Here is a 108797-nt window from a genome sequence, read left to right on the forward strand (position 1 = left end):
CATCCCCGCCGATGCGCGGTTTTCCGGTGTCATGGACAGCCGCGATCCGATCACCGTCGCCGGGCTGCCGGTGGCCGAAGCATTCTTCCGCGCGCTCGATCCCGACATGCAGATCGAGGTGCTGGTAGACGAGGGCGCGCGCATCGAACCGGGCACCGATCTCATGCGCCTTACCGGCAATGCTCGCGCCATGCTGACGGCCGAGCGGAGCGCCCTCAACACGGTGCAGCACCTTTCCGGCATCGCGTCGATGGTCGCCGAATATGTCGCCGCGATGGACAATCCCGATTGCACACTGCTTGATACGCGCAAGACGATACCGGGCCTGCGTCACCTCGAAAAATACGCGGTGCGCATGGGCGGCGGCAGCAACCATCGGATGGGGCTGTGGGACGCGGCGATGATCAAGGACAACCACATCCTCGTCGCCGGCAATGTCGGTGAAGCGGTGCGCCGCGCGCGCGATGCGGGGGTCGAGCAGATCATCTGCGAAGTCGACCGTATCGATCAGATCGAACCGGCCTTGGCTGCGGGCGCCACACGACTCCTGCTCGACAATATGGAACCACCCACCCTGCGCGAAGCGGTGGCAGTGGTGAACGGCCGTGTGCCGACCGAAGCATCGGGCGGCATCAATCTCGACACCATCCACGCCAAGGCTGCGACCGGGGTCGATTACGTTTCGGTCGGCCGCCTCACGCAAAGCGCACCCGCCGCCGATATCGGTCTCGACTTTACGCCCTTGTAGGCATTTGGCATCTTTGCATGATCAGACCGGGAGGGGCGCACCATGAGACCGGGATCGATCCGGAAATTCGACATATTCTACCTCACCGCGATTGTCGTGACCGTCATCAGCATGCTGATGAACTGGGACAGCCAGTTGCGCGCCGCCGCGGCGCAATTGGCGCAGGACGGCTTGCAGGATTATGCGAGCGTATCGCTGGCCGTGGGCTATGCGATCACGCTTGGCGTCAGCCTCCTGCTCTGGGCCCTCGTTTCGCGGGCACGGATGGGTTGGGCACGCTGGGCCATCCTTCTACTGCTGCTCTACCAAGGCCTGGCCATTCCCTATTTGGTGGCGACTGGCATGGGGACGATCAGCTTCACCCAGCTCATCAGTGTGCTTCTGAAAGCCGTCGCGCTGTTCTTCGCCTTTCGCGCCGATGCGCGCGCATGGTTTGCCGAAAAGCCGCGATGAGGCCTTCGTTGGCAAGATGCGCCGTATGAAACTGGCTGGTCTCGCCACAGGGCTGGCTCTTCTCGCCATGCCCGTGCAATCGATGGCACAAGCCTATCAATGCCGTGTGCCGCAGGGCGGAATAAGCATTCCCGATATCCAGCGCGACGGACCGGTGCGGCAGACGCGCGTGACCGGCTACACGCTCGCGCTCAGCTGGAGCCCGGAATTCTGCCGTTTCCGCGAGGATAGCGCACGCCATGCGAGGCAATGCTCGGGCCGCGCAGGACGTTTCGCTTTCGTCGTGCACGGGTTGTGGCCGGACGGGCCCGGCGGACGCTGGCCGCAATGGTGCCCCACACGCGAACGGGTCGAGCCTGCCGAAGCGCGCGGCGCGCTCTGCATGCAGCCGGACACCGCCCTCATCGCGCGGCAATGGGCAAAGCATGGCAGCTGCATGACACGTCAGCCTGGCACTTATCTGCGCGTGACGCAGATTCTTTGGGAGAGCCTGCGCTGGCCCGATTTCGACCGCCTCTCCCGCCGCGACGGCCTGACCGCGGGCGACATCCGCACAACTTTCGCCGAAGCCAATCCCTACTGGGACGCGGAGGATGTCGGCCTCGTCGTCAACGAACGCGGCTGGCTGCGCGAAATGCGCCTATGCTACGGTGCAGACTTCATGCCGAGAGCCTGCGACGCCCGGCGCTATGGGCCGGATGACGATGCGGAAGTGCGGATCTGGCGAGGAATGTGAGTTGCAGCTCGACCGCACCCGCGCACCTTCCGAATAGGCATCTTAGCGACGCTCTTTAAAGAATCCGCGCAACAATTCCGCCGCCTCACCCTCGCCGACACCGGAATACACCTCCGGCACATACAGGCATTGGTCGTGCGAAAAAACGCGCGCGCCGTGCTCCACGCCACCGCCCTTAAGATCACTTGCGCCGTAATACAGGCGCGCGATACGAGCATGGCTGATCGCCCCGGCGCACATCGCGCAAGGCTCCAGCGTTACATAGAGATCGCACCAGGTTAGCCGCTCGCTGCCCAGCGCCTGTCCGGCCGCGCGCATGGCGACGATCTCGGCATGGGCGCTCGGATCGCAATCGCGCCGCGTCAGATTATGCCCTTCGCCCACCACGCGCCCGTCCTTGACGACCACCGCGCCCACAGGCACTTCGCCAGCTTCGGCAGCCTGCCGCGCAAGCTCCAGCGCGCGCTTCATCGGTTCGGGGAGAGGCCATTTCGCCATGCTTTCGCGCTAGCTGTTCGCTTGACGAATCTCCACCCCCCCTGTATGCGCGCGCCTTTCCCAGCTACAAGCTGATCCACGAACCCGTTTCGAACGAGAGAATTCGCCATGTCGCGCATCTGCGAACTTACCGGCAAAGGCCGCCAGGTCGGCCACAATGTCAGCCACGCCAACAACAAGACCAAGCGAGTCTTCCTGCCAAACCTGCAGAACGTCACTTTGCTGAGCGAAAAGCTGGACCGCGCGTTCAAGTTCCGCGTCAGCACGAACGGACTGCGCAGCGTCGAGCACAATGGCGGCCTCGACAACTGGCTGATGAAGACGAGCGACGAAAAGCTTTCGACCCGCGCCCTGAAGGTGAAGCGCGAGCTGAAGAAGGCGATGGCGGACGCCGCTTAAACGTCGCGACAAACTAATCACCAAGGAGCGCGCGGTGGCTTAGTCCCCGCGCGCTTTTTCGTGCGTGGGATCGTAGACCAGTCTCGCCAGCAGCGTTCGCTGAAAGGACGCCAGATTGTCGTCCGAAATGATCCAGATCTCGACCTGTCCATTTTCTGTTTGGCGCAGAGACAGCCCTTCGTAATTCTCCCGCGGAAGCAATCGATCGAGATCGACGAGCAATTGCACCTCCATCGACCCGGTCTGCGCATCCGCAGGATCGGCAATGCCGAGCGCGGCGGTGAAGGGTGGCACGCCTAGCACGGCTTCGCGCATCAGCACGAGAAGACCGCCATCGGGCAACACGGCCAAATCGGTCGGCGCGTAGTCGCCGGGCAGCGAAAAAGCGAATGTCCCCGCTGGCCTCCTGAACAGCGGATCGCTTGGGTGCAGGAGGCCTGTACGACTGCCTTCGGGCAAGACGATGAACCGGCCGTCCGCCAATCGTGCCATCGCTTCGGCGCCGGCATTGGCCGGCCATCGCATCCATTGCCGAGGTCGCAGCGCGCCGTCGTGCTCGCCACCGGACGTGTATCGCAGCAGCGTGTTCCCGTTCTCAAAACCGAGCCAGTACCGGCCCGTCGCCGGATCGCGCGTCGCCGATTCGATATCCGGCGGGAAGTGTTCGAACCTGCACCGGTCACCGAGCAGATCAAGCCGGTCTGGATCCGGCGTATTGCCGGACAGGTTCACCGTGAGGATTGCGCCACGGTCGGAAAAAGCGCGCAGACTGTCCCCCTCCAGCAGCAGTGCCGAGAAACCACCGAAGAGGTCGTGTTCGCTTCGAAGCTGCCACAGGCCTTCACGGGTGAAGGCGCCCACGCTTCGCGACAGGTCGCCCGGTTTCAGTCGCCCGATGTCGATCGCCTCGGTCGGTTCGGTCGGCAGGGGTGTGCGCCAGAACAGCCCCGGCGAGAGCGCGAGCGCGACCAGTGCGATTGCAAAGAGCCGTTTGCGGCGAGTTCGCGGCGCAGTCATGCGCGCGCCATCACTCCGGCATCGGCCCGACGAAGAGGAGCGGATCGAGTCGTGTCAGATGCCATTTAAGGCTCCAGTGCAGATGCGGCCCCGTTGCCCGTCCCGACGATCCGATCGTGCCGAGCTGCTGGCCCTGTTCGACCCGCTCGCCCTCGCGCACATCGATCCGGTCCATGTGCAGGAAAGCGCTGTTGAGGCCCTGCCCGTGGTCGATGATGAGAAGATAGCCTTCAAGGCTGAAAGGTGTGTCCGTTGCCAATGTCACCACACCCGATGCTGGCGCGACGAAGGGCGTGCCGGTGGGCCGCGCGATGTCGAGACCGGAGTGATAGCTCCCCGGCTCCCCGCGATAGATGCGTTGCGATCCGAAGCGGCCGGAAATGCGCCCCGTGACCGGCCAGATGAAATCCTCGCGCCAGCCATCGCTATCCGCCTCTGCCGTGCGCGCGTCCCAGATCGCATCGAGTTCCGGCTGGCGGCGGCGCATGAAGGCCGCGCTGGCACCACCAGGACGACGCGCGACATTCACTCGCTCGATGTCCCACTCGCGCGGCGACACCGCGACAGGACTGCGTATGCTGCGGCCATCGGCAAGCGTGGCGACCAGTTCGGTCTCCCGTCCCGAATCCCGGTCGAAAGCTGCGAAGAAACGGTTGTCCGCTCCCAGATCCAGCTCCTGCTCCCCCAACCGGGCGGAGACCGTTCCGGCGGGCGCAGTCCCGCGCATCCAGCCGCCCTGCGTCAGTTCGCCATCATAGAGGAATGTGGTCGGCCCTGCGGGTGTCGGCGCCGGCGTGGGTGTCGGTAGGGGTGCGGGCATCGGGACCGGCTGCACGATCTCGACGGTCGGCGCCGGAGAAGCGCTTTCATTTGCCGGCGGGACAACCGTGCAGGCGGCCAGAAGCAAACCGGCGGATGCAATCGCGAAACGCGCTATCACAGCTCTTCGAGCGCCCTACGCGTGGCCAGTTCGCAGCTCGCGTAAGCCTCCTGCCGGTCCACGCTCCAATAGCGCAATTCTTCCAGCGGCACGGGCACCCCGCTCATCGCGCAGGTGACGAAATGGCCCGGGCGAATGACACGAAAGCCATTTGGGCCGTAGACAAGCGTTGCGGGCTGGTCGGAGGAATTCATCAGCATGGCGCCTAGTTAGGCGCTGGCGGACGCTAAAGCAATTTCGGCTAGAGAAGTTTCGGCTGCCCGCTTTCGGGCGGCTTCGCCTTGCGCTTCACCGTCTTGCGGGGCGCGTCGCCCGGTACGGCCTGCAATGTCCCATCGGCGAATTCGAGGGTGAGGATCGGCTGCTCGCTCGCGGTCTTGCGCGAGGTGATGACAGGGTGCCCCGGAGCGCAGACAAGCGCGTAGCCGCGCTGAAGGGGCGCTTTCGGGTCGAGCTGCAGACGCAGCCGCTCCAGCGATCCGAGTCGCTCGCGCCGCTCGGCAATGGGCCGCTCGATCAATTGCGGCGTCAGGCGCGCCGCGCCCAGCCGCTGGCGCGCGTCGCGCAGATTTCCGCGCAGGATCGCGGGCGAGAGGCGCAGATCGGCAAGCCGCTCACGCCCCTTCGCCGCCCGGTCCACCAGCCCGCGTCGCAATCTTTCGCCGAGTTCATCGAGCCGCTGGGCATGAGGCTGAAGCAGCTGAGCCGGCTGCGGCATCCGCTCTGCCCGCGCCGCAAGCCGCTCGCGGCCAAGTTCTACAGGACGGATCGCGCATTTGCGCTGACGCAGGGCGAGATCGTCCAGCGTGTTGGCAAGGTCGCGCTTCACCGGCACCGCCAGCTCGGCCGCCGCGGTGGGCGTGGGCGCGCGCATGTCGGCGGCGTAATCGCACAGCGTGGTGTCGGTCTCATGTCCCACTGCGCTGATGACCGGGATGGGCGATTCGGCGACGGCGCGCACAACCGCTTCCTCGTTGAAGGCCCACAGATCTTCGATGGAGCCGCCGCCGCGCGCGACGATCAGCAGGTCCGGGCGCGGCACCGCGCCGCCCGGCTCGAGCGCGCCGAAGCCGCGAACGGCCTTCGCCACCTGCTCCGCCGCGCCCTGCCCCTGCACGATCACCGGCCACACGATGACATGCGACGGAAAGCGGTCTTCCAAGCGGTGGAGAATATCGCGGATCACAGCGCCTGTCGGCGAAGTTACAACGCCGATCGTGCGCGGTGCGAAGGGCAGGCGGCGGACATTGCCGAACAGACCCTCGGCCTCGAAACGCTTGCGGTTCTTCTCCAGCAGGGCGAGCAGCGCGCCCTCGCCAGCGATCTCCATCCGCTCGACCACGATCTGATACTTGCTGCGGCCGGGATAGGTCGTGAGCTTGCCGCTCGCGACAACCTCGATCCCGTCCTCCGGCACGAAGGCGAGGCGCGGCGCGGCGGACTTCCACATCACCGCGTCGAGGACGGATTTCTCGTCCTTTAGGCTCATATAGAGATGGCCCGACGCCGCCCGCTTGACGCCCGAAAGCTCCCCGCGCAGCCGCACGAAGCCGAAGCGATCTTCCACCGTGCGTTTCAGCGCGTGCGAGAGTTCGGTGATCGAGAGCGGCGCGGCATTGTCCCCGTCGCGGCCCTTGGCTACCAGCCCGTCATCTGCCGTGTCGTCGTCGTAGGGAGTTTGGCCTGCCATGAATATCCTGGTCCTGGGTTCGGGCGGGCGCGAACATGCCCTGTGCTGGAAGCTGGCGCAATCGCGCGTGATCTCCGAAGAGGGCGGAACGCTCTACGTATCCCCCGGCAATCCCGGCATGGCGGAATGCGCCACATTGGTCGAGCTGGATGCGAAGAATCATGGCGTTGTGATCGGCTTCTGCGCCGAGCGGAATATCGGCCTCGTCGTCATCGGCCCCGAAGCGCCGCTGGTGGATGGCCTCGCCGACAGTCTGCGCGCCGCCGACGTGGCGGTGTTTGGCCCCTCGAAGGCTGCCGCCCAGCTCGAGGGCAGCAAGGCTTTCACCAAAGCAATGTGCGAGCGCGCGGGCATCCCCACCGCCGCCTATGTGCGCTGCACCTCGCTGGACGAAGCGAAGTCCGCCCTCGCGACCTTTGCTCCGCCCTTCGTGCTCAAGGCCGATGGCCTCGCCTCGGGCAAGGGCGTCGTCATCGTCGAAAGTGAAGCGGAAGCGCATGAGGCGCTGGCCGACATGTTCGGCGGCGCGTTCGGAGAGGCCGGGGCCGAAGTGGTGATCGAGGAATTCATGGCGGGCGAGGAAGCCAGCTTTTTCGCGCTTACCGATGGCGAGGCGATCGTCCCCTTCGGCACAGCGCAGGATCACAAGCGCGTGGGCGAAGGCGACACCGGCCCGAACACCGGCGGCATGGGCGCGTATTCACCCGCCCTTGTGCTGACGGATGCTCTCCAGCGCGAGGCGATGGAGCGCATCGTCGCGCCCACGGTGCGGCAGATGGCGGCGGACGGCATGCCCTATTCGGGCGTGCTCTACGCGGGGCTGATGCTGACCGACGAGGGGCCGAAGCTGGTCGAATACAATGCCCGCTTCGGCGATCCCGAATGCCAGGTGCTGATGATGCGGTTGGAAAGCGACCTCGCCGATTACATGCTCGCCTGCGCGAACGGCACGCTAGGCGACATGCCGGAGCCGGAATTCGCGAGTGACACCGCGATGACGGTGGTAATGGCCGCGAAGGGCTATCCCGGCACACCCGAAAAAGGCGGCGCGATCGATCTCGCCGATGCGGAAGCCGATGGCACAAAGGTCTTCCACGCCGGGACAATGCGAGAGGGCGACCGGCTGGTCTCCAATGGCGGCCGCGTGCTCAATGTCACCGCGCTGGGAAGCGACACGAAGGCGGCGCGCGACACGGCCTATGCGTCAGTTCAGACAGTGGACTTCCCCACCGGCTTCTACCGCAGCGATATCGGCTGGCGCGAGCTGGAGCGGGGTTGAGGAGGAGCGCTGCCTCGAGCTCGCTTTCGCTTACCCCAGCTTCTCACCCATCAGCGCTTTCAGATCGACCTCCGGCCGCGGGCCGTAATGGGAGATCACTTCCGCCGCCGCGACGGCGCCGCGTTTCAGGCACTTTTCGAGCGGCTCGCCCTTCGCATGGCCCGACAGGAAACCGGCAGCGAACTGGTCGCCTGCGCCGGTGGTGTCGACGACCTTGTCGATCGGTTCGGCGGCGACTTCGGCGCGCTGGCCGTCAGCGATGGCGACCGCGCCCTTGGCGCTGCGCGTGGCGACCAGCACCGGCACCTTGCCCTCCAGCGCGGCGAGGCCTGCATCGAAATCGTCCTCTCCCGTAAGCGTTGCCAGCTCATGTTCGTTGACGAACAGGATGTCGATCACGCCATCTTCGATCATGGCGCGGAAATCGTCGCCATGGCGGTCGATCACAAAGCTTTCGCTGGCGGTAAACGCCACCTTGCGGCCCGCCTCCCGCGCGACTTCGATGGCGCGGCGCATGGCTTTGCGCGGCTCTTCCGGATCCCAGAGATAGCCTTCGAGATAAAGGATCGCGCCGCTCGCGATGAGTTCCTCGTCCAAGGCCTCGCGCGGCAGCGACTGTCCTGCGCCGAGAAAGGTGTTCATCGTCCGCTCCCCATCAGGAGTAACGAAGATCAGGCAGCGGCCTGTCGGCGCGGAGCCTTCCGGCAGCGGAGGCGTGTCGAAATCGATGCCGGTGGCGCGCATGTCGTGCGTAAACACCTCGCCCAGCTGGTCGTCGCACACCTGCCCGACGAAAGCGCATTGCAGGCCCAGCATGCTCGCGCCCGCCAGCGTGTTCGCCGCCGAACCGCCGGAAACCTCGCGCGCCTGCCCCATCGCGGCATAAAGCGACTTCGCGCCATCCGCGTCGACCAGCGTCATGCCGCCGCGATTGAGGCCGAGTTCGTCGATCAGCTCGTCCTCGCAGGAAGCGATCACGTCGACCACGGCATTGCCGATGGCGATTACGTCGTAACGGGGGGCGGTCATGCAGTCTCCTTGAACGGTTCGGCGTTGACTTGGCGCAAGGCCCGCGCAATCGCAAGCGGCGATGGCATCGCTTCCGACATCGCTGGCGCTGGGCTTCGGGCAGCTGTTCGACGGCGCCGTTCTGCGGGTGCTTCTGAAGAGCATCGGCGTGACGCTGATCGCCTTCGTGCTGGTGACGATTGCAGGCTGGTACGCGCTCGACTGGGCGCTGGCGCGCTATGCCATCGGCGATGGCCTTTTCGCCGGCGCGGGCGCGGTACGCGAAGCGCTCGCCCTGGTGCTGGCGCTGCTCGGCCTGTGGATCGTCTGGCGTGTGGTAGCGATGGCGGTGGTGCAGTTCTTTGCCGAGGACGTGGTGCTGGCGGTGGAGCGACGCCATTATCCTGACGAGGCAAGCGCCGCGCGTCACCTGCCCTTCGGCGAGCAGATGGCCAATGCGATGCGCTCCGCCGGGCGAGCGCTTGTCGCTAATATCATCGCCGCGCCGATCGCGCTGGTCCTGCTGTTCACCGGCGTTGGGACATTCGCCGTGTTCTGGCTGGTCAATGCTGTGCTGTTGGGGCGTGAGCTGCAGGACATGGTCTGGCTGCGCTATCGGCAGGAGTGCTCACAAGCAGCACCGCTGGCGCGCGGGCAACGCTTCCTGCTCGGCGGCGTGATCGCGGCCATGCTCGCCGTGCCCTTCGTCAATTTTCTCGCTCCCGTGCTCGGCGCGGCGAGCGCGACACATCTCGTTCATCGTAGCAACCGAAAAGGTAGAGCTTCCTGATATGCGTCTGGCCTTAACCATCCTTTCCGCCGCACTGCTTTCCGCCTGCGCCACCGTGGTTCCGCAGACGCAGGTGCCGCCCGCGCCGCCGCGCGACCCGGTGCAAACGCAGGTGCCGCCGACGCGGCCGGTCGTGGCCCAGCCCGGCGCGGGTTTCCGCCAGCCGCAGATCCTCGAAGCGCCGGGGCTGAGCGGGATCGTCCGCGAACCGGCAACAAGCCTTGTGCGCCGCTTCGGCCAGCCGCGCCTCAACGTGACGGAGGGCGACATGCGCAAACTGCAATTCACAGGTACGGCATGCGTGCTCGATGTGTTTCTGTACCCACTCGCCCCCGGCGCGGAGCCGGTGGCCACATGGATCGAGACAAGGCGCGCATCTGACGGCGCACCGGTCGATCGCCTCGCCTGTATTGAGGCGTTGTCTCAGCCGGGCTGATCGTCAGTCGAATTCGAGCGGCGCTTCGGCGCCTCCCGATAAGGGGAGGGGGCCGCGAGGCGGCTCGACGAGAGCCGGAGCCATCCCCGGCGGACGCTTGCGGCTGTCGCGCCGGATCTGCAGCTCGATATCTTCGCCGCGATAGCGCGCCATCACTCTCTCGATAAAACCGTTTCTACGGTGAAAGCGCGTGCGGCGCGGTGAAGGATCCGGCGATGCCATGCCGGTGTCATATCACAGCAACACAGTCGAATCCATAGCGGAAAAGGCGCGAAGCGAGATTGCTCTCAGACCATGAAGCTTTCGCCGCAACCGCACGCGCCCTTGGCGTTCGGATTTGCAAAGACGAAGCCGGCCGTGAAATCGTCTTCCACCCAGTCCATAGTGCTGCCGATCAGGTACAGCACGCTGGCCGCGTCGATGTAGAATGTGCCACCCGGCGTCTCGATCTTCTCGTCGAAAGCGACTTCCTCGGTGATGTAATCGACCGAGTAGGCAAGGCCGGAGCAGCCGCGGCGCGGTGTCGACAGCTTCACGCCGATCGCATCATCCGGCGCTTTCGCCATCAGGTCCGCCACGCGCTGCTCGGCAGCGGGCGTCAGCTCGACGGCGGCAGGGATTTCGCGAGTCTTAACATCGGCCATCACAGCATCCCCAATTCGAGGCGGGCCTCATCGCTCATCTTGGACGGGTCCCATGGCGGATCCCAAGTTACCACGACCTCGGCATCGCGCACGCCGGGCAGGTTCATCACCCGCATTTCGATCTCGTTCGGCATCGTCTCGGCGACGGGACAGTGCGGCGTGGTGAGCGTCATCGTCACCTTCACATCCGCGTCCTCTGCAACCTCAACATTGTAGATCAGGCCGAGGTCGTAGATGTTTACCGGGATTTCCGGATCGAAAATGTCCTTCAGCGCGTCGATAACCGACTGATGCAGCTCGCCGCCCGGCTCTCCGGGAGCGACGCCTTCAGGCTTCTTGGCAAGGAAACCGTCGAGATAATCGCGCTTGCGCTCCAGCTTCTCCCCCGCCGTCTCTTCCGGCAGCGCGGCATCGGACACGCGCGCGCGGGGGGGCTTTTCAGCCACGACCTGCTCGTTCGGCGCGGGCGCCGCGACATAGTCCTTTTCATCCTTGTGCTGTTCCATCAGCCGAAAATCCTCTTGGTGCGTTCGATGCCGCGGATGAGCGCGGCGACATCGTCCTCGTCCGAGTAAATACCGAAGCTGGCGCGCGCCGTTGCGGGTATGCCGAGCTTTTCCATCAGCGGCTGCGCGCAGTGGTGACCGGCGCGAATGGCGACGTTCTCTTCATCCAATATGGTGCCGAGATCGTGTGGGTGAATACCGTCGATCAGAAAACTGACGATCCCGGCGCTGTCTTCCGGCCCGTAAAGCGTTACGTCGTTCATCGCGCCAAGCGCCTCGCGCGTCTGCTTCACCAGCCGCGCCTCATGCGCGTGGATGCTTTCGATGCCGGCATTGGCGACGTAATCGCAAGCCGCGCCGAAGGCGATCGCCTCGGTGATGGCGGGCGTTCCGGCTTCGAAACGCTGCGGAGCGGGCGCATAGGTCGTGCGCTGGAAGCCGACCTGGTCGATCATCGCCCCGCCGCCCTGCCACGGGGGCATGGCATCGAGCAGATCGGCTCGGCCCCATAGCGCGCCGATTCCGGTCGGGCCGTAGAGTTTGTGCGCGCTGAACGCATAAAAATCGCAGTCGAGCGCCGCGACATCGACGGGCAGGCGCGGCACGGCCTGACATCCGTCGAGCAGCAGCTTCGCGCCGACTGCATGGGCAAGCTCGGCAGCACGCCTTGCGTCGAGGACCGAGCCGAGCACGTTCGAGACATGCGCGAAGCTGACCATCGTGTGCTCGCGGGTCAGCATGCGCTCCGCCGCGTCGAGATCGATCCGGCCGTCGTCTGTCAGCGGACAGACATCGACCTGCCAGCCCGCCAGCTGCCACGGCACGATATTGGAATGGTGCTCCAGCTCGGAGAGCAGCACGCGGCCCTTTTCGGGATAGCTGTAGGCGACGAGATTGATCGCCTCGGTGGCTCCGCGCGTGAACACGACTTCGTCTTCCGCCCCGCCGATGAGCGCCGCGACCTTGCGCCGCGCCGCTTCGTAGCCGAGCGTCATGTTCGCCGAACGTCCGTAGACGCCCCGATGCACGGTCGCGTAATCCTCGCCCAGCGCACTGGTCATCGCGTCGATCACCGCCTGCGGTTTCTGCGCGGTGGCGGCACTGTCGAGATAGTGCCACGGCGCGCCATCCCTGGTGACGAGGCCCGGGAAGTCCGCCTTGCGGGACAGTGTGGCCACGCCGCTCACAGTTCGGCCTCGCCCAGCTTCTCCAGCGCCTTTTTCATCATCCGATCGCGGACATCGGGATCGCTGCATTCGACGAAGGCATCGCCGATGAATGCCTGGACCAGAAGCTTGCGCGCGAGGGCCGGTTCGATCCCGCGGCTCGCCATGTAATAGGCGGCCATCTCGTCCAGCTGGCCGATCGCCGCGCCGTGAGCGCAGAGCACATCGTCGGCAAAAATCTCGAGCTCGGGCTTGGTGTTTGCCGTTGCTCCCTTTTCCAGCAGGATGGCGCGGAAATTCTGGGCGGCATCCGTTTTCTGGGCATCGCGCGCGACCTCGATGCGACCGAGGAAATTGCCGGTCGACTTGCCCCATTGCACCGCGCGCACCGTCTGGTTCGACGTTGCATTGGGCTCTGTATGAATTACCCGCGTGACGAATTCCTGCGTTGCGTCGCCACCGCCGATCGTCACGCCGCCGAACTCGAAATGCGCGCCTTCTTCCAGCGTGACTTCGATCTCGATGCGATCATAGCCATGCCCCGCCAGGATCTGGAAGCTTTCGAAGCGCGCGCCCTTGCCAAGATGCACGCGCAGCCGGTCGATCGAACCCTTCGCTTCGGGTCCGGACGTGTGGGCGGCATATTCGAAACGCGTCTCGCCCGCGGGCACTTCCAGCGTGCGCCAATGATTGATGGCGCGCGGATCGGCCTCGGCCAGGAATGCGCCATTTGAATAGCGCCAGTCCTCGTCGCGATTGGTCGGGCGGGGAAGGGTCGCAGCGTCGGTCATGCCGGCTCCATCACCGCATCGTAGCCCTCGGCTTCGAGCTGCCGGGCGAGATCGGCATCGCCGGTCTTCACGATCCTGCCATTGGCGAGGATGTGCACGAAATCGGGCTGCACATAGTCGAGCAGGCGCTGGTAATGCGTGATCAGCAGCACGCCCTTTTCAGGCTGGCGCATGATCGCGTTGATACCTTCGCCCACGACTTTCAGCGCATCGATGTCGAGGCCGCTATCGGTCTCGTCCAGCACGGCGAAGGCGGGATCGAGAATGCCCATCTGGACCATCTCGTTGCGCTTTTTCTCGCCGCCCGAAAAGCCGACATTCACGTTGCGCTTGAGCATTTCCATGTCGAGCTTGAGCAGCGCGGCCTTCTCCTTGGCGAGCTTCAGGAATTCGCCTCCAGACAGCGGCTCTTCCTCGCGCGCCTTGCGCTGCGAATTGAGCGCTTCGCGCAGGAACTGCACATTGGATACGCCGGGAATCTCGACCGGATACTGGAACCCGAGGAACATGCCCGCGGCGGCGCGCTCGTGCGGGTCCATGTCGAGCAGGTCCTTGCCGTCGAACTGCACGGAGCCGCCGGTCACCTCGTAGCCGGGCCTGCCGCCCAGCACATAGGCCAGCGTCGACTTGCCCGCGCCGTTGGGGCCCATGATCGCGTGGATTTCGCCCGCATTCACTTCGAGGCTCAGCCCGTTGAGTATCTGCTTGCCGTCGATTTCGGCGGAGAGGTTTTCAATTTTCAGCATCAGTCTTTCCGGTAAGTCTTGCGTGGGCCGTCGCGCGGCGGGCCGTTGCCGTCGCGGTCGTAGCGGGGCTTGGTCTGGCGTGGGTGTTCGGCAAAGTGCTGGCGGCGCGCTTCGGCCTTGTCGGCAATGCGCTGGCGCATGCCGAGCGTGATCCGCTGCAGCACCTCGTCGATATTCTCGAGGATGTCGGCGGCCTTGATATGCATCACGCGCACTCCGACGGCCTCGAGCGACTTGTCGCGGCGGCGGTTGAGGGCTTCATTGTCGCCCTCCTCATCAATCACGATGGCCATGCCGAGATTGTGGCAATTGAAATCGACAATCGCGCTGCCGACCACGGCGAAGCGCTTGAAGGTGTATTTGCCCAGATCGGCCTTGGCGAACCGCTCGGCCAGCGCCTTGTGCGCCTCGGACGCATGCCGCTTCATGTCGCGCGCCTGATCGTGCAGCACGTCGAGCCGCTTGTCCGAAATCTCCCACCCGCGGCCCTTCTTCTTGAGCGCGGGCGGTTCGGCATCGACGGTGTCGCGGAGGTTGAGGGTCTTGCGATCAGTCATCGTTCGGTTCAAGCTTTGCCGGCTTTCTCAGCACCGCCCACATTGCAAGGCCTATGGGCAATCCGATTGCCACCGCGACGGGAGACAAAAGTCCTGCCCCGGCGAGGCCGCCGCAGATCGCTATCGCACCGAAGATGATCATCCAGTCCCGCATCACCCCACACTCCCCTCGAGCGAAATCGCCAGCAACTTCTGTGCCTCGACCGCAAACTCCATCGGCAGCTCTTTCAGCACTTCCTTCGCGAAGCCGTTGACGATCAGCGCCACGGCCTCTTCCTCGTCCAGTCCGCGCTGCATGGCGTAGAACAGCTGGTCGTCGCTGATCTTGGACGTGGTCGCCTCGTGCTCGATCTGCGCGGTGGGGTTCTTCACCTCGATATAGGGCACGGTGTGCGCGCCGCATTCGCTGCCGAGCAGCAGCGAATCGCATTCGGTGCGGTTGCGGCAATTGTCGGCATTGGCGGCGATGGCCACCTTGCCGCGATAGGTGTTGTTCGACTTGCCCGCGCTGATGCCCTTGGAAATGATCGTGGAGCGGGTGCCGCTTGCATTGTGGATCATCTTCGTGCCGGTATCGGCCTGCTGGTGATTGTTGGTGACGGCGACCGAGTAGAACTCGCCCACGCTGTCCTTCCCATTGAGAACGCAGGACGGATATTTCCACGTCACCGCGCTGCCGGTCTCGACCTGCGTCCAGCTCACCTTCGAGCGATCGCCCTGGCATAGCGCGCGCTTGGTGACGAAATTGTAGATCCCGCCCACGCCTTCGGAATTGCCCGGGTACCAGTTCTGCACGGTGGAATATTTGATCTCGGCATCTTCCATCGCGACCAGCTCGACCACGGCGGCGTGCAGCTGGTTCTCGTCGCGCATCGGTGCGGTGCAGCCTTCGAGATAGGAGACGTAAGACCCCTTCTCAGCCACGATCAGCGTGCGTTCGAACTGGCCGGTATTCTCGGCATTGATGCGGAAATAGGTGGAAAGTTCCATCGGGCAGCGCACACCCTCGGGAATGTAGACGAAGGTGCCGTCCGAAAAGACCGCGCAATTGAGCGTGGCGAAATAATTGTCGCGCTGCGGCACGACCTTGCCGAGCCACTTCTTCACGAGGTCTGGATATTCGCGGATCGCCTCGCTGATGGAGAGGAAAATGACGCCCGCCTTCTTCAGCTCCTCGCGGAACGTGGTGGCGACCGAAACGCTGTCGAACACCGCATCCACCGCGACCTTGCGCGCGCCCTTCACCCCGGCGAGCACTTCCTGCTCCGCCACGGGAATGCCGAGCTTGTCGTAGACCGACTTGATTTCCGGATCGAGCTCGTCGAGCGATTCGAGCTCCACCTTCTTCTTCGGCGCCGCGTAATAATAGGCGTCCTGGTAGTCGATCTCGGGATAGCCGAGCTTCGCCCAGTTCGGCTCTTCCATATCCTGCCACAGGCGGAAAGCCTTGAGCCGCCAGTCGAGCATCCATTGCGGCTCGTTCTTCTTCGCCGAAATGAAACGCACCGTGTCTTCGGTCAGGCCCTTCTCGGCGTATTCGGTTTCGATATCGGAGGACCAGCCATGCTCGTACTCGGCAGCCTTGTCGGCGGCCTCGCGGGCTTCTCTGTCCTGAATGTCGACGGTGTCGGTCATGCCATTTCTTTCGAGCGAGTGAGCTGGGTGAGCGGAATGTCCGCAAGTGCGCCGCGAAGCGCGGAATTGATGATCGGCCAATGCGGCTTCACGCTGCAATCGTGGTCCACCGCGCAGTTTGTGCCATCAACGCAAGCAGTGAGTGCGATCGGACCTTCGATCGCCTCGACGATATCGGCCACGCTGATCGCCGCCGCCGGGCGCGCAAGTTGCAATCCGCCGCCCGCGCCGCGCGTGGAGCGCAGAAGTCCGGCTGCGGTCAGCTTGCTGACGACCTTCTGCACGGTCGGCACCGGCAGGCCGGTTTCGCCCGCCAGTTCGGACGCGGATGTGCGACCCCCGCCGCAATGGCGGGCCGCGGCGCTCATCGTGACGACGGCGTAATCTGCAAGGTTGCTGAGGCGCATGCGGCCCAAATCGGAGCAAATCGGTCCGATTTCAAGCGAAACCCGCCTGTTGCGAGTCGTTAGCATTACTTGTCTTGCGAAGCCGCCTCCGCGGCTTCGTCCTCGGTGCTATTCGCTCCGCTTCGCTACGCGGCACCTGCGGTCGCGCATTCGCGCTCTGTCGGCCGCTGGTCGCGCCCGATCCTAGCGCAAGATCGAAAAGGCTTCGCGGAGCTCCGAGCGAAGCGAGGCAAGGGCGAACGCCCGTCCGTAGCGGGCGCAGCGCTGCTGCGCGTCTAACGAGGATGTCCGCGCGGATGCGCGGACCTAAAGCAAACAGATGCGGAGGCGTGAGCGAAAAGCAAACAAATCAAACCTCACCGCTCGCGATATATTCCTCGACCTGCTCCTCTAGGATATCCAGCGGTACCGGGCCGTTCACCAGCACCACTTCATGAAATTCGCGGATGTCGAAATCTTCGCCCATCTCCTCGCGCGCGCGTTCGCGCAGTTCCATGATCTTCAGCTTGCCGATCATGTAGGCGGTCGCCTGCCCGGGATAGACGATGTAGCGCTCGATTGCCTTGCGAATGTCGCCATCGGGATTGGGCGTGTTCTCGGTGAGATAGGCGATGGCTTCGGCGCGGGTCCAGCGCTTGGAGTGGATGCCGGTATCGACCACCAGCCGCGCCGCGCGCCACAATTCCATGCCCAGCCGTCCGAAATCGGAATAGGGATCTGTGTAGAAGCCCATCTCCTTGGGCAGTTCTTCCGAATAGAGCCCCCAGCCTTCGGTGTAGGCAGTGAAGCCCCCGAAGCGGCGGAAGGCGGGCAGGCCGTCGAGCCCGGTCTGGATCGCGCGCTGCATGTGGTGGCCGGGATTGGCCTCGTGATAGGCGAGCGCTTCAAGCTCGTTCCGGCTCATGTCCTTGAGATTGTAGAGATTGACGTAATAGGTGCCGGGCCGCGAACCGTCGGGCGCGGGGCTCTGGTAGAACGCCTTGCCCGCGCTCTGCTCGCGGAACGCCTCGACCGGCTTCACCACTAGCTCGTATTCCGGCAGCGTGATAAAGTAGTCGGGCAGCCGCTCGTTCATCGCCGCGACCACGCGGTCCACCTCGGCGAGATATTCCTCGCGGGTGTCGAAATAGAAGCGATCGTCCGTGCGGGTATACTGGAAGAAGTCCTGCAGGCTCCCCTCGAAGCCGACCTGCTCCATGATCTCGCGCATCTCGCCGTGGATCCGGTCCACTTCGCGAAGGCCGATATCGTGGATCTCGTCCGCCGAAAGATCGGTGGTGGTGTAATAGCTCAACAGCGCGTCGTAATACTCGCCGCCATTTGGCAGCCGCCACACGCCATCGTCGCTCGGCGCGATGGCCTGCTGGCGCAGCATTTCGGAACGAAGCCGCCCATAGGCGGGTGCGGCGTGGGACTGCCATGCCTGCGCCGCGCGCTGCTTCAGCGCTTCCTTTTCCGGCACGGGGATATCCAGCGCATCGACCTCTCCGCCGAAATCCTCGAGCACGGCATTGTCGAGCCCCGCTTCGAGGATGTTGTCGATATCCGACAGCACGTAGGGATAGACCCAGTCGGTTGGCATGATGCCATTGGCGGCCCGCTGCGCCGCACGGGCGATCAGCGTGTCCATCAGGGGCCCGATGCCGCGAATCCGCTCGATATAGGCCTCGGCATCCGAGATGTTCGTCACGGTGTGGGTATTGATGAGAAAGGCCGGAATGCCGCTCTGCCGCCCGGTCATCTGGTTGAAGATGTAGCCGTATTCCTCGTAGGGATCGAGCAGCCCGTCACGCGCGGCGACGGCTTCGAACAGGCGGTAGGACAGCGCCCCCTGCGCGCCCAGCGCATCCAGATCGTATCCGGTGCGCATGCGGGCGAGATAGTCCTGCCGCAACTGACGCTGGCGCGCATCGGCGGCGGCGGACGCGTCGTTCCATTCGCCGTAATCCTCGTCGCGAATGCCGCGATACGCCTTGCTTTCCGGCGAAAGCTCGAGGCTGGCCTCGTCATACCGCTCGAAAAACGTATCGATGTCGGCAGCTTCTACGCTGCCTACAGCTCCCATACTGGCGGGAGGCTGCTGCGTGGCGGTGCATCCAGCGAGCGCAAGCACTGCGACAGCGGCGGCGGTGTAAGCGAGTTTCATTTGCGGACCCTTCGTCAAATCTCGCGGGAGCGGTAGGCCAAACCGCCAGGCGATAAAAGACCGTAAAAAAGGGGCGGTCCTTCGCAAGAAGAACCGCCCTCTATAGGTGAGAACTCAATACGCTGCTGCGCACCAAGCCCTTCGGGTCGCAGGTGTGTATTAGCCGATTCGCATGACAGTTTCTTGTAAGAAGGCGACATGCGGGCCGCGGCGTGGGTTGCGAATGCGATCGCCATTGCGCTGCGCTTCGGAGGGCGGCAGACGGCGCGCATGATCTATTCGCTCCTTCGCCCCGCGATCTTCGCGCTGGATCCCGAACGTGCCCACCGGCTTGCCATTGCGGCGCTGAAGGCGAAGCCGACCGGCAAGCCGCCCGAGCCAAGCGGGCCGCTCGCGGTGCGTGTGGCGGGGATCGACTTTCCCAATCCGCTCGGCATGGCGGCGGGGTTCGACAAGGATGCCGAAGTGCCCGATGCTCTGCTCGGCATGGGGTTCGGCCATGTCGAAGTCGGTTCGATCACCCCGCTGCCGCAACCCGGCAACCCGAAGCCGCGCCTTTTCCGACTGGTCGAGGATGCCGCGGTTATCAACCGGATGGGCTTCAACAATGGCGGGCTCGAAGCGGCGAATGCGCGGCTCATGCGGCGCAGACGGCGAGGGATCGTCGGCGTGAATGTCGGTGCGAACAAGGAGACCACCGACCGCGTTGCGGACTATCTGACCGGGATCGCGTGCATGGCGCCTGTCGCCGATTATCTCACCGTCAATATCAGCTCGCCCAACACGCCCGGCCTGCGCGGCTTGCAGGCCGAGGGTGAGCTGGAAGCGCTGCTCGAAGCGATCGCGGCGGACCGGCGGGCAAGCGATCCGCCAGTGTTTCTCAAGGTCGCGCCCGACCTCGAGAACGGCGATCACGAGCGGATCGTACGCACCGCGATCGACAATGGCATCGCCGCACTCATCGTTTCCAACACAAGCATCTCGCGCCCGCCGCTCGGTTCGCAGCATGCGGAGGAGATGGGCGGCCTTTCCGGCGCGCCGCTGCGATTGCTGGCCCTGAAACAGCTGCGCCGCTTTTACGCGGTGGCGGGTGACGAATTGCCGCTGATCGGCGTGGGCGGGATCGCCACGGCAGAACAGGCGTGGGAGCGCATCCGCGCAGGCGCGAGCCTCGTCCAACTCTACAGCGCGGCGGTCTATCGCGGGCCGGGCGTCGCAAGGGATATCACAGCCGGTCTTGAAAAGTTGATGCGGCGGGACGGCTTCGCGTCCATTGCCGAGGCGGTCGGAAGCGAATAGCACCGCACGTATGACATTTCGCATCGCGCTTGCCTGCACCGCCCTGGCCCTCACCGGCTGCCAGACGACCCTCACCGCCCCCGAAGCGCCTCTTGTAGCCCCTGAACGATCCTTCACCGGAGTCGTCAGCGCCGCCGATCCACGTGCGGCGCAGGCGGGTGCGCAGATCCTTCGGCAGGGCGGTAGCGCGACCGATGTCGCCATCGCCGTGATGCTGGCGTTGACCGTTGTCGAGCCGCAGAGTTCGGGCATTGGTGGCGGCGGGTTTTTTGTGCGCGCGGGAGCCGATGGCGCGCTCGAGACGATCGACGGGCGCGAAACCGCGCCATCCGCGGCGACACCAGCGTGGTTTCTCGCAGAGGGCGGCGAACCCCTCGGCTATCGCGATGCTGTGCTGACCGGCCTCAGCGTCGGCGTGCCGGGCAATCTGGCGCTTGCGGCGGAAGCCCACCAGCGGCATGGCAAACTGCCCTGGGCGGATCTCTTCCAGCCCGCCATTCGCCTGGCCGAAGACGGCTGGCTGCTCACCGAGCGCGGCGCTGAATTCGCCGAACGGAGCAAAGAGCGCGCCACGCACGATGTCGAACTGCCGTTCCTCTTCTGGGACGCCGAGGGCAATGTCGCGCCAGTCGGCACGCGGATCACCAATGGCGATCTTGCATTTGCCCTGGGCCGCCTGGCCGAAGAAGGTCCGGACTGGTTGTATGAGGGCAGCGTTGCAGCCGACCTCGCGAATTACGTCGCCGAGCGCACGCCGCGCGACGAATACATGCAATTCGGCGACGTCACCAGCTACGAAGCGATCCCGCGCGATGCCGTTTGCGGCCCCTATCGCGAATACCGGATCTGCAGCATGGGGCCGCCTTCCTCGGGCGCGACAACGGTGCTGGCGATGCTCGGGCATCTTGAGCGTTTCGATATCGGCGCATTGGGTGCGTCATCGCCCATGGCCTGGCACCTCTTCGCCGAAAGCCAGCGCCTCGCCTATGCGGACCGCGAGCTATATCTTGCTGACAGCGACTATGTGCCGGTCCCGGTCGCCGGACTGACCGACCCAGCATACCTTGCCGCACGCAGCATGCTGATCGACCCCGCATCGCGCAGGGCAAGCGTGGAGGCCGGCGCGCCTGCCGGAGCCACACAGGCGCTAGCCGATGGCGATGAGCCGACCGAAAATGGAACCAGCCATTTCTCCGTCGTGGACAGCAACGGCAATGTCGTGTCCTGGACATCGACGATCGAGGGTGCGTTCGGCTCGGGCCTCGTGTTCAGCGGTTTCTATCTCAACAACGAGCTCACCGATTTCAGCTTCCGGCCGGAGCGTGACGGCGTGCCTGTCGCGAACCGGGTGGAAGGCGGCAAGCGGCCGCGCAGCTCCATGTCGCCCACCATCGTGTTCGATGCCGACGGACGATCGGTGCTGGCTCTCGGCGCGGCTGGCGGATCGACCATTCCGGTGCAGGTCGCCAAGGCGCTGATCGGCTATATCGACTGGGATCTTACCGCGCAGGAAGCCATCGCGCTGCCGACACTCTATTCGCCGGGCGATACGGTGACGCTGGAGGAAGGCCTGTTCGATCCCGCCATCGTGGCTGCGCTCGAGACGCTCGGCCATACCGTCCAGATGCGCGGTCTGCCGCTGAAGGCCAATGCCGTCGAGTATCGCGACGGCCGCTGGATTGGGGCTGCCGATCCGCGCAGCGAGGGTGCCGCAGTCTCGGAATAACGTCCGCTCGCCACGGCTTGCCCCGGAACAAGCGGCGGCGTAACCCGGTTTCACAAGACACGACCGGAAAACCGGCAACAGGAGAGAACGCCCGGTGCTCAGCGATATCGACAATGCGCAGAACCTCGTCGCGCTGTTTCTGCAGCGCGCGGACGAAAGGGGCGATGCGCCCTTCCTCGGCTTCAAGGCGGATGGCGAATGGCAGACGATCAGCTGGGCGGACACGGCCCGCCGCGTCTGCCTGATGGCGGAAAACATCCGCAAGATCGGTCTGCGCGAAGGCGATCGGGTCGTGATAGTTTCGGAAAATCGGCCCGAATGGTGCATCGCCGATCTCGCCATCATGGCCGCAGGGTGCATCACCACGCCAGCCTACACCACCAATACCGAGGCGGATCATGCGCATATTCTCGATGATTCGGGCGCCAGCGCGATCGTCGTATCCAACGCAAGGCTTGCCAAGCCGCTCGTCCCCGCGATCATGAAAACGGGCCGCGCGGACCACATGATCGCTATCGAGCCTATCGCATCGTCGCAGAGCGGCGCGATCACACCGCATAGCTGGGACGAAATGATGGAAGGCGATGCCGATGCCGCGCGCAAGGCCGTCGATGCGCGCATCGCCGATATCCAGCGCAGCGACACGGCCTGCATCATCTACACCAGCGGGACGAGCGGTGCACCGCGCGGCGTGATGCAGCCCCATGGCGCGGTGCTGTGCAACGTCGCGGGCGCGGCTGAAGTGCTGATCGAGGACTTCGGCATTCGCGACGAACGCTTCCTGTCCTTCCTGCCTCTCAGCCACGCCTATGAGCATACCGGCGGCCAGTTCCTGCCCATCGGGGCGGGTGCGGAAATCTACTATTCGGAAGGGCTGGAGAAGCTCGCCAGCAATATCGAGGAAGTGCGCCCGACCATCATGGTCGTCGTGCCGCGCCTCTTCGAAGTGCTGCGCACGCGAATCATGAAACAGGTGGAAAAGCAGGGCAAGTTCGCCAGCTATCTGATGGAGCAGGCGCTCATCATCAGCCAGCACGAGATCCGCTCGGGCCGCAAGCGCCTGCGTGACCGGCCGATGGACCTGCTGCTGGAACGCACGCTGCGCCCCAAGATCCGGCAGAAATTCGGCGGCCGCATGAAAGCGATGGTATCTGGCGGGGCGCCGCTCAATCCCGAAGTCGGCAATTTCTTCGAGGCGATGGGCCTCACCATGCTGCAAGGCTACGGCCAGACAGAGAGTGGCCCGGTCGTCAGCTGCAACCGGCCCAAGGCAGGGCTGAAGATGGACACGGTCGGCCCGCCGCTGCGCGATGTCGAGGTGAAGATCGCCGAAGATGGCGAAATTCTCGTGCGCGGCGAGCTGGTGATGAAGGGATACTGGCAGCGGCCCGAGGATACCGAACGCACGCTCGAAGGCGGCTGGCTGCACACCGGCGATGTGGGGCATGTCGACGAGAAGGGCCGGATCAAGATCACCGATCGCAAGAAGGACATCATCGTCAACGACAAGGGCGACAATGTCGCGCCGCAAAAGCTGGAAGGCATGCTGACATTGCAGCCGGAAATCAGCCAGGCGATGATCGTCGGCGACCAGCGCCCCTACATGGTGGCGCTGATTGTGCCAGATCCCGAATGGTCGCAGCAATGGGCGAAGGACCATGGCGTCGAGCACGACATGCCGACGCTGACCGCCGATCCCGGCTTCCGCAGCGCGATCAAGGCCGCGGTCGATCGCACCAATCAGGACCTGTCGGTCATCGAGAAGGTGCGCAAATTCGCTTTTGCGGACGAACCCTTCACGGTCGACAACAACATGATGACGCCGACCATGAAAATACGCCGCCACCAGATCCGCGAAACATACGGAGAGCGGCTGGACGGGCTTTACTGAGTCTCTGTGGTTGATCTGAGCCCGTTCTGCATAGCCTCACGGACCTGACCGAGCTGAGTGCCGAGATTATGGGATGCTCTCATGATCTCGTCCAAGAACTGTGTCGCCTCGCTTTCGGTTACTGCCCATCGGTCATCAGTGCGCAAATTGGCATGAAAAACCGTAAGGTCGAGGAGAGCCACCCATTCGCCTGACTGCTGCAAGCTCACAGTCATTCGGCCATGCGCGATGAACGAGCGGCGCTCTCTCACTGCCTTCCACTGCGCTAACGCGTTTTTTATCGCCTCGCCCTGCTTGGTCGGCCAAGAATGGTTGCCGATCACCCCGTGCAGACTATCGAGCCTCTGGCCCGCCAAATGTTCGACCTTCCGAACTAGACCGCGATCACGTGCAACTTCGCACGCCCTGAACACAGGCTGTTCTGCACGAGAAAAAATGTCCAGACACCGCCCGCGCCATTCGTGCGGTCCGCACGCGCGGTCGGGAAGCGCCGAGACGAGAGCGCCGGCGGGAGCGTTCATGCCGCCTCGCTGCTTACCTTTTCAGGATAGAAGCCAGGCGCACGGGGGGACCAGGCAGGTGCCGTCGCCGCCGCTTCGGACAGGCTCTGCAGCAGCAGCTTGCGCCGCTCCGGGGCGATCTGCGGCAAGGCGGCCGCACCGCAGAACGCGGCGGGCAGAAAAGGTCTCGCATCGGGCCCCAACAGGCGCTCGTAGAGGAAGCGGAAGGCCGAAAAGCCGTCCAGCTGCTCCTGCGCCAGATCCTGCGCGGCGATGCGGATCAGCGAGCCCATGAAGCCGCCGATACCATCGAAGCCGCTTTCGTCCGGTACCATTGCGCGCAGCTGGCGAAGCTCGCGATAGGCCAGATATTGTCCGCGAATGGCCCGCTGATCGGCCTCAGCGCGGCTCCAGACCTTGAAAGCGTCACCCCTGCCCATACCGATATCGAGCGCACGTTCGATGAAAGCGCGTTCATGGTTCGCGAAACTCGCGAACTCACGCATTTCGGCAATGGTCATCGATGCGGTTTTCGCAGCGGTCATGGGCGGCCCCTCGTTTCCATGGGCCGACCATCGCGCAGGATGGTTAAGATTGGGTTTGTCTAAATCAACCCAGCCAGCGGCGAGCTGGGATCGGCATATTTGCGGCGTCCCATGCGCCCGGACAGATAGGCTTCGCGCCCGGCCTGAACGGCCAGCTTCATCGCGCGCGCCATGCGGATCGGATCTTTCGCCTCGGCGATGGCGGTGTTCATCAGCACGCCATCGCAGCCGAGCTCCATCGCCACGGCCGCGTCGGACGCGGTGCCGACGCCCGCATCCACCAGCACCGGCACATTCGCGCCCTCGACGATCAGCCGGATGGTCACCTGGTTCTGGATGCCGAGGCCGGAGCCGATGGGAGCGCCCAGCGGCATGATCGCCACCGCGCCCGCTTCTTCCAGCTGCTTCGCGGCGATGGGATCATCCACGCAATAGACCATCGGCTTGAACCCTTCACCGGCCAGCGTTTCGCAGGCGGTCAGGGTTTCGCGCATGTCGGGATAGAGCGTCTTCGCTTCGCCCAGCACTTCCAGCTTCACGAGATCCCAGCCGCCCGCCTCGCGCGCCAGGCGCAGCGTACGGATCGCTTCGTCGGCGGTGAAGCACCCGGCGGTATTGGGTAGATATGTGACCTTTTTCGGGTCGATGTGATCCATCAGCACCGGCTGATTGGGATCGGAGATATTCACACGGCGCACGGCCACCGTGACGATTTCGGCCCCGGCAGCCTCGACCGCGGCGGCGTTCTGGGCGAAGTCCTTGTACTTGCCGGTGCCCACGATCAGGCGGCTGGTAAAACGGTGGCCCGCGACTTCCCAGCCATCGTTGCTGGCGGCGGATTCGGTGGACATATCGGTCATGGGACGCGCGCTATCGGGCGCGCGGCAGCGGTGCAAGGGGGCTCACCCGCCACCCACGAAATGCACGATCTCGAGCGCGTCACCTTCGCCAAGCGCAACCTCGTCCAGCCGGGAGCGCGGCGCGATCGTGCCATTGTGCTCGACCGCGACCTTTTCCGGCTTCAGGCCGAGCTCCCGCACGAGCGCGGCGATACTGGCAGCGGCGGTGCGGCGGCTTTCGCCATTGACGGTGAGTGAGATCGTATCGGACATCGCTCTGCCCGAAATAGTGGCGATTACACGCGGCGCAAGTTGAGGACGTGGCCGAGTGCCACCAGGCTGACGCCGATTACGGTCATCACCGCTTCCTCGTAACCATGGCCGACCGCGAGCGCGCCGCCCATGAAGCTGAGCCCCGTCATCGCGACGACGAAGGGCTTGGCCCGGCGGTGCTTCACCGCTCCAACGCCGATGGCGACACCCGCGACAATGGTCGCCAGAAGCAGGCCGATCTTGTGAATCACGGGATCGAGCAGCAGGCTTGCGCCGAGACCCAGCCCGGCCACCAGCACGATGCCCAAAACGCAGTGCAAAAGGCACAGCGCCGACAGGAAAATGCCGACGCGGTCCATCCGGCCGCGAATCCATGGGGCGAGCTGTGCCATGAACGCTATGTATGTGACGCTATATCATTGCGCAAGTGCCACGCGCACGGCCCGTCGCATACGGACATCGGGCTCGCTTGCGAATCACCGTGGGAATGCGCACATCCGCGCCCATGGCAGCCAGTATCGCATCGTCGTCTCCCGCTCGAATGAATGGCTCGGCTTCGCGCCCGGTCGCGTTGGCGCGGTGGCTGTTCGCCGTCGCCGGGCTGGTGCTGGTGATGATCGTTGTCGGCGGGATCACCCGCCTGACCGAAAGCGGCCTGTCGATCACGCAGTGGGATCCGGTCACCGGCACGCTGCCGCCGCTAAGCGAGACGCAATGGGCGGCGGAATTCGAGCTCTACAAGGAGACCGGCGAATACCAGCTGGTGAACGGTCCGGCGGGCATGGATCTTGCCGAGTTCAAGTTCATCTATTTCTGGGAATGGTTTCACCGATTGCTAGGCCGGGTGATCGGACTGGCATTCGCCGTCCCGCTTGCATGGTTCTGGCTGAAGAATGCGATCCCCACAGGCTACAAGCACCGACTTCTTGCGTTATTGGCGCTTGGCGGTTTGCAGGGTGCCTTCGGGTGGTTCATGGTCCGCTCCGGCCTTTCCAGCGAAATGACCGATGTCTCGCATTTCTGGCTATCCATCCATCTGATGACCGCGCTTGTCACTCTCTCGGGCCTGGCCTGGACGGCGATGGACCTGCTCGGCCTCGCCAGTGGTCGCAGTGCGCCCGCGCGGTTTACCGGCGTTGCGGCGGCGGCGGGCGCGGTGCTGTTTATCCAGCTTCTTCTCGGCGCCTGGGTCGCGGGACTGAATGCCGGTCACGCGAGTTACGACTGGCCGCTGATGAACGGCTCGCTCGTGCCGGAGATCGATTGGTCGGGCGGCTTCGTCTACACTTCCACGCATGATCCCTTCTGGTTGCACTTCCTTCACCGCTGGTGGGCGTTCGTAGCCGTCGCGGCGCTCGTGCTGCTCGCAATCAGAGTGAAGCCTTTCGACCGGCGCGCATCGATTGCGATACACGCCGCCTATGGCACACAGATATTGCTTGGCATCGCAACGGTGACGAGCAGCATCGCGATCTGGCTGGCCGTCGCGCATCAGTTCGTCGGCGCACTTCTGGTTCTCGCCTTCATCTGGGGCGCGCATGTGCTCGGGCGGCGTGTATGAGCGCGCAGGCGGCGCTGATCTGGTCTCCCTTCGGTGACGAGGCGAGCGCGCGCGAGGTGGCGGGAACGCTGCTCGCCGAAGGTCTGGTGGCCTGCGCAAATATCCTGCCCGGGATGATCTCGGTCTATCGCTGGCGCGGCGAGACGGCATCCGACAGTGAAGTGGGCGTTCTGTTGAAGACCACGTCAGACCGGTTGGAAGCGGCGATGTCCCGCCTCGACGGACTGCATCCGTATGATACGCCCACAATCACCGCATGGCGATGCGATGCGACAACACCGGCCACTCTGGATTGGCTCGCGCAGCAGACGGCGCTAAAGACCGAGGAATGAAGGGTCGGGACACTGTGTGCATTCATCGCCGGGCGGCGCTCAAATTCGCGCTTGCAGGCGCGCTTACACCGGTGCTCGCTTCACGTCCGATCGCCGCGCAGGACGCCATCCCGCCACTCATCGCTCCTCCCGATGGCACTATGGCCTATCGCCGCGCCGTAACGCGCGAGCTGGTCGATGGGCAGACCTTTGCCGTCGCCCGCGCCTTCGACGTACGCTTCGCACCCACGAGCGGCGGCTTCATTCTTCGCGGTGCGCAGAGCGAAGTCCAGGTGGACGCGCCCTCCGCGCTGTCGGAATTCGCCGCACTCGAGCGTGGCCGGGATGAGAGCGCGCTGTTTCCCATCGCGCTCGATGCCTTCGGCCGAATCCGCGATCAGGATGGCCATTATGGATCGGACGCCGCGCTCGGCGATGCCGTGAGCGAAACCATCGCGCGCCTGCAGGAGCAGCGGCTGGCCGAAAACGAGCAGGACGCGCTGGCGCAGTTCGTGGCGGCGTTTCACTCAGCCGGGCAGCGTGTGGCTGCAGTATTGCCGGTCGATCTGTTCGCGCCATCGGAAGAGATGCGGACCCAAACTCGCGCATTGCCCTTGCCGTTTGGAGCCGAGGGCCAGATCGAGACCACCTTTACGGCAAATGCTGACGGCGCGACCGGACTGATGCGAAGCGCAACGCGACAGATCGTCACACGTGCGGAGGGCACATCCAGGCGAACTGTCGAAAGCTGGACGCTGTCGCCGAAGTAGCGCGCAAAACCGACGAGGTATTATTTTACCTCCGCGCAATCGCCCGCATTTGCTTGACTTGCGCGCCGCCAATCGACAAATGCGCGCCTTCGCTGCAGTGCCGCAACCGAATCGGTAAGGCGCTGCCCGCATGTATTTCGTCAAGGAACAAAGCCATGAAGGCTCTGAGCAAGGTCACCCGGTCGATCAAGCCGGCCGAGGTCGAAAAGAAGTGGCATCTCGTCGATGCCGAAGGACTGGTCGTCGGCCGTCTCGCTTCGATCATCGCCAACATTCTGCGCGGCAAGCACAAGCCGACTTACACCCCGCATGTCGATTGCGGCGATCACGTCGTCGTCATCAATGCCGACAAGGTGCGTTTCACCGGCAACAAGACGCAGCAGAAGCGTTATTACAAGCACACCGGCTATCCCGGTGGCCTGAAGGAAACGTCGCCTGCAAAGATTTTCGAAGGCCGCTTCCCGGAGCGCGTCCTGGAAAAGGCTGTCGAGCGGATGATCCCGACCGGCCCGCTCGGCCGCGCGCAGATGAAGGCGCTGCACCTCTACAATGGCACGGAGCACCCGCATGACGGCCAGAAGCCCGAAGCGCTCGACGTCGCCTCGATGAACCGCAAGAACAAGGTGTCCGCATAATGGCTACCGAAGACAACAAGACCGCATCCGACCTGTCCGACCTGAAAGACGTCGTCGGCGATGCACCCGCTGCCGATGCGGCTCCAGGCGAAAGCGAAACCGCTGCCCCGACGATGCCGCTGCGCGAGCAGGAAATCGACAAGCAGGGCCGCGCCTACGCCACGGGTCGCCGCAAGGATGCGACCGCTCGCGTCTGGCTGAAGCCGGGCAAGGGCAAGATCACGGTCAACGGCAAGGATCAGGAGACCTATTTCGCGCGCCCGACGCTGCGCCTGGTCATCAACCAGCCTTTCGCCATCTCCGATCGCGAAGGTCAGTATGACATAGTCTGCACCGTCACCGGCGGTGGGCTTTCGGGCCAGGCCGGTGCGGTCAAGCACGGCATCAGCCAGGCACTGACTCGCTACGAGCCGGAACTCCGCTCGACGATCAAGGCCGCCGGCTTCCTCACCCGCGATAGCCGCGTGGTGGAGCGCAAGAAGTACGGCCGCGCCAAGGCACGTCGCAGCTTCCAGTTCTCGAAGCGTTAATTCAGGCGTTCAAAGTTTCCTCGACGGAGGAAAATGCGAAGGGCGGCCCCCACGAAGGGTCGCCCTTTTTGCATTGAAGCCCAATCCTCTGGCCTAGTGCTGCGTTTCGGGTTCCGGCGCGCGCTCCAGCAGCGCATCGACCTCGCCCAGCAGCGTATCGATGCTGAGCGGCTTCGCCAGATAGCCACCCGCCCCGGCTCGGCGGATGTCGGCCTCGTCCTGCTTACCGGCATAGGCGGTGATGGCGAGGATGGGGATATGCCGTGTCTCATCCTTTCGCTTGATCATGCGGATCAGCTTGCGACCGGAAATATGCGGGAGGTGGATGTCCATGGTGATAAGGTCGGGCTGGAAGCTGTCGACCGCATCCATCACGTCCGCACCGTCGTCCACGACCATCAGCTGATAGTCGCGCTGTTTGAAGACCGCCTCATAGAACATACGGTTCAGGAGGTCGTCCTCGACGATCAGCACCTTAGTGGTCATGCTATGCGCAATACCGTAGCGTTCGGTTAAGTTCCCGTTTTCTGCGACGGAATGGCTTTTCGGACCGACCAATCACTGTGAATCGATGTTGACGGCGCATCGCGCCTCATTCGCAATCGGGTCAATAGACGGGTGGATCGGTTCGCGGCACCTTGCCGATCGGGGCAACCGGCTCTCCGGGCTCGCGCGGCGGCATGGCATCCTCGGGGACATCGTCGATCATCATGTCGGCGCTTTCGACGCCTTCAAGATTTCGCACGCGCACGTCGAGCGTCTCTCCGTTCCAACGCAATTCGTTGAAGCTGGGCGGGGTCGAGCGGATACGCTGCGACAGCGTACCTGCGCCGATCATGCGCACAGGGCCAGAGGGTGTCTGCTCGACGATATCGAAGGCGTCATGGACATGGCCGGAGAGAACGCCGAGCACCTTTCGCCGCGCCAGTCGGTCCAGCGCCTGATCTCCACCCCGCGTAAGCGCCGTGCCGCTCGTGCCCGTCTCTCGCAGAGGGTGGTGCACGGTGACGAGCGCGCGCGTACCCGGCGGCAAGGCATCGATCTGCCGAAGACAATCGGCCAGCGCACGGCTGGAGATCCAGCCCTTTGACCAGTTGAGCCGCGGCTGCGCCGGCACATTGCTGTTGAGCGGAACGAGAGCGAGACCGGGCCACTCCAGCCTTTGCTCGACCAGCTCGCGAAACGCCTCGAACCGGCCGAGCGGGTTCAGATAGCGCGAAGGGAGATGGTAGCCGGGCAAGTCGTGATTCCCCGGCTCTATCGTTACGGGAACGTCCAGCCTGCGTATCCAGCGCTCCGCAGCGACGAATTCGTGGCGACGGGCGCGCATGGTCAGGTCACCGGTGATCGCGACGGCATCGGGTCGCCGCTCGGCGATCTCGCGCTCCACCCAATCGAGCGCGCTATTGTCCTCCAGCCCGAAATGAATGTCGGATAGGTGGAAAAGGAGCTTGTCGCTGGCCATCGCCACCAGGCGCTAGCAGACCGCGCGCAGAAGGCTAGAGCCGCCCGCTGACCATGGCCCAGGCGGCGCTGCCATTGAGGATCGAATATCCCAGATAGGCCAATAGCCATACGATTGCGCCGTTCGCCGCCGCATACATCGCTCCGCACAGCAGCACGAATTCCAGCACCATGCTGAACATCGAGACGGTTTTCCGTGCCTCGTAAGGCATGTCGCTGACCATGCGATGGCCGCTATTCATCACCGCGCGATGCCATGCGAAATTGCCGATACCGAGAAGGAAAGCGATCGCCAGGGCCATCCTGCAATCCTGCCAAATCGGCCTGGCCAGCGCAATCCACGCGCTGGTGGAGCGGTGTTCGCGGTTCGTCGGGCGCGCGCATCGTTGGTCGGGCATTGGCGGCGACAGGTCGAGCCGTGGCTGCATTCACGAAGAGGCACGCGTAGTTCGGTATTCGCACCGCAGCCGTTCCAGTCCCACCGGCTGCGGTGCGACCCTCCCACGGGACAGGGAGGCAAGCTGAAAGGCCCCTCTCATGAACAAAGCCATCGCTCTCGCTCTGGCACTCGCTGCAAGCGGGATGGCCCTTTCTCCCGCCCTCGCTTCCGCGCAGGATCAGGCTTCCGTTGCGGTTGCCTATGACGACCTCGACCTCTCCACGCTAGAAGGCGTCGCCGAACTGGATCGCCGGGTGGATCGCGCAGCGCGCCGTGTATGCGGCGTCAACGAAACCACGCTCGGCACGCGCCTGCGCAGCCGTGAGGCCCGGACGTGCTATGTGCAGGCGAAGCGCGACTTCGAGCGTCGGCTCGCCAGTATCATGCACGACGCGCAGCGCGGCGGCTGATACCGCCGCCAAGTCGGAAAAATGAAAAGGGCGCCGCACTGGCGCCCTTTCTCGCTTTACCGACCGGCCATCGCCTTGACCTTTTTCAGATAGGTCCGCCCGATCCGCAGCTCTTCGTCATCCTCGAGCTCCGCGCACCAGACACCCAGTCCTTCGTGTTTTAGGCCGCGAATGAAATCGCGGCGCAATATGGTGGAGCGGTGAATGCGGATAAACTTCTCCGGATCGAGCTTCGCTTCGAGGCCGGCGATCGTTTGCAACAGCAGGTAGCTGGTCTCTCCGACATGGAGCCGCACATAATCGCGTTCGGCATCGATGCGGAACACTTCGTTCGCTTCGATACGCAGCAATTCGGAACGATGCGGAACCCAGAATTCGCGCAGCCAGGGATCCTCGGCATCGCTGCCGAAGGCGTCCCTTCGGCGCGCAAGGGCGCGCTCGATGGCGCGCTCCAGCCTGTCCGACGCAACCGGTTTCAACACATAGTCGATGGCTTCGAGGTCGAATGCCTCCACAGCGAAGTTTTCATGCGCGGTGACGAAGATGACCGCCGGGCCGCTATCGCTCCTTCGCGCGGCCCGTGCGACATCAAGACCGTCCATCCCGGGCATGGTCATGTCGAGCAGCAGCAGATCGGGCGTCAGCTTCTCTGCCAAGCGCAGCGCCGCTTCTCCATCGCTGGCCGTCCCGACGACGCTGAGCTGGGGGATTTCGGCGCACAGCACCTGCATCCGCTCGATCGCAAGCGGTTCGTCGTCGACGATCAGAGTGCGCAAGGGTTCGTCGGTGGTTCGATGGCTCGGACCGTTTCCCGCTGTCATGCTGCCGCCCTTTCCTTCATGCGCCGGAGTGGCAAGCGCAGATGCGTGGCGAAGCCGCGCTCTGCATGGCCGGAAACGACGGTCGCTTCATTGCCGAAGCGCGCCTGCAGCCGCTGGCGCACATTGCCAAGGCCGATACCGAATCCCGGCCGCGTATCATCCCGGTCCGCTGCTGACGCGCCATCGTCCGATACGGTGATCACAAGCCGGCCGTATTCCTCTCGCGCGGACAGGCTGATCGTCACGCGCCCGCTCGACGGTGCCACCGCATGCTTGACCGAATTTTCGATCAGGGGCTGCAGGACCATGCCGGGGACCAGCGCGTTCTCGAGCTCTGCCGGAATGTCGTATTGCGCCACCAGCCGCATCGGGAAGCGCACCGCTTCGATATCGAGATAGAGTTTCTGCAACGCGATTTCCTCGCGCAGCGGCACGTCGGCCGTCGTGTCCTCGGCAAGGCTGCGGCGATAGAACGTGCTCAGCATCTGGATCATCCGCTCCGCCGCCTGGGTCTTGCCCGTCAGGACCAGCGCGGACAGCGAATTGAGCGTGTTGAACAGGAAGTGCGGATTGACCTGGTAACGCAGGCTCTTCAGCTCCGCCGCCTTTGCCGCGCTGCGAAATTCCTGTTCGCGCCGCTCTGCCACACGCGCCTTCTCGCCGACGAGAAGCGCAAGGTAGAATGCGCACCAGGCAAGCAGCACGAAATAGCGGCTGAAGCCGATCTCGATGATCTGCGCCTGTGCACTCGGCGTCAAAAATTCGGACATACTGGCGAGTATTTCGTTTTCGCCGTCGTTCGGGTCGATTCCGCGCCGTTCCGCAAATTCGACCAGCATCTTGTCGCTGACGGCCGCCTGCGTATCGGCGAAGATCACACGATTGGCCTGTGCGCTCAGCAACGCGGCAGGCAGAGCGAAGAGCAATGCGGCAGTGATCTTGGCCCAGAGCGGTTTGGCATCGAACGGCCGAAGCACGACCCACAGCCCGATCGTGATGAGGATGGAGACGAGGATCGAGAGAATCCGCGGCCGGCTCATATCCACCAGCTGCTCCATCCCCAGCAGTTCGGCGCGCAGCGAGACGATCACCCAATAGGTCGCCCACAGGCCGATGATGGAGATCATCACCAATTTGAACGGCACGCGGGTCACGGCCTTTTCGGAAGAAGCCTGGTCCATCGCCCCGGTCTAGCCTTATCGTCGGCGTGCAGCCAGCAGCGTCGGCGGTTTCCATCGAAACCGGTATGACGCCTGTCGAAGAGCGGCTTGCGCGCAAGCGTCGCCCTAGTCGGCGAGCAGTCCTTCTTCACGTATTTTCTCGCGCCAGTGCAGCGGGGCAAGCGTGTGGACATTGTTGCCCTGCGAATCGACCGCGACGGTGACGGGCATATCCTTCACCGTGAATTCGTAGATCGCTTCCATGCCCAGATCCTCGAAAGCGACGACCTTCGCTTCCTTGATCGCGCGGGCGACCAGATAGGCCGCGCCGCCGGTCGCCATCAGATACGCAACCTTGAAGCGGCTGATCACGTCCACCGCATCGGCGCCGCGTTCCGCCTTGCCGATCATCGCCAGCAGACCGAGATCGAGCATCATTTCCGTGAATCTGTCCATCCGCGTGGCCGTGGTGGGGCCCGCGGGCCCGACGACTTCGCCCATCACCGGATCGACCGGCCCGACATAATAGATCGCGCGCCCTGCGAATTTGACCGGAAGCTCTTCGCCCCGCTCCAGCATGTCGTGGATCCGCTTATGCGCCGCATCGCGCCCCGTGAGCATAGCCCCGTTGAGCAGAAGGCGGTCGCCGTGCTTCCAGCTGGCCACCTCTTCGGGCGAGAGGTTGTCGAGATCGACGCGTTTCGCTTCTGCGTCCGGTTCCCAGTGCACGTCCGGCCATTTGTCGAGATCGGGCTGCGGAAGATAGGCCGGGCCGCTTCCGTCCAGGGTCACATGCGCATGCCGGGTGGCAGCGCAGTTCGGAATCATCGCCACCGGCTTTCCGGCCGCATGGCAGGGCCAGTCGAGGATCTTCACGTCGAGCACGGTGGACAGGCCGCCAAGTCCCTGCGCGCCGACACCTTGCGCGTTTACCGCGTCGAAAATGTCGATCCGCAGCTGCTCGATATCGCTTTGCGCCCCTCGTGCCTTCAGCTGGGCCATGTCGATCGGGTCCATCAGCGATTGCTTGGCAAGCTTCATGCAATGCTCCGCCGTGCCGCCGATGCCGATGCCGAGCATGCCCGGTGGACACCAGCCCGCGCCCATGCTCGGGATCTGCTCGACCACCCAGTCGACGATATTGTCGCTGGGATTCATCATCTTGAACTTGCTCTTATTTTCGCTGCCGCCGCCCTTGGCCGCGACATCCACTTCAACCGTGTTGCCCGGCACCATTTCAACGCTCAGCACACAGGGCGTATTGTCACGCGTGTTGCGGCGGGTGAAGGCGGGATCGGCAAGGATGGATGCGCGCAGCTTGTTTTCGGCGTGGTTGTAAGCGCGGCGCACACCTTCGTCGACGACGTCCTGCAGCGACTTTTCCGATCCGAGCCGACAATCCTGCCCCCACTTGACGAACACGTTGACGATGCCAGTGTCCTGGCAGATCGGCCGATGGCCTTCGGCGCACATGCGGCTGTTTGTCAGGATCTGCGCGATCGCATCCTTCGCCGCCGGGCCCTGCTCGACCTTGTAGGCCTCGCCTAGCGCGGTGATGTAATCCATAGGATGGTAATAGGAGATATATTGCAGCGCGTCGGCGACCGTTTCGATCAGGTCTTCCTCGCGTATCGTCGTCATACCCGCGTCGCTCATCGTGACAGGACTCCTCTTTGTCGAGAGCGCCATAGGCTTTGCCGCCGCGCCCGGTCAAAGCTATTGGCCAAGCGGCGCGGCTTGCGTAAGGACAAGGCCGCCGATTGGGCCGCCCCAGCAGGACGAAAGAATGACCGATTTGACCACCGCCGATCCGCTCGACGCCGCAGAGGCCGCCAATCGCGGGCCCGATACGCCCAGCGGCCGTGCCCGGCGCGCGATGATCGACAGCCAGTTGCGCACCAGCGGCGTAAACGAACCCTTCGTTCTTCGCCGGATGGCGCAGGTTCCGCGCGAGAATTTCGTACCCGCGGCGGGTGTCGGCACCGCCTACATGGATCGTGCAATCCGGCTGGAAGGCGGAGGCTGGCTTCCCGCGCCGGTGGTGCAGGGCAGGATGCTGGAAGAGGCCAATCCGCGCGGTGACGAGCATGCGCTCGTGGTCGATGGCGGCTCCGGTTATCTCGCCGAATTGCTGCGCCCGCTGGTGAAGGAAATGACCGTCATTTCGCCCGAGGATGCCGTCGGTTCGGGCCGCAAGGGTAAGGGCGCCGACCTGCTGGTGATAGACGGCGCGGTCGAACATGTTCCCACCGCGCTTGCCAAGCGGCTGGCGGACAACGCTCTGATCGTGACCGGAATCGTCACCGATGGCGTCACCCGCGTGGCGCGCGGTCGCAAGACGGCAGCGGGCGTTTCTCTCATTCCCGTCTTCGATACCGGCATTCCGCAGCTCCGCGCTTTCGACAAGCCGAAGGGCTGGAGCTTCTGATCATGCGCACGCGGCGGATCACGGCGGTGCTGATGGCGGGTGCATGCCTGTTCGCCGCGCCGGCATCGGCCGATACGCTGAAGGAGGCGCTGACCCGCGCCTATAACGACAATCCAACGCTGGAGGCCGCTCGGGCGCAACTTCGGGCGACCGACGAGAATGTGCCGATCCAGCGTTCGCAAGGCCTCCCTTCAGTCAATGCCAGCGGCCGGTACTCCGAATTCCTCGTTCAGAATTCCACAAGCTTCATCGCGCCGGAACGCGCGCTAAGCGCGGATATCGATCTTGGTGTCCCGATCTATCAGGGCGGCGCGGTGCGTAACGGCATCCTTGCCGCAGAAAACCGGGTCGAGGCGGGTCGCGCCGATCTTCGCGGGACGGAAAGCGCGATCTTCACCCAGGTTGTCGCCGCCTATATGGATGTCATCCTGAATGAGGCGCTCGTTTCGCTTTCGACTAACAATGTCGATGTCCTCGCCATCAATCTCGAAGCGACTAGCGACCGCTTCCAGATTGGCGATCTCACCCGTACCGATGTTGCGCAGTCCGAAAGCCGGCTCGCCATCGCGCGCGGCGATCTTCGAAGCTCTCAAGCCAATCTCGTGGCCGCGCGGGAAGAGTATATCGCCCTTGTCGGCACCCCGCCGACCGATCTCGAACCTCCGCCGCCCCTTCCCGGCCTGCCAGCGAGCCCGGATGAGGCGGTCGACGTCGCGCTTGCCAACAATCCAGACCTCATCGCCGCGAAAGAGCGGGCCGAGGCTGCGGGGTTCGACATCGAGGTTGCCGGTTCGGGCCGCTTGCCGCGAGTCAGCCTGTTCACCAATGGCGGGTATCAGAATTTCCTCGGTACGCTTGGTGCCATTCCTGGTGAAGATGCCGACCAGACTGCGACGAGCGCAACGGCCGGCGTCCAGCTCTCCGTGCCGATCTTCCAGGGTGGGCGAGTGGCCGCACAGCAACGGCAGGCGACCGCTCAGGCGCAGGCCGCATATGAACAGGTCATCGCCGTCGAGCGAAGCATCATCGCACAGGTCCGCGCCGCCTATTCCAGCTGGCGCGCAGCTAACGCCATCATCGCGTCCAGCCAGGCCGCCGTCGATGCGGCGGCGCTCAGCCTCGAAGGCGTGCGCGCGGAAAACACGGTTGGCAATCGCACAGTGCTCGACATTCTCGATGCGCAGCAGGAATTGCTCCGCGCGCAGGTCCAGCTCGTGACGGCGCGGCGCAACGCCTATGTCGCCGGTTTCAGCCTTCTCGCCTCCATGGGCCGCGCCGAAGCGCGCGATCTCGGTCTGGGGGAGGAGGGCGTGCTCTACGATCCAATCGACAATTACGAGCGTGTTCGCGGCATCATCTGGGATTGGCAGCGCGATCCCGCACCGGTGGCCACCAGCAGCCGGACCGTTGACATCCCGGCGGCTGATGGAGACATTCCAGACTCCACGACGCCAATCGAACCGATAGGGAACTGAATGCGGCAGGAAGGTGAATCCTCGGTCGAGGAAATCCTTGAATCGATCAAGCGCGTGATTGAGCGCGACAATCGCGCTGCCGCGCCATCGGCGCCTGCGATCAAGGCCGATCCGCAGGATAATTCCGAGGCCCGCGCTTTTGCGATGGATCCGGCCAGCGATGACGAAGCCGACGAAATCCTCGATCTCGGCGAAGCGGGCGCGGCGTTTGGCGAAGACGAGAGCACCGATGAAGAGACAGCCGAATCGCTGACGAATGCAGGCTCGGCCGAGGCAATGCGCCAATCGCTCGCCGCCCTTGCCATGCTTTCCGACCCCCCCGCCAAGCCGCAGATCGTACGCTCAGGCGAGACATCGCTGGAAGGCATGGTTCGGGACATGCTACGACCGATGCTTGCGCAATGGCTTGACGATCACCTGCCGGAGATGGTCGAACGGCTGGTCAAGGCCGAGATTGCCCGCATCGCCGGCAAAAAGCGCTGACGCTGACAAACTCGATTAAGGATATTGCGAAGGCCGAACGCGCGCTGGCCAAGATCGGCGGCGACGCGGTCGAGCGGCATGTGTTTATCTGTGCGGTGTCCGACAAGCAGAAGTGCTGCAAGCGCGACGTCGGCGAGAAGGCGTGGAAATATCTCAAGCGGCGGCTGAAGGAGCTCGGCCTGGTGGGGCGCGGCGGCATCCAGCGCACGAAGGCCGATTGCCTGCAGCTTTGCGAAGCGGGACCCATCGTCGTCGTCTGGCCGGACCGGGTCTGGTATCACTCCTGTACGGAGGTCGTGCTCGAGAGGATCATTCAGGAACACTTGATCGGCGGGATGCCGGTAGCGAACTACCAGCTGCATCCGCCCGCCTAATCCCGCTTGTCCTCGTCCAGACTGTCGAGCGAATTGTCGACTGCCTCGTCATGTCCCGTCCCGCTCGACAGGAATACCAGTCCCATGAGCGCGCTCATCAGCAGCATCGAGAACCCGATCCCCAGGGCCGTCGCAATGAAGAAGTGCGGCGACACTTCATCGGCCCCATTATAGATGATCGTCATCGCGATGATCACCACACCGAGCGTAATCGCGAACATGAAGCGCATGATGCGCCGATAGCGCGCCCAGGCGAAAGCGGCATTTTCAGGATCTTCGAGGGGTGAGCGACCGGGCATTCCCCCGCTCATGGACCTGTGCGGCTGGTCTGGCAATGTTATGGGTTTGCCGGACCGGGTCTTTTAGTGGCACACTCGCGCAAAGAGGAGTTAGATCACCATGTCCGTCGCCCAGATCATTCAGGATCGCGATCCCACGATCGTGTCATGCACGCCCGAACAAAGCGTGGAGATTGCGGCCAAGCTGCTCGCCGAAAAACGCATCGGCGCCCTGCCCGTTCTCGATGGTGACAAAGTTGCCGGAATATTTTCCGAGCGGGATCTGCTGTATTGCATCGCGCAGGAAGGCGAGGCGGTTCTGCACCGGGCCATCGGCGAAGTGATGACCTCGCCCGCGATTACGATCACCGCGGATGTCGATGTGCTGGCGGCGCTGTCCATGATGACGAAACGCCGGATCCGGCATCTGCCGGTGGTGGATGGCGATCGCATGATCGGCTTCGTTTCCATCGGCGATCTTGTGAAATACCGCATGGATCGCATCGAATCCGAAGCGCAGCAAATGCGCGATTATATCACCACGGCTTGAGCGCGGGCCGCGCGCGCCTACATTCAGAAGATGGACAGCACGATGCAACTCAGTCCCGCTGCGGCAAAGCGCGTGGCGATGATCGCCCGGAAGCAGGGCAAGCCGGCCGTCCTTCGGCTTTCGGTTGAGGGCGGCGGCTGCTCGGGCTTCCAGTACAAATTCGATCTCGATGAACCCGATGGCGAGGACAGCGTCAGCGAGACCGATGGGGTGAGGCTCGTTGTCGATCCGGTAAGCCTCGATCTGGTCGCTGGCAGCGTGGTCGATTTCGTCGAATCGCTCGGCGGCGCGGCGTTCCGCGTGGAAAATCCGAATGCCGCGGCAGGCTGCGGTTGCGGTTCCAGCTTCGGCATCTAATGCTGCGGCGATGAAAATCGCCAGCTTCAACATTAACGGCATCAAGGCGCGCCTGCCGCGCCTCAAGGAATGGCTCTCGGAAACGCGGCCGTCCGTCGCCTGCCTGCAGGAAATCAAAACGCAGGACGAAGGCTTTCCGGCAAGCGAATTCGAAGAGATCGGCTATCATGCCGCGTGGCACGGACAGAAAAGCTTCAACGGCGTCGCGATCCTCACCGATGGCGAGGCGCCCCAAGACGTGTCGAAGGGCCTGCCGGGCGATCAGGAGGATGAGCAGGCACGCTTCATCGAATGCACATATCGCGGCGTACGGGTGGTGAACCTCTATTTGCCCAACGGCAATCCGCACCCCGGGCCCAAATTCGACTACAAACTTGCCTGGATGGAACGGCTGCGGGCGCGCATGCAGGAATTGCTGGCAAGCGAGCAACCCGCTGTCGTGGTCGGTGACTTCAATGTCATCCCCCACGATCGCGATGTCTGGTCCGTCTGCGCAATGGCAAATGATGCGCTCATGCAGCCGGAATCGCGCGATGCCTATTTCCGCTTGCTCGGCGATGGCTGGACCGACGCGATCGATACGCTCAATCCGCGGGGCGGTGTTTGGACCTTCTGGGATTACCAGGCGGGCGCCTGGCAACGCGATCACGGATTCCGCATCGACCACTTGCTGCTGTCGCCGGAAACCGCCGACCGGCTCGCCGCCGCCGGTGTCGACAAGGAATATCGCGGGCGCGAAAAGGCGAGCGATCACGCGCCTGTCTGGGTGGAATTGCGATCCTGATGCAAAAAGGGCTCCGGCGCTGCGCCGAAGCCCTCTTGGATCGTATCTCGACCACCGAACTTACCGATAGAATATATGATTTCGAATCGTCGCGCGAGCGATCATGCGGCGCGCCCAGCGTGGGCGGACATAGGTCGCATGGAAGTACAGCGCGTCGTCCACAGGGCTCTCCCACAGGTCGCGATGAGCAATGCGTGCAATCGCCTTTGCGCGCTGCCAGGCGGCGGACCCGCGATTGGGTTGCGGAATGCGGCCACCGCGAACGAAGGAGAATTGCGAGCGCTGGGTGACCACCGAGCAGTAATCGTCCGGGAAGGTGTTGCTCTCCGCACGATTCACCACGACGGTCGCGACGGCGAGCTGACCATCAAGCGGCTCGCCGCGTGCCTCGAAATAGACGGCCTGCGCCAGACACATCACTTCGCGCGAGAGCTCGCCACTCGTATCGATTTCGCCAACGAGTTCGCGCAGTGTCGACGCATCTGCCGCATCGACCGTTTCGGCTTCGGGCTCGATTTTTTCGGGAATGTCCTGCACCACTTCGCTGGCAACGAACCGAACTTGCGGATCGGCGGCGTTCTGAGGTGCTTCACTTTCACTCTGCGCCATTTCGGACGAATAGAGGGATTCCGCCCTATCCTGGGCGATGGCTCCGCTGCTGGCCGCGGAGAAAGAGCCTGCGATAAGTATCGAGCCGCAGGCGAACGCCCCGACCCGCGTTTTCGTAATCTTCATCGATCCCGTTACTCACGGCGGTGAGCGATCGTGCAGGTCTGCGGTCGCGGCTCAATCGTGTCCGTCTGTTTACCGCTGTCCGTCCCAATGGACCTGGCGATCGGCCCCCCGACTGCGCGCCATCCTGCGCCGCCGCATTGCGGCGCGGAACAACATACGCTGATTTCGGAAAGTCGCTGGCCAGATAGTCGCAGGTGAAACTTTGTCAATCCGTGGGTGGCGTCAGGCCGATGAACCGTTCGGCATTCGCGATATCGAGCTCGACGATCCAGAGGTCGGCATCCTGCTGTCCGCGACGCTCGCAGTAGTCGGAGAATTCTCTTGGACTTTCAGTGTCTTCTTCACGCAACATCATCCAGCCCCTCGTGCCGTCGAGTTGCGGCATTCTTTCATAGGCGCGCATCTTTGTGCCATTTTCACCACAGATTATCATCAATGTTCCGGCCTGCTCGTCGCCCTTGGAGAGCACCGTGGCAAAGCCGCCTTCGGCCTGAACGGAGCGGATCAGGCCGCTCACTTCGAGCTTTGCGGGGATCCTGTCATCCATCGCGTGAGACGGACTGCTCGTAGCCGGCGAGGCCGGACAGCGCGATGTGGGACCGCATGAAAGTGCCGGTGCCCCGCCCGATCTCCTCGCCATCGGCATCCATCAGATTGGATTCGGCGATGAACACCCGCCTCTTGCCGCTGATCCAGCGCCCCTCCGCAATCACCGTGCCGCGGCGAAGCGGCTTGGTAAAATGGAGGTTGAACCCGGTCGTCAGTAGGAAGCGATCCGACACCAACGAGTTGGCCGCGTAGAACGCCGCGTCGTCGAGCATCTTGAAGTAAAGCGTGCCATGGGTGGCACCGGCGGCGTGAAAATACCGTTCATCGGTCTCGAACGTGATGCGAGCGTGACCCGGCGCGAGGATGTCGAGCTGCGATGCAAACAGCGCATTGACGGGCGCCGCGGCGTAAAGGTTTTCGAGCGCGCGAAAATGCGCGGCCTCGCCGCCTGCCGGGCCGTGCGAGCGCTCAGGCGGCGTCACGATCCGTCACATTGGTCAGCAGGGCGAAAAGCGCTTCGCCATCCGGCGCATCGATGAGCGCTTCGTGCATCCGCTCGTCCCGCACCAGCCGGGACACCGCAGCGAGCGCATGCAGATGCGCTGCGCCGCAATTCTCCGGCGAAAGCAGGCCCACGACGAGATCGACAGGCAGGCCGTCTGCGGCCTCGAAATCGACCGGCTTGTCGAGCTTGAGCATGGCGACGACCGGTCGGTGAATTCCCATAACGCGAGCATGCGGAATGGCGACCCCGCGACCGAAACCGGTGCTGCCCAGTTTCTCACGTTCTTGCAGACCGTCGCGCACGGCGACACGATCGAGGTCGTAGGATTCTGCAAACAAGTCCGAGATATCGTCCAGGATCGCTTCTTTAAAAGCCGCCCGCGATATCGCCACAGCTTCCGGCTTCAACGCGTAAATCGAATTCATCTCTTGTCACATCGTCTGGCCGCACGGCTCCCGGCGACACCTGGTCACCGATCCGCACGGACGGTTTGAAGTCTGATAATCGCTTCGCCGCACCCCCTGCGGCCCTGCAATCAGGACGGTTCGACCCACCCGATCGATCCATCGTCGCGGCGATACACCATATTATGCCGCCCGCTTCCAGCGTTTTTGAAAAACAGGGCGTTGGTGTGCCGCAGATCGAGCAACATGACGGCATCGGACACGCTGACTTCAGGGATGTCTATGCGGGTTTCCGCGATGACCGGCGGGGCATCGTCATTCGCCTCGACTTCGGAGTCCGGCTCTTCGCCTGCGAAGATCGTGTAGGCAGCCTCCTCTTCCCTCGCGGCGTGCTGGGATTGCTCGTGCCGGTCCTTCAGTCGGCGCTTGTACCGCCGCAGCTGCTTTTCGATCTTGTCCGCAGCCTGGTCGAAAGCGACATGAGCATCTTGCGCCTGCCCATGGCTTTTCAGGATCAATCCGTGATTCACGTGCAGCACGATATCGGCTGCGAACGCGCTGGCCGGTGCCTTGCCGAACGTCACGGATGAAGAAATCGCGCGGCTGAAATGCTTGTCGACAATGGTGCTAAGCCTGTCGGATGCATGTTCCTGCAAGGCTGCGCCGGTTTCGACCTGATGGCCAGACACGCGAATATCCATGGGCGGTAACTCCTTCCCTTATCGTTCTCTCCAGCTTCATGTGGTGAGCCGCGCTCACGTCGTCCAGAGTGGAGATTCCAACGATTCCAGAAAGGCCGCATGCCGCGCAAGCTCTTCCGCACTTGCGGCATGCGGACGCGGAGCGCGGTACTCGCCGATCTGCGGGCGAAACACGGTCTCAACCTGCTGTTTTTCGCCGACGTTCTCACTGGCGAGCTCAAGACCGATCTGCCGACCGCCCGTCAGCTCGACATACACCTGTGCGAGCAATTCCGCGTCGAGCAGCGCGCCGTGCAGCACTCGATGCGACCGATCGACTCCGTAGCGCGAGCACAGCGCGTCGAGCGAATGCTTCGCACCAGGATGGCGCCGCCGGGCAATCGCCAGCGTATCGACCATGCGCTCGTCGCCGATCGTCAGCTGCTCGCAAATGGTCAGTTCGCTGTTGAGGAAGCCGAAATCGAATTGCGCATTATGTGCGACTAGTGGGGAGTCGCCGAGAAATTCCAGCAAGTCGGCGACGCTGTCCCGGAAAAGGGGCTTGTCGGACAGAAAGCTCGCGGAGAGACCGTGCACCTTTTCGGCTTCCGCAGGCATGTCGCGTTCTGGATTGTAATAGGCGTGGAATGTGCGCCCGGTCGCAACGCGATTGACCATCTCGATGCAGCCGATTTCAACCATGCGGTCACCGGTAGCGGGGTCGAGGCCGGTCGTTTCGGTATCGAAGATGATTTCGCGCATGGGTTTACTATCGCGCAGTCGACATCACCGGCGCAAGTCGTCGGTGATCTTGTCCACCAGCCTTGCGACCTGTGCTCGTGTCTCTTCAAGAGACACGCCGGTGTCGATGATGTGATCGGCAAGGCCGCGTTTCTCGGCATCGGGCACTTGCAGCGCCAGAATATCGGCGAGTTTTTCCTCGGTCATGCCCCGCCGTGCGAGGGCGCGGGCGCGCTGTTCCTTCGCGGATGCGGATACGACGACAATGGCATCGACATATGTATCTCCGCCCTTTTCGAACAGAAGCGGAATGTCGAACACGACGAGCGGGTGCAAATGGTTTTCCACCAGGAATTCGGTACGTGCCTGCGCGACGATCGGGTGAACGATTTCTTCGAGCCGGGCGAGAGCATCGCGGTTGCCGAAAACCAACGCGCCCAGCGCATCACGGTCGACGCCGTCCGGTCCCGTCGTGCCGGGAAAGGCTGCTTCGATATCGGGCAGAAGCGCGCCGTGCGGACCCTGCATCCTGCGCACCTCCGCATCGGCATCGAATACCGGGACACCAAGTTCGGCAAACATCTGTGCGGCCGTGCTTTTCCCCATCGCGATGGATCCGGTGAGGCCGAGAATGAAGGGCCGTTCGCTCATCGCGTGAGAATTTCGCGCAACTCAAGATCGCCATCCGCCCTTGGCGGCGGCTGACCGAAAAACCGCTCGAAGGCGATGGCGGCCTGGCCGATGAGCATGGAGAGGCCATCGATGGTTGCGAAGCCAGCAGCCTTCGCCGCCTTGAGCAGTGGGGTTTCGCGCGGATCGGTGACGATGTCGTAAACGATGCTGCCGGGCGGGGCATGGCTGAGATCAAAGTGTAGCGGAGGCTGACCGGCCATGCCGAGCGGGCTCGCGTTCACTACCAGATCGAGGCAGCCTTCGCGGTCGTCGAAGGCGAAATCGGTGGGTTTTGCGAAGTGATCGAGCGGCGCGACATGGTGCTCTCCGTCGGAGTCGATGGCGGACAGGAGATGGGCGGCCTTTTCCACGTCTCTCCCGATGACGACCAGAGTGAAGCCATTCTCGGCGAGTGCAGCGGCGATGGCCCGGGCCGCACCGCCGGTCCCGATGATCCGCGCCATGCGGAAATAATGCTGCGCTTCCAGCATGTCGGACAGCGGCTCCAGGAATCCTTCGACGTCGGTATTCGTCCCGATCAACGCGCCATTGTGTCGGCGAGTGACGGTGTTGGTGGCGCCGACCAGCTCGGCACCGATCTCCAGCCGGTCGAGCAGCGGGATGATCGCCTGTTTGTGCGGCATGGTGACATTGCAGCCACGCCAATTGGGATCATCTCGGCGGCTCGCGATGTAAGCCGCAAGGCGATCGGGTGTGACATATAGGGCATGGTAATCGGCATCGATGCCAAGCTTTTGCAGCCAGTAATTGTGGATCAGCGGCGATTTCGAATGCGCGATGGGATCCCCGATCACCTCGGCGTAAATGCTCATCGCGGCAACTCGCCGAAATCGCGCAGCGCGCCGAGCACGGCAAGAAGCGGCATGCCGAGCACGGTGAAATGGCTGCCCTCGATCCGCTCGAAGAGCTGTATGCCGCGCGCCTCGATCCGGAAAACCCCGACGCAGTAGGACACTTCGGGCCATTCCGCGTCGAGATAGGCGGCAATGAAATCCCCGGAAAGCTCTCTAACCTGCAAGCGCGCCACATCACCGTGCCGCCACGCCGTTTCGCCACCGTGGGCGATGGCGGCAGCGGCGTGCAATTCCATCGTCCGGTCGGAGAAGAAGCGCAGGTGCTCCGCCGCCTCCGTGCGGCTGCGCGGCTTGTCGAAGCGGCGGCCATCGACGACGACGAGCGAGTCGCTTCCGAGAACCGGGCGTTTTTCGTTCTTGATCGCCAGCGCCTTCGCCTCCGCCAGAGCGAGAGCGATCTCAGCGGGCTCCGCACTTTCGAGCCGCGCTTCTATCGCTCGCTCGTCCAGATTGGCCGGGCGCGCTTCGAAAGCGACACCCGCATCGCGCAGCATGGCCTGGCGCGAGGCGGATTTCGATGCGAGCACGATGCTCATATCGGTTTGGCACCGAAACGCGGCTCGTCCGTCTCCGCCTCGCGCTCCTGATGCAAGCGGATGACCGCCGCTGCGGTCTCCTCGATGGAGCGGCGCGTCACGTCGATCACCGGCCAGCCATTGTCGGCGAACATGCGACGGGCGAAAGCGACTTCCTTCTTCACTCGCTCCTGATCGACATAGGATGTCTCGGTATTCTCGTTCAGCGAAAGGAGTCGGTTGCGGCGGATCTGGATGAGCCGGTCGGGCGCAGTGGTCAGGCCGACGACCATCGGTTTGCGCAGGCGGAACAGGCTGTCGGGTGGCGGGCTTTCCACCACCAGTGGGATGTTGGCCGTCTTGTAGCCGCGATTGGCGAGGTAGATGGCGGTCGGCGTCTTCGACGTGCGCGACACACCCGCCAGCACTATGTCGGCCTCTTCCCAATTGTCCCAGCCGATCCCGTCATCATGGGCGATGGTGAATTGGATGGCGTCGACGCGCGCGAAATAGGCCTCGTCCATCCGGTGCTGGCGTCCGGGACGGCCCTTGGCTTCCTGGTCGAGCCTTTCTTCCAGCGCCTCGGTCACCGTTTCCAGCGCGTCGGCATATTTGATACCGATTGCGCGGCACCGTTCCTCCAGCCCTTCGCGAATATCCTCATTCACCAGCGTGTAGAGGACGAGGCCGGGATTGGCCTTGAACTCTTCCATGATCCTGTCGAGATGCTGGCGCGAGCGGACCATCGGCCAGAAATGGCGCACCACGTCCTTGTCATCGAATTGCGCGAGCGCCGCCTTGGCGATCATCTCGAGCGTTTCGCCGGTGGAATCCGACAGGAGGTGGAGGTGCAGTCTGGCCATGTGGAGAACCCGGCGCATAAACCACGGGAGCGATTGGCGGACAAGTCGGGGACGGAATTTCGCCCCCGCTACCAGCCGATTCGCCCGCAGCGCCATCTCTCCTAATGGGATTCTATGCGCAGGCTGTGTGTAGCGTGGAGAAGCTTTTCTTGACGCGGCAAAGCAACGAGTCGATGCCGCCGCAAACGGCTTTCGGCGGAAAAGGATTCCGGTGATTGTGGCTTTTCCCCGCAATTCACAGGGCCAACAGACAACAAGAATCTTATCTAAATATATTATATTATTGATTGGACCACTTCTCGATGGCCGGACATCTTCTTGAAAACCTGCGCGGGACGCGAACCGAAAAGCGTCCGGTCTGGCTGATGCGTCAGGCGGGGCGCTACCTCCCCGAATATCGCGAATTGAGGGCGGAGAAAGGCGGCTTTCTTGAGCTGGTCTATGACAGCGAGGCGGCGGCCGAAGTTACGCTGCAGCCTATTCGCCGTTTCGGTTTCGATGGCGCAATCCTGTTTTCCGATATTCTCATCGTGCCGCATGCGTTGGGGCAGGATCTGTGGTTCGAAGCGGGCGAGGGGCCGCGACTGGCCCCGCCATTGGTCGATGGCGCCTGGCAGAAGCTGGAAAAGGCCTTCCATCATTTTGCGCCTGTCTGGAAGACGGTCGAGCTTACCAAGGCGAAGCTCGATGACGATGTCACCATGCTCGGCTTCATCGGCTCTCCGTGGACGGTGGCGACGTACATGGTCGGCGGGCAGGGATCGAAGGATCAGGGGGCGGCGCGCGCACTGGCCTGGCGCGATCCCGAAGCGTTTCAGTCCTTGATCGATGCGATCGAGGCGGCGAGCCTTCAATATCTCATCGGTCAGATCGATGCAGGCGCGGAAGCGGTGCAGCTTTTCGACAGCTGGGCCGGATCGCTCAGCCCGTCGCAATTCGAGCGTTGGGTGATCGCGCCGAACGCGCGGCTCGCCGCAGCCATCCACGAAAAGCGCCCCGGCATTCCGGTGATCGGCTTTCCGAAAGGGGCGGGCGCGAAGCTTCCGGCCTATGCGCGGGAGACGGGCGTCGATGCGCTCGGCGTCGATGAGACGCAGGACCCGGCCTGGGTCGCATCGCATATACCTCCTCAGATGCCCGTACAGGGCAATCTGGACCCGATGCTGCTGCTTGCGGGGGGTGAGCCCCTCGACGCCGAGATCGAGCGCATATGCGCCGTTTTCGAGGGCAGGCCGCATATCTTCAATCTGGGCCACGGGATCGACAAGCACACGCCGATCCCCCATGTCGAGCGCCTGCTGCAAAAGCTGCGCGGTTGAGGGGTGACGAAGCCGCGCGGCAATCCTAGATACGCGCCATGCAGGACATTCTCGCCATGATCTATTTCTGGCTCAAGGCCGGGCACATCATTTTCGTGATCTTCTGGATGGCGGGGCTTTTCATGCTGCCGCGCCTGTTCGTCTATCACCAGGAAGCGCCCGAAGGATCGGAAGAAGCCGCGCGGTTCGTCGATCGTGAAAGAAAGCTTCTCAAGATCATCCTGCTGCCCTCTATCATCGTGGTCTGGATTCTCGGCCTCGCGCTCACCATGTCCATCGGCGCGTGGACGCAAGGCTGGTTCCACGCCAAGCTGCTCTTCGTGCTGCTGCTGTCGGGCTATCACGGCTATCTTGCAGGCTATGCGAAGAAGCTGGCGCGCGGGGAGCGCAGACTGTCCGGCAAGCAATTGCGATTGCTGAACGAAGTGCCCGGTGTTGCCGTGGCGATCATCGTCATCCTCGCCATCGTCAAACCTTTCTGACGCGCGATCGGACGCACCGCCTTGCGGTGAGTCGAGCGCGATCGCCGCAAAGGTGAATTGACCGCGATTGCCCGCGGGCATATTGCGGTGCCCACCCCGGCGTTTAGGGCGCGAGTCAGTCGCGTCCGGGTCTGCTTTCTCCAAGCCCGTACTGGCCTGCCGGCGTCCCAGAATAACGGAAATTTATTTATGCATTTCAAAGATTTAAAACAGCGGTCGCCGGTCGAACTGGTCGCAATGGCCGAAGATTACGACATCGAAGGTGCCAGCACGATGCGCCGACAGGACCTCATGTTCGCGATCCTCAAGGAAGTCGCGGAAGAGGGTGAGGAAATCCTCGGCATCGGAACGATCGAGGTGCTGCAGGATGGCTTCGGCTTCCTGCGCTCGCCCGAGGCGAATTATCTTGCCGGACCGGACGATATCTATGTCTCGCCCAACCAGGTCCGCAAATGGGGCCTGCGCACTGGCGATACGGTCGAAGGTGAAATCCGCGCCCCCAGGGATGGCGAGCGCTATTTCGCGCTGACCAAGCTGAAGGAAGTCAATTACGAAGACCCCGAAGCTGTCCGCCACCGCACCAATTTCGACAATCTCACGCCGCTTTACCCCGACAGCCGCCTGAATCTCGATACGAAGGATCCGACAGTAAAGGACAAGTCGGCCCGCGTGATCGATCTCATCTCGCCGCAGGGCAAGGGCCAGCGCGCGCTGATCGTCGCGCCGCCGCGCACCGGTAAGACGGTGCTGCTGCAGAACATGGCCAAGGCCATCACCGACAACCACCCCGAGGTTTTCCTGCTGGTCCTGCTCGTTGACGAGCGGCCGGAGGAAGTCACCGACATGCAGCGCAGCGTGAAGGGCGAGGTTATCTCCTCGACCTTCGACGAGCCTGCCAGCCGCCACGTCCAGGTCGCCGAAATGGTGATCGAGAAAGCGAAACGCCTGGTCGAGCACAAGAAGGACGTCGTCATCCTGCTCGATTCGATCACGCGCCTCGGCCGTGCCTACAACACCGTCGTTCCGAGCTCGGGCAAGGTGCTGACGGGCGGTGTCGATGCCAACGCATTGCAGCGGCCCAAGCGTTTCTTCGGCGCAGCGCGCAATATCGAGGAAGGCGGCTCGCTTTCCATCATCGCCACAGCGCTGATCGACACGGGCAGCCGCATGGACGAGGTCATCTTCGAAGAGTTCAAGGGCACCGGCAACAGCGAAATCGTGCTCGACCGCAAGGTGGCCGACAAGCGCATCTTCCCGGCGCTCGATGTCGGCAAGTCCGGCACCCGCAAGGAAGAGCTTCTGGTGGACAAGGAACAGCTTTCCAAGATGTGGGTGCTGCGCCGTATCCTGATGCAGATGGGCACGGTCGACTCGATGGAATTCCTGCTCGACAAGATGAAGGATTCCAAGACCAACGAGGATTTCTTCGCGACGATGAACCAGTAGGGTTCGGGCGAGGGCCATGTCGGCCAGCGAGGAGGGGGTGGCGCATATCGCCACGATTACTTCGCGCCCGCATGCCCTCGTTTAGGCGACGCTGCTGGAAGCCGAGGGAATTCCGGTGTGGATCGACGGGGCGTGGCACGTATCTGTGGATCCGCTCTCCGTCGCACTGGGCGGCCATCGCCTCACCATTCCACAGAGCGATTGGCGCCGGGCGAGCGCGCTTATTGCCGAGGCCGGTGTGGCGGGTGCCGAGGTGGCCTACGAGGGCGGCAGGCAGGCGATCTTGCGCTTCCTGGCGGTCTGCTACGGTCCATTGATCTTCTTCGGCATTCCAGCTGCGATTGCGGGGATCGTGCCTGCATCCGCGCTGGCGCTCATTCCGGCGAGCGCGATCACGACACCAGTCGATCCGCGCGGCCGGAACGATTACTTCCTCGCTCCGGGGCAGGAGCTTGATCTAGATTAAGAAGACGGCCGGTTCGTTTGCCTCGGCATCGCTTCCGGCTATGGAGCGGCGATGCGGCAGGTTCTTTACATCAGCACGGCTCCCGGCCTCAGCGAGAGCGATGTCGATGCGATCCTGCAATCTTCGCGGCGGAACAATCCCGCGGCGGGGATCACGGGCTTCCTGATCTACAACGGCCGCAATTTCATCCAACTGCTGGAGGGCGAGGAGGCGCGCGTCTTCGCCCTGTTGCGAAAGCTGTCTTACGACCCGCGGCATACGGGGATCGTCAAGCTCGCCAGTAGCGATGTGGGCGCACGTACATGCCCCGATTGGAGCATGCAGCGCATACGCCTCAACCAGGATGTGGATGCGCGCTCCTCGACACTGGACGGCGAGCTGCCCGAGGCACTGGCACCGCAAATTCGCAGGATTGTGCTGAATTTCGTCGCGTTGAACTGAGCTGCCTCAGACTAGGTGCCGAGCGAAGAATTCGGCGGTCCGCCTGTCGGCGAGCTGTGCAGCTTTCTCGTCCCGCCGCTCGCCGAATTCCGTTGCGAAACCGTGATCGAGGCCATCATAGTCGTGGAGCGTGACCTTGGGATGGTCATTGAGCCCATCATGCATGGCCTTTTGCGTGTCCTTGTCGACGAAATGATCTTCGGTCGGAACGTGGAGCAACAGCGGGTTGGCGATCGCGTGCTTCTCGCGCAGCAATTCGTCGATCCCAACGCCGTAGTAACCGACGCTGGCATCCACGTCGGTGCGCGCGGCCGTCATATAGGCGAGCCGCCCGCCCAAGCAGTATCCGACACAACCGACTTTCCCAGTCTGAGTGTGATCGCGCACATACTTGATCGTCGCTTCGATATCGCGGACGCCGGCATCCTGATTGAACTTTCCCATAAGCTCGAGCGCGCGCTCGAATTCAGGCTCGATGTCGGGATCGAGTTCCACGCCCGGCTCCAGCCTCCAGAACAGGTCGGGCGCCATGGCCAGATATCCGTCCTCCGCCAGCTTGTCGCATTTGCGGCGGATACCAGCATTCACGCCGAAGATTTCCTGAATGACGACGATGGCTGCTTTCGGTTCGCCTTCGGGCCGCGCGAGATAGGCATCGAAGCCGTCTTCGCCGGAAAGGGTGGAAATGCGCACTGTCTCGGTCATATAGGTCTCTCCCGCTGTTCGGATCGCGTCTCTTGCTATCCTACGCGGCAGAGCAGGAAAGGTGTCCGACAATGAAGGTCCATGTCGAAATCGAATGTACGCCGCAGGAAGCGCGCGAATTCATGGGCTTGCCGGATGTCGAGCAGGCCAATGCCATCTATGTCGATACCATCGCCAAGGCGATGCAGGGCGTTTCGAGCGCCGAGCAGATGGAAGAATATGCCAAGCAACTGGCACCGATGGGCCAGATGGGCCTCAAGATGTTCGAAAGTTTTGTCGAGGGTGCAACCCGCAGCGCCGCCAGCGGAACCGGTTCTTCTAAGAAGTAAGTAACTGAATGGATACGATTTTCGCTCTATCGAGCGGCTCCCCGCCAGCGGGAATCGGCGTCATTCGGATTACCGGCGACGCAGCTGCGGAAGCGCTGCGCCGCATTGCCGGATCGCTCCCGAAACCTCGCATGGCAACCCGGGCGACGTTTCGCGATGCGGACGGCAATCCTCTCGATGACGGTCTGGTCATTTATTTTCCAGCGCCGCGTTCGGTGACCGGAGAAGACGTGGCGGAACTCCATTGCCATGGCGGTAGGGCAGTCGTCGCAGCGATCAAGCGAACGCTTGGGGAGATCGAGGGATGTCGCCGCGCGGAACCTGGCGAATTCACCCGCCGTGCCTTTGCGAACGCGCGGATCGACCTTTCCGAGGCGGAAGGGCTGGCCGATCTCCTGTTGGCCGAAACCGAGCTGCAGCGGCAAAGCGCGATGGCGATGGCAGGTGGTGCCTTTTCTCGCCAGATCGATGGTTGGCGAGATTCGCTGCTTAAACTGTCCGCTCAGGTCGAGGCGACGCTCGACTTCGACGATGAGGACGACGTCGGGGAAGTCTCCGACGCGTTCTCGATACAGGTCAGCGAGCTCTCGAAGGGTTTGCACGAGGCGCTGGACGCGCCGCATGCTGAGACGCTCAAGGAAGGTTTCCGTGTAGCCCTGGCCGGTCCACCCAATGCTGGCAAGAGCACCTTGTTCAATGCGCTGGTGGAGAGCGAAGCTGCCATCACGGCGGAAATTGCGGGCACGACGCGCGATGTGTTGAGCAAATCGGTCGCAATCCGGGGCGTTCCATTCACTTTCGTCGATATGGCCGGACTGCGAAACGAAGCAGGCGACGAGATCGAAGCGATCGGCATCAAACGCGCGCAGGCGGAGCTCGAAAAGGCAGATCTGGTGCTCTGGCTCGGCGAGGAGGGAGAGGGGCCGGCAGACTCTTGGGAGATAGAGGCACGTGTGGACACACCCGACCGCTCCAAGAAGCATGACCCACGCTTGCGCATTTCTGCAAAGAGCGGAGAGGGTATGGCGATCCTGCGTGAGCAGCTTATTTCGAGGGCGCGAGACGCTATGCCGAAACCTGGCGAGATTGCGCTGAGTGCGAGGCAGCGCGAACTGCTGGCCAAAGCCGCCAACGGGATTGAACAGGCGGCGATCGCAGATGACCCCCTGATCATGGCTGAGGACTTGCGAACAGCTCGATCCGCCATCGACGCTCTCACGGGTCAAACCGCAACTGAGGATGTGCTCGACACGCTATTCGGCAGGTTCTGCATCGGCAAATAGTGTTTCACGTGAAACACGCTGGATATTGTGCTCACCAGCATTTATCTCGCCGATATGACGGATTTCGACGTTTTGGTGGTGGGTGGCGGCCACGCCGGCTGCGAGGCTGCGGCAGTGGCAGCACGCATGGGTGTTCGCACCGCGCTCGTCTCATTCGATCTCGAAAAGATCGGCGCAATGAGCTGCAATCCTGCGATTGGCGGCCTTGGCAAGGGTCATCTCGTTCGTGAAGTCGATGCATTCGATGGTCTCATCGGCCAGGCTGCTGACGCCGCGGCGATACACTATCGAATGCTCAATCGGTCCAAAGGCAGTGCGGTGCACGGGCCGCGGGTTCAAGCGGATCGTGATCTGTTCAAGGCTTTCGTGCAGGCTGCCTTATCGCGTCTGAAGCAGTTGCGCCTGATCGAAGGCGAAGTAGCTGAGCTTCTGCTACAGGGCGATCGTGTTACCGGCGTGAGGTTGGCCGACGGTAGCGAGCTATCGAGCCGCTCCGTCATCCTGTGCACCGGTACGTTTCTCGGCGGCCGCCTGTTTCGCGGGGAGGAACGCTTCGAAGGCGGGCGGATCGGCGAGGACGGTGCACACAAGCTTGCCCAGCAACTGCGCGCGGCGGAGCTTCCTCTCGCACGGCTCAAGACCGGCACGCCGCCACGGCTCGATGGCAGAACGATAGACTGGGCGCGTCTCGCCGAGCAGCCTTCCGATATTGAGCAATGGACGATGTCGCCGATGACGCGGCACCGGCAAAATCCGCAGGTGTTCTGCGCAATCACCCGGACGAACCAGCAAACGCACGACATCATCGCCGCCAATCTTGATCGATCGCCTATCTTCACCGGGGCGGTCGATGCGAACGGGCCGCGCTATTGCCCGTCCATCGAAGACAAGATCCATCGATTTGCCGATCGCGATGGCCATCAGGTCTTCCTCGAACCGGAAGGGCTGGATACGCCGCTGGTCTATCCCAACGGCATCAGCACCTCGCTCCCCGTCGATGTGCAGCTCAATATGCTCCGCACCATGGATGGACTCGAAAGCGTCCATATGGAAGTTCCCGGATATGCTGTCGAGTACGACCATATCGATCCGAGGGCGCTCAAGGCGGACTTGCAATTACGAGCAATACCAGGGTTGTACTGCGCAGGGCAGATCAACGGGACGACTGGCTATGAAGAGGCCGCCGCCCAGGGCTTGATGGCCGGGATGGGCGCGGCGTGCGCGGCACTCGACAAATCCATGCCGCCGCTCGATCGTGCCAATTCGTACATGGCGGTTATGCTTGATGACCTGACACTGCATGGGGTGACAGAGCCCTATCGCATGTTGACCGCCCGAGCAGAATATCGGCTCCGCTTGCGCGCAAACAATGCAACGACGCGGTTGACGCCGATGGCGTGTGACATTGGCTGTGTAAGTGAAAAGCGCTTACGCTGGTTTGAAGAGCGAGAGGCAGAACGTTCCACGTGGAACACGCTGCTCTCTCAGCCTGTCACGGCTCTCCAGATGGCGGCAGCAGGTGCGCCCGTTAAATCCGATGGAACCAAACGCTCGCTGTCTGAATGGTTGGGATTCCCAAATATCGAACCTCGGCATTTGGGAGATTGGCTGCCCGAGGGACTGAAGGCCGACGGTCCGTTGGCGGAGGAACTGAAGGAAGATGCGCTCTACGCGCCGTATGTCGCGCGTCAGGAAGGGGAATTGCGCAATCTGCGAAGCAGCGAAGCGCTTAAACTTGCTTCCGATTTTCCTTTTACGGATGTGCCTGGCCTTTCAAATGAGATGGCAGAACGTCTGTCGGCGGCAAAGCCGAGCGACCTGGCGGCCGCAGGGCGAGTGCGCGGGGTAACGCCCGCTGCGCTCGCTGCGCTCCTCGTGCATGCCAAGCGCCTCGCGGCATGATCGAGAGCGAGGATGAGGCGCGCGCTTATTGTGCGGCGCGGTGCGATGATCGTGCAATGGGTCTGCTCGAGCGCTTCGTGCACGCGTTGTGTGAAGAGAACGGCCGTCAGAATTTAATTTCGAAGGCCAGTGTCAATCATGTCTGGCAGCGCCATATCGCCGACAGTTTGCAGCTTGTCGATCACGCGCCGCAGCGTAGGGCGTCATGGCTCGACCTCGGATCGGGACCGGGTTTGCCCGGCATCGTCATCGCTATCGCCCGGCCCGATGTTGAAATGCATTGTGTAGAATCAAGGGCGAAACGAATCGCTTGGCTGGAGCGCATTTGCGTGCAGCTCGACCTCGAAAACTGCCTCGTGCACGGTCGGCAACTTGAACGTGTGGAAAGTCGGGAAATGGACGTGATCACGGCGCGGGCCTTCGCCCCGCTTGCCAAATTACTCGACTTATCCGAGCGGTTTTCCACACCGGCCACCGTATGGTTGTTGCCGAAAGGCAGGTCGGCAGCGCAGGAATTGGCTGAACAGCCGAATCATGTGCGCGGCATGTTTCACGTGGAACAGTCGATGACAAGCGCAGATGCTGCCATCTTGGTCGGCAAAGGGAGGATCCCATGATCGTTATTGCGATTGCAAACCAGAAGGGCGGCGTCGGAAAAACGACGAGCGCAATCAACATTGCAACGGCGATGGCGGCCAGTGGATGGCGGACATTGCTGCTCGACCTCGATCCGCAAGGGAATGCCTCGACCGGACTAGGCATTCCGTCGGCAGACCGTGACGCGTCTAGCTACGACGTAATAGTGGACCAGGCGGCGATCGCGGATTGCACGATCCGCACGACGATCCCCGGCCTCGATGTCTGTCCTGCCACGGTCGATCTTAGTGGAGCGGAAGTGGAGCTCGTCGGTGTCGAGGATCGATCGCAGCGCCTTCGTGAAGCTTTCGACGGTCACACTGGCCATGACATATGTTTCATCGATTGCCCGCCATCGCTCGGTCTCCTGACGCTAAACGCTCTCTGCGCGGCGGACACGCTACTCGTGCCTTTGCAATGCGAATTTTTTGCGCTGGAAGGCCTCAGTCAGCTTCTGCAGACGGTCGAGCAGGTTCAGCAGCGCTTCAATCCCGATCTCGGCATTATCGGCATCGCCCTGACGATGTTCGACCGTCGCAATCGCCTGACAGACCAGGTCGCAGACGATGTGCGCGAATGTCTCGGCGATCTCGTTTTCGAGGCGGTGATCCCGCGAAATGTTCGCCTTTCGGAAGCGCCGAGCCACGGCTTGCCCGCGCTCATTTACGACAATTCCTGCATGGGCAGCCGAGCTTACATGGCCTTGGCGCGCGAACTGATCGGACGACTGCCGGCAGAAAGGATTGCAGCATGAGCGAAAGCAACGGGGGCGCTCCCGCACGCGCAAAGGCCGCGCCACGCAAACTGGGCAAGGGCTTGGGCGCGCTGTTGGGAGAGGCCAAACGCGAGGAGCCGCTTGTGGCTCGAGGTCCACGCGATGCCGGGAGCGCCGGAGCTGGAGACGCGGGTGACGGGCTAGCGATGCTCGCCATCGCCGATATCGCGCCGCATCCCGATCAGCCACGCAGGCATTTCGACGATGCCGCTCTGTCGGAGCTGGCCGCGTCGATTGCCAGCCGTGGGGTGATCCAGCCGGTGATCGTGCGACCTGTCGAAGGTGGGACGTATCAGCTGGTGGCGGGCGAGCGCCGCTGGCGCGCGTCGCAGAAGGCGCATCTACATGAAATTCCTGCCATAATTCGCGATCTGGCGGATCGTGATGTGATGGCCTTGGCGTTGATCGAGAATGTCCAGCGCGAAGATCTCAACCCCGTGGAGGAAGCGCGCGCTTATCAGCGCCTGGCCGAAATCGAGGACATGACGCAGGCCGAGATCGCCACTCTGGTCGAAAAATCGCGCAGCCATGTGGCGAATCTCCAGCGGCTGCTTGCTTTGCCCGAAGTGGTGCTCGACCATCTCGAAGCGGGGCGGCTCGACATGGGCCATGGCCGCGCGCTCATCGGACTGGATAATGCGAGCGAACTGGCCGCGCAGGCGGTGGCGAAAAAGCTGTCCGTCCGCGAGGTCGAGAAACTTGCTCGCAAGAGTAGGGGCGGCGAGGGCCCGGCGCGGCGCCAGGCACGTCCGCCGCGCGACAATGCCCAGGATGCAGACATTGCCGCCGTCGAGAATCATCTCGAGGAATTTCTCGGCCTGCCGGTAAAGATCGCGACGGATAGCGATCCGCGCTCGGGAGCGGTCACTGTGAGGTTCCGCACTCTCGACCAATTAGACCTTATCTGTCAGAGACTTACAGGCGGCGGAATTTAGGAAAAGTTGCGCCGCGCGACTTCGGAGGTCAGTCGGCGGTTTGGCGCTTGCCGCGCGGCTGGATCACGCGGCGGGCGCGGATCTGCGGTGCGGGCTCGGGCGCTTCGGCGATCTCTTCGATAACTTCCTCAATGACGATCTCACGGCAATCGTCGCATGATTGGCGGCGAATTCGCATGTCTGCCGGATAAGCAGGCGCAGCGGCCACGTGTCGAGCGAAGCCGACGCCGCCACCCATCTCGTACCGGCGCAGATAGGCGTCGCAGTAACGCGCGGCCCACAAGGCGTTGCGATCCACGCCGCGGTAGTCGTCCTCGCCATCGACCACCTCGCCGATCGCTGCTCCGGCAAGGCCACCCAGACCGGCACCGACAACGGTGCCCAGCAGCCTGTCGCCATCTGCGATACGATTGCCCGCCACACCGCCGGCGACCGCGCCGAGCAGTCCGCCAATCACTGCGCCATCGGGTCCGCGCTCGTAATCGGTGTCGCGATAATATCCGCCGCCATCGGCCATCAGATACTGGCAGTCCGCCAGCCACTGCGCGCGCTCTCGCGGACCATAGGCGAGGGCGGGACGTGTATAGCCACTGCCCGCATGATGCTGCCGCCAATACTCGCCATCATGCGTGAGAACATGGCCCTCATCGCTGACGAAGCGATGTTCGCCGATGAAAGTGCCCTCGTAGACGGCATCCACCGTGCGGCCTTCCGCGTCTGTGTAGGTGCCGGTCCACTCACCCTGCCACGTATTCGCGTCCTGCCAATCACCCTGCCAGACGCCATCGTAGCGCGTGTCGACGGGCTCGATCGCATGGTCCTGCGCCGTTGCCGGCGCGGCGAGCGCGATGCTGGCGAGGGATAAGCTGGCGGCGAGATTGACGATAGGGCGATGCGGCATTGCGGGGTTTCCCTCATACGGAACGGGCGCGAATTGCCCATTTACTCCGCATTTACCGTCGCAAGTCGCGAAAATCCAAACGTGGCCCGATGATTGTCCCGTTACGGGGCAACACGTGCCTTGCGGCGATCAGATGCGCTCGCTGAGGATGGCGGCGAGCCGCTCGATCCCGGCACGGTCCTCCGCGTCGAAACGTGCCAGGTCCGGGCTGTCCAGATCGATGACCGCAACGACGTTTCCGCCGCGGACCACCGGGACGACCAGCTCGGACCGGCTACGGGCGTCGCATGCAATGTGACCGGAAAAGGCGTGCACGTCTTCCACCAGCTGCGTCTCGCCCTTCGCCGCCGCCCCGCACACGCCGACGCCGATCGGAATGCGGATGCAGGCGGGTCGCCCGACGAACGGGCCGAGCACCAGTTCTCCGTCCACCAGGCGATAGAAGCCGGTCCAGTTGCAGTCCGGCAGGAATTCACCAAGCAGCGCGGCGACATTGGCCATGTTGGCCACCCTATCCGGTTCGCCCTGCGTCAGCGCATCGGCCGCCTCGATGAGGGCGTCGTAAGTTTGCGCCTTGGAAGCGCCGGGAGCGGGTGCGAAATCGAACATCCGCGCAGCATCTAATGGCTGAAACGATTGCCGCAAGCCGCGCGCTCGCTTATCTGCGAGCCATGTCCTTGCTCAAGAAAATCCTTATCGGCATCGTCGTCCTAGTCACATTGGCCGCACTCGTGCTCTGGTGGCTGTCCCGGCCGGACCCGGCGGAATACTCGCTGGCCGATACCAGCGGTACGGATCCTGTGCTCGCGCAGCCGGACGAGCAGCTGATCCCCACGGTCGAAATCGCCAGCCCCGTCGGCTGGGGCGCGGATGGCGCACCGCAGGCGGCGGAAGGCCTTGTCGTCAATCGCTTTGCCGAGGGGCTTGATCATCCGCGCGTGGTCTACACGCTGCCCAATGGCGATGTGCTGGTTACGCTGACCAATGCTCCCGAACGCGAACTGGCCGGCGGCTGGCTCACCAATTTCGTCGCCGGGCTTCTGTTCGACGAAGCGGGCGCGGGCGATCCCTCTGCGAACCAGCTCGTCCTGCTGCGCGATACGGACGAGGATGGCCGTGCGGATGTTCAGCGCGTGTTGCGTGAGGCGGACCTCGATTCGCCGTCCGGCATCGCCTGGAACGACGGCACGCTCTACATCGCCAATCACGACGAGATCCTGCAATTCGCCTACGCATTGGGAGACGATGCCATTGAGGGCGAGCCGGAAAAGATTGCCGATCTCCCCCCGGCGGGCAATCACTGGATGCGCAATCTGATCCTGTCGGAGGATGGCACGCGATTGTTCGTCGCGGTCGGTTCGGCGTCGAATATCGGCGAAGGCGGAATGGATATCGAGGAGGCGCGCGCCGCCGTGCACCAGCTTAACCTCGAAACCGGGGAAGCGCGGCTGTTCGCGCAGGGCCTGCGCAATCCTAACGGTCTCGACTGGAACCCGTGGACGGGCGAGCTCTGGACCACGGTCAATGAGCGCGACATGCTCGGCAGCGATCTCGTGCCCGATTACATGACGAACGTGCCGCTCGGCGCGCATTATGGCTGGCCGTGGGTGTATTACAACGACGTGATCGATGAGCGGGTCGAGGCACCGAGGCCGCGCTTCCTTATCGAATATACGCGAACGCCCGAATATGCGCTGGGCGCGCACACCGCGCCGCTGGGCATGGTCTTTAGCCAGGAGGGCGCGAGAATGGGCGACGCCTTCGGGCAGGGCGCGTTCATTGCCCGGCACGGATCGTGGAATCGTTCCCCCGCGGCGGGATACGATGTGGTGTTCGTCGAATTCGACGGGCGCGGCAATCCGGTGGGCAAGCCCAAACAGGTTCTGCAGAGCTTCCTGACCGGCGAGGGCGAGACGTTCGGTCGTCCGACATGGGTCGAGTGGGACGCGACCGGCGCATTGCTGGTAAGTGATGATACCGCCGGCATCATCTGGCGTGTGCTGGCACCGGGTGCGGAAGGCTCGGCCGCGATCGAGCGCAACAGCGGAGAGCGCCTGCGACCGCAGCGCCAGCTTCGCGGCGATCCGCGGCGCGCTTTCGAAGAGGGTGCGATCCGACCCGAAGACATTATGTGACGCTGGCCGCGCGATGATGGATGTGCCGCGAGTGCTCCAGCCGGATGCCGAGGGAATAGCGCTTGCGGCCCGCCTGCTTGGCGAGGGATCGCTCGTCGCGCTGCCGACGGAGACGGTGTACGGCCTCGCCGCGCGGGCAGACGATGCCGATGCGGTTGCGTCGATATACCGGCTGAAAGGCCGTCCTGATTTCAATCCGCTTATCGTGCATGTCGCATCGCATGAAATGGCGGAGCGACTTGCGCATTTCGACGCACGCGCGAGGGCCCTTGCGAAGCGTTTCTGGCCCGGCCCGCTGACACTGGTGCTGCCTTTGCGCAAAGATGCTGCGCTGGCAAAGGCGGTTACCGCCGCGCTGCCGACAGTCGCGCTGCGCATGCCTGAGCATCCTGTCGCACGCCAAGTGCTTAAGGCGGCGAATATGCCCGTGGCCGCCCCCTCGGCCAATCGCAGCAATCGGCTAAGCCCTACGCGTGCCGAGCATGTGTCGGCCTCCTTCGGTGAGGATGCGCCCCCAGTCCTCGATGGCGGCGCATGTCGGGACGGGGTGGAATCGAGCATCGTGGCGCTGCGAGCGGATGGCACGTGGGAATTTCTGCGTCCCGGACCGATCGATGTCGAGGTATTGACGAAGGAGTTAGGCCCGCAGGAAAAGTCGCGCGGCGCAACTGTCGAGGCGCCCGGCCAGCTCGCCACACATTACTCGCCCGGAAAGCCGCTTCGGCTGGACGTTCTCGACCCGGCAAGCGACGAGTATATGATCGGTTTCGGCGACGTGGCCGGGGAGACCAGTCTGTCGCCGGGTGGCGATCTCGCCCAAGCGGCAGCACGGCTATACGAATGTCTCCACATAGCCGCCGCGTCGGCTCGGCCGCGCATAGCGGTCGCGCCAATTCCTTCGGGTGGCATCGGGCAGGCGATCGATGACAGGCTGCGCCGCGCCGCGGCCGATCAGTCGTCTCTTTCGTAAGGGATTGTCGGCAGCAGGATTTCGATCTCTCGGCGGGTGGCGACGGCCCTGCGACACGCGCGGTCGTCACCTTCCAGGCAATCGTCCTCCCGCCGCACCAGGTCGCGCTGCAATTCGCCGAGCCGCTCCTCCCGCCGCCGGATTTCCCGGCCTCGCGCGCGGTCGGCCTCGTCCTGGCTCGTCGTAGTCCAGTCGACCACCTTGCTCGCGACGCGCACAGGCGCGGCGACCACGTCCACCGCAGTACGCACGACACAGCCGCTCAGCGCAGTGGCGAGCAGAGGGGCAATGAGCAGAAGAGGCTTGCGCGGCATGCCGGGCGGTCTCCTTCGATCCGCCCATAGCATGCATCCGTCAGTCTTGCTTTCGGATTAAGCCGAAGGAAATCAGCCGCAGGTGAGGCTGCCGGAGCCAGCGATGCTTTCCTCGCACTCGGCATCGCCGTTGACGCGGACATCGCCCGAGCCGGAGATGCTGGCGCTCACCCGGCCGTCCGACGCGAAGGCGACATCGCCGGAACCGGAAATGCGGATATCGGCATCCTCGACTTCGAGATTGTCCATTTCGAGATCGGACGAACCTGAAATGGCGACGGTCAGGTCTCGTGCCGATCCGCCCGCAACAATCGTGCCGCTGCCGGAGACACGGATATCGAGCGCATCGACATCGATATTCTCCGCGGTGACCGTTCCCGAACCCGAGCTCGCGATGGATGCGTCGCTTGCCAGTGCCTGGGTGATGATTTCGCCCGATCCGCTCAGAGAGAGGCCGGACGGGGCGGGCATGGTGATCGTTACCGTCGCACGATCGCCCATGGAAAGATTACTGCCGCCGCGCCCGATCGTGAGCCGGTCCCCGCTGCGATCGAAGCGAAGGCCATCAACGACATCGGCGGGCCCATCGACATCGACAGCGAATTGCGCGCCGTCCATGATGACGACATTGTCCGGGCCGGAAAGGCCAATATGCGAAGGCGCGGCGCCATTCGTATCCAGCTCTGCCAGCGGAACGCCGTCTGCCGTGCCGTTACTGTAACTCATCCCGCAGGCGCTCAGCGCAGTTGCGGCAAGGATGGAGGTGGCGATTGTGGCAATTTTCATGAGCGTGCTCCCAGTGTGTGTTGCAACAGCAATACACGCTGGCGAGACGATTGGCAAAGCCGTCTGTCGAGTGGACACACCTTTGGTCGAATCGCACAAAAAAGGGCCGCTCACTGCGCGTGAGCGGCCCTTTGCTGTCCTTTATCTGCCCCTCGCGGGATAGCGTCAGGCGTCGTCGTTATTCTCGTAATATTGCGGCGCGTGTTCCTTCAGCACGTCGAGAATCTTCTCGAGTGCGGTCGGCTCGTCCGTCTTCTCCATCGCCGCCAGTTCGCGGGCAAGGCGGCTGGAGGCGGCCTCGAAGATCTGCCGTTCGGAATAGCTCTGCTCGGGCTGGTCTTCCGGACGGAAGAGATCCCGCGTCACCTCGGCGATCAGCACGATTTCGCCGGAATTGATCTTCGCTTCATATTCCTGGGCGCGGCGAGACCACATCGTGCGCTTTACCTTGGGCTTGCCCTTCAGCGTTTCCATCGCTTCCTTCAGCGTCTTGTCGCTGGAAAGCTTGCGCATTCCGATGCTTTCGACCTTGTTGGTCGGCACACGGAGCGTCATGCGCTCCTTCTCGAAACGCAGGACATACAGCTCCAGCTGCATGCCGGCGATTTCTTCGTTCTGCAGTTCGATCACACGGCCAACACCGTGCTTGGGGTAGACGACGTAATCGCCGACTTCGAAAGCGGTCGCATTAGCGGCCATAAACAGCATTCCTTTCTTCGGCAGCGCCGGATACCAGATGACCGAAGGCCGTCCGCCGAAGGGCGAAGCGGTCGAATTTCGGTCCTGTTGCTGGAGCGGGGCCTGCCTTCCTATCCGCCTGCCGCCCACGCAGGGGCGTGCAGTTGCGAACGGATATAACAGATTCGGGTCATAAATTCCAGTGTTTGCCGCAGCGCCGCACGGGTCGCAGCTCAGCGGCTGCCTGCTGCCGCGACTTCGGCACCGAAGATAAGGACATAAGCGACCAGATACAGCCACGTCAGGAGGACGATCACCGCGCCGAGCGAGCCGTAGGTCGCGTTGTAGCTGCCGAAATTGGCGACGTAGAATCCGAAAGCGGCGGTAAGCAGCACGAAGCCGACGCTAGCGAGAATTGCCCCCGGCAGCACGCGCCTCCAACTGGCATGGATCCCTTTCGGCCCGCGCCGGTAAAGGATCCCGGCCGCCAGTGTTCCCGAAGCCGCAAGCACGGTATATGTCGCTGCCTGCCCGATCCAGTACGCGCCGCCGGACAGCCCCGGCAGCAATGCGGTGATCGCGGATGTCACCGTCAGCGCGCCTGCAACCAGGCCAACCCCGACGACGCCCGCGAGGGTCACCGCCAGCGCGACCAGATTTCCCCGCAGGAAGCTTCGCTGTTCGCTGTCTTCGAACGCTTCGGAAACGGCCGTGACAAGAGCCCCCGCCGCATTGCGCGCGCCGAACAGTGCCAGTCCTAAGGCGAGCAGGAGGCCGAAACCCTTGGCGCTGCCCGAGCTCTCCACCACGGCTTCCAGCTGCTTGCCGATCAGTTCGGCGGCGGATTGCGGAAGGCTTTGCGCCATCGCCGCGATATTATTCGCCACCATCTGCGGATCGGCAAAAATGCCATAGCTCAGCACGGCCGCCGCAAGCAGCGGCACCATTGCGAGAAAGGCGTAATAGGCAACGCCCGCCGCAAGCACACCGCCATTGTGCTCGCCGAAGCGCGCAAATCCCTGTTTCAATCTGGAAAATGTCATCCCCGCCTAAGCGCGCGGGGCGGTAGAGCGTTCCGCAATTGCGGATCAGTCGCCTTCGCCGGGCTCGCCGGAGAAGTACTTGTCGAACTTGCCGTCCTCGCCCTTATGCTCATCGGCATCGGCGGGCGGATCTTTCTTCTCGGTGATATTCGGCCATTCGGCGGAATACTTCGTGTTGAGCTCCAGCCATTTTTCCTGACCGTCCTCGGTGTCCGGCAGGATCGCTTCGGCCGGGCATTCCGGCTCGCACACGCCGCAATCGATGCATTCCGACGGATTGATGACGAGCATGTTCTCGCCTTCGTAGAAGCAGTCGACCGGGCAGACCTCGACGCAGTCCGTATATTTGCATTTGATGCAGGCGTCGGTGACGACGTAGGTCATGGTGCGGCGTATCCTTTCCGGTTGCTCGCTCCCGCTATGCCGATTGCGCGCTAAGCGTCAAGCACGCGGTAATGCGCCTGCGCTTCGCCAGCGGGGCCGCGCCGCTCAGGCAGGGTTTCGATGGCGATTACGCGCACGCCGCGTCCTATCGGCAGCGTCAGTACGTCGCCTGCGGTGATCGGGCGATCGATCCGGACCACCCGCTCACCATTGCAACGGATATGCCCTTCACCGATCCAGCGCTGCGCCACCGCGCGGCTTTTCGCAAAGCGCAGGCGGCAGAGCAGCAGGTCGAGCCGCATTCAGTTCTTCAGAAGGTCCGCAAGACCGGCGAGCGCCTTGCCGGTGGCCGGCTGGTTGGCGGCGGGCCGCTGGGTCGAACGCTTGTCGCGAGAGCCATCCTCGCGACGCGGCTTGCCTTGCCCCCTCGCTTTACCACCGGAACGCGGAGGACGCTTCCCGCGCGGTTTCATGCTGTCGCGTCGCGGCGCGCGCCATGTCCATGGGGTCGGTCGCGGTGGGCCGTAGGCGCCCTGCGCCAGCTCGACCGGCTGACCTTGGCGAAAACCTGCATCCTTCATCAGGCTGCGGAAATTGTCGGGCGAAAGGCCCATGCTCGTGCCCAGCGCCGCGGTGACGGGAAAACCGAGCGCACCCTTGTCGCCTGCTGCCTGCGCCTTGACGCGCTGCTCATGCGCGGCCCGGAATAGTTTCTCAGCCATGTCCACTCTGATCGCCTGCTTGCCCGCACGGCGATATCCTGCGGGCAGCTGCTTTCCGCCCTCGATCACAGCTTCCATGCTTTCGCGCACAGGTCGACGGTCTATGCCGAGCGCTTTCAGCAGCAGGCGCGGCCCGGGCTTGAGCAGAGCGGGGACAAAGACGTCGAGCGATCCGATAAAGACGCCGAGCTTGCGCAGGAAGGGACGCTTTTCCTTCGGGACATGCGCGAGGCCTGCTTCTTCCCGCCGCACCGTGCCGTTGCGGTCTACCAGCGTCAGAAGCAACGCGCGCACTTCGCTGCCCGCTTCGGGATCGCCCGCTGCATCTTCGATCGCCTTGAGCGGCGCGAGCGGAGCAAGCTTTTCAGCCAGCCACACTTGCAAGCCTTCCTCGAGCCTGGACCGGTGAACCGGATCGAGCGCGCCAAGATCCTTCGACATCGCGATACGCGGGGAGAGAACCGACTTCCCGCGCTCCAGATCGGCGACCTTCTGATCGCCGCGCATCAGTGCGCCTTTGGCGATCACCTGATCGCCCAGCTCGTCAGCCACAAGCTTCTGCGCCTTGGCCGCGAGCAGAGCGGGCATGTGCTTTTCCGCCGCAGCCAGCATCAGCTTGCGATCCTCATTGCTTGCCGTGTCGTCCACCACGAACCGAAAGCCTTCGAGATGGCCGATCGGTTGGCCTTCGACCGTCACGCGGTCATCGTCTTCCAGTTTGACGCGCAAGAGTCCTGCATCCTTTCCCATGCCGCGCATCAATACAGCGGTGCGGCGATTCACGAAACGCTCTGTCAGTTTCTGATGCAGCGCGTCCGACAGCTTGGCCTCTGCAGCGCGGGCGCGGGCGGCCATTTCGTCGCGCGCCAGTACCCAGTCGGGCCGCTGACAGATATACGCCCAGCTGCGAATGCCGGCGAGGCGACCCTGCAACGTGTCGATATCGCCGGACGTATTGCGCAGTTCGCCGATGCGCGCGGCGACGAAGTCCGCTCCGATATGGCCGCCGCGAAGATCGGACCAGAGCCGCGCGACGAAACGCGCATGCGCTTCGGGGCCGTGCTGGCGGAAGTCGGGCAGCTGGCACGTTTCCCAGAACCGTCTCACCAGGCCGGGATTGTCGATGCCCTTGGTCGCTTCGCCGAGCTCGTGCAGCCGTTTCAGCACCGCAAGATCTATGGCCTGGGGCGCGGCCTTCAGCTGTTCCTCGCGCGGGCGCATTTCGAGATCGGCGATCAGGCGTTCGAGGCTGTCGAAGCGCGGCTCCGGATTGCGCCAATAAAGCTTGGTAAGCGGCGCAAAGCGATGCTGCTCGATGGCGAAGACTTCGTCCTCGGTAAACTCGATGGGTGCGCCGCCCCGCCTGCCGCCACCGGCCATCGTGCCGAAGCTTCCGTCGGTCTGGTGCCGACCGGCGCGCCCGGCGATCTGCGCCATTTCGGCCGGGCGCAATCGGCGCTGTCGCACGCCGTCGAACTTTGACAGCGATGCGAAGGCGACGTGGCGAACATCGAGATTGAGGCCCATGCCGATGGCGTCGGTGGCGACGATGTAATCGACCTCCCCCGACTGGAAGAGTTCGACCTGGCGATTGCGCGTCTGTGGACTGAGCGCGCCCATCACCACCGCAGCACCGCCGCGGAAACGTCGCAGCAGTTCGGCGACCTGGTAGACCTGCTCCACCGAGAAGGCGACGATGGCGCTGCGCGGCGGCAGGCGGCTGAGCTTCGCCGAACCGGTATGGGTCAGGACGGAGAAGCGCGGGCGCTCCTCCACGCTGGCGTCCGGCACAAGCGCGCGAACCATCGGCTCCAGCGTGGCCGAGCCGAGCAGCATCGTCTCTTCCCGACCGCGTGCATTCAGCAGCCGATCGGTGAAGATATGTCCGCGCTCCCGGTCCGCCGCGATCTGGGCCTCGTCCAGCGCGACAAAGGCATGTCCCCCGCCATCGCGCGGCATGGCCTCGGCCGTGCAGAGGAAATAGCGCGCATTCGGCGGCTCGATCCGCTCTTCGCCGGTAATCAGCGCACAGGCTGCCTCGCCCTTCATTGCGCAGACCTTGTCATAGACCTCGCGCGCAAGCAGCCGCAGCGGAAACCCGATCGCGCCGGAAGAATGGCCGCACATCCGCTCGATCGCGAGATGGGTCTTGCCGGTATTGGTCGGGCCGAGAACGGCGCGAATGCGGCTATCGGATGGCGGAAAAGTCACGGGACTCCTGCATGGCGATTGCAGATAGCGCGCGCAACCGTTGCAGCACGCAAACGCCTCGTCGCACGGTGGACTCAACTGGCCGCCGTTAAGGGCAAATTTACTTTGTGATTGCAGGTTTGCGGGCAATTACGCAGACCGGGATTGGGTCGTGACGCTCCTTCGCGAAAGGAGCTGCTTCACGCGCACGCAAGGAGGGCGCGTTTGCTCAAGGATCGTGACAGCGATGGCGAGATCAGGCTGGAGGGTGATTACCCGCCCGCCCAGCTGACGCTCGACCAGGCCATCGACGAGCCGACCGGTTCATCGCGCCGCATTGCGCGCGTCACTCCCCTGTCTGACCGCTACGGCGAATGGCACGCCCGAACTTCTGCGCGGCTGGCCGCATTCGACTTTGCGCCTGACCTTGGCCGAGACATCGGTTCGCGCCAATGGCTGCGCGGCGTAGCGACGCTGATCGGCCTTTCTGCGGTGGCGCTCGCTGCCTGGCCCGGCTTCTCTCCGGTGGAGGCTGCGCCTGCCATGCGGATCGACGATTCGGTGCGCGACGAATTCCGCAGTCAGATGATCATGCCGCTCGCGCTCGGAGCGGATAGCGGCCGCCGCATGGGCTCGACCGTTGCTGTCTCGGAGCTCGAACGCGCCCCCGAACGCCCTCGTCTCGATCTGGTCGCGACCCTGACCCAGGGAGACGGTTTCGACCGCATGTTGCGGCGTGCCGGTGTCGGCGAAGACGAAGCCCGCGCCATCGCCGGTATGGTCGGCTCAGCCATCGATCTCGACGATATCGAGCCCGGCACGCAGGTCGACATCACGCTTGGCCGCCGCGCTGCAGCCGATACGCCGCGCCCATTGGACGCGTTGTCCTTCCGCGCGCGTTTCGATCTGCAATTGGCGGTCGAACGGAAGGGCGATCGCCTGGTGCTGGATCCCCGCCCGATCATGGTCGATTCGACACCACTTAGGGTGCGCGGGACGGTCGGCCCGAGCCTCTACCGCTCCGCCCGGGCCGTTGGCGCGCCGCCGAGCGCGGTGCAGGAATTTCTGCGCACGATAGGCCGCGAACTCGACATGAGCCGCGAAGTGAGCGCGGGCGACGAATTCGACATGATCGTCGATTATCGCCGCGCGGCCACGGGCGAAGTCGAGGTGGGCGACCTGCTTTATGCTGCGATCATCCGCGACGGACGGCCGAAAAAGCAGCTTATGCGGTTCGGGCGTGAAGGCCGCTTCTACGATGCGGCGGGCGAAGGCGCGATGCGCGAAGGGCTCGTCTCGCCGGTGCCGGGTTCGATCAGTTCGCGCTTCGGCATGCGTCGCCACCCCGTCCTCGGCTATCGCCGCATGCATTCGGGCGTCGACTTCCGTGGCCGCAGCGGCACGCCGATCTATGCGGCGACGGATGGCACGGTCACTTTCTCGGGACGCAATGGCGGCTACGGCAATTTCGTTCGCCTGCGTCACGCGGGCGGCCTTGGCACCGGATATGCGCATATGAGCCGCATCGCCGTGCGCAACGGCCAGAGCGTTCGGCGCGGGCAGGTGATCGGGTATGTCGGCTCGACAGGCCTCTCGACCGGACCGCACCTCCATTACGAGATGTATCGCAATGGCCGGAAGATCGATCCGCTAAGCGTCCGTTACGTCACCCGCGCGCAGCTTTCGGGGCAGCAGCTGGCGAACTTCCGCGAGCAGCTGGTTCGCCTGCAACGCGTCGAGGCGGGCGCCGCGCTTGCCGATCTCGCGCCCGATCCATCGCTCACCGACGCTCCGCAGCGTGAGATCGACCGGCTCGAAAATCGGCGGAAGGTGAACTGACGCCTGCGGAGGCGTTGCCCGCTCCTCGCTTTTGCGGCAGGACTTCGCGCCATGAGCAGGAGTTTTCCCAACACGCGGATGCGGCGCATGCGCGCGCACGGCTGGAGCCGCGCGATGCTGCGCGAGACCGTGCTGACGCCCGCCGATCTGATCTGGCCGCTGTTCGTGACAGACGGACAGGTTATCGAAGAGCCCGTTGCCAGCTTGCCGGGCGTTTCGCGCTGGTCGGTCGAAAACATCGCGAAACGCGCCCGCGAGGCGGTCGATCTCGGCATTCCCTGTGTGGCGCTGTTCCCGAATACGCCATCGGAAAGCCGAAGCGACGACGCTGCCGAGGCGCTCAATCCCGACAATCTGATGTGCCGCGCCATCAAGGCGGTGAAAGATGCGTGTGGCGAGGATATCGGCGTTCTCACTGACGTCGCGCTCGACCCCTATACCTCGCATGGGCAGGACGGGCTGATCGACGAAAGCGGCTACGTCCTCAATGACGACACGGTTGCCGTGCTGGTCGACCAGGCCATCGTCCAGGCCGAGGCCGGCGCCGATATCGTCGCTCCGTCTGACATGATGGACGGCCGCGTAATGGCGATCCGCATGGCGCTGGAGATGGGCGGCCACCACAACACGCAGATCATGGCCTATGCCGCCAAGTTCGCGTCGGCATTTTACGGCCCTTTCCGAGATGCGGTGGGCAGCGGAGACCGGCTGAAGGGTGACAAGACCACCTATCAGATGGACCCGGCCAATGGCGACGAGGCGCTGGCCGAGATCGCGCTCGATATTGCGGAAGGCGCGGACAGCGTGATGGTGAAACCGGGCCTCGCCTATCTCGACATCATCTGGCGCGCCCGGCAGCGTTTCGATGTGCCGATCTTTGCCTATCAGGTAAGCGGCGAATACGCCTTGATAGAGGCCGGTGCCGCGGCGGGCGCCGGAGACCGCGATGCGCTGCTGATGGAAAAGCTGGTCGCTTTCAAGCGTGCGGGGAGCGCTGGAATCCTGACCTATCACGCGCCGGTCGCGGCGCGATTGCTGAGCCGGTGAGATGCCGGATGGGGCCGAACCCTTCAGGCACGAGACCGCGCGCCTGGTCCTGCGCGACTGGCGCAATGAGGACTGGCCCGAATTCTGGCGACTGACCAACACGCCTGCCGTCATGCGTTGGCTCGGCCGCGAAGCGAATGCGCAAACGCGTGAAGCGGCCCGTGCTCGGGTCGAGCGGTATGCGCGCGATTACGGGCATACGTTCTGGGCGCTTGAGCGGATGCCCGACGGCGGACATCTGTCGGGCGAAATCCTTGGCTTCTGCGGCCTCAAACGCGCCAATGTCGATGGCTCGCCGGTGTCTGGCATGCCCGAAATCGGCTGGCGTCTTCGCGAGGATGCCTGGGGGTGCGGCTATGCCAAGGAGGCGGCCATGGCGTCGCTCGATCTCGGCTTCGGACGGTTTGGCTATGATGAAATCGTGGCGCTTACACTCGAGGGAAATGCGGCGAGCTGGGGTCTCATGAAGCGGCTCGGCATGCGCCGGCGCAAAGATCTGGATTATATCGATCCGAACTGGCCTGCCGAATTCAATCCAAACATAGTGTATTCAATCGCCGCATCCGCCTGGAAAGGCGCTGATGGATAATTTGAGAGATCCTTTTGTGACCGATTTCGCTTCCCGCTACTCCGGTGCCACGATCATGGCGTTCGAGGGAAAGGTTCCGCAAATCCACGACACGGCTTTCATTGCGCCGGGCGCGCGGATCATCGGCGACGTGACGATCGGCGCGGAGGCGAGCGTCTGGTACAATTGCGTGCTGCGCGGGGATATTCATCGCATAGAGGTCGGCGCGCGCTCAAACGTGCAGGACGGCAGTGTCTTTCACGTCGAGGGCCCGAGGCCGGATACCGAGGGTGAGCCGACGATCATCGGGGAGGATTGCGTAATCGGCCACATGGCCGTTGTCCACGGTGCACAGCTGGCGGACCGCGCTTTCGTTGGTATGGGCGCCATCGCGATGGACGGCGCACGAATTGCAGAGGGGGGAATGCTCGGCGCGGGCGCGCTGCTGAGTCCGGGCAAGCGGATCGGCGAAGGCGAGATCTGGATCGGCCGTCCAGCGAAATATTACCGGACCCAGGACGAAGCGCAGATCGCCAAGATCAAGTTTCAGACTGAACGCTATTGCAAGCTGGCGCAGAAGCATCTGGCGGAATTGAAATCGACCTGATCCGGACCGCAGGTCCGGCAAGGCCGAACGACCCCCACGCGGCGTGTGCAGCTTGCCTGCGCGTCTAGCGAGGACGAAGCCGCGGATGCGGTTTCGCAAGGCAACACCCTAATCACGAACGAGCGCCCGCAACGCCTCGATACGATCCGCTTCATGGACCGGTTTGTCCCAGCGGATGCGATGGATGCGCGGGAAGCGCATGGCGAGGCCGCTCTTGTGCCGCTTGCTTTCGTGCACGCTGTCGAATGCGACTTCGAAAACGAGCGAGCGCGTGGTCTCGCGTACGGGGCCGAAGCGATTGACCGTGTTTTGCCGGACATGTCGGTCGAGCTTCTTCAGTTCCTCGTCGGTAAAGCCCGAATAGGCCTTGCCCACCGGCAGAAGTTCCGCGCCCGCATCGGGATCGCCGTTCCAGCAACCGAATGTGTAATCCGAATAAAAGCTCGAGCGTTTGCCGCTGCCGCGCTGGGCGTACATCAGGACGCAATCGACCAGTAGCGGATCACGCTTCCACTTGTACCACAGCCCGGTCTTGCGACCAGGCACGTAAGGGCTGTCGCGCCGCTTCAGCATCAGCCCCTCGATCGCATCTTCGCGTGTCCCTTCCCGAATTTCGGCAAGATGCGCGAAATCTCGCGCTTCCACGAGCTCCGACAAGTCGAAATGCGTCTCCGGAAGTTTCGGCACGAGTGTTTCGAGCCGGGTGCGGCGGTGCTGCCATTCCAGTGGGCGCATGTCCTCACCCTCAACGCCCAGAACATCGTATAGCCGAACGAAAGCGGGGCTTTCGCGCAGCATCTTCTTGCTGACCGTCTTGCGTCCGAGCCGCTGCTGCAACGCATTGAAACTGGCCGCCCCGCCTGCCTCTCCCCCTTGCGAAGTGCCGCGAACGAGCAATTCGCCATCGAGCACGGCTGGCCTGTCCAGCGCCTGCACCATTTCCGGGAAAGTTGCGGAAATATCGTCGCCCGAGCGCGAATACAGTCGCGTCTCGCCCGCGACATGGACCAGCTGCACGCGAATGCCGTCCCACTTCCACTCCGCGGCGTAATCCCCAAGGTCGACAACCGTCTCCTCCAGCGGGTGGGCGAGCATGAAGGGCTTGAAAAGCGGCATGTTGGCCGTGTCCGGTGGATCGGCCCCGTCCGCTGCCCAGGCGAACAGCTCCTGATAGGGCGGCTCCAACGCGTGCCAGTATTCCTCCACCAGATCGACATCGACATCGAAAGCGTTGGCGAACGCAACCTTGGCAAGTCGGCTGGACACGCCCACGCGCATCCCGCCCGTCGCGAGCTTGAACAACGCATAGCGGCCCGACGCATCGAGCCGATCTAGAAGTCTGGGAAGCTCGCTCATCACATTGGCGCGCGTCATGCAGGAGAGCGCATCGACCGCTTCGCCCACCGTCGGCGGCGGAGCCACTTCGCCAAGCGGATCGGGCCAGAGGAAGCTGGCCGTTTCCGCCGTGTCTCCGACGAAATCGCGGCTAAGGCTCCAAAGAACCGGATCGACCCGCTCCTTCAGAAGGTTGCGAATGGTGGAGCTTTTCACTGCGCTGAAATCGAGACCGTCGGTCAGGGCCGCCATCGCCCACCCTCGATCGGGATCGGGCGTATTCTGCAGGTACTCCGCAATAAGGCGCAGCTTTTCGTTGCGGCTGCGCGTGTAGACGAGCGCATCGATGAGGGCGGCGAACTCTTCCACGCCTACTCGTCTTCGTCCTCGCGCCCGACCAGAGCGAGCGCACGGGCGCGGCGCTGGTGAAGCTGATGCCAGCGCAGCAGCGCTTCCTCCCGCCCGTGAGTGATCCAGGTCTCTTGCGGATCGACCTCTTGGATCGTGCGCGTCAGTTCATGCCAGTCGGCATGGTCGGAAATGACCAGCGGCAGCTCGACATTGCGCTGACGGGCGCGCTGGCGCACCCGCATCCAGCCGCTCGCCATCGCCGTGATCGGGTCGGGCAGGCGTCGGCTCCAGCGGTCGTTCAAGGCGCTGGGTGGAGAGACGACGATGGCGCCGCGCATATCGTCCTTCGTATGATCGGCCACCAGCCGCAGCTCGCCTAGATCGACGCCGTGCTCTTCGTAAAGCCGACACATCTTCTCCATCGCGCCGTGCAGGTAGATGGGATCGTGATGCCCTGCCGCGCGCAATTCGGCGATGACACGCTGCGCCTTGCCGAGCGCATAGGCGCCGATCAAAACGCAGCGATCGGGATAAGCGGCGAGCCTGTCGAGCAGTTTCGCCATTTCCTCCTCGATCGGCGGGTGGGTGAAGAGCGGCAGGCCGAAGGTCGCTTCGGTGATGAAGATATCGCACGGCGTGACTTCGAAGGGCGGGCAGGTCGGATCGGCGCGGCGTTTGTAGTCTCCGGTGATCACCACCCGCTCGCCCGCATGTTCAAGCAGGATCTGCGCGCTGCCGAGCACGTGGCCCGCCGGGATATAGGTCGCATCGACACCGCCCTTCAGCCGAACGGTCTCGCCATATTCGACCGGCGTCGTGTCGCCGCCATCCGGGCCTTCCCCGGTGCGATAGCGCAGCGCCATGATCGCCAGCGTTTCCGGCGTCGCGACCGTCGCGCCATGGCCGCCACGCGCATGGTCAGCATGGCCGTGGGTGACGAGCGCGCGATCGACTGCGACGGACGGGTCGATCCACGCATCGGCGGGCACGACATGCACACCTTGGGGGTGCGGTTTGATCCAGGAAAAAGGCGCGGCCATCGGATAAGCAATCCGCCGAGCGCAGGGGCGTTCCGGGCGGTGCTATGCGCCGCTCTGTGGCAATTCCTCTTTCAGCACGCGCATATACGGATCCACGGAAAGCTGCGCGTCGGGCCGGGGAAGGTAAGTGTGCGCGCTGCCATTCTCCATTTCGATCCGGCGAACTTCGCCATCGACGATAATCTCGACCGGCATCTCGAACGCCGCTTCGGCTGGCGAGTCCCATTTGAGCGTCAGATCGTATCCGTCGCGCAGCACCGTCAGGCGCGGCAGCTCTGCCTGGTAGAAATAGGCGTCGAAGAACCAGCCGAGATCGTCGCCAGTCATCTCCTCCAAGATTACGCGAAAGTCGTCCGTCGTGCGATTGACCGGGCGGATATTACCGGGCTGCGGATCGTCCGTGCCGTAGGTCAGGCGCGTCATTGCATCGAACAGCACCTCCTCGCCGACGAGATAGCGCAACGAGTGCATGACCCATGCACCCTTGTAATAGATGTCCGTGCCCCAGCCAGCAGATCGATCATTGTAGTCGGGCAGTGTTCCTTCCGGGGCGACAAGCGGGACGCGGTTGCGGATTTGGCGGCGGAAGCGCGCCATTTCGGCGTCGTACACGCCTTCATCCTCATGCAGCCAGCCGAGATAGAGCGGCTGCATCCACTGAGCGATCCCTTCGTGCAGCCACATGTGATTGACGCTCTGATGCGTCAGCTGGTTGGCAAACCATTCATGTGCGAATTCGTGATTGAGCAACCAGTCATAGCCAAGCTCGCTCTCCCGATATTCGTTGCCATAGGCATTGATCGTCTGGTGCTCCATGCCGAGATGCGGCGTCTCGGCGACGCCCACTTTTTCGTCCGAAAATGGATATGGGCCGAACTTGCTTTCGAAAAAATCGAGATAGGTCTCCATTTCCGCCACCAGCCGCCGCGCGCCGGCCTTGTTGCCGGGCAAGTGCCAGAAGCGAATGGCGATGGTGTTGCCGAATTGGCTTTCGTAATCGCGCTCGACCACGTCGTAAGGGCCGATCTGCAGCGTCACGCCGTAATTCGACGGATCGCGAGCGCGCCAGTGATAACTCGTCGTGCCGTCTTCATTCGCGGTCGTTCCGACAAGCGCGCCATTTCCAGCCGCGACAAGACCATTGGGCACGATCACGCTCATGTCGAGCCGGTCGATCCGCTTCGACGAATGGTCGATACACGGCCAGAAGAGGTCGCAGCCTTCGCCTTGTACGGCGGTCGCGATCCATGGTTCGCCACCGGGCGCAGTGCTCCAAACGAAACCGCCTTCCCAGGGTGGATTGAGCGCCACATGAGGCTGGCCGCGCCAATGGATATCGACCTCGACACTCTCGCCTGCCGCCAGATTTTCATCCAGCGGAATGCGGAGCAGGCCGTCGGGATTGGCATACTCCCCGATCCCGAGCACTCTGCCTGCGACCCGCACGAGCGTGACCGCGAAGCGCGGATCGAGATCGAAGGCGATTGCATCCAACGCTTCGCTCGCCTGCACCGTGTAGCGACCCTGGCCGGAGATGCTGCGATTGGCAGGATCGACGCGAAAGGCGAGCGCAACTTGCGGCAATTCCATATTCGCCCGTGCATCGTCGAGCGGCAGGTCGCTTTCCGCCGTGCGCGGGGCGAGCGGCTGGGCGGGTTGGGCGAGCGCGGTGGTGGAGACAAAAGCGGCGGCGAAAGCAATCGCTCCCGCCGCCAGCCTGATTTTGCTGAATTTTTCAATCATGCGACAAGCGTAGCCCGAAGGTGGCGCGTCGCCTAGCGTGAAATCAGCTCTCGCTATCGCCCGTGCTGTCATCCCCGCCATCACCGGCCGACGCGTCCGGCTTCTTCTTTGCAGCGGCCTTCTTGCGCTTGGGCTTGCTTTTGGGCGGTGCCGGTGTGAGCTCGAAGGCGAGCTTGTCGTCCTTCACGCTCACATGCACTTCGCCGCCGCTGGCGAGCTTGCCGAACAGCAGCTCTTCGGCGAGCGGCTGCTTGACCTTTTCCTGGATCAGGCGGCCCATCGGGCGCGCGCCCATCAGCTTGTCGTAACCGCGCTTGCCAAGCCATTCGCGCGCATCGCCATCGAACTGGATATGCACGTTCTGGTCCGCCAGCTGGAGTTCGAGCTGAAGGATGAACTTGTCGACCACGCGGCTGATCGTATTGGTGCCGAGATAGCCGAAGGGCACGATCGCATCGAGACGGTTGCGGAATTCAGGTGTGAACATCTTCTTCACCGCTTCTTCCGAAGCGTCGGTCCGCTGTCCCGCACCGAAACCGATGCCCTGCTTGGCCGCGTCGGACGCACCGGCGTTGGTCGTCATCACGAGGACGACATTGCGGAAATCGACGGTCTTGCCGTGATGATCCGTCAGCTTGCCGTTATCCATGACCTGCAGCAGGATGTTGAACAAGTCGGGATGCGCTTTTTCGATTTCGTCGAGCAGCAGCACGCAATGCGGGTGCTGATCGATGGCGTCGGTCAGCAGACCTCCCTGATCGTATCCGACATAGCCCGGAGGCGCCCCGATCAGGCGGGACACGCTGTGCCGCTCCATATATTCGGACATGTCGAAGCGCTTGAGCTCGATCCCCATGATGGAGGCGAGCTGGCGCGCGACTTCGGTCTTGCCGACGCCGGTCGGACCGCTGAACAGGAAACTGCCGATGGGCTTGTCCGGATCGCGCAGGCCTGCACGGCTTAGCTTCATCGCAGTGGACAGGCGATCGATCGCCTCGTCCTGGCCGAACACGACCCGCTTCAGATCCTTTTCGAGATTGGCAAGCGCGGCCCTGTCGTCCTTGCTGACCGATTTGGGCGGGATGCGTGCCATCGTCGCGACGACCTTTTCGATCTCCTTGGCGGTGATCGTTTTGCGGCGACGGCTCGGCGGCACGAGCATCTGCATCGCGCCGACTTCGTCGATCACGTCGATCGCCTTGTCGGGCAGCTTGCGGTCGTTGATGTAACGCGCGCTCATCTCGACCGCGGTCTTGATGGCATCGGGCGTGTATTTGACCTTGTGATGCTCCTCGAAGGCACTGCGCAGTCCCTTGAGGATCTTCACCGTGTCCTCGATCGTGGGCTCGTTCACGTCGATCTTCTGGAACCGGCGCAGCAGCGCGCGGTCCTTTTCGAAGTGATTGCGGAATTCCTTATAGGTGGTCGAACCGACGCAGCGGATCGCGCCGCTCGAAAGCGCCGGCTTGAGCAGATTGGACGCATCCATCGCTCCGCCGCTGGTCGCGCCGGCACCGATCACGGTGTGAATTTCGTCGATGAAAAGAATGGCCTCGGGCATCTTTTCGAGCTCATTGACGACTTGCTTCAGCCGCTCCTCGAAATCGCCGCGATAGCGCGTGCCCGCCAGCAGCGCGCCCATGTCGAGCGAGTAGATCACCGCATCCTCGAGCACGTCGGGCACTTCGCCCTCGACGATCTTGCGGGCCAGGCCTTCCGCGATGGCGGTCTTTCCGACGCCGGGATCGCCGACATAGAGCGGATTGTTCTTCGAGCGACGGCATAGGATCTGCACCGTGCGATCGACTTCCGGGCCACGGCCGATCAGCGGATCGACCTTCCCGTCGAGCGCCTTCTGATTGAGATTGACGCAGAACTGGTCGAGCGCGGAATCCTTCTTTTTCTCGCCCTTATCGTCGCCGCGCGTCTGCGCCTCCTCCTCGCCTGCCGAAGCGGCGCGATTTTCGATTTGCCTGCCGCCCTTGCCGATGCCGTGGCTGATGAAGCTCACCGCATCGAGCCGACTCATATCCTGTTGCTGCAGGAAATAGACGGCGTAGGAATCGCGCTCGGAGAACAGCGCCACCAGCACGTTGGCGCCGGTCACGGTGTCCTTGCCGCTCGACTGCACATGCAGGATTGCGCGCTGGATCACCCGCTGGAACCCGGCAGTGGGCTGCGGGTCGGCGTCTTCCTCGGTCTTGAGCGACTGATATTCCTGATCGAGATACTGGCGCACGACGCCGGTAAGCTCGTCCTTGTCGACACCGCAGGCGTCCATCACCTCGACAGCATCGCTGTCCTGCACGAGCGCCAGCAACAGGTGCTCCAGCGTGGCATATTCGTGGCTCCGGTCGATCGCGTGCTGGATGGCCCCGTGGAGTGTTTTTTCTAGATTCTGCGCGAAACTTGGCATTCTCGTCCTTCGTCTGGCTTACGCCTGCTTGCCGGTATGCAGGGATGGTGCGCGGCACATGGTGAATATCGGCCTAACGCGACTGGTGAATGGCGCCGTCGCTCCGCGCCGATTGTGTGAATGATATGGGGCGCTGCTGCGCAATTTTAAGAGGTCCGAAGGGCGGTGCCCGCTCAATCGGTTTCTCTGGGCTTGAACAGCGCATCGGCCACCTTGCGATGGTCCGCCGCCTTCGCGTGATGCGCCTTCACCCGAACGATTTCCGCCTCCAATTGCTGGACGCGGGCCATCAATTCGTCCTGCGAATAGGTATCGAGCGATTCCGTGGCTAGCAGCGCCGCCGCATCGGATCGCATCCGGGGAAGGTCGTCGTCTTCCATCTGTTGTGCAACATCGGCAGCCATGCCCTTGCTGTCAATCCTGACGAACCCTACGGGCGGGGAGAAGAGGCAGGGACAGACACGATGGCGACGGCACTGCCGATGACGATGAGAGCGGTCGAAATCGCGGAGCCGGGCGGGCCGGACGTTCTGCGCTGCGTCGATCGCGATCTGCCGCGCCCAGGCCCGGGCGAAGTGCTCATACGTGTCAGCCATGCGGGCGTGAACCGTCCCGACTGCCTGCAGCGCGCAGGGCATTACCCACCGCCCGATGGCGCATCCGATATCCCCGGCCTCGAAATCGCGGGCGAGATCGTGGCGCGGGGCGATGGCGTCGACGCGGGCGAGCTGGGAAAGCGGGTTTGCGCCCTGGTGAACGCCGGCGGCTATGCCGAATATTGCCTCGCCCGGCCCGAGCACTGCCTGCCGGTGCCGGATGGATTGTCGATGGCCGAGGCCGCGGCGATCCCCGAAACGCTGTGCACCGTGTGGCACAATGTTTTCCAGCGCGGATATGCGCGCGACGGCGAAGTACTGCTGGTGCATGGCGGGACGAGCGGCATCGGCACGATGGCGATCAAGCTTGCCAAATTGTTCGGCCTCGATGTCATCGTCACCTGTGGCAGCGATGCGAAATGCGATGCGGCGCGCGAGATCGGAGCCGATCACGCGATCAATTACAAAACCGAGGATTTCGCCCAGCGCGTGCGCGACATCACCGGCGGGCGCGGTTGCGATCTCGTGCTCGACATGGTGGCGGGCGAATACACGCAGCGCAATCTCGATTGCCTGGCAGAAGACGGCCGCATCGTGGTCATCGCGACGCTGGGCGGAGCGAAGTCGACGGTGAACATCATCAAGCTCATGATGAAGCGCCAATCGATCACCGGCTCGACGCTTCGCGCGCGCTCCGATGTGTTCAAGGGCATGCTCGCAGACGAGCTGTTCCGGGAAGTCTGGCCGTCGGTCGAAGCGGGCGAGTTGCGACCCTGTATGGATCGCACCTTCGCGCTGGAAGAAGCCGCTGCCGCCCATGCTCGAATGGAGGCGCGCGAGCATATCGGCAAGATCGTGCTGGACGTCGGTGGCGACGGCTGAGGGCTTTCGCTTGCCCAAGCGCAGCAAAGCGCCTACATCCTGACGCGCAATGGCCGTCCCGCGAGGGGCGGCCCTTTTATTTCGGAGAAACATCGTGGCCGACCAGCCCACCCCCCTGATGCCGCATGCGACCGCCAGCTGGCTCGTCGACAACACCTCGCTCAGCTTCACCCAGATCGCCGACTTTTGCGGTCTGCATATTCTTGAAGTGCAGGCGATGGCGGACGATCTTGCGAGCACGAAATATACCGGACGCGATCCGGTGCATTCGGGCGAGCTGACGCATGAGGAAATCGAGCGCGGCCAGACCGATGCGAATTACTCGCTGGTGATGCAGAAGGCACCTGTCGATGTCAGCCGCACAAAGGGACCGCGCTATACGCCGGTCAGCAAGCGGCAGGACAAGCCCGACGGCATCGCGTGGATCCTGCGCAATCACCCGGAAATTTCCGACGCGCAGATCGGCCGCCTGATCGGCACGACGCGCAACACGATCAACGCCATTCGCGATCGCAGCCACTGGAACATTCAGAACATCCAGCCCAAGGATCCGGTGACGCTGGGCCTGTGTTCGCAACGCGAACTGGACGCGGCGGTGGCCAAGGCGGCCAAGCGCGTTCCCGCTCCCGAGCCTGTCGAGGGTGAGGAAGAGGTGGCCGCCGCGCCCGCCGATCCGCGCGACGACAAACAAAAGCTGATCGAGGAACTGCGGCGCGAGCGGGAGGAAGCGGTCAAGGCTGCCGCCGAGGCTGCGCAGGAAGCGGAGGCCGAGGAATGGCTGGCCGCCAAGCGGCTTGCGGAAGAAAATCCGGCACCTGAGCCGGGCCCCGAAGACCTCTAGGCACCAACGAAAAAGGGCGGCCCGCTGAGGCCGCCCTTCTCTCCCAAAATACCTAAATCGCCTCAGCCTGCGAGGCTGAGCGACGGTTCTCCGTCGCCCTTCTTCACGTCCTTGGCCGGTGTCTGCTGCGGTTGTTGCTGCGCGGCTGGCTTGTCCGAGGAGCGGCGATTGTTGCCGAGCGGCGCGAAGCGGCCATCGACATTCGCGCCCTGCTCGATGGTCAACGTCTCGTAGCTTACATCGCCTTCGATACGGGCGCTGCGCAGCACGACCAGCTCGCGCGCTTCGATCTTGCCGGAAACTTCGCCGGAAAGGCGCGCGCTTTCGGCCTTGATCTCGCCTTCGACGCGGCTCGATTCGCCCTGCACCAGGCTGGCGCAGGCGATGTCGCCCACGACCTTGCCGTCGACATGGAGGTCCACCGTGGCTTCGATATTGCCGCGAATGGTCACGTCCGGGCCGATGACGGAAAAGGTGCTGTTACCGTTCTTAGCCACGGGTGCGCTCCTGATTGGTGGTGTGGGGGGTGTGAGTTCCGAGTCCTGCTCGGGCTTCTTCGAGAACATGGGGGGCTGTCTCCAGGAAGGGCCGCGGATTTACGGCGCGTCCGTCGATACGGACTTCAAAATGCAGATGCGGGCCGGTCGAGCGGCCGGTACTGCCGATCGCTCCGATGACCTCGCCCGCGGCGATTTCCGTTCCGACTCGCGTGCGGAAGGCGGACATGTGAGCATAACGGGTAATCATGCCTGAACCGTGGCTGATCTCCACGGTTTTCCCGTAACCCGAACGATTGCCGACGAAAGTGACGCGGCCGGCGGCGGTGGCATGGATCGGCGAACCGTGCGGTGCGCGGAAATCGAGACCGTTATGCATGGCCGCGCGGCCGCTGAACGGGTCGCGGCGCGCACCGAAGCCCGATGAAATCGAATTGATGTCTGCAGGCATAACCTGCGGGATCGCCTCGAGGCCGCGTTCCAGCGCGCTCATCCGGGCGAGGCTGAGGCCGAGTCGCTCGAAACGCGGATCGAGCTCGCCGTCGCTATCCGATGCCAGCGCTTCGAACGGACCACCCATCGCCGTTTCATTCTCGGTCACCACCACGCGGGGATCGAGTCCGAGCGTGCGGATCGCGTCTTCAGCGCGGGCCGCACGGCGGTCGGCATAACGGGTCAGGCGCTCGACGAAGGCGAGCTGGCGCGCTTCCACCTCGGCGAGGCCCATCGCTGCCGGAAAGACGTCGCGGATCATGCCGATCAGCTCTTCGCTTTCGGCTGAGCTGTCGGACACGTTTTCGCCTTCGCGCACATCGTCGGGCAGCATGGAGACCATGCTCTCGATGAACTCCTGACGGCGTTTCAGATCTTCGGTCGTGGCCGCGATGTCTTCGGCATAGGCGTCGAAACGATCTTCCGACTTGGCAACGAATGCTTCGCGCTCCAGCAGGGAAACGCGCTCCGAATGGGCGCGATACTGGCTGAATGCCGCCGCGCCGACCGATCCGCCCCAACCGAGCACGGCCACGGCAGCAAGCCCCGCCGCGATCATCTGCATGCGCGTCGTAATAGTTATGAAGCGAACCTGACCCTGGGAGCGCATGAAAAATTCGCGCTCCGGGAACCACGTCCGCATGCGGTGCAAACCGCTTGCGGCTGATTTAAGCAAAACGACCCCGTCCGTCTTATTCTTGTCCTGCAGCAGGCATAGCTGTGAACATTCACACGTCGAGTCGAAGTCTTAACGCTTGGGGCGAGTTGCGGTTGGTTTGCGGTGAAACGTTACATCGCTGTAAAATTTTTGCAAAAATCGGGAACAAAACGACTTCTACCGAATCGCCCGGCGCCATTTTGCGCCCCTGACAGTAAGCGAGAGGAATGTTAGGGCGCGCATATGAATGACATGAGCAGCCAGATCGACACTCCCGAAAAACTTATAGAGAGCCTCGCCATGGCGGGCCGAGCGGCGCAACGCATGCTGGCGCGCGCTTCCGATGCCAAAAAGGCGGGTGCCCTGCGTGCCGCCGCCAGCGCGATCCGGGAAGACACGTCCGCCATTCTCGAAGCCAATGCAGAAGATGTGAGCGCAGGCGAGGCGAACGGCCTGTCTGGAGCGATGCTCGACCGGCTGAAGCTGGACGGCGACCGGCTCGAAGCGATTGCTGTCGCCATCGAGAACGTCGCTTCGCTGCCGGATCCGGTGGGTGAAGAGATCGACCGGTCCCAAGCGCCTGCCGGGATGACGCTGGTGCGCCGCCGCATCCCTATCGGCCTGATCGGCATCATCTATGAAAGCCGCCCGAATGTGACGGCCGACGCTGCCGCGCTTTGCCTGCGTTCCGGGAATGCGGCGTTGCTGCGCGGCGGAAGCGAGGCTGTGCATTCCAATCGCGCTCTGCATGCCGCCTTCGCGCGCGGTGTCGAGAGCGCAGGCCTCCCGGCCGATTCGATCCAGTTGCTGCCGACGCAGGACCGTGCCGCCGTCGGCGCGATGCTGAAGGCCGCAGGGCTGATCGACATGATCGTCCCGCGCGGCGGCAAAGGGCTGGTCGCACGCGTTCAGGCCGATGCGCGCGTGCCGGTGCTCGCTCATCTCGACGGTATTTGCCACACATATATCCACGCCGCCGCCGACCCGGCGATGGCCAAGGATATCGCGATCAATGCCAAGATGCGCCGCACCGGCATTTGCGGGGCGATGGAAACGCTTCTGGTGGACGCGGCATTCCCCGCTGCGGGCGATGTGCTGTCCGCCATCGCCGATGCGGGCTGCGAATTGCGCGGCAACAGTCGTGCGCAGGCGATCGACGATCGGGTAAAGCCAGCGAGCGCCGAGGACTGGGACACCGAATATCTCGACGCCGTGCTGTCGGTTGCGGTGGTGGACGGGCTGGACGACGCCATGGAGCACATCGCCGCCCACTCCTCGGGCCACACTGACGCTATCGTGACAGGCGACGACGCGGCGGCGGAGCGTTTCCTCGCCGAAGTGGACAGCGCCATCGTGATGCACAACGCCTCCAGCCAGTTCGCCGATGGCGGCGAATTCGGCCTGGGCGCGGAAATCGGCATCGCCACTGGGCGCCTGCACGCGCGCGGACCGGTCGCGCTGGAAGGGCTGACAACTTACAAGTGGCAGGTGCTAGGGCAGGGCCAGGCCCGCTCTTGAGAAAAGACGGACCCGTCACCGGCCTGCTCGGCGGGAGCTTCAATCCCGCCCATGCCGGCCATCGGCGAGTCACGCTGTTCACGATAAATGCGCTCGGCCTGGACGAGGCCTGGTGGATGGTCTCCCCCGGCAATCCGCTGAAACCTAAGAAGGGCATGGCCCCGCTCGCTGCCCGTGTGCACTCGGCCCGGCGGATGAGCCGCAACGCTCCGATCCGCGTCACTGCCATCGAGCAGGCGCTCGGTACGCGCTACACGATCGACACATTGCGCGCGCTGATCCGTCGCTATCCGAAGCGCCGCTTCGTGTGGCTGATGGGGTCGGACAATCTGGCACAGTTCCATCGCTGGAAGGATTGGCGAAGGATAGCGCGCGCCGTTCCCATTGCCGTGATCGCCAGACCGGGATATGACGACAAGGCCATGGCGAGCCCCGCAATGGCCTGGCTGCGGAAATACCGGCTGTCCGCCGCCCGCTTCAAAAGCCGCGAGGAATGGAGCGCACCCGCGCTGATAGAATTGCGTTTCGATCCCGATCCGCGCTCCGCGACAGCGATACGCGCCGCGGATCCTGACTGGGCGAGCCGGTTTGCCGGCCCTGCGCCCCGGGACGAAGTGACGCATTCCCTCATCCACAATTCGTCGCAGGAGCATGGCGCGTGATGCGAATGCCCTTGCCAAGCGGCGCGCGCATTCCCACCATCAGGAGCATGATCACAAGCGATGACACCAGCCATAAGCGGTGCGACCGGAAACGGCGCGCCATTCGACATGCCCGCAGCTGAAACCCCGACCCTGCCCGAGACCGAGCCCGGCTCGCTCCACGCGCTGATCATCGAACAGCTCGATGATGATCAGGCGCAGGAACTCGTCTCCATTCCGCTGGAGGGCAAGAGCTCGATCGCCGATCACATGGTCATCGCCTCTGGCCGCTCGACGCGGCAGGTCGCGGCGATGGCGAACAAGCTGGCCGAGAAGATCAAGCGCTCTGGCGGCCCGATTCCCAGCATCGAAGGTCTGCCGGCCGCGGACTGGGTGCTGATTGATGCGGGCGACGTGGTGGTGCATCTCTTCCGGCCCGAAGTCCGCAGCTTCTACAATCTCGAACGGATGTGGGGCTTTGGCGAAGACGGCGAAACGCGCGAGATGGGGCGGGCCTGATTTTCTTTGCGAAGCCGCCTCCGCGGCTTCGTCCTCGGTGAGTTGTTTGTTTCATGCACCCGCCTCCGCGGGTGCGTCCTCGGTGCTATTCGCTCCGCTTCGCTACGCGGCACCTGCGGTCGCGCATTCGCGCTCTGTCGGCCGCTGGTCGCGCCCGATCCTAGCGCAAGATTGCAAGGGCTCTGCGGAGCTCCGGTCACAGACCGGCAAGGGCGAACGCCCGCCCGCAGCGGGCGCAGCTTGCTGCGCGTCTAGCGAGGACGATCCGACGGAGGTCGGATCGAAAAGAAAACAAATCCTTCTCCCCACGCGCCGACGCGAGTAACCACAAACCATGCTTCTCCACATCATCGCTCGTGGCAAGATCGCCCGTTCGCCAGAGGCGGAACTGGTCGGGCGGTATGCCAAGCGAATCGCGTGGCCTTTCAAGATCACGGAGCTGCCCGAGACCGGCGGACGCATTCCCGAGCCGCAGACGCCGTTCAAAACGGTGCTGCTCGACGAGAAAGGGAAAAATCTCGGTTCGGAGGATTTCGCGGCAACGCTGGGCAGGTGGCGCGACGATGGCATGCGCGAATGCCGTTTCGTCATCGGTGCGGCCGACGGGCATTCGGACGAGGATCGCGCGGCGGCTGACCTGCTGCTGAGCTTCGGCAAGGCGACGTGGCCGCATCTGCTTGCCCGCGCCATACTCGCCGAACAACTGTTTCGCGCAACATCGATACTTGCGGGTCATCCTTATCATCGGTCAGGATAGCGACATGCACCGCATCCTCCTTCTTGCCGGGTCGGCTCTCCTGTTCACCGGTGCCGCATTTGCGCAGCGCGCGCCCGATGCGAGCGATGGCGCAGCGGTCCGCACAGCGCTCGCCGATGCGATTGCCGAGAAGCGGGCCGCCGAGCAACGCAGCGCGCGCTTTTCGGAGCAGGCCGAGAGCGCCGAAAGCGATGCGGAGCGCGCGCAGGCCGAGGCCGCCGCGCTCGCCGCGCGTATCCAGCAGGCCGAGGCGGGGATACTGGCCGCGCGCGCGCGGCTGCGTCTGATCGACGGCGAGCAGGCGGACTTGCGCGAAACGCTCGGCCGCGAACAGCGCCCGCTCGTCCGACTGACCGCCGCGCTGCAGCAATTTGCCCGCCGTCCGGCCGCGCTTACCGTCTTGCGTCCCGGGGATATCGACGATGTGATCTACACCCGCGCCGTTCTCCAGAGCACCGCCGCCGCCGTGCGCGAGGACACGTCCGATCTGCGCGGAAAAATCGACCGAACGGCGCAATTACGGCGCGAAGAGCTTGCCGCCGCCGAAGCCCTGCGGACCGAAGAGGCCGCGCTGGCGAGGCGGCGGGACGAATTGGCGGATGCCGAGACCGAGGCGCGCCTGGCAGCCCGGTCCGCAGGAAGCGAAGCCGATCGGGAGGCGGAGCGCGCTCTGGCGCTCAGCGAAGACGTGCGCGATCTCGATGCGCTGGTCGAGGAATTCGACCGGGCGGCGCAGTTGCGGCGTGAGCTTGCGGCATTGCCCGGACCGCGCCTTCGCCCCGCGACCCCCGAAACCGCGGAGGTCGAAGACCGGGCAGCCACGCGCGTCGCGGCTGATCGTTCTGCGCCGCGCCCTTACATGCTTCCCGTTACAGGTCGGACCGTGGCGGGGTTCGGTGCGCCGCGCGATGGTGTGCTTAGCCGCGGCCTGACACTTGCCCCGGTCGCCGGAGCGCAGGTGGTTGCTCCGGCCGAGGGACGCATAGCGTTTGCAGGCCCGTATCGCGGTTATGGCCGCATTGTTATCATCGAGCATGGCGGCGGCTGGACGAGCCTCGTCACCGGGCTGGCCCGCATCGATACCCGCGTCGGCGAGGAGGTCGGGCGCGGTTCACCGCTTGGCACGGCGGGGCCGGGCCGTCCGCGCGTGACGCTGGAGCTTCGGCGGGACGGACAGCCGGTCAATCCGCTGACCTATGCACGGTAAGCGATTCGCAGCCTCAGCTAGCGTTCAGCGGCGCGGTGCGATAACCTCGGCCTCTGGGACATATCCCGAACAGGATTCGCATTTATGAAAATCGCCGCTTCCATTCGCGCCGCCGCTCTGTGCACTGCCGTTGCCCTCGTACCTGTCACGACATCGGCGCTGGCGCAGGTCGATGGGCGCGCATCGCCTGAATTCGCGGCGCTTTTCGCGACTTACCAGCGGATCAAGGCCAGCTATGTCGAGCCTGTCGAGGATGACGTGCTGATCCGCGGCGCGATCGACGGCATGCTTGCCGCGCTCGATCCGCATTCCGCCTATATCGACGGTGCGTCGCTTCAGCGGCTCAACACCATGATCGACGGCAATTACCAGGGCCTCGGCATCTCCGTGCAGGGTGAGGATGGCGCGGTGAAGGTGGTCTCGCCCTTCCGCGGCAGTCCCGCCGATCAGGCCGGGATCAAGGCGGGCGATTACATCACCCATATCGATGGCCAGCTGATTTTCGGGCTGGAGCTCGACGAGGCGGTTGCGCAGATGCGCGGCCCGGCGGGCAGCGACATCGAACTCACCATCTTCCGCCCGGGGCGGGAGGACAGCTTCGAAGTCGTCGTTACTCGCGGCTTGATCGAATTGGAGCCGGTGACGTGGGAACTGCTCGAAGGCGATGTCGGCCACATCTCAATCAACGAATTTTCCGCCGATGTCGGCGCCGATGTGCGTGACGCGGTCCGCGAACTGGAAGATCAGTCCAGCGCAGGCCTGGCCGGTCTCGTGCTCGACATGCGGCGCAATCCGGGCGGCTCGCTGGACGAGGCGGTGGCCCTGTCCGACCTGTTCCTCGATGGCGGGCAGATCGTTTCGCAGCGCGGTCGCTCGCGCCGTGATACCGTCGCCTTCGATGCCGAGACGGTTTATCGTGGCGACGTTGCCGAAGGCGTGCCGATCGTCGTCCTGATCGATGAAGGCTCGGCCTCCGCCAGCGAGATCGTCGCCGGCGCGCTGCAGGATCATCGCCGGGCGCTGGTGATGGGAGAGCGCAGTTTCGGCAAGGGCAGCGTGCAGACACTGCTGCCACTCACTCGCGACACCGCTCTCAAGCTGACGACGGCGCGGTATTACACGCCATCTGGCCGCAGCGTGCAGGAAGGCGGAATCGCGCCCGATATCCGTGTGCCGCAGCTTTCCGATCCCGATGCCGAGCGCCGCCAGCGGCTCGCCCTGCGTGAAAGCGATTTGCGTGGGCACCTCGTCGGCGAGATCGAGGCGGAAGACGAATCGCTGATGCGCGACACGCTCGACGATCCGCGCTTCCAGCTGACCGCTGCCGAACTCGAAGAGATGGGCGTCGAGGATTTCCAGCTCGATTATGCGGTGCGCACGCTGCGCCGCACGGGCGGGACGAACATCGCCGCGCGCCGCTAGGGGTTGCGAGCGCGCCTTCGGCGTAGGATAGCGCCCGCATGACGCGCAGCCTTTCTGCATCGGACCGGTTCGCCCGGCAACTCGCCTTCGCCGTCCCGGCCCTGCTGCTCGCGGGTGCCTATGTCGGCCAGTATGGCTTCGGCCTTTACCCGTGCGAAATGTGCTGGTGGCAGCGCTGGCCCCATTTCGCCGCCATCGCCTTTGCCTTTCTCGGCACATTCGCGCCGCCCAAGCGGTTCTGGATTGCGATTGCCGCGGGCGGCATCCTTACATCGGGGCTGATCGGCGCGTTCCATGCCGGCGTCGAATATGGCTGGTGGCAGGGCATTACCGGCTGCGCGTCTGGCGAAGTGGACCTGATGTCGTTCGACGTGGTGCGCTGCGACGAGGCGGCATGGAGCTTCATCGGCATTTCGCTCGCCGGGTGGAACGCCCTCCTTTCCATCGGCGGCGCCGTCGCCATATGGGTTCTGCTGGCGGCAAAGGAGCGCGTGAAATGACCAAGGACCGGGACGAGATGATCCGCGTGGACCAGGCGGGCGAATTCGGGGCGACCCGCATCTATGCCGGGCAGCTTGCGGTGATGGGCGATCGCGGGCCGCACTCGGCGGAAATTCGCGCCATGGCGGAACAGGAGCGCGGCCATCGCGAGGAATTTGACGCGCTGATCGCCCGCCGCGGCGTTCGCCCCACGGCGCTGGAGCCATTCTGGAACATCGCCGGATATGCACTGGGCGCGGGCACCGCGCTGATCGGGCCGGAAGCCGCCATGGCGTGCACGGCCGCGGTCGAAACCGAAATCGACAAGCATTATTCCGACCAGCTCGACGAACTGGAAGCGGCCGGCGACGATCCTGAACTGGCCGACATGATCCGCCGTTTTCGGGAAGACGAGCGCGAGCATCGCGACGCCGCCATCGCCCATGGCGCTGAAAAGGCCCCCGCCTATCCGCTGCTCAGCGCGGCGATCCGGCTCGGCTGCCGCGCCGCCATCCGCATTTCCGAGAAAATCTGAAACAACCCGCCTTCATCGCGCGTTCAACAGACGGGGCGCTTCCTTGCGCCGACACTGTATCGAGGATTGCCATGACCCGCTCTATCGCCTTTGCCTTCGCCGGAACCGCGCTTGCCGCGCTGTCCGCTCCCGCCGCCGCGCAGGACGAGGGCGGGGATCGGGTGAACCAGGTCATCATCTATGGCGATGACGAGTGCCCGGCCTCGACAGAGGACACCATCACAGTCTGCGCCCGGCTCGACGAAAGCGAGCGCTATCGCATTCCCCCGCGCCTGCGGCAGAGCAATTCTCCGCAGAACGAAAGCTGGACGCAGCGCGCGCAAAGCCTCGAGGCAGTCGGCGATTTCGGCCCGCTATCCTGCACGCCGGTGGGCGCGGGCGGCGACCTTGGCTGCACGATGGAAATGATCGAAGCCGCCTATGCCGAGCGGGCCGCGGGCACCGATGTGCGCATGGCCGAACTGGTCGCCGAAGCGCGGCGTGAACGGCTGGCGGAAATCGAAGGCGAGGCGTCGGACACGCAGGCCCGCGTCGAGGAACTGGAAGAAGCCGAATTCGCCCGTCGCCGCGCGGCACAGAGCGAGCCGGTGGGCGATGAAGTGGTCGATCCCGATGCGCCTCCGGGCACCATCGTCGATCCAGATCGCATCCCGCCGCGCGATCTTCCCGCGCCGGAATTCGACGACGATGAAGAGCAGGTGCCGCTCGACGGCATCGCTCCGCCAGCCGAGCCAGGCTAACGCTTAGCTGAGCGCGATATCGGGCGCGTCTTCCTGTTTCATGCCGACGACGTGATAGCCCGCATCGACGTGATGGGTTTCTCCCGTTACGCCCGATGACAGGTCCGAGCACAGATACAGTCCGGCCCCGCCGACATCGTCGATGGTGACGTTGCGACGCAGCGGCGCGTTCAGCTCGTTCCATTTGAGGATGTAGCGGAAATCGCCGATGCCGCTCGCCGCCAACGTCTTGATCGGCCCGGCGCTGATCGCGTTGACGCGAATGTTGTCGGGCCCCAGATCGTTGGCGAGATATTGCACGCTGGTTTCCAGCGCCGCCTTCGCCACCCCCATCACATTGTAATGCGGCACGACCTTCTCGGCGCCGTAATAGGTTAGCGTGACGATGCTGCCGCCTTCGCTCATCAACGGCGCGGCGCGCTTTGCAGCGGCGACGAGCGAGTAGGCGGAGATGTTCATCGTCATCAGGAAATTGTCGAGGCTGGTGTCGACATATTTGCCGCGAAGTTCGTTCTTGTCCGAAAAGCCGATGGCGTGGACGAGGAAATCGAGTTTGCCCCAGCGGCTTTCCAGTTCCCCGAAAGCACGGTCCATCGCGTCCATGTCGGATACGTCGCATTCGATCAGGAAATCGCTGCCGACCTTTTCGGCAAGCGGGCCGACGCGCTTTTTCAGCGCTTCCCCCTGATAGGAGAAGGCCATCTCCGCGCCCTGCTCGTGCAGCTTCTGCGCGATGCCCCAGGCCAGCGACTTGTCGTTCGCCAGGCCCATGATGAGCCCGCGCTTGCCTGCCATCAATCCGCTCATGCCCTCACTCCTTCATCGTCCAGTTCCGCTGCGCCCTCGCCCTTGCGCGCTACTTCTTCCTCGGGCGTTTCGGCGATGGCGGCGTTGAGTTCCGCACCGGCGACCACCCCTAGGCCGACCAGCCAGAAAAAGAAAAGCGCGATCATGAAGCCCGCCAGCGATCCGTAGGTAAGGTCGTAGCTGAACAGGCTGCGCAGCACGGGTGGCAGCGCCAGCGTCACCGAAATCCACCAGATCGTGACCAGCAGCGCGCCGGGCCATTTGGGATAGCGCTTCTGCCGGTAATCGGCGGGCGTCAGTGCAAGGAACAGCAGGAAGATCGAGGCGAACAAGCCGATCGCCGGCACGATACGGGACCAGGCGAGGCGGCCAAGTATGTCATTGAATTGCGGGAAATAGGCCGCGATCACTTCCTGCGCCGCGCCAATCATCACCTGCGCCAGCAGCGATGTCATCAAGAGCAATACTGCGCCAAGGATGATGCCGGTGGAGAAGATGCGGTATTTCCAGAAAGCCTGGGTCGGCCGCGTGCCGTATGCGCGGCGCAAAATGTCGCGGATCGTTTCGACCAGGCTGCCCACGGTCCAGAGGCCAAACGCGCCGCCCACCCATAGCAGCACACCGCTGCGCGCTTCGACCACGTTGCGCGCCACCGGCTGGATCACTTCGCCCACCACCGGTGGCAGCGCGGTGATGATGGCGTTGATCGTGGCCGCGCGCTGCGCCTCCTCGCCGATCGCGGAAAAGATCGCTGCGGCGGTGATGAAGAACGGGAAAATCGCGAGGATCGACATGTAGGCAAGATTGCCCGCATGGATGAAGCCATCGTTGAAGCAGCCGACGGCCACGCGTTTAAAGATGCGGAAGAATCGCGTGCCTGGCCCGATGCGCTCCCGAATGCCGGCAAGGTGTTTCGCCCGCGCGTCGCGGCGGCGCGCTTCTGGGGAATAGTCGGGGCGCGGCGCCCCGGCCTCTGGTTCATCCTGATCGGTCAGTCCCGGCGGCGCCATAAGTCGTCTGTTCTAGCAGCGCGGAGGCGCGTGTCGAGTTAGCCGCCCATATCGGCGCGCGGATTGCTCTCATCGGTCCAGTCGCCAAGCCGCTCGGCCAGCTGCGAAACATCGTCCGGAAGCTGGATTTCGAGCGTCACGAGCTGGTCTCCGCGCCCGCCGCCCTTGCGGCTGAACCCCTTGCCTTTGAGGCGCAGCACCTTGCCCGAGCTGGAGCCCGGCGCGACGGTCAGCATTACGGGCCCGTCCACGGTCGGCACCTTCACCTTGCCGCCTTTCACCGCTTCGTCGAGCGTGATCGGCAGGTCGAGCCGGACATCGTCGCCCTCTCGGTAGAAATGGGCATGCGGCTGGATATCGATGGTGACGATGCCGTCGCCAAAACCGCCCGGACCCTGCTGGCCCTTGCCCTTCAGCCGCATCTGCGTGCCGTCCTCCACGCCTTCTGGCAGGGACAGGTCGATGGTCTTGCCATCGGCCAGCGTGATGCGCTGCTTTGCGCGCGTGGCCGCGTCGACGAAAGGAACGGCGAGCTTGTAGCGAATGTCCGCGCCCTTGCGCGGCGGCGGAGGCGGCGGTTGGCGGAACCCGCTCTGCCCACCGTGCGCATCGCCGAAACCCGCGCCACCACGCGGCCCGCCGCCGCGGCCGAACAGGCCTTCGAACAGGTCGCCGATATCCATGTCTTCGGTGCCGAAGCCCTGGAAATCGCGCGAGGAAAAGTTGCCCGCGCCATTGCCGGGGTGGCCTGCGCGCCCGCCGCCGAAGCCGCCACCGCGAAACCCGCCCTGGCCGAACGGCATGGACGGATTGCCGTCTGCATCGATCTCGCCACGATCGAACTGCGCGCGTTTGTCCTTGTCCGACAGCAGGTCGTAGGCGTTGGTGACCTGGCTGAACCGCTCGGCAGCAGCGGGGTTGTCCTTGTTGCGATCCGGATGCAGCTCCTTCGCAAGCTTGCGATAGGCGGACTTGATATCCTTCTCGCTCGCCGACCGGCCGACGCCGAGAGTGGTATAGGGATCGCTCATGGTGTGTTAGCTAGGTAATGCGCGGAGTTTCGGCAAGACATGCTCACCGGTTTTGCAGCCGAGCCCGTTCGCGCTTTCGCGAGTGATGGCCGATGAAAAAACCAGTGAGCCAGAGGCACGCCGCCACAATGAGGATAATGAGAGATACCGCAGCAGCCCAAGTGACGGGATAGGGATCGGGCTCTTCCGTAAGCAGGTCTCCGATCAGCGGAGTAAGGCCTATGATCGCAGCCATGACGGCGTATCTGATATAAGGGAATTCGTTCAGAAAAATGGCTTGACGTCCGCGACAAAAAACACGCCGAGCTCCAAAGAGCAGGGACGCGATAATCACGATAAGAAAGGCTATGGGCAACCAAACCATTCGCATCAACTACGCCGTTTAGCCGTCTTTCGGCAAATTTCTTTCCTATGATTGTTGCAGGGTCTAGGTCCGCCCTCATGATCGTTCGTTCCACTCCTCACCCGGTTTCCTCCCCAGGACACTGTCACACCTGTCACACCCCTTCGGCTAGAACGGCGGAAACACTCGATGTCCGATAGCGAGAACACGATCCCCACCGGCAACCCCTTCGCCATCTTCGAGGATTGGTTTGCGGAGGCGCAGGAGAGCGAGCCCAACGATCCTAATGCCATGTGCCTCGCCACGGCAACGCCCGATGGCAGGCCATCGGCGCGCATGGTGCTGCTGAAGGGTCACGGGCCGGACGGCTTCGTGTTCTACACCAATGCCGAGAGCCGCAAGGGCGAGGAGATCCGCGCGAACATGCAGGCCGCGCTGCTGTTCCACTGGAAGAGCCTGCGTCGCCAGATCCGCATCGAAGGCCCGCTTGAGGAAGTGAGCGCCGCGGAGGCGGACGAGTACTTCCATTCGCGCCCGTTCAAGAGCCAGGTCGGCAGCGCGGCGAGCGACCAGTCGCGCCCGCTTGCGGATCGCGACGTCTACTTGAACCGGGTCGAGCAATTGCAGGCCGCCTATCAGGATGCGGGCGAAGTGCCGCGCCCGCCGTACTGGACGGGCTTCCGTCTTGCGCCCGTCGCCATCGAGTTCTGGTCCGACAGGCCCAATCGCCTCCACGAACGCCGCCGCTTCCTGCGCGAAGGTGGTGGCTGGACGGGCTCGCTGCTCTACCCGTGACCGATACGCGCGCCTCCCTGACGCGCAGCGCGGCGCTGGCCTCGATCGCGGTGGCGCTGTTTCTCGGCGTGCTGAAGGTTTGGGCGGTGTGGAAGACCGGCTCGACCGCCATGCTCGGCAGCCTGGCGGACACAGCGCTGGACTTCGTGGCGAGTGTCGCGACGCTGATCGCCGTGTGGGTGGCGGCGCATCCGGCGGATGCCAATCACCGCTTCGGCCACGGCAAGGCGGAGGCGCTGGCGGCCGTCTTCCAGATCATCCTGATCGTGATGTCCGCCGGGGCCATCGCCTTTCGCGCGGTGGTGCGTTTGATCGAGGGCGGAGAGACGCAGGCTGCCGAGGCCGGCATCGGCGTTTCGCTTATTGCAATCATTGCAACGCTGGCGCTGGTGGCATGGCAACGCCATGTCGTGCGCCGCACCGGCTCTGTCGCCATCGCCACGGACAGCGTGCATTACCAGTCCGACCTTTTGCTCAACCTTGCAGTCATCGCCGCGCTTGTACTTGATCAACTAGCAGGCGTATCCGCCGCCGATCCGCTCTTCGGCCTCGGCATCGCGGCGTGGCTGTTCTGGGGAGCGTGGCGCGCCTCGTCGGAAGCAATCGATCACCTGATGGATCACGAATGGCCGGAAGATCAGCGCCGCGCCTTCGTGGAACGCGCCGCGCGCCATCCCGAGCTCGCCAAGATGCACGATCTGCGCACCCGCACCAGCGGCACGCGTCACTTCGCGCAGTTCCACGTGAACCTCCCCGCCGACATGACCGTCGGCGAAGCGCATGATGTGATCGAGCGAGTGGAGGAAGACCTGATGGACGCTTTCCCGGACACCGAAATCCTCATCCACATCGACCCCGAAGGCCATGTCGATGAACCGGGCAACACGCTTGTCGAGGCCGACGAATTCAAGAAGCTGAAGGACGACGCATGAGCGATATGCAGGCGATACCCTACTGGCACGTCGATGCCTTTGCCGAAGCGCCATACACCGGCAACCAGGCGGCAGTCGTGGTTGTCGATCGCTGGCCGTCCGACGATATCATGCGCGCCGTGGCGGCGGAGAACATGTTCGCCGAGACCGCCTTCCTCATCGAAACGCCCGGCGGCGATATCGATTACAAGCTTCGCTGGTTCACGCCGACACTCGAAGTTGCGCTGTGCGGGCATGCGACGCTCGCCTCGGGCCACGCGATCCTGTCCGGCGACGAACGGCGCGAGCGGGTCACATTCTCCACCCGGCAGGCGGGCACCCTCGAGGTGCGGCGTGCGGGCGATCTGTACGAGCTGGCGCTGCCGGCGATCCCGACCACGCGTGAGCCGTTCGACGAAGCGGTGGCGCTGCTGGGTGCGGAGCCGCTGGAAGTGTGGCGCAATCCGGGCCGTTACAACATCTTCCTGTACGAAGACGCGGCCGCGATCCGCGCGCTCGACCCCGATCTGCGCGGCCTTGCGAAGCTCGGCGATCACCAGTTCATCTGCACCGCGCCGGGGGACCCCGGCTCTGGGGCCGGGGCAGGAACCGATGTCATCACCCGCAATTTCGTGCCCGGCGGCGGGGTGGACGAAGACAGCTTCACTGGCTCCGCCCACGCCGTCCTCACGCCGTTCTGGTGCGAGCGACTGGGGCGAAACAGCTTCACCGCCTTTCAGGCCAGTGAGCGCGGCGGACACGCGACATGCCGGCTCGACGGGGACCGCGCGATCCTCGGCGGGGGCTGTGTAACGATTGCCGAAGGGCGGTTCTATCTGACGGGGTAGAGCGCGAAGATTTCTGCAAGCTCGTCCCTCAACGCATCGCGCTCGGGCTCGCTCGTCTTGCCGATGCGGACGACGGTGAGGCGCTGCTCCGGCGACACGATGACATATTGGCCGAGATGGCCCACAAGGGCGAAAGCGCTGTCCGGACCTTGTTCAGGGAAAAGCACTTCGCGCTCCACTCCCGAATCGCGGTTGAGCCAGATCTGCCCGCCGAAATCGGGCGATGCCGGGCTGCTCTGCCGCATGAAATCGACCCAGCCGCGCGGCACGACCTGTGCCCCGGCGACGGAGCCACCATTGCGCAGGAACTCGCCGAACCGGCCCCAGTCGCGCGCCGTCGCCCAGATGCTGCTGCCGCCCATCAGTGTGCCGGCCGCGTCATACTCGCCGATCAGCGAGGACACGCCGATCGGCTCCGCGATCCGGGAATGGAGATAGCGCGCCATCGCCTGCTGCCGCTCTTGCGGAGCGGCGTCGGGAGCGATCGTGTCGGTCGCGATATCGGCCAGAATGACGCTTGTCGGAGTCGAATAATCGAAGGTCGATCCAGGATCGTGCTCGAGCGGCTGCACCTGTGCCCAGGCGGCCATGTCGTCTCGCCCGTCGAGATACATCATCCGCACTTCCGCGCTTTCGAACACGGGGTCGGCTTGCTCTTCATGCCTCAGGCCGGAGCGCATCTGGAGCAGGTACCGAAGCGTGATTTCGCCGTGAGGATCGCCGCTGCGCTGCCATGAGGGAATGGGAGCGGTCGCATCGAGCGCCAGGCGCCCGTCCGCCACCAGCGTGCCGACCAGCACGGCGGTAACCGCTTTGGATAGAGACCACCCGATGAAGCGCGTGTCGGCGGTGAAGCTCTCGGCATATCGCTCTGCCACGATCTCGCCTTCGTGCATCACCACCAGCGCTCGCGTCTGCCCGATGCCATCTGCTGCAAAGAGGTCGTCAACCGCGCGAGCAAGCGCTTCGCGTGACACGCCGGGCTCCGGGGCGACCGCCTCCAGCGCTTCGGCAGACAATGGCGGTTCGGGCGGCGGTCCGTCCTGCGCGCAAGCAGCAAGGCCCAGCGCAAAGGCCACTGGCGAGGCGAGAAGGAGGCGGCTAGGGAGCGGTCGGCGCGGCATGGACCCGCATTCTTTTGAGCAGGCGCAGGCGAATGGCAACCGCAAAACGGGCGAAGACGGGCTTCCTCACGATCATGCTGCGCGTGGCCGCCGTGCTCGCCGTCATCGTGACGATCACGAGCGTGTTTTTCGGCCAAAATATCTCCGGGTTCGCTCAGGCGGGGACGGGATATGCGGCGAAGACCGCCTGCGGTTGCCGCCACCTTGCCGGGCGTGAGCTGGAAAGCTGCAAGGACGATCTGCTCGACAATATGTGGGCGATCTGGCTGAGCGAGGATGAGAGCGAGCGCAGTGTCACGGCCAGCGTTCCGCTCATCGCCAGCAACACCGCGACGTATCGCGACGGCCCTGGCTGCGTTTCGGAGCGGTGGGGCGGGTAATCGAGTCGCTCTCGTCAGGCAGGCTCGGTCGAATCGATCCAGCCGCCGCCGATGACGCGCTCTCCCGAGTAGAACACCGCAGCTTGCCCCGGCGCGACTCCGAATTCGGGCGTCGCAAAACGCAGCGTCACCGCCGCGCCATCGCCGGGCAAACCATCGACCGTGACCGGCACCGGCTTTGCCAGTGAGCGGACCTTAGCGGTTATTTGTCCGTCCGGCATAGAGCCGATACGGTTCGTATCGATGATCCGCGCCGCGCCCACTGCGAGCAGGCGCTTCGGCCCCACCAGCACGTCTGCCGCTTCGGGATCGAGGCCGACCACGTAGAGCGGTTCGGGCTGTCCCCCGATGTCGAGGCCGCGGCGCTGGCCGACAGTATAGTGGATGATGCCTGGGTGGCGGCCCAGCTCCTTGCCCGTTTCGGCATGCATGATCCGCCCGGCGCGCCCGCCTTCGGGCCGCATCGCCTTCACGATCTTGGCGTAGTCGCCATCCGGCACGAAGCATATGTCCTGACTGTCGGGCTTGTTGGCGACGGTAAGTCCGCAGCTTTCGGCCATGACCCGCACCTCGCTCTTCGGCAATCCGCCGAGCGGGAAGCGCAGATATTCGAGCTGGTCCTCCGTGGTGGCGTAGAGGAAATAGGACTGGTCGCGTGAGGGATCTGCCGCGCGGTGCATCTGGACACCCGTGTCGGTTTCCACGCGCTTCACATAGTGGCCGGTCGCCAGACAGTCTGCGCCAAGTTCGCGCGCCATGCGAAACAGGTCCGTGAATTTCGGGCCCATATTGCAACGGATGCAGGGGATCGGCGTGCGGCCTGCCAGATATTCGTCGGCAAAGGTTTCGACCACCTCTTCGCGAAAGGCGCTTTCATGATCGAACACGAAATGCGCGATGCCAAGCCGGTCCGCCACATTGCGTGCATCGCGAATATCGTCGCCCGCACAGCACGCGCCCTTGCGGCCGGTGGCGGCGCCGTAATCATAAAGCTGCAGCGTGATTCCGATGACTTCCGCACCGGAGCGCGCAGCAAGCGCCGCGACGACCGAAGAATCGACGCCGCCCGACATCGCAACCACGATCCGGCACTCGGCAGCCGGGCGGGGCAAGTCGAACAGCACTTCGGCATCGATCGCCGGGTCGCGCGGGAGAGTCGCCATATCGGACATGGCAGCGCGCCTACACGCATCGCGGCGCACCGAAAACCCTGAAGGCGAGATGCGTTCGTCGCGCTTTACCGATAATTGACGCTTGCCCGCTAATGCCGCTTCCCATGTTCGAAGGTAAACCGATCCGGCCACAGGGCAGCGGGCGCGATCTCGCCACCGATAGTGTCGATGGTGAGCTGTGCGCGGTGGATTGGTCGCAACTGAAAGCGAAGCTCGCAGCAGCGCGCGATCTGCGTGCCGAATTCGACCCAAGCGACGAGAATGGGATGGCAAGCTTCGATCCCGACAGCGCGCAGCAAATCGCGCTTCAGCATGATCGCGATCCCAGCGAAGGCGCGCTTAACGAAGGGAAACGCGGCATTAACCCTGATGCTTTAGCCGATGGCAAAGGCCCGCGCCGCAATAATGGTCAGCGCGCTGATAGCGGCGATTGGGCCAATCGAGGAAACGCATGATCGAGAACCAGAAAATCCGGCCGGCGCAGGTGATCGGCCCTCTGGGCGAGCCGCTGACGGTCGACGATCTTCCGTCGCCGAAGACGAAGCGCTGGGTCGTACGCCGCAAGGCCGAGGTCGTGGCTGCGGTCAATGGCGGCCTGCTGACGATCGACGAAGTGCTCGAACGCTATGGCCTCACGCTGGAAGAATTCGCCGGTTGGCAACGCGCCGTCGATCGGTCCGGCATGCAAGGCCTGCGGGTCACGCGCATCCAGCATTACCGCGATCTCTACGAACGCCAGCTCAAATACTGATCACCCACATATCATCCGACAAAAGACGGCCTCCCGGAACAACGGGCGGCCGTTTTGCATTTTGCTGTTAACAGGCGCATCATCGGCCCCAGCCGGGGTTCGGCGTCGAGAGGAGACAGGGAATGGATATCGGTTGGATCGCGACGATAATCATTGGGGGAATCGCCGGATGGCTTGCCAGCATGGTGATGAACCGGAACGCCTCAATGGGAATCTTCTGGAACATTGTGGTTGGGGTCATAGGTGGAGTGATTGGAGGCTTCCTTGGCGCACAGACAGGGCTTATCGGCGAAGGAGGCTGGCTGACTTATCTGATCTGGGCGACCATCGGCGCTGTAGTACTGCTGGCCATCGTCAATCTCGTTCAGCGCGGGCGCGTCCGCTAAACAGACGCAATTTGGGAAAATAGAAGCGGCGCGCGTGGGTTTTGCCCTCGCGCGCCGTTTGCTTGCCCGTGCCCGCTCGTCGGGCGAGATTGCGCCTTCACAGAAGGTTGCATTGCACAACCGGCCAATCGCCCGCTAAAGCGAATGCGTCGCGCTGCGCGTGGGCTTGTGCTAAGGCACGACCCGCGACGTCACGCATACGGGCTTGGACAAAGGCGATGCGCCGATGAATTACGAAACACGCATTGAAGCGGAAAATGCCGGGCACGGTGCTGGGGATGGCGACATGGACGCGCCGGCCGCTGGCAATCGTCGCAAGCTCTGGATCGTCCTTGCCGTCATCGTCGTGGGTGCGATCGTCGCCGCCTTCATGCTTACGGGCGGAGAGGACGAGGTGGCTTTCGGAGCCTCGGAAGGCAATACTCTGCCTCGCGTCACCGTCGCTGTCCCGGGCTCGGGCACGCTGCAGGGTTCGGTGAATGCGACAGGCACTTTGGCGGCGCGGCGTGAAATACCGGTCGGCGTGGTCGGCGAAGGTGGGCGCGTCGTTTCGGTGACGGTGGAAGCCGGTGACTGGGTCCGCGCCGGTCAGGTGCTCGCCGTCATCGACCGCTCCGTGCAGAACCAGCAGGCGAGCGCGCAGGCGGCGCAGATCGACGTGGCACAGGCCGATGCCGATCTCGCGCAAGCCAATCTCGATCGCGCGCTGCAATTGGTGGAGCGCGGATTCATCAGCCAGGCCGATATCGACCGGCTCACCGCCACGCGCGATGCCGCCGTCGCCCGGGTGCAGGTCGCTCGCGCCCAACTGGCAGAACGCCGGGCGCGCAACGCGCAGTTGAGCGTCGTCGCGCCGGCCGCAGGGCTTGTGCTCGAACGCAGTGTCGAAGCGGGCCAGGTGGTCGGGCCAGGCTCGGGCGCGCTGTTCACCATTGCGCGCGGCGGCGAAATGGAATTGCTCGCTCGTGTCGGCGAAACCGAACTCGGCCAGATCGCGGTCGGCGCCAGCGGCATCGTCACGCCGGTCGGCACAGACCAGCAATTCACTTGCCAGATCTGGCAGAAAAGCCCGGTCATCGACGAACAATCGCGCCAGGGCACCGCCCGATGCGCGCTTTCCTACGATCCCGCGCTGCGGCCCGGCGGCTTCGCCTCGGTCGAGCTGATCAGCGACACTCAGGTGGCAACGCGCCTGCCTGAAAGCGCCGTCCTCTCCGACGACCGCGGAAGCTATGTCTACATTGTCGACAGCGACAACAAGGTCGCGCGCCGTGCGGTGGAGCTTGGCACGATCAGCGATGAAGGTATCGTGATTGCCGATGGCCTTACCGGGCGAGAGCGGGTCGTCCTGCGCGCCGGCGGTTTCCTGACCGAAGGCGAAGAAGTGCGCCCGGTGACGGACAGCGAGGGCTAAGGGCCACTTCCATGAATTTCAGCCAGATTTCCGCTTGGTCGATCCGCAACCCGATCGTCCCGATACTGGCCTTTATCGGCCTGATGATTGCGGGCATCGTCTCGTTCCAGCAGATGGATATCCAGGACAATCCGGATATCGAATTCCCGGTCGTCATCGTCAGCATTTCCCAGCCGGGCGCGGCCCCGCCAGAGGTGGAAAACCAGATTACGCAGCGCGTGGAAGCGGCGGTGCAGACACTGGACGGGGTCGAAAACATCCGATCCACGGCGTCGGAAGGCAACACCTTCACCGTGGTCGAGTTCGCCATCGGCACCGACATCGCCGAGGCGGTGAACGAGGTGAAAAGCGAGATCGACAATATCCGCGGCGAATTGCCGGACGGCATCCTCGAGCCGCGCGTTTTCAAGGAGCTTACGAGCTCTCAGCCCATCGTAAGTTTCGGGGTGAGCGCCGACGACATGACGCTGGAGCAGCTGAGCTGGTTCATCGACGACACCGTCACCAAGGAATTGCTGACCGTAAATGGACTCGCCGAAGTCAGCCGCAGCGGCGGCGTCGATCGCGAAATCCTGGTGATCCTCGAACCCGGCAAGATGCAATCGCTCGGCGTGACGGCGAGCCAGGTAAACGGCGCTCTTCGCCAGCTAAACATCAATGCGGCGGGTGGTCAGTCGGAAATCGCCGGGTCGCGCCAATCGGTGCGCGTGCTCGGCAACGCGGCGAGTGCTTACGAGCTTTCGCAGACGCAGATCTCTCTTGGCGGCGGACGCACGGTCAAGCTGGCGGACATCGCGCGTGTGGAAGACTCCGTTGGCGAGGTCGGCACGATTGCCAAGGTCAACGGGCGGCAGGTCGTCACTTTCTCGATCACGCGCGCCCGTGGTGAGAGCGACGTTCGTGTCTATGACGAGGCGGTCGAGGCGCTGCAGCGTCTGGAGGAAGCCAATCCCGGCATCACTTTCACCCGCCTGTTCACCTCGGTCGATTACACCAAGGACCAGTATGAGAGCTCGATGGCGCTCCTCGTCGAAGGCGCGCTGCTGGCCGTCGTCGTCGTTTTGCTGTTCCTGAGGGACTGGCGCGCAACGGTGATTGCAGCGCTTGCCATCCCGCTCTCGGCGATCCCCACATTCTACTTCATGGAAGCGTGGTTCGGCTTCTCGCTCAATACGCTTTCGCTGCTCGCGCTCGGGCTGGTCGCCGGCGTGCTTGTCGATGATGCCATTGTCGAAATCGAGAACATCGTTCGGCATATGCGCATGGGCAAAAGCGCCTATCAGGCGAGTATCGATGCCGCCGACGAGATCGGCCTTCCGGTGGTTGCGACCACCTTCTGCATTGTCGCGGTGTTTCTGCCCGTCGGCCTGATGCCGGGGATTTCGGGCCAGTTCTTCAAGAATTTCGGCATCACCGTGGTGGTGGCGGTGCTGATGAGCCTTGCCGTGGCGCGGATGATCACGCCTATGGCGGCGGCCTATTTCCTGAAAGCCAAGGGATCGGCGTCGCACGGCGAAGGACCGATGATGGATCGCTACATGAAGGTCTTGCGCTGGTCGCTCGACACGAGCGGTTTCAACGCGGCGCGCAAGCGGATCGGCAAGGCGGGATGGCGCTGGTGGTTCATTCTGGCGAATATCGTGGTCGGCGCGCTCACTACCGCCGCCGTGCTCGGCTTGGCCGAACTCGCGACCATGTTCGGTGAAACGACGGAAGCGGGAGCGGCGCCGGCCGCTCCGCAACAGGAGATCCCCGGCCCGGGCATGATCGCGCTTGGTATCGGCGTCCTGTACCTGCTCGGCGCCCTGGTCACCTCTCTCGTCGGTGCGGTTCTTGGCCGCCATGGCGATGCTGCGCAGCAAAATCCTCTCATGCACCGAGCTCGCTTCGTCGCCGCGCGTTTCCGCGATCACCGCGTATGGATGATGCTGCTCGGCTTCGTCTCGCTCGGCCTCACCGTCGTGATCGCAGCCAGCCTGCCGACGCAATTCTTTCCCGATACGGACAGCGATTTCAGCCGTGTCAGCATCAATATGGTGCCCGGCACCACGCTCGAGCAGACCGAAGCGGTCGTCGACCGCGTTGCGGCACGTCTGAGCAAGGAGCAGGAAGTCGCCATCGCGCTCGGCATTGCCAATGAAGGGTCGGGCCGGATCAGCCTGGTGCTGGGCGACGATCGCGAACGCTCCAGCCTGGATTTTGAGCGTGAACTTACCCCGGTGCTGCAGGACATTCCCGACGCGCGCGTCAATTTCCAGAACAATCAGGGCGGCGGTGGCGGCACCGGTCGGGCCATTTCGATCATGCTGTCCGGCTCCGATCCGGAACTGCTGTTCGAAACCGCGAACACGCTTGTCGAGCAGATGGAAACCATCGACGGCGCGGTGGCACCGCGTATCGATTACGACCTCCAGCGGCCCGAACTCCTGATCAAGCCGCGCGACGACCTGGCCGCCAGTCTCGGCGTTACCACCGCCTCGCTCAGCCAGACGATCCGCATCGCCACGCTCGGCGATATCGATCAGAACGCCGCGCGCTTCTCGCTTTCGGACCGGCAGATTCCGATCCGCGTCCGGCTGGCCGAGAGTGACAGGCGCGATCTCTCGACCATCCGCAATCTGCCGGTGCAGACCGCCAGCGGTGGCAGCGTGCCGCTCAGCCGTGTGGCCGAGATTTCGCTGGGCATGGGTCCGACCTCGATCGAGCGGGTGAACCAGAACCGCCGCGTTTTCGTCGGGCTGGACATCGCAGCCGATGCCGCGCGCGGCGATGTGCGACAGGCCATCGACGATCTGCCGATCATGCAGAACCTGCCGACAGGTGTGTCGAACACTCCGGTCGGCGCCGATGAATGGCAGATCGACCTGATCAACAATTTCATCACCGCCGTCATTACCGGACTGTTCCTGGTCTTCGCCGTGCTGGTGCTGCTCTATCGCCGCGTCGTTTCGCCGCTGGTGAATATGGCCTCGCTGCTGCTCGCGCCGCTTGGAGGCTTTCTCGCTCTGGTGATCGCCGGGCTGCCGATTTCCATGCCTGTGTTCATCGGCATGCTGATGCTGCTGGGCATCGTCGCCAAGAACTCCATCCTGCTGATCGATTTCGCGATCGAGGAAATGGATGCGGGTTCAGACAAGCTGGCCGCCATCATCGAGGCGGGACACAAGCGCGCCCAGCCCATCGTCATGACGACCGTCGCGATGACGGCCGGCATGGTGCCGACCGCGCTCTCGCTCACCGGTGACAGCGCCTGGCGCGCGCCGATGGGTACCGTGGTGATTGGCGGGCTGATCCTGTCCACCGTGCTCACCCTGCTGATTGTCCCCGCCGGTTTCAGCCTCGCCGACGGGCTGGAGAAGAAGCTCGGCCCGTGGCTGCGTGATCGCTTGCTGACATACAAGCCGGGAGACGAGGGCGCAGGCGGGCGGGAGCCGCAACCTGCCGAATAAGCGCACGATGACCGTGAGGGGGGCGCCACTGCCGCCTGACAAGGCGCGGCGCATGCGGTTGACCGCAACGCTCATGCTGTTCGCCATGGCGGCCATTTTCGTCACCACGCACCAGCTGCTCGGCGTTCATCCCGCCTGGGGCTATGTCAATGCTTTCGCCGAAGCGGCGATGGTCGGCGGACTGGCGGACTGGTTCGCGGTGACTGCGCTGTTCCGACACCCGCTCGGCCTGCCGATCCCGCACACCGCGATCATTCCCGAAAACAAGGACCGCATCGCCGACACGATGGCAGGCTTTCTGCGCTCCAACTTCCTGACACCCGTGGTCGTCGCGCGGAGAATGCGCGACATGAACCTGGCACGCGCGGCGGGCGACTTCCTCGCAACCCGCACGCCGGGGGAGGAAGGCCGCATAAGGGCTGGCGCGGGGCAACTTCTCGTCGAACTGCTGGAATCGCTCGATCCCGACAGGCTCGGCCTGCAAGTGAAGGCTGGTCTGGCGCGCCAGGTGGAGAAGCTGGAGATTGCCCCGCTGCTTGGCCGCGTGCTGGAAAGCGCAATCGCCGATGGCCGCCATCGCCCGCTGATCGACAATTTCATTCGCTGGGGCGGGCTGACGCTGGAAGACAATGAGGACATGGTCCGCGACATGGTCCAGGCGCGCGCCAATGCCTTGATCCGCTGGACCGGGCTGGATGAGCGGCTGGCCAATTCGGTGCTGGACGGGCTCTACAAGCTGCTTGCCGAAATGCATGTCGATCCGAACCACCCGGTTCGCGCCAAGATCGAGGAGGGCCTGCAATCGCTTGCCCGCGACCTGCAGCACGATCCTGCCATGCGTGAGCGGGTCGAACGGATGAAGAGCGACCTGCTTGCCAACCCCGCGGTTGCGGACTGGTGGATGGGCGTGTGGGAGCGGCTGCGCCATTCGCTGATCGACATGCTACGCAATCCTGACCGCGCGATGGGTGGCGAAATGGGCAGCAGCCTGGCTGAGCTTGGCGAGACGCTGCGCAGCGATCCGGCATTGCAATTACAGGTAAACCGCTTCGCCCGCCGCACGCTGGTCGGCATCGCCAATCGTTATGGCGAGCAGATCGTGGGCCTGGTCTCCAACACAGTGAAGAGCTGGGACGCGAACACCATCACCATGCGCATCGAGCGCGCCGTGGGCCGAGACCTGCAATTCATCCGCATCAACGGGACGTTGGTTGGTGGGCTGGTGGGCCTGACGATCCACTTCCTGATCGACGTGCTTTAAGGCCGCGTGCGGGAAACGTCGAAAATGCTGTTCAAGTCGTAGACGATGTTCTGGAAGAAATAGCCCGGCACACCCTCGCCTGAGCGATTGCGCGCTGGAACGAATGTCGCGTGTTCTTGCATCATTCTGCAAGCGTCCTCTCGCAACAGACGCGCGGCAAGAAAATCGGCGTGATGGCAGCGAACGATATCGCCTTGCCCGTCGACGATTAGGCGTAGCCGAACGATGCCCTGATAACCTTCAGCGCGCGCGCCAATCGGATAGTTGCGGCTGACCTGTGCTGACAATTCGCCCATATTCGTGACGCGCGGCGCGCGGACCGCGACATCCGGGCCCGACATCGCGACTCCATAGCTTTCGAGCTGATCGCGCAGGCAGTTATCCAGCGATTGCAGCGCAGGGCGCATGGACCCCGTTTGTAGGACCAGCGGGCGTCGCTGAGCATTCTGCACCACGTAATATTCGGTGGCCTGTGCGAGGACATATTCGCCCGCCTGCACTTCTCGGTCCGGTTCGGGCATGAACAGGGGGCCGGCATACACATAGCCCTCACGGTCGCCCATGCTCCCTTCGGCGACGCGATAATTCACACGCAGCTCCGGGCCAGGCACGAAGCCAGCCTCTATCGGGCGACGTCGACGATTGAGATCGCCGATCAGTGCATACTGGATCACATCGTGGCCGGGATGAATACGCTTCAAGCTGAGCGTAAAACGATCGCCATCATGCGCAAAATTGCGCGTGATCGAGCATCCGTCATCCCGTGAGCTCAGCCGCCATTCGCCGACCGCCCGATAAATCTCTCCTGTCGCGATTGCTTCTCGCGTTCTTTCGGAGACCGGCGCTGTTTCGTCCCGCTGCGCGTGAGCGGGTGACGCAACGGCGATCGCCGCGAGCGCGAGATACATGGCTGGTAGTTTCATATTCGCCCCTCTGTCTCTCGAGAGAGAAGCAAATCGAGCGGAAGCTGGCAACCGCGGCAACGTAAGAAACTATAGCTTCTCGGTAAGCTCCGGCACGGCCGTGAAGAGGTCCGCCACGAGGCCGATATCGGCAACCTGGAAAATCGGCGCATCGGGATCCTTGTTGATCGCGACGATCGTCTTGGAGTCCTTCATGCCTGCCAGATGCTGAATCGCGCCGGAAATGCCGATGGCGATATAGAGTTCGGGCGCAACGATCTTGCCCGTCTGGCCGACCTGGTAATCGTTGGGCACATAGCCCGCATCGACCGCAGCACGGCTGGCGCCAATGGCGGCATTCAGCTTGTCGGCAAGCGGAGTAATGTAATTTTCGAAGGTTTCTCCGTCCTTCAGCGCCCGCCCTCCCGAAACGACGATGCCGGCGCTCGTCAGTTCGGGACGGTCGCTCTCGACCGCGTCGAGCTTAACGAATTCGCTATTGCCATTGCCGCTGGGGCCGGAAACCTCTTCGACATCGGCGCTGCCGCCGCTTGCTTCGGCCTTGTCGAATGCCGTTGTCCGAACGGTGATGACACGCTTCGAATCGCTGCTTTCGACCGTGGCGATGGCGTTACCGGCATAGATCGGACGCGTGAAGGTGGTGGGCCCCTCGACCGAGATGATGTCGGAGACTTGCATCACATCGAGCATGGCGGCGACGCGCGGCAGCAAGTTCTTTCCCGTCGTGGTCGCGGGCGCGAGGATGGCGTCGTAATTGTCGGCGAGGCTCGCGATCAGCGGCGCGACATTCTCGGCCAGCTGGTGGGCGTAGGCCGCATCCACGGCGCGTAGCACCTTGGACACGCCTGCAATCTGTGCCGCCGCACCGGCGGCCGCGCCCGCATCGTCTCCGCCCGCGACGAGGACGTGAACGTCGCCGCCAAGCTGGGAAGCAGCGGTGACGGTGCTGAGCGTGGCATCGGCGATCTCACCGCCGTGATGTTCTGCAATTACGAGTGCGGTCATGGGTCTATCCTGAAATTTCGTGACGTATCCGGGCGCGCTCAGGCGTGTCCGAGCTGCTTGAGCTTGGCGACGAGGGCGTCGACATCCTCGACCATCTCGCCAGCTTGTCGCACCGGCGGCTCTGTCACCTTCGTGGTGGCGAGGCGCGGTGCGGTGTCGACGCCGTAATCGGCGGGGCTCTTTGTCTCGAGCGGCTTCTTCTTCGCCTTCATGATGTTCGGCAGAGAGGCATAGCGCGGCTCGTTCAGGCGCAGGTCCGTCGTGACGACGGCTGGCAGTGCCAGCTTGACCGTTTCCAGGCCGCCATCGACTTCGCGCGTCACGTGAACGTGCTCGCCGTCGATCTTCACCGCGCTGGCGAAGGTACCCTGCGGGCGTTCCATCAGAGCGGCGAGCATCTGCCCGGTCTGGTTGGAATCGTCGTCTATCGCCTGCTTGCCGAGCATGACGATGCCCGGGCCCTCTTCCTCGGCAATGGCCTTAAGGATCTTGGCGACGGCGAGCGGTTCCACCGTGTCGTCCGTCTCCACTAGGATCGCGCGATCCGCCCCCATGGCGAGCGCAGTGCGCAGCGTTTCTT

Annotated in this window: 124 protein-coding genes (2 of these 124 cut by a window edge); 62 read left to right on the plus strand and 62 right to left on the minus strand. The window is 63.7% G+C overall.

Translation table 11 applies throughout. From position 1 onward, the window contains the following. The 3 genes in view from nadC to D6201_RS09275 are tightly spaced (at most 42 nt apart) and all read left to right on the plus strand, a layout consistent with a single transcriptional unit that may run on beyond the window. Positions 1 to 748: the 3' portion of a carboxylating nicotinate-nucleotide diphosphorylase gene (nadC, locus tag D6201_RS09265; RefSeq protein WP_120048531.1), read on the plus strand. The gene continues 122 nt to the left of window position 1, outside the view; the window shows 748 of its 870 coding nt (coding positions 123-870); its start codon lies off the left edge, out of view; it ends in the stop codon at positions 746 to 748. Positions 749 to 790: 42 nt separating this feature from the next. Then, on the plus strand, positions 791 to 1201 hold the full coding sequence (locus tag D6201_RS09270) for a hypothetical protein (RefSeq protein ID WP_120048532.1): 411 nt from the start codon (positions 791 to 793) through the stop codon (positions 1199 to 1201). Positions 1202 to 1217: 16 nt separating this feature from the next. Further along, positions 1218 to 1937: a ribonuclease T2 family protein gene (locus D6201_RS09275; protein WP_120049322.1), complete on the plus strand. Its 720-nt coding sequence runs from the start codon at positions 1218 to 1220 to the stop codon at positions 1935 to 1937. Between the two features lie 42 nt (positions 1938 to 1979). Here D6201_RS09275 and D6201_RS09280 read toward each other — a convergent pair whose 3' ends face one another. Next, positions 1980 to 2435, minus strand: a complete 456-nt coding sequence (locus D6201_RS09280; RefSeq protein ID WP_120048533.1) for a nucleoside deaminase — start codon at positions 2433 to 2435, stop codon at positions 1980 to 1982. Positions 2436 to 2543: 108 nt separating this feature from the next. Between D6201_RS09280 and rpmB the strand changes: the two genes are divergently transcribed. Further along, positions 2544 to 2834 carry a 50S ribosomal protein L28 gene (gene rpmB / locus D6201_RS09285; RefSeq protein ID WP_120048534.1) on the plus strand — a complete coding sequence of 97 codons (291 nt, stop codon included), beginning with the start codon at positions 2544 to 2546 and terminating at the stop codon, positions 2832 to 2834. A 39-nt stretch (positions 2835 to 2873) separates the two neighbouring features. On the opposite strand, the gene D6201_RS09290 is transcribed toward rpmB, so the two are convergent. The 4 genes from D6201_RS09290 to xseA form a co-directional block, all read right to left on the minus strand. Next, positions 2874 to 3851, minus strand: a complete 978-nt coding sequence (locus D6201_RS09290) for an esterase-like activity of phytase family protein (RefSeq protein WP_120048535.1) — start codon at positions 3849 to 3851, stop codon at positions 2874 to 2876. Between the two features lie 10 nt (positions 3852 to 3861). Then, positions 3862 to 4671 carry a M23 family metallopeptidase gene (locus D6201_RS09295; protein WP_120049323.1) on the minus strand — a complete coding sequence of 270 codons (810 nt, stop codon included), beginning with the start codon at positions 4669 to 4671 and terminating at the stop codon, positions 3862 to 3864. 116 nt (positions 4672 to 4787) lie between these two features. Beyond that, positions 4788 to 4991 carry a DUF2093 domain-containing protein gene (locus tag D6201_RS09300; protein WP_120048536.1) on the minus strand — a complete coding sequence of 68 codons (204 nt, stop codon included), beginning with the start codon at positions 4989 to 4991 and terminating at the stop codon, positions 4788 to 4790. Between the two features lie 41 nt (positions 4992 to 5032). Further along, entirely contained in the window at positions 5033 to 6481 is a 1449-nt protein-coding gene (xseA, locus tag D6201_RS09305; protein WP_120048537.1) for an exodeoxyribonuclease VII large subunit, read from the minus strand. Between xseA and purD the strand changes: the two genes are divergently transcribed. Next, positions 6480 to 7760 carry a phosphoribosylamine--glycine ligase gene (purD, locus tag D6201_RS09310; protein WP_120048538.1) on the plus strand — a complete coding sequence of 427 codons (1281 nt, stop codon included), beginning with the start codon at positions 6480 to 6482 and terminating at the stop codon, positions 7758 to 7760. The two genes, xseA and purD, sit on opposite strands and share 2 nt — an antisense overlap. Before the next feature lie 30 nt (positions 7761 to 7790). Here purD and D6201_RS09315 read toward each other — a convergent pair whose 3' ends face one another. Further along, the gene (locus D6201_RS09315; RefSeq protein ID WP_120048539.1) at positions 7791 to 8789 is read right to left on the minus strand and encodes an adenosine kinase; all 999 of its coding nucleotides are present in this window, start codon (positions 8787 to 8789) and stop codon (positions 7791 to 7793) included. A 61-nt stretch (positions 8790 to 8850) separates the two neighbouring features. On the opposite strand from D6201_RS09315, the gene D6201_RS09320 reads away from it, so the two are divergent. Further along, the gene (locus D6201_RS09320) at positions 8851 to 9558 is read left to right on the plus strand and encodes an EI24 domain-containing protein (protein ID WP_120048540.1); all 708 of its coding nucleotides are present in this window, start codon (positions 8851 to 8853) and stop codon (positions 9556 to 9558) included. Position 9559: 1 nt separating this feature from the next. Next, a complete protein-coding gene (locus D6201_RS09325; RefSeq protein WP_120048541.1) occupies positions 9560 to 9994 on the plus strand; it encodes a hypothetical protein in 435 nt (144 codons plus the stop codon). Between the two features lie 3 nt (positions 9995 to 9997). On the opposite strand, the gene D6201_RS12840 is transcribed toward D6201_RS09325, so the two are convergent. From D6201_RS12840 to D6201_RS09370, 10 genes are all read right to left on the minus strand, one after another. Further along, a complete protein-coding gene (locus D6201_RS12840) occupies positions 9998 to 10216 on the minus strand; it encodes a hypothetical protein (protein ID WP_133303987.1) in 219 nt (72 codons plus the stop codon). Positions 10217 to 10281: 65 nt separating this feature from the next. Beyond that, positions 10282 to 10638 (minus strand): HesB/IscA family protein, encoded by a 357-nt coding sequence (locus D6201_RS09330; RefSeq protein ID WP_120048542.1) that lies wholly within the window; start codon positions 10636 to 10638, stop codon positions 10282 to 10284. Continuing rightward, positions 10638 to 11144 carry an SUF system Fe-S cluster assembly protein gene (locus D6201_RS09335; RefSeq protein WP_120048543.1) on the minus strand — a complete coding sequence of 169 codons (507 nt, stop codon included), beginning with the start codon at positions 11142 to 11144 and terminating at the stop codon, positions 10638 to 10640. Before D6201_RS09335 ends, D6201_RS09330 begins: the two co-directional genes overlap by 1 nt. Continuing rightward, positions 11144 to 12331, minus strand: a complete 1188-nt coding sequence (locus D6201_RS09340) for an aminotransferase class V-fold PLP-dependent enzyme (protein WP_120048544.1) — start codon at positions 12329 to 12331, stop codon at positions 11144 to 11146. Before D6201_RS09340 ends, D6201_RS09335 begins: the two co-directional genes overlap by 1 nt. Further along, positions 12328 to 13101 carry a SufD family Fe-S cluster assembly protein gene (locus tag D6201_RS09345; RefSeq protein WP_120048545.1) on the minus strand — a complete coding sequence of 258 codons (774 nt, stop codon included), beginning with the start codon at positions 13099 to 13101 and terminating at the stop codon, positions 12328 to 12330. Before D6201_RS09345 ends, D6201_RS09340 begins: the two co-directional genes overlap by 4 nt. Next, positions 13098 to 13847: a Fe-S cluster assembly ATPase SufC gene (gene sufC / locus D6201_RS09350; RefSeq protein WP_120048546.1), complete on the minus strand. Its 750-nt coding sequence runs from the start codon at positions 13845 to 13847 to the stop codon at positions 13098 to 13100. Before sufC ends, D6201_RS09345 begins: the two co-directional genes overlap by 4 nt. Next, positions 13847 to 14404, minus strand: coding sequence for an endonuclease domain-containing protein (locus tag D6201_RS09355; RefSeq protein WP_120048547.1), 558 nt, complete (start codon positions 14402 to 14404; stop codon positions 13847 to 13849). Before D6201_RS09355 ends, sufC begins: the two co-directional genes overlap by 1 nt. 153 nt (positions 14405 to 14557) lie before the next feature. Further along, positions 14558 to 16039, minus strand: coding sequence for a Fe-S cluster assembly protein SufB (gene sufB / locus D6201_RS09360; RefSeq protein ID WP_120048548.1), 1482 nt, complete (start codon positions 16037 to 16039; stop codon positions 14558 to 14560). Beyond that, a complete protein-coding gene (locus D6201_RS09365; RefSeq protein WP_120048549.1) occupies positions 16036 to 16446 on the minus strand; it encodes an SUF system Fe-S cluster assembly regulator in 411 nt (136 codons plus the stop codon). Before D6201_RS09365 ends, sufB begins: the two co-directional genes overlap by 4 nt. A 349-nt stretch (positions 16447 to 16795) precedes the next feature. Further along, positions 16796 to 18592, minus strand: coding sequence for a DUF885 domain-containing protein (locus tag D6201_RS09370; protein ID WP_120048550.1), 1797 nt, complete (start codon positions 18590 to 18592; stop codon positions 16796 to 16798). A 270-nt stretch (positions 18593 to 18862) separates the two neighbouring features. Here D6201_RS09370 and D6201_RS09375 point away from each other — a divergent pair, with 270 nt between their 5' ends. The 3 genes from D6201_RS09375 (at position 18863) to D6201_RS09385 (ending at position 23508) form a co-directional block, all read left to right on the plus strand. Continuing rightward, positions 18863 to 19891: a quinone-dependent dihydroorotate dehydrogenase gene (locus D6201_RS09375; protein ID WP_120049324.1), complete on the plus strand. Its 1029-nt coding sequence runs from the start codon at positions 18863 to 18865 to the stop codon at positions 19889 to 19891. Positions 19892 to 19901: 10 nt separating this feature from the next. After that, a complete protein-coding gene (gene ggt / locus D6201_RS09380) occupies positions 19902 to 21617 on the plus strand; it encodes a gamma-glutamyltransferase (RefSeq protein WP_120048551.1) in 1716 nt (571 codons plus the stop codon). A gap of 94 nt (positions 21618 to 21711) precedes the next feature. Beyond that, complete coding sequence (locus D6201_RS09385) at positions 21712 to 23508, plus strand: AMP-dependent synthetase/ligase (protein ID WP_120048552.1); 1797 nt, start codon at positions 21712 to 21714, stop codon at positions 23506 to 23508. Between the two features lie 517 nt (positions 23509 to 24025). On the opposite strand, the gene D6201_RS09395 is transcribed toward D6201_RS09385, so the two are convergent. Genes D6201_RS09395 through D6201_RS09405 form a run of 4 tightly spaced genes read right to left on the minus strand, consistent with a single transcriptional unit; the run spans position 24026 to position 26057 of the window. Next, positions 24026 to 24553, minus strand: a complete 528-nt coding sequence (locus tag D6201_RS09395; protein WP_120048554.1) for a hypothetical protein — start codon at positions 24551 to 24553, stop codon at positions 24026 to 24028. A gap of 59 nt (positions 24554 to 24612) precedes the next feature. Beyond that, positions 24613 to 25413, minus strand: coding sequence for a thiazole synthase (locus tag D6201_RS09400; RefSeq protein WP_422664700.1), 801 nt, complete (start codon positions 25411 to 25413; stop codon positions 24613 to 24615). Positions 25414 to 25455: 42 nt separating this feature from the next. Then, positions 25456 to 25665 carry a sulfur carrier protein ThiS gene (thiS, locus tag D6201_RS13235; RefSeq protein WP_242447499.1) on the minus strand — a complete coding sequence of 70 codons (210 nt, stop codon included), beginning with the start codon at positions 25663 to 25665 and terminating at the stop codon, positions 25456 to 25458. 23 nt (positions 25666 to 25688) lie between these two features. Then, on the minus strand, positions 25689 to 26057 hold the full coding sequence (locus tag D6201_RS09405; RefSeq protein ID WP_120048555.1) for a MerC domain-containing protein: 369 nt from the start codon (positions 26055 to 26057) through the stop codon (positions 25689 to 25691). A gap of 113 nt (positions 26058 to 26170) precedes the next feature. On the opposite strand from D6201_RS09405, the gene D6201_RS09410 reads away from it, so the two are divergent. From D6201_RS09410 to rpsI, 5 genes are all read left to right on the plus strand, one after another. Next, positions 26171 to 27226: a COX15/CtaA family protein gene (locus D6201_RS09410; RefSeq protein WP_242447500.1), complete on the plus strand. Its 1056-nt coding sequence runs from the start codon at positions 26171 to 26173 to the stop codon at positions 27224 to 27226. Then, positions 27223 to 27558 carry a divalent-cation tolerance protein CutA gene (gene cutA, locus D6201_RS09415; RefSeq protein ID WP_120048557.1) on the plus strand — a complete coding sequence of 112 codons (336 nt, stop codon included), beginning with the start codon at positions 27223 to 27225 and terminating at the stop codon, positions 27556 to 27558. Before D6201_RS09410 ends, cutA begins: the two co-directional genes overlap by 4 nt. Then, positions 27555 to 28307 carry a hypothetical protein gene (locus tag D6201_RS09420; RefSeq protein WP_120048558.1) on the plus strand — a complete coding sequence of 251 codons (753 nt, stop codon included), beginning with the start codon at positions 27555 to 27557 and terminating at the stop codon, positions 28305 to 28307. The genes cutA and D6201_RS09420 overlap by 4 nt, the downstream gene beginning before the upstream one ends. Before the next feature lie 155 nt (positions 28308 to 28462). Further along, positions 28463 to 28942: a 50S ribosomal protein L13 gene (rplM, locus tag D6201_RS09425; protein ID WP_120048559.1), complete on the plus strand. Its 480-nt coding sequence runs from the start codon at positions 28463 to 28465 to the stop codon at positions 28940 to 28942. Further along, a complete protein-coding gene (gene rpsI / locus D6201_RS09430; protein ID WP_120048560.1) occupies positions 28942 to 29472 on the plus strand; it encodes a 30S ribosomal protein S9 in 531 nt (176 codons plus the stop codon). Before rplM ends, rpsI begins: the two co-directional genes overlap by 1 nt. Before the next feature lie 93 nt (positions 29473 to 29565). Here rpsI and D6201_RS09435 read toward each other — a convergent pair whose 3' ends face one another. The 3 genes from D6201_RS09435 to D6201_RS09445 form a co-directional block, all read right to left on the minus strand. Beyond that, positions 29566 to 29958, minus strand: coding sequence for a response regulator (locus D6201_RS09435; protein WP_120048561.1), 393 nt, complete (start codon positions 29956 to 29958; stop codon positions 29566 to 29568). Between the two features lie 121 nt (positions 29959 to 30079). Then, positions 30080 to 30937 carry a metallophosphoesterase family protein gene (locus D6201_RS09440; RefSeq protein ID WP_120048562.1) on the minus strand — a complete coding sequence of 286 codons (858 nt, stop codon included), beginning with the start codon at positions 30935 to 30937 and terminating at the stop codon, positions 30080 to 30082. A 34-nt stretch (positions 30938 to 30971) separates the two neighbouring features. Beyond that, complete coding sequence (locus tag D6201_RS09445; protein ID WP_120048563.1) at positions 30972 to 31238, minus strand: hypothetical protein; 267 nt, start codon at positions 31236 to 31238, stop codon at positions 30972 to 30974. Positions 31239 to 31473: 235 nt separating this feature from the next. Here D6201_RS09445 and D6201_RS09450 point away from each other — a divergent pair, with 235 nt between their 5' ends. Next, a complete protein-coding gene (locus D6201_RS09450; protein ID WP_120048564.1) occupies positions 31474 to 31785 on the plus strand; it encodes a UrcA family protein in 312 nt (103 codons plus the stop codon). Between the two features lie 56 nt (positions 31786 to 31841). On the opposite strand, the gene D6201_RS09455 is transcribed toward D6201_RS09450, so the two are convergent. From D6201_RS09455 to D6201_RS09465, 3 genes are all read right to left on the minus strand, one after another. After that, on the minus strand, positions 31842 to 32606 hold the full coding sequence (locus D6201_RS09455; protein WP_120048565.1) for a LytR/AlgR family response regulator transcription factor: 765 nt from the start codon (positions 32604 to 32606) through the stop codon (positions 31842 to 31844). Beyond that, entirely contained in the window at positions 32603 to 33787 is a 1185-nt protein-coding gene (locus D6201_RS09460) for a sensor histidine kinase (protein WP_120048566.1), read from the minus strand. The genes D6201_RS09455 and D6201_RS09460 overlap by 4 nt, the downstream gene beginning before the upstream one ends. Positions 33788 to 33892: 105 nt before the next feature. Next, positions 33893 to 35407 (minus strand): fumarate hydratase, encoded by a 1515-nt coding sequence (locus D6201_RS09465; protein WP_120049325.1) that lies wholly within the window; start codon positions 35405 to 35407, stop codon positions 33893 to 33895. Between the two features lie 145 nt (positions 35408 to 35552). Here D6201_RS09465 and D6201_RS09470 point away from each other — a divergent pair, with 145 nt between their 5' ends. From D6201_RS09470 to D6201_RS09485, 4 genes are all read left to right on the plus strand, one after another. Further along, positions 35553 to 36194: a protein-L-isoaspartate O-methyltransferase family protein gene (locus D6201_RS09470; protein ID WP_242447501.1), complete on the plus strand. Its 642-nt coding sequence runs from the start codon at positions 35553 to 35555 to the stop codon at positions 36192 to 36194. Between the two features lie 2 nt (positions 36195 to 36196). After that, on the plus strand, positions 36197 to 37669 hold the full coding sequence (locus D6201_RS09475) for a TolC family outer membrane protein (protein WP_120048567.1): 1473 nt from the start codon (positions 36197 to 36199) through the stop codon (positions 37667 to 37669). Beyond that, positions 37670 to 38152, plus strand: a complete 483-nt coding sequence (locus D6201_RS09480; RefSeq protein WP_120048568.1) for a DUF2497 domain-containing protein — start codon at positions 37670 to 37672, stop codon at positions 38150 to 38152. Positions 38153 to 38232: 80 nt separating this feature from the next. Then, positions 38233 to 38526, plus strand: a complete 294-nt coding sequence (locus D6201_RS09485) for a (2Fe-2S) ferredoxin domain-containing protein (RefSeq protein ID WP_422664701.1) — start codon at positions 38233 to 38235, stop codon at positions 38524 to 38526. On the opposite strand, the gene D6201_RS09490 is transcribed toward D6201_RS09485, so the two are convergent. Continuing rightward, positions 38523 to 38825, minus strand: coding sequence for a hypothetical protein (locus D6201_RS09490; protein ID WP_120048570.1), 303 nt, complete (start codon positions 38823 to 38825; stop codon positions 38523 to 38525). The two genes, D6201_RS09485 and D6201_RS09490, sit on opposite strands and share 4 nt — an antisense overlap. A gap of 100 nt (positions 38826 to 38925) precedes the next feature. On the opposite strand from D6201_RS09490, the gene D6201_RS09495 reads away from it, so the two are divergent. The 3 genes from D6201_RS09495 to xth are packed head-to-tail and all read left to right on the plus strand — an operon-like array spanning position 38926 to position 40495. Next, positions 38926 to 39354, plus strand: a complete 429-nt coding sequence (locus tag D6201_RS09495) for a CBS domain-containing protein (protein ID WP_120048571.1) — start codon at positions 38926 to 38928, stop codon at positions 39352 to 39354. A gap of 42 nt (positions 39355 to 39396) precedes the next feature. Next, positions 39397 to 39711: a HesB/IscA family protein gene (locus tag D6201_RS09500; RefSeq protein WP_422664702.1), complete on the plus strand. Its 315-nt coding sequence runs from the start codon at positions 39397 to 39399 to the stop codon at positions 39709 to 39711. Between the two features lie 10 nt (positions 39712 to 39721). Continuing rightward, entirely contained in the window at positions 39722 to 40495 is a 774-nt protein-coding gene (xth, locus tag D6201_RS09505; RefSeq protein WP_120048573.1) for an exodeoxyribonuclease III, read from the plus strand. Between the two features lie 60 nt (positions 40496 to 40555). Here the strand turns inward: xth and D6201_RS09510 are convergent, their stop codons facing one another. The 10 genes from D6201_RS09510 to D6201_RS09555 all read right to left on the minus strand — a co-directional run bounded on the left by D6201_RS09510 (position 40556) and on the right by D6201_RS09555 (position 47034). Beyond that, a complete protein-coding gene (locus D6201_RS09510; protein WP_242447502.1) occupies positions 40556 to 41230 on the minus strand; it encodes a cell wall hydrolase in 675 nt (224 codons plus the stop codon). A gap of 205 nt (positions 41231 to 41435) precedes the next feature. After that, positions 41436 to 41777 carry a DUF1491 family protein gene (locus D6201_RS09515; protein WP_120048574.1) on the minus strand — a complete coding sequence of 114 codons (342 nt, stop codon included), beginning with the start codon at positions 41775 to 41777 and terminating at the stop codon, positions 41436 to 41438. Next, positions 41770 to 42261, minus strand: a complete 492-nt coding sequence (locus D6201_RS09520) for a PaaI family thioesterase (protein WP_120048575.1) — start codon at positions 42259 to 42261, stop codon at positions 41770 to 41772. Before D6201_RS09520 ends, D6201_RS09515 begins: the two co-directional genes overlap by 8 nt. After that, positions 42248 to 42709 (minus strand): PTS sugar transporter subunit IIA, encoded by a 462-nt coding sequence (locus D6201_RS09525; protein WP_120048576.1) that lies wholly within the window; start codon positions 42707 to 42709, stop codon positions 42248 to 42250. Before D6201_RS09525 ends, D6201_RS09520 begins: the two co-directional genes overlap by 14 nt. 110 nt (positions 42710 to 42819) lie before the next feature. Further along, positions 42820 to 43389: a ribosome hibernation-promoting factor, HPF/YfiA family gene (gene hpf / locus D6201_RS09530; RefSeq protein WP_120048577.1), complete on the minus strand. Its 570-nt coding sequence runs from the start codon at positions 43387 to 43389 to the stop codon at positions 42820 to 42822. Positions 43390 to 43443: 54 nt separating this feature from the next. Continuing rightward, entirely contained in the window at positions 43444 to 44130 is a 687-nt protein-coding gene (gene dnaQ, locus D6201_RS09535; RefSeq protein ID WP_120048578.1) for a DNA polymerase III subunit epsilon, read from the minus strand. A gap of 24 nt (positions 44131 to 44154) precedes the next feature. Further along, entirely contained in the window at positions 44155 to 44760 is a 606-nt protein-coding gene (coaE, locus tag D6201_RS09540; protein WP_120048579.1) for a dephospho-CoA kinase, read from the minus strand. Continuing rightward, the gene (gene aroE, locus D6201_RS09545) at positions 44757 to 45614 is read right to left on the minus strand and encodes a shikimate dehydrogenase (protein WP_120048580.1); all 858 of its coding nucleotides are present in this window, start codon (positions 45612 to 45614) and stop codon (positions 44757 to 44759) included. The genes coaE and aroE overlap by 4 nt, the downstream gene beginning before the upstream one ends. Continuing rightward, positions 45611 to 46192: a Maf family protein gene (locus D6201_RS09550; protein WP_120048581.1), complete on the minus strand. Its 582-nt coding sequence runs from the start codon at positions 46190 to 46192 to the stop codon at positions 45611 to 45613. The genes aroE and D6201_RS09550 overlap by 4 nt, the downstream gene beginning before the upstream one ends. Further along, a complete protein-coding gene (locus D6201_RS09555) occupies positions 46189 to 47034 on the minus strand; it encodes a pyruvate, water dikinase regulatory protein (protein ID WP_120048582.1) in 846 nt (281 codons plus the stop codon). The genes D6201_RS09550 and D6201_RS09555 overlap by 4 nt, the downstream gene beginning before the upstream one ends. Before the next feature lie 302 nt (positions 47035 to 47336). On the opposite strand from D6201_RS09555, the gene hemE reads away from it, so the two are divergent. From hemE to D6201_RS09580, 5 genes are all read left to right on the plus strand, one after another. Beyond that, complete coding sequence (gene hemE, locus D6201_RS09560) at positions 47337 to 48353, plus strand: uroporphyrinogen decarboxylase (RefSeq protein WP_120048583.1); 1017 nt, start codon at positions 47337 to 47339, stop codon at positions 48351 to 48353. Positions 48354 to 48391: 38 nt separating this feature from the next. After that, a complete protein-coding gene (hemJ, locus tag D6201_RS09565; protein ID WP_120048584.1) occupies positions 48392 to 48835 on the plus strand; it encodes a protoporphyrinogen oxidase HemJ in 444 nt (147 codons plus the stop codon). Between the two features lie 189 nt (positions 48836 to 49024). After that, entirely contained in the window at positions 49025 to 50281 is a 1257-nt protein-coding gene (gene rho, locus D6201_RS09570) for a transcription termination factor Rho (RefSeq protein ID WP_120048585.1), read from the plus strand. A gap of 115 nt (positions 50282 to 50396) precedes the next feature. After that, positions 50397 to 50747, plus strand: a complete 351-nt coding sequence (locus D6201_RS09575; protein ID WP_133303989.1) for a hypothetical protein — start codon at positions 50397 to 50399, stop codon at positions 50745 to 50747. 51 nt (positions 50748 to 50798) lie between these two features. Further along, complete coding sequence (locus D6201_RS09580; protein WP_120048587.1) at positions 50799 to 51188, plus strand: BLUF domain-containing protein; 390 nt, start codon at positions 50799 to 50801, stop codon at positions 51186 to 51188. A 6-nt stretch (positions 51189 to 51194) separates the two neighbouring features. Here the strand turns inward: D6201_RS09580 and D6201_RS09585 are convergent, their stop codons facing one another. Then, complete coding sequence (locus D6201_RS09585) at positions 51195 to 51893, minus strand: dienelactone hydrolase family protein (RefSeq protein WP_120048588.1); 699 nt, start codon at positions 51891 to 51893, stop codon at positions 51195 to 51197. 71 nt (positions 51894 to 51964) lie between these two features. Between D6201_RS09585 and D6201_RS09590 the strand changes: the two genes are divergently transcribed. The 6 genes from D6201_RS09590 to D6201_RS09615 are packed head-to-tail and all read left to right on the plus strand — an operon-like array spanning position 51965 to position 57753. Beyond that, positions 51965 to 52222, plus strand: coding sequence for a DUF6489 family protein (locus tag D6201_RS09590; RefSeq protein WP_120048589.1), 258 nt, complete (start codon positions 51965 to 51967; stop codon positions 52220 to 52222). Between the two features lie 8 nt (positions 52223 to 52230). Beyond that, complete coding sequence (gene mnmE, locus D6201_RS09595; RefSeq protein ID WP_120048590.1) at positions 52231 to 53505, plus strand: tRNA uridine-5-carboxymethylaminomethyl(34) synthesis GTPase MnmE; 1275 nt, start codon at positions 52231 to 52233, stop codon at positions 53503 to 53505. Positions 53506 to 53559: 54 nt separating this feature from the next. Then, positions 53560 to 55407, plus strand: coding sequence for a tRNA uridine-5-carboxymethylaminomethyl(34) synthesis enzyme MnmG (mnmG, locus tag D6201_RS09600; protein WP_120049328.1), 1848 nt, complete (start codon positions 53560 to 53562; stop codon positions 55405 to 55407). Next, positions 55404 to 56024 (plus strand): 16S rRNA (guanine(527)-N(7))-methyltransferase RsmG, encoded by a 621-nt coding sequence (gene rsmG / locus D6201_RS09605; RefSeq protein WP_120048591.1) that lies wholly within the window; start codon positions 55404 to 55406, stop codon positions 56022 to 56024. Before mnmG ends, rsmG begins: the two co-directional genes overlap by 4 nt. Then, a complete protein-coding gene (locus tag D6201_RS09610; protein WP_120048592.1) occupies positions 56021 to 56797 on the plus strand; it encodes a ParA family protein in 777 nt (258 codons plus the stop codon). Before rsmG ends, D6201_RS09610 begins: the two co-directional genes overlap by 4 nt. Continuing rightward, positions 56794 to 57753 (plus strand): ParB/RepB/Spo0J family partition protein, encoded by a 960-nt coding sequence (locus tag D6201_RS09615; protein WP_120048593.1) that lies wholly within the window; start codon positions 56794 to 56796, stop codon positions 57751 to 57753. Before D6201_RS09610 ends, D6201_RS09615 begins: the two co-directional genes overlap by 4 nt. Before the next feature lie 28 nt (positions 57754 to 57781). Here D6201_RS09615 and D6201_RS13100 read toward each other — a convergent pair whose 3' ends face one another. After that, positions 57782 to 58654, minus strand: a complete 873-nt coding sequence (locus D6201_RS13100) for a glycine zipper 2TM domain-containing protein (protein WP_120048594.1) — start codon at positions 58652 to 58654, stop codon at positions 57782 to 57784. Between the two features lie 129 nt (positions 58655 to 58783). Beyond that, complete coding sequence (locus tag D6201_RS09625) at positions 58784 to 59263, minus strand: GAF domain-containing protein (RefSeq protein ID WP_120048595.1); 480 nt, start codon at positions 59261 to 59263, stop codon at positions 58784 to 58786. Between the two features lie 62 nt (positions 59264 to 59325). On the opposite strand from D6201_RS09625, the gene D6201_RS09630 reads away from it, so the two are divergent. Together D6201_RS09630 and D6201_RS09635 are read left to right on the plus strand one after the other, a co-directional pair. Next, positions 59326 to 60789: a PQQ-dependent sugar dehydrogenase gene (locus tag D6201_RS09630; RefSeq protein ID WP_193725697.1), complete on the plus strand. Its 1464-nt coding sequence runs from the start codon at positions 59326 to 59328 to the stop codon at positions 60787 to 60789. A 13-nt stretch (positions 60790 to 60802) separates the two neighbouring features. After that, positions 60803 to 61759: an L-threonylcarbamoyladenylate synthase gene (locus D6201_RS09635; protein WP_120048596.1), complete on the plus strand. Its 957-nt coding sequence runs from the start codon at positions 60803 to 60805 to the stop codon at positions 61757 to 61759. Here D6201_RS09635 and D6201_RS09640 read toward each other — a convergent pair. The 7 genes from D6201_RS09640 to D6201_RS09670 all read right to left on the minus strand — a co-directional run bounded on the left by D6201_RS09640 (position 61741) and on the right by D6201_RS09670 (position 67897). After that, a complete protein-coding gene (locus D6201_RS09640) occupies positions 61741 to 62073 on the minus strand; it encodes a hypothetical protein (RefSeq protein ID WP_120048597.1) in 333 nt (110 codons plus the stop codon). The two genes, D6201_RS09635 and D6201_RS09640, sit on opposite strands and share 19 nt — an antisense overlap. Positions 62074 to 62145: 72 nt before the next feature. Then, entirely contained in the window at positions 62146 to 62859 is a 714-nt protein-coding gene (locus D6201_RS09645) for a head GIN domain-containing protein (RefSeq protein WP_120048598.1), read from the minus strand. A 165-nt stretch (positions 62860 to 63024) separates the two neighbouring features. Beyond that, the gene (locus D6201_RS09650; protein WP_120049330.1) at positions 63025 to 63558 is read right to left on the minus strand and encodes a CarD family transcriptional regulator; all 534 of its coding nucleotides are present in this window, start codon (positions 63556 to 63558) and stop codon (positions 63025 to 63027) included. 212 nt (positions 63559 to 63770) lie between these two features. Next, positions 63771 to 64580 (minus strand): YihY/virulence factor BrkB family protein, encoded by an 810-nt coding sequence (locus D6201_RS09655; protein WP_120048599.1) that lies wholly within the window; start codon positions 64578 to 64580, stop codon positions 63771 to 63773. Between the two features lie 45 nt (positions 64581 to 64625). Beyond that, the gene (fdxA, locus tag D6201_RS09660) at positions 64626 to 64964 is read right to left on the minus strand and encodes a ferredoxin FdxA (RefSeq protein WP_120048600.1); all 339 of its coding nucleotides are present in this window, start codon (positions 64962 to 64964) and stop codon (positions 64626 to 64628) included. A 50-nt stretch (positions 64965 to 65014) separates the two neighbouring features. Further along, the gene (locus D6201_RS09665; RefSeq protein ID WP_120048601.1) at positions 65015 to 65266 is read right to left on the minus strand and encodes a S4 domain-containing protein; all 252 of its coding nucleotides are present in this window, start codon (positions 65264 to 65266) and stop codon (positions 65015 to 65017) included. Beyond that, positions 65267 to 67897, minus strand: coding sequence for a helicase-related protein (locus tag D6201_RS09670; RefSeq protein WP_422664703.1), 2631 nt, complete (start codon positions 67895 to 67897; stop codon positions 65267 to 65269). 204 nt (positions 67898 to 68101) lie between these two features. On the opposite strand from D6201_RS09670, the gene D6201_RS09675 reads away from it, so the two are divergent. Genes D6201_RS09675 through D6201_RS09690 form a run of 4 tightly spaced genes read left to right on the plus strand, consistent with a single transcriptional unit; the run spans position 68102 to position 71937 of the window. Then, the gene (locus D6201_RS09675; protein ID WP_242447503.1) at positions 68102 to 69715 is read left to right on the plus strand and encodes a M23 family metallopeptidase; all 1614 of its coding nucleotides are present in this window, start codon (positions 68102 to 68104) and stop codon (positions 69713 to 69715) included. Positions 69716 to 69766: 51 nt separating this feature from the next. Beyond that, positions 69767 to 70762 carry a porphobilinogen synthase gene (gene hemB, locus D6201_RS09680; RefSeq protein ID WP_120048602.1) on the plus strand — a complete coding sequence of 332 codons (996 nt, stop codon included), beginning with the start codon at positions 69767 to 69769 and terminating at the stop codon, positions 70760 to 70762. Between the two features lies 1 nt (position 70763). Then, positions 70764 to 71351: a GNAT family N-acetyltransferase gene (locus D6201_RS09685; RefSeq protein ID WP_120048603.1), complete on the plus strand. Its 588-nt coding sequence runs from the start codon at positions 70764 to 70766 to the stop codon at positions 71349 to 71351. Between the two features lie 16 nt (positions 71352 to 71367). Beyond that, positions 71368 to 71937 (plus strand): gamma carbonic anhydrase family protein, encoded by a 570-nt coding sequence (locus tag D6201_RS09690; RefSeq protein WP_422664704.1) that lies wholly within the window; start codon positions 71368 to 71370, stop codon positions 71935 to 71937. Between the two features lie 108 nt (positions 71938 to 72045). Here D6201_RS09690 and D6201_RS09695 read toward each other — a convergent pair whose 3' ends face one another. The 5 genes from D6201_RS09695 to D6201_RS09715 form a co-directional block, all read right to left on the minus strand. After that, positions 72046 to 73641 (minus strand): cisplatin damage response ATP-dependent DNA ligase, encoded by a 1596-nt coding sequence (locus tag D6201_RS09695; RefSeq protein WP_120048605.1) that lies wholly within the window; start codon positions 73639 to 73641, stop codon positions 72046 to 72048. Positions 73642 to 73643: 2 nt separating this feature from the next. After that, a complete protein-coding gene (locus D6201_RS09700) occupies positions 73644 to 74663 on the minus strand; it encodes a ligase-associated DNA damage response exonuclease (protein ID WP_120048606.1) in 1020 nt (339 codons plus the stop codon). Between the two features lie 42 nt (positions 74664 to 74705). After that, complete coding sequence (locus tag D6201_RS09705; RefSeq protein WP_165853537.1) at positions 74706 to 76406, minus strand: M1 family metallopeptidase; 1701 nt, start codon at positions 76404 to 76406, stop codon at positions 74706 to 74708. Between the two features lie 43 nt (positions 76407 to 76449). Beyond that, positions 76450 to 78822 (minus strand): ATP-dependent Clp protease ATP-binding subunit ClpA, encoded by a 2373-nt coding sequence (gene clpA / locus D6201_RS09710; protein WP_120048608.1) that lies wholly within the window; start codon positions 78820 to 78822, stop codon positions 76450 to 76452. Positions 78823 to 78995: 173 nt separating this feature from the next. Continuing rightward, complete coding sequence (locus tag D6201_RS09715; RefSeq protein WP_340137526.1) at positions 78996 to 79226, minus strand: DUF1192 domain-containing protein; 231 nt, start codon at positions 79224 to 79226, stop codon at positions 78996 to 78998. 60 nt (positions 79227 to 79286) lie between these two features. Here D6201_RS09715 and D6201_RS09720 point away from each other — a divergent pair, with 60 nt between their 5' ends. Next, positions 79287 to 80300 carry an NAD(P)H-quinone oxidoreductase gene (locus D6201_RS09720; protein WP_242447504.1) on the plus strand — a complete coding sequence of 338 codons (1014 nt, stop codon included), beginning with the start codon at positions 79287 to 79289 and terminating at the stop codon, positions 80298 to 80300. A gap of 49 nt (positions 80301 to 80349) precedes the next feature. Then, a complete protein-coding gene (locus tag D6201_RS09725) occupies positions 80350 to 81141 on the plus strand; it encodes a DUF1013 domain-containing protein (protein WP_120048610.1) in 792 nt (263 codons plus the stop codon). Between the two features lie 62 nt (positions 81142 to 81203). Here D6201_RS09725 and D6201_RS09730 read toward each other — a convergent pair whose 3' ends face one another. Both D6201_RS09730 and D6201_RS09735 read right to left on the minus strand, forming a co-directional pair. Next, positions 81204 to 81638 (minus strand): bactofilin family protein, encoded by a 435-nt coding sequence (locus D6201_RS09730; protein WP_242447505.1) that lies wholly within the window; start codon positions 81636 to 81638, stop codon positions 81204 to 81206. After that, positions 81631 to 82695 (minus strand): M23 family metallopeptidase, encoded by a 1065-nt coding sequence (locus D6201_RS09735; RefSeq protein ID WP_242447506.1) that lies wholly within the window; start codon positions 82693 to 82695, stop codon positions 81631 to 81633. The genes D6201_RS09730 and D6201_RS09735 overlap by 8 nt, the downstream gene beginning before the upstream one ends. Before the next feature lie 336 nt (positions 82696 to 83031). On the opposite strand from D6201_RS09735, the gene D6201_RS09740 reads away from it, so the two are divergent. From D6201_RS09740 to D6201_RS09780, 9 genes are all read left to right on the plus strand, one after another. Next, positions 83032 to 84306, plus strand: coding sequence for a glutamate-5-semialdehyde dehydrogenase (locus D6201_RS09740; protein WP_422664705.1), 1275 nt, complete (start codon positions 83032 to 83034; stop codon positions 84304 to 84306). Further along, positions 84303 to 84968: a nicotinate-nucleotide adenylyltransferase gene (locus D6201_RS09745; RefSeq protein WP_120048613.1), complete on the plus strand. Its 666-nt coding sequence runs from the start codon at positions 84303 to 84305 to the stop codon at positions 84966 to 84968. Before D6201_RS09740 ends, D6201_RS09745 begins: the two co-directional genes overlap by 4 nt. A 108-nt stretch (positions 84969 to 85076) precedes the next feature. Beyond that, the gene (gene rsfS / locus D6201_RS09750) at positions 85077 to 85466 is read left to right on the plus strand and encodes a ribosome silencing factor (protein WP_120049335.1); all 390 of its coding nucleotides are present in this window, start codon (positions 85077 to 85079) and stop codon (positions 85464 to 85466) included. 334 nt (positions 85467 to 85800) lie between these two features. Further along, positions 85801 to 86223 carry a 23S rRNA (pseudouridine(1915)-N(3))-methyltransferase RlmH gene (locus D6201_RS09755; RefSeq protein WP_120048614.1) on the plus strand — a complete coding sequence of 141 codons (423 nt, stop codon included), beginning with the start codon at positions 85801 to 85803 and terminating at the stop codon, positions 86221 to 86223. A gap of 4 nt (positions 86224 to 86227) precedes the next feature. Further along, positions 86228 to 87430 carry a murein hydrolase activator EnvC family protein gene (locus D6201_RS09760; protein WP_120048615.1) on the plus strand — a complete coding sequence of 401 codons (1203 nt, stop codon included), beginning with the start codon at positions 86228 to 86230 and terminating at the stop codon, positions 87428 to 87430. Positions 87431 to 87514: 84 nt separating this feature from the next. Then, the gene (locus D6201_RS09765; RefSeq protein ID WP_120048616.1) at positions 87515 to 88852 is read left to right on the plus strand and encodes a S41 family peptidase; all 1338 of its coding nucleotides are present in this window, start codon (positions 87515 to 87517) and stop codon (positions 88850 to 88852) included. A gap of 38 nt (positions 88853 to 88890) precedes the next feature. Beyond that, the gene (locus tag D6201_RS09770; protein WP_120048617.1) at positions 88891 to 89352 is read left to right on the plus strand and encodes a disulfide bond formation protein B; all 462 of its coding nucleotides are present in this window, start codon (positions 88891 to 88893) and stop codon (positions 89350 to 89352) included. After that, complete coding sequence (locus tag D6201_RS09775; RefSeq protein ID WP_120048618.1) at positions 89349 to 89867, plus strand: demethoxyubiquinone hydroxylase family protein; 519 nt, start codon at positions 89349 to 89351, stop codon at positions 89865 to 89867. The genes D6201_RS09770 and D6201_RS09775 overlap by 4 nt, the downstream gene beginning before the upstream one ends. A gap of 71 nt (positions 89868 to 89938) precedes the next feature. After that, positions 89939 to 90607, plus strand: a complete 669-nt coding sequence (locus D6201_RS09780; RefSeq protein WP_193725698.1) for a hypothetical protein — start codon at positions 89939 to 89941, stop codon at positions 90605 to 90607. 3 nt (positions 90608 to 90610) lie between these two features. Here the strand turns inward: D6201_RS09780 and fabI are convergent, their stop codons facing one another. The 3 genes from fabI to D6201_RS09795 are packed head-to-tail and all read right to left on the minus strand — an operon-like array spanning position 90611 to position 93455. Then, positions 90611 to 91414 (minus strand): enoyl-ACP reductase FabI, encoded by an 804-nt coding sequence (fabI, locus tag D6201_RS09785; RefSeq protein ID WP_120048619.1) that lies wholly within the window; start codon positions 91412 to 91414, stop codon positions 90611 to 90613. Further along, positions 91411 to 92424 carry a YihY/virulence factor BrkB family protein gene (locus D6201_RS09790; RefSeq protein WP_120048620.1) on the minus strand — a complete coding sequence of 338 codons (1014 nt, stop codon included), beginning with the start codon at positions 92422 to 92424 and terminating at the stop codon, positions 91411 to 91413. The genes fabI and D6201_RS09790 overlap by 4 nt, the downstream gene beginning before the upstream one ends. A 38-nt stretch (positions 92425 to 92462) precedes the next feature. After that, complete coding sequence (locus D6201_RS09795; RefSeq protein WP_120048621.1) at positions 92463 to 93455, minus strand: DnaJ C-terminal domain-containing protein; 993 nt, start codon at positions 93453 to 93455, stop codon at positions 92463 to 92465. A gap of 85 nt (positions 93456 to 93540) precedes the next feature. Between D6201_RS09795 and D6201_RS13045 the strand changes: the two genes are divergently transcribed. The 4 genes from D6201_RS13045 (at position 93541) to D6201_RS09815 (ending at position 96352) form a co-directional block, all read left to right on the plus strand. After that, positions 93541 to 93870 carry a hypothetical protein gene (locus tag D6201_RS13045; RefSeq protein WP_206781626.1) on the plus strand — a complete coding sequence of 110 codons (330 nt, stop codon included), beginning with the start codon at positions 93541 to 93543 and terminating at the stop codon, positions 93868 to 93870. A gap of 117 nt (positions 93871 to 93987) precedes the next feature. Next, positions 93988 to 94593 (plus strand): pyridoxamine 5'-phosphate oxidase, encoded by a 606-nt coding sequence (gene pdxH, locus D6201_RS09805; protein WP_120048623.1) that lies wholly within the window; start codon positions 93988 to 93990, stop codon positions 94591 to 94593. Then, positions 94590 to 95525 carry a cation diffusion facilitator family transporter gene (locus D6201_RS09810; protein ID WP_120048624.1) on the plus strand — a complete coding sequence of 312 codons (936 nt, stop codon included), beginning with the start codon at positions 94590 to 94592 and terminating at the stop codon, positions 95523 to 95525. The genes pdxH and D6201_RS09810 overlap by 4 nt, the downstream gene beginning before the upstream one ends. Then, positions 95522 to 96352 carry a PhzF family phenazine biosynthesis protein gene (locus tag D6201_RS09815; RefSeq protein ID WP_120048625.1) on the plus strand — a complete coding sequence of 277 codons (831 nt, stop codon included), beginning with the start codon at positions 95522 to 95524 and terminating at the stop codon, positions 96350 to 96352. The genes D6201_RS09810 and D6201_RS09815 overlap by 4 nt, the downstream gene beginning before the upstream one ends. Here D6201_RS09815 and D6201_RS09820 read toward each other — a convergent pair. Then, entirely contained in the window at positions 96337 to 97476 is a 1140-nt protein-coding gene (locus D6201_RS09820; protein ID WP_120048626.1) for a serine hydrolase domain-containing protein, read from the minus strand. The genes D6201_RS09815 and D6201_RS09820 overlap by 16 nt on opposite strands. Positions 97477 to 97508: 32 nt before the next feature. On the opposite strand from D6201_RS09820, the gene D6201_RS09825 reads away from it, so the two are divergent. After that, positions 97509 to 97856: a hypothetical protein gene (locus D6201_RS09825; protein WP_120048627.1), complete on the plus strand. Its 348-nt coding sequence runs from the start codon at positions 97509 to 97511 to the stop codon at positions 97854 to 97856. Positions 97857 to 97870: 14 nt separating this feature from the next. On the opposite strand, the gene mnmA is transcribed toward D6201_RS09825, so the two are convergent. Continuing rightward, on the minus strand, positions 97871 to 99028 hold the full coding sequence (gene mnmA / locus D6201_RS09830) for a tRNA 2-thiouridine(34) synthase MnmA (RefSeq protein ID WP_120048628.1): 1158 nt from the start codon (positions 99026 to 99028) through the stop codon (positions 97871 to 97873). A gap of 104 nt (positions 99029 to 99132) precedes the next feature. On the opposite strand from mnmA, the gene D6201_RS09835 reads away from it, so the two are divergent. From D6201_RS09835 to D6201_RS09860, 6 genes are all read left to right on the plus strand, one after another. After that, positions 99133 to 99483, plus strand: a complete 351-nt coding sequence (locus tag D6201_RS09835) for a hypothetical protein (RefSeq protein WP_133303991.1) — start codon at positions 99133 to 99135, stop codon at positions 99481 to 99483. Beyond that, a complete protein-coding gene (gene sciP, locus D6201_RS09840) occupies positions 99480 to 99779 on the plus strand; it encodes a CtrA inhibitor SciP (protein ID WP_047006964.1) in 300 nt (99 codons plus the stop codon). Before D6201_RS09835 ends, sciP begins: the two co-directional genes overlap by 4 nt. Positions 99780 to 99907: 128 nt before the next feature. Continuing rightward, positions 99908 to 100165 carry a GlsB/YeaQ/YmgE family stress response membrane protein gene (locus D6201_RS09845; protein ID WP_120049336.1) on the plus strand — a complete coding sequence of 86 codons (258 nt, stop codon included), beginning with the start codon at positions 99908 to 99910 and terminating at the stop codon, positions 100163 to 100165. Positions 100166 to 100391: 226 nt separating this feature from the next. Then, on the plus strand, positions 100392 to 101579 hold the full coding sequence (locus tag D6201_RS09850) for an efflux RND transporter periplasmic adaptor subunit (protein ID WP_120049337.1): 1188 nt from the start codon (positions 100392 to 100394) through the stop codon (positions 101577 to 101579). An 11-nt stretch (positions 101580 to 101590) separates the two neighbouring features. Further along, positions 101591 to 105028 (plus strand): efflux RND transporter permease subunit, encoded by a 3438-nt coding sequence (locus tag D6201_RS09855; protein ID WP_120048630.1) that lies wholly within the window; start codon positions 101591 to 101593, stop codon positions 105026 to 105028. 52 nt (positions 105029 to 105080) lie between these two features. Continuing rightward, positions 105081 to 106289, plus strand: a complete 1209-nt coding sequence (locus tag D6201_RS09860) for a DUF445 domain-containing protein (RefSeq protein ID WP_120048631.1) — start codon at positions 105081 to 105083, stop codon at positions 106287 to 106289. Here D6201_RS09860 and D6201_RS09865 read toward each other — a convergent pair. From D6201_RS09865 to D6201_RS09875, 3 genes are all read right to left on the minus strand, one after another. Next, on the minus strand, positions 106286 to 107212 hold the full coding sequence (locus tag D6201_RS09865; RefSeq protein WP_120048632.1) for an energy transducer TonB: 927 nt from the start codon (positions 107210 to 107212) through the stop codon (positions 106286 to 106288). The two genes, D6201_RS09860 and D6201_RS09865, sit on opposite strands and share 4 nt — an antisense overlap. Positions 107213 to 107281: 69 nt before the next feature. After that, complete coding sequence (locus D6201_RS09870) at positions 107282 to 108217, minus strand: electron transfer flavoprotein subunit alpha/FixB family protein (protein WP_120048633.1); 936 nt, start codon at positions 108215 to 108217, stop codon at positions 107282 to 107284. Positions 108218 to 108255: 38 nt separating this feature from the next. Next, positions 108256 to 108797, minus strand: the 3' portion of a protein-coding gene (locus D6201_RS09875; RefSeq protein ID WP_120048634.1) for an electron transfer flavoprotein subunit beta/FixA family protein. 205 nt of this gene lie beyond the right edge of the window; 542 of the gene's 747 nt are visible here — the last part of the coding sequence; its start codon lies beyond the right edge, outside the window; the stop codon is at positions 108256 to 108258.

Origin of the sequence: Aurantiacibacter aquimixticola, from assembly GCF_003605475.1 — a bacterium.
Classification (GTDB): Bacteria; Pseudomonadota; Alphaproteobacteria; order Sphingomonadales; family Sphingomonadaceae; genus Alteraurantiacibacter; species Alteraurantiacibacter aquimixticola_B.

Bases quoted from the DNA above. Each gene is read 5' to 3' on its own strand.
- D6201_RS09435 (WP_120048561.1), bottom strand. From the start codon at position 29,958: ATGACCACTAAGGTGCTGATCGTCGAGGACGACCTCCTGAACCGTATG.
- D6201_RS09370 (WP_120048550.1), bottom strand. From the start codon at position 18,592: ATGAAACTCGCTTACACCGCCGCCGCTGTCGCAGTGCTTGCGCTCGCT.
- D6201_RS09445 (WP_120048563.1), bottom strand. From the start codon at position 31,238: ATGGCCCTGGCGATCGCTTTCCTTCTCGGTATCGGCAATTTCGCATGG.
- D6201_RS09630 (WP_193725697.1), top strand. From the start codon at position 59,326: ATGTCCTTGCTCAAGAAAATCCTTATCGGCATCGTCGTCCTAGTCACA.
- D6201_RS09480 (WP_120048568.1), top strand. From the start codon at position 37,670: ATGCGGCAGGAAGGTGAATCCTCGGTCGAGGAAATCCTTGAATCGATC.
- aroE (WP_120048580.1), bottom strand. From the start codon at position 45,614: ATGAGCATTTACGCCGAGGTGATCGGGGATCCCATCGCGCATTCGAAA.
- D6201_RS12840 (WP_133303987.1), bottom strand. From the start codon at position 10,216: ATGGCATCGCCGGATCCTTCACCGCGCCGCACGCGCTTTCACCGTAGA.
- D6201_RS09525 (WP_120048576.1), bottom strand. From the start codon at position 42,709: ATGAATTCGATTTACGCGTTGAAGCCGGAAGCTGTGGCGATATCGCGG.
- D6201_RS09490 (WP_120048570.1), bottom strand. From the start codon at position 38,825: ATGCCCGGTCGCTCACCCCTCGAAGATCCTGAAAATGCCGCTTTCGCC.
- D6201_RS09855 (WP_120048630.1), top strand. From the start codon at position 101,591: ATGAATTTCAGCCAGATTTCCGCTTGGTCGATCCGCAACCCGATCGTC.
- ggt (WP_120048551.1), top strand. From the start codon at position 19,902: ATGACATTTCGCATCGCGCTTGCCTGCACCGCCCTGGCCCTCACCGGC.
- rho (WP_120048585.1), top strand. From the start codon at position 49,025: ATGCATTTCAAAGATTTAAAACAGCGGTCGCCGGTCGAACTGGTCGCA.
- D6201_RS09795 (WP_120048621.1), bottom strand. From the start codon at position 93,455: ATGAGCGATCCCTATACCACTCTCGGCGTCGGCCGGTCGGCGAGCGAG.
- D6201_RS09500 (WP_422664702.1), top strand. From the start codon at position 39,397: ATGCAACTCAGTCCCGCTGCGGCAAAGCGCGTGGCGATGATCGCCCGG.
- D6201_RS09870 (WP_120048633.1), bottom strand. From the start codon at position 108,217: ATGACCGCACTCGTAATTGCAGAACATCACGGCGGTGAGATCGCCGAT.
- rpsI (WP_120048560.1), top strand. From the start codon at position 28,942: ATGGCTACCGAAGACAACAAGACCGCATCCGACCTGTCCGACCTGAAA.
- D6201_RS09625 (WP_120048595.1), bottom strand. From the start codon at position 59,263: ATGTTCGATTTCGCACCCGCTCCCGGCGCTTCCAAGGCGCAAACTTAC.
- D6201_RS09465 (WP_120049325.1), bottom strand. From the start codon at position 35,407: ATGACGACGATACGCGAGGAAGACCTGATCGAAACGGTCGCCGACGCG.
- D6201_RS09405 (WP_120048555.1), bottom strand. From the start codon at position 26,057: ATGGCACAGCTCGCCCCATGGATTCGCGGCCGGATGGACCGCGTCGGC.
- D6201_RS09765 (WP_120048616.1), top strand. From the start codon at position 87,515: ATGAAAATCGCCGCTTCCATTCGCGCCGCCGCTCTGTGCACTGCCGTT.
- D6201_RS13045 (WP_206781626.1), top strand. From the start codon at position 93,541: ATGGCCGATGAAAAAACCAGTGAGCCAGAGGCACGCCGCCACAATGAG.
- D6201_RS09300 (WP_120048536.1), bottom strand. From the start codon at position 4,991: ATGCTGATGAATTCCTCCGACCAGCCCGCAACGCTTGTCTACGGCCCA.
- D6201_RS09590 (WP_120048589.1), top strand. From the start codon at position 51,965: ATGAAGGTCCATGTCGAAATCGAATGTACGCCGCAGGAAGCGCGCGAA.
- D6201_RS09320 (WP_120048540.1), top strand. From the start codon at position 8,851: ATGGCATCGCTTCCGACATCGCTGGCGCTGGGCTTCGGGCAGCTGTTC.
- sufC (WP_120048546.1), bottom strand. From the start codon at position 13,847: ATGCTGAAAATTGAAAACCTCTCCGCCGAAATCGACGGCAAGCAGATA.
- D6201_RS09615 (WP_120048593.1), top strand. From the start codon at position 56,794: ATGAGCGAAAGCAACGGGGGCGCTCCCGCACGCGCAAAGGCCGCGCCA.
- cutA (WP_120048557.1), top strand. From the start codon at position 27,223: ATGAGCGCGCAGGCGGCGCTGATCTGGTCTCCCTTCGGTGACGAGGCG.
- D6201_RS09550 (WP_120048581.1), bottom strand. From the start codon at position 46,192: ATGAGCATCGTGCTCGCATCGAAATCCGCCTCGCGCCAGGCCATGCTG.
- D6201_RS09580 (WP_120048587.1), top strand. From the start codon at position 50,799: ATGCGGCAGGTTCTTTACATCAGCACGGCTCCCGGCCTCAGCGAGAGC.
- D6201_RS09420 (WP_120048558.1), top strand. From the start codon at position 27,555: ATGAAGGGTCGGGACACTGTGTGCATTCATCGCCGGGCGGCGCTCAAA.
- D6201_RS09655 (WP_120048599.1), bottom strand. From the start codon at position 64,580: ATGACATTTTCCAGATTGAAACAGGGATTTGCGCGCTTCGGCGAGCAC.
- D6201_RS09280 (WP_120048533.1), bottom strand. From the start codon at position 2,435: ATGGCGAAATGGCCTCTCCCCGAACCGATGAAGCGCGCGCTGGAGCTT.
- D6201_RS09325 (WP_120048541.1), top strand. From the start codon at position 9,560: ATGCGTCTGGCCTTAACCATCCTTTCCGCCGCACTGCTTTCCGCCTGC.
- fdxA (WP_120048600.1), bottom strand. From the start codon at position 64,964: ATGACCTACGTCGTCACCGACGCCTGCATCAAATGCAAATATACGGAC.
- D6201_RS09635 (WP_120048596.1), top strand. From the start codon at position 60,803: ATGATGGATGTGCCGCGAGTGCTCCAGCCGGATGCCGAGGGAATAGCG.
- D6201_RS09850 (WP_120049337.1), top strand. From the start codon at position 100,392: ATGAATTACGAAACACGCATTGAAGCGGAAAATGCCGGGCACGGTGCT.
- mnmA (WP_120048628.1), bottom strand. From the start codon at position 99,028: ATGTCCGATATGGCGACTCTCCCGCGCGACCCGGCGATCGATGCCGAA.
- dnaQ (WP_120048578.1), bottom strand. From the start codon at position 44,130: ATGCGCGAAATCATCTTCGATACCGAAACGACCGGCCTCGACCCCGCT.
- rsmG (WP_120048591.1), top strand. From the start codon at position 55,404: ATGATCGAGAGCGAGGATGAGGCGCGCGCTTATTGTGCGGCGCGGTGC.
- D6201_RS09735 (WP_242447506.1), bottom strand. From the start codon at position 82,695: ATGCAGATGATCGCGGCGGGGCTTGCTGCCGTGGCCGTGCTCGGTTGG.
- D6201_RS09860 (WP_120048631.1), top strand. From the start codon at position 105,081: ATGCGGTTGACCGCAACGCTCATGCTGTTCGCCATGGCGGCCATTTTC.
- D6201_RS09820 (WP_120048626.1), bottom strand. From the start codon at position 97,476: ATGCCGCGCCGACCGCTCCCTAGCCGCCTCCTTCTCGCCTCGCCAGTG.
- hemJ (WP_120048584.1), top strand. From the start codon at position 48,392: ATGCAGGACATTCTCGCCATGATCTATTTCTGGCTCAAGGCCGGGCAC.
- rsfS (WP_120049335.1), top strand. From the start codon at position 85,077: ATGCCCGCAGCTGAAACCCCGACCCTGCCCGAGACCGAGCCCGGCTCG.
- pdxH (WP_120048623.1), top strand. From the start codon at position 93,988: ATGTCCGATAGCGAGAACACGATCCCCACCGGCAACCCCTTCGCCATC.
- rpmB (WP_120048534.1), top strand. From the start codon at position 2,544: ATGTCGCGCATCTGCGAACTTACCGGCAAAGGCCGCCAGGTCGGCCAC.
- D6201_RS09780 (WP_193725698.1), top strand. From the start codon at position 89,939: ATGACCCGCTCTATCGCCTTTGCCTTCGCCGGAACCGCGCTTGCCGCG.
- D6201_RS09470 (WP_242447501.1), top strand. From the start codon at position 35,553: ATGACCGATTTGACCACCGCCGATCCGCTCGACGCCGCAGAGGCCGCC.
- hpf (WP_120048577.1), bottom strand. From the start codon at position 43,389: ATGGATATTCGCGTGTCTGGCCATCAGGTCGAAACCGGCGCAGCCTTG.
- D6201_RS09345 (WP_120048545.1), bottom strand. From the start codon at position 13,101: ATGACCGACGCTGCGACCCTTCCCCGCCCGACCAATCGCGACGAGGAC.
- D6201_RS09645 (WP_120048598.1), bottom strand. From the start codon at position 62,859: ATGAAAATTGCCACAATCGCCACCTCCATCCTTGCCGCAACTGCGCTG.
- coaE (WP_120048579.1), bottom strand. From the start codon at position 44,760: ATGAGCGAACGGCCCTTCATTCTCGGCCTCACCGGATCCATCGCGATG.
- thiS (WP_242447499.1), bottom strand. From the start codon at position 25,665: ATGTCCGATACGATCTCACTCACCGTCAATGGCGAAAGCCGCCGCACC.
- D6201_RS09610 (WP_120048592.1), top strand. From the start codon at position 56,021: ATGATCGTTATTGCGATTGCAAACCAGAAGGGCGGCGTCGGAAAAACG.
- D6201_RS09355 (WP_120048547.1), bottom strand. From the start codon at position 14,404: ATGACTGATCGCAAGACCCTCAACCTCCGCGACACCGTCGATGCCGAA.
- D6201_RS09400 (WP_422664700.1), bottom strand. From the start codon at position 25,413: ATGACCGATATGTCCACCGAATCCGCCGCCAGCAACGATGGCTGGGAA.
- fabI (WP_120048619.1), bottom strand. From the start codon at position 91,414: ATGAGCGGATTGATGGCAGGCAAGCGCGGGCTCATCATGGGCCTGGCG.
- D6201_RS09650 (WP_120049330.1), bottom strand. From the start codon at position 63,558: ATGGCCGCTAATGCGACCGCTTTCGAAGTCGGCGATTACGTCGTCTAC.
- mnmE (WP_120048590.1), top strand. From the start codon at position 52,231: ATGGATACGATTTTCGCTCTATCGAGCGGCTCCCCGCCAGCGGGAATC.
- sciP (WP_047006964.1), top strand. From the start codon at position 99,480: ATGATCGAGAACCAGAAAATCCGGCCGGCGCAGGTGATCGGCCCTCTG.
- clpA (WP_120048608.1), bottom strand. From the start codon at position 78,822: ATGCCAAGTTTCGCGCAGAATCTAGAAAAAACACTCCACGGGGCCATC.
- xseA (WP_120048537.1), bottom strand. From the start codon at position 6,481: ATGGCAGGCCAAACTCCCTACGACGACGACACGGCAGATGACGGGCTG.
- D6201_RS09275 (WP_120049322.1), top strand. From the start codon at position 1,218: ATGCGCCGTATGAAACTGGCTGGTCTCGCCACAGGGCTGGCTCTTCTC.
- sufB (WP_120048548.1), bottom strand. From the start codon at position 16,039: ATGACCGACACCGTCGACATTCAGGACAGAGAAGCCCGCGAGGCCGCC.
- D6201_RS09715 (WP_340137526.1), bottom strand. From the start codon at position 79,226: ATGGCTGCCGATGTTGCACAACAGATGGAAGACGACGACCTTCCCCGG.
- D6201_RS09395 (WP_120048554.1), bottom strand. From the start codon at position 24,553: ATGACCGCTGCGAAAACCGCATCGATGACCATTGCCGAAATGCGTGAG.
- D6201_RS09290 (WP_120048535.1), bottom strand. From the start codon at position 3,851: ATGACTGCGCCGCGAACTCGCCGCAAACGGCTCTTTGCAATCGCACTG.
- D6201_RS09770 (WP_120048617.1), top strand. From the start codon at position 88,891: ATGACGCGCAGCCTTTCTGCATCGGACCGGTTCGCCCGGCAACTCGCC.
- D6201_RS09330 (WP_120048542.1), bottom strand. From the start codon at position 10,638: ATGGCCGATGTTAAGACTCGCGAAATCCCTGCCGCCGTCGAGCTGACG.
- D6201_RS09515 (WP_120048574.1), bottom strand. From the start codon at position 41,777: ATGGATGACAGGATCCCCGCAAAGCTCGAAGTGAGCGGCCTGATCCGC.
- D6201_RS09450 (WP_120048564.1), top strand. From the start codon at position 31,474: ATGAACAAAGCCATCGCTCTCGCTCTGGCACTCGCTGCAAGCGGGATG.
- D6201_RS09335 (WP_120048543.1), bottom strand. From the start codon at position 11,144: ATGGAACAGCACAAGGATGAAAAGGACTATGTCGCGGCGCCCGCGCCG.
- D6201_RS09725 (WP_120048610.1), top strand. From the start codon at position 80,350: ATGGCCGTCCCGCGAGGGGCGGCCCTTTTATTTCGGAGAAACATCGTG.
- D6201_RS09375 (WP_120049324.1), top strand. From the start codon at position 18,863: ATGATCTATTCGCTCCTTCGCCCCGCGATCTTCGCGCTGGATCCCGAA.
- D6201_RS09410 (WP_242447500.1), top strand. From the start codon at position 26,171: ATGGCAGCCAGTATCGCATCGTCGTCTCCCGCTCGAATGAATGGCTCG.
- D6201_RS09790 (WP_120048620.1), bottom strand. From the start codon at position 92,424: ATGGCGCCGCCGGGACTGACCGATCAGGATGAACCAGAGGCCGGGGCG.
- D6201_RS09865 (WP_120048632.1), bottom strand. From the start codon at position 107,212: ATGAAACTACCAGCCATGTATCTCGCGCTCGCGGCGATCGCCGTTGCG.
- D6201_RS09685 (WP_120048603.1), top strand. From the start codon at position 70,764: ATGCCGGATGGGGCCGAACCCTTCAGGCACGAGACCGCGCGCCTGGTC.
- hemE (WP_120048583.1), top strand. From the start codon at position 47,337: ATGGCCGGACATCTTCTTGAAAACCTGCGCGGGACGCGAACCGAAAAG.
- D6201_RS09740 (WP_422664705.1), top strand. From the start codon at position 83,032: ATGAATGACATGAGCAGCCAGATCGACACTCCCGAAAAACTTATAGAG.
- D6201_RS09270 (WP_120048532.1), top strand. From the start codon at position 791: ATGAGACCGGGATCGATCCGGAAATTCGACATATTCTACCTCACCGCG.
- D6201_RS09705 (WP_165853537.1), bottom strand. From the start codon at position 76,406: ATGATTGAAAAATTCAGCAAAATCAGGCTGGCGGCGGGAGCGATTGCT.
- rplM (WP_120048559.1), top strand. From the start codon at position 28,463: ATGAAGGCTCTGAGCAAGGTCACCCGGTCGATCAAGCCGGCCGAGGTC.
- D6201_RS09755 (WP_120048614.1), top strand. From the start codon at position 85,801: ATGCTTCTCCACATCATCGCTCGTGGCAAGATCGCCCGTTCGCCAGAG.
- D6201_RS09720 (WP_242447504.1), top strand. From the start codon at position 79,287: ATGGCGACGGCACTGCCGATGACGATGAGAGCGGTCGAAATCGCGGAG.
- D6201_RS09775 (WP_120048618.1), top strand. From the start codon at position 89,349: ATGACCAAGGACCGGGACGAGATGATCCGCGTGGACCAGGCGGGCGAA.
- D6201_RS09495 (WP_120048571.1), top strand. From the start codon at position 38,926: ATGTCCGTCGCCCAGATCATTCAGGATCGCGATCCCACGATCGTGTCA.
- D6201_RS09440 (WP_120048562.1), bottom strand. From the start codon at position 30,937: ATGGCCAGCGACAAGCTCCTTTTCCACCTATCCGACATTCATTTCGGG.
- D6201_RS09700 (WP_120048606.1), bottom strand. From the start codon at position 74,663: ATGGCCGCGCCTTTTTCCTGGATCAAACCGCACCCCCAAGGTGTGCAT.
- D6201_RS09555 (WP_120048582.1), bottom strand. From the start codon at position 47,034: ATGGCCAGACTGCACCTCCACCTCCTGTCGGATTCCACCGGCGAAACG.
- D6201_RS09815 (WP_120048625.1), top strand. From the start codon at position 95,522: ATGAGCGATATGCAGGCGATACCCTACTGGCACGTCGATGCCTTTGCC.
- D6201_RS09665 (WP_120048601.1), bottom strand. From the start codon at position 65,266: ATGCGGCTCGACCTGCTGCTCTGCCGCCTGCGCTTTGCGAAAAGCCGC.
- D6201_RS09475 (WP_120048567.1), top strand. From the start codon at position 36,197: ATGCGCACGCGGCGGATCACGGCGGTGCTGATGGCGGGTGCATGCCTG.
- D6201_RS09640 (WP_120048597.1), bottom strand. From the start codon at position 62,073: ATGCCGCGCAAGCCTCTTCTGCTCATTGCCCCTCTGCTCGCCACTGCG.
- D6201_RS09295 (WP_120049323.1), bottom strand. From the start codon at position 4,671: ATGCCCGCACCCCTACCGACACCCACGCCGGCGCCGACACCCGCAGGG.
- D6201_RS09510 (WP_242447502.1), bottom strand. From the start codon at position 41,230: ATGAAGATTACGAAAACGCGGGTCGGGGCGTTCGCCTGCGGCTCGATA.
- D6201_RS09315 (WP_120048539.1), bottom strand. From the start codon at position 8,789: ATGACCGCCCCCCGTTACGACGTAATCGCCATCGGCAATGCCGTGGTC.
- D6201_RS09455 (WP_120048565.1), bottom strand. From the start codon at position 32,606: ATGACAGCGGGAAACGGTCCGAGCCATCGAACCACCGACGAACCCTTG.
- D6201_RS09835 (WP_133303991.1), top strand. From the start codon at position 99,133: ATGTTCGAAGGTAAACCGATCCGGCCACAGGGCAGCGGGCGCGATCTC.
- D6201_RS13100 (WP_120048594.1), bottom strand. From the start codon at position 58,654: ATGCCGCATCGCCCTATCGTCAATCTCGCCGCCAGCTTATCCCTCGCC.
- mnmG (WP_120049328.1), top strand. From the start codon at position 53,560: ATGACGGATTTCGACGTTTTGGTGGTGGGTGGCGGCCACGCCGGCTGC.
- D6201_RS09460 (WP_120048566.1), bottom strand. From the start codon at position 33,787: ATGGACCAGGCTTCTTCCGAAAAGGCCGTGACCCGCGTGCCGTTCAAA.
- D6201_RS09825 (WP_120048627.1), top strand. From the start codon at position 97,509: ATGGCAACCGCAAAACGGGCGAAGACGGGCTTCCTCACGATCATGCTG.
- hemB (WP_120048602.1), top strand. From the start codon at position 69,767: ATGAGCAGGAGTTTTCCCAACACGCGGATGCGGCGCATGCGCGCGCAC.
- D6201_RS09585 (WP_120048588.1), bottom strand. From the start codon at position 51,893: ATGACCGAGACAGTGCGCATTTCCACCCTTTCCGGCGAAGACGGCTTC.
- D6201_RS09760 (WP_120048615.1), top strand. From the start codon at position 86,228: ATGCACCGCATCCTCCTTCTTGCCGGGTCGGCTCTCCTGTTCACCGGT.
- xth (WP_120048573.1), top strand. From the start codon at position 39,722: ATGAAAATCGCCAGCTTCAACATTAACGGCATCAAGGCGCGCCTGCCG.
- purD (WP_120048538.1), top strand. From the start codon at position 6,480: ATGAATATCCTGGTCCTGGGTTCGGGCGGGCGCGAACATGCCCTGTGC.
- D6201_RS09365 (WP_120048549.1), bottom strand. From the start codon at position 16,446: ATGCGCCTCAGCAACCTTGCAGATTACGCCGTCGTCACGATGAGCGCC.